Raw genomic sequence first — 115,343 nt, 5'->3', positions numbered from 1 at the left:
ATGATCCGGATTTTCCGGGTCGCCGTAAATGCCGGAGACCAAGATCTGTCCCTTTTTCACCACCTGATTGACCTCAACGAGCGGATTTCCCCTCTCGACGCGCAAATCATAAACCATCGCGTTCTTTTTGGCGACCAGGTTTACGGGCCCCGGGTCCCGGTTCTCCTCTTTTTTTGTTTCCGGCTCTTTTTTCTCCACAATCGTGACAATCACCCTTGTCCCTTCCACGCGGAATCCTACCCACGAAGCCTTTGGAAGGTGCATGAGCAAATCGTGCTGGATAACTTCCGCTTCCGGTAGTTTTCCCTTAAGTTGCCCGACAAACACCCCTTCCTTCTTTAAGAGGGCTTGTACATATCGTTCCGGAATTTGCTCGTTTCCCTCAATTTGCACTCTCCAGACAAATGAAGAAAGAGAGAGCGTGAGCAGAATAAAAAGAGCGACACCGAGCAAAAACGCTTTACGCCGCTTCAGCTTGCGCATGAAAAACGGCACACCTTCTTTTTTGACTATTTTCAGTCTCACCTTGTTCCTGCGGGCGATTGAAACGAACGAAAAAAAATGCGTTAATGGTACGGTAAGGTGGAGCTTCTGCTCATGAACCCATTGAATATCTTCCAGATGTATGCCTGCCTGTACCGTTTGATTGATCAAACCGGTAACCCGTTCCCCCGTACAGGCCAAACGGACTTTTCCTTTGACTAATGCCGGATAACCCATCACTGCCACCGCATTTCTCCCCTTACTTCATATATCGCAACTCCTGAATCTCGCCTTCAATCCGCACACCATCCTGATAAATGACGGCGATCTTTAATTTCTCCCCCTTGATTTGCAGGGTTCCTTCCTTCACTTTCAGCTTCAATTCGGTTGGGCTGAATTTTTCAACTTCAAGATAGTTTTCAATCTGGAGCCGCCGCGAGCCGACCATCTCGATCCGTGGAACTTCTTCTGTCACTTCTGCCGGCAGGTCCAACCAATCCGAAACCCATTTGCGCATCAGCTCCCGCCCTCTCCCATCCGATCTTCTTCTTTTTTCACTCTTATGCGCCCAAAGGCCGATTTATGAAGCAGACACAAAAAGCGGCATAGAGACCTACTATGCCGCCGTCTTCCATCTTATTCCGTTTTCATTTCGTTTTGAGCCGCAGCGATCAGGCGTTTGGTAATTTCTCCTCCGACAGATCCGTTGGCGCGCGCGGCGGTATCCGAACCCAATTTCACACCGAACTCGGCCGCGATCTCTTCTTTAAATTGGTTAAGAACCAAAGCCGCTCCCGGCACCAACAGGCGATTGGAATTGGATCGACGTGCCATGCCTTTCACCTCCTTTGGTTTTTAGTATGAAATTTGAAGCAAAATCTAATAAACGCAGTTGTTTCCATGAATAATAAAAAAGACTCGTGAAATCTCTTCACGAGCCGAGTACAATTTGTTTTAATTTTAACGGAACAGCGAAAAACGATACGGTTTCAATGCGCGGGGCGGACCTAAAATCTCTCTCATCCGCATCCCTTCACGGAGCGAGCCAATCCTTTTGCCCGGCCTTTGCCCCCGTTCCAAGCCGGTTCTCACCGCCTGAAGCGATCCGCTCCGCAGCTTTTGCGCTGAGATGCGAATTTCCATGAAACCACCTCCCTTGTGTGAAGCGGGGACTGATTAATTTTCCGCATCCGCTTCCGGATCATCATCACCCAGCGAGCGGCGCATTTTGGTATCGGCTTCAATATTTTGCATCATGTAATAATCCATGAACCCCATTTTCCCGGACTTGAGCGCCTCGGCCAACGCGCGCGGCACTTCGGCTTCCGCTTCGATCACTTTAGCCCTCATCTCCTGCACCTTTGCCTTCATCTCTTGCTCCAGTGCCACGGCCATTGCCCGCCGTTCTTCGGCTTTCGCCTGAGCGATGCGTTTATCCGCTTCCGCCTGGTCGATCTGCAGTTTCGCCCCGATATTTTTCCCGATGTCAATGTCAGCGATGTCAATGGAGAGGATTTCAAAGGCGGTTCCGGCATCCAGCCCTTTGGAGAGCACGGTTTCCGAGATCATATCCGGGTTTTCCAACACATCCTTATGGCTGTCAGCGGAACCATTCGTCGTCACAATTCCCTCTCCGACACGGGCAATAATCGTTTCTTCTCCCGCTCCGCCCACCAAACGGTCGATATTGGCACGCACCGTTACCCGGGCAATCACTTTTACCTCGATTCCGTCTTTACATACAGCAGAGACTTCCGGTGTCTCGATTACTTTTGGATTGACGCTCATCTGCACGGCCTCGAGCACATCCCGACCAGCCAGGTCAATTGCCGCGGCCCGTTCAAAAATCAGATCGATATCAGCCCGCTGGGCGGCGATCAAGGCATCGACAACCCGGTCCACATTCCCTCCGGCCAGATAGTGCGTTTCCAATTGGGAAATATCAACATGCAAGCCGGCTTTGCGCGCCTTGATCAAGGGATTTACGATTCGTGCAGGAACAATCCGGCGAAGGCGCATCCCGACCAGCGTGGAGAGTCCCACATAAACCCCCGATGCCATCGCGCTGATCCAGAGCATTACCGGTACAAATGAGAAGAAAATCGATAAAACAATAACAATCAGGATGACCAACAAAACAGCCCCCAACGCTCCGCCCGTCATTCCCTTCACTCCTTCAACTGATTTCCTTTATTGACAATTCTATCATATCGCAAAAAAATTCCATAAGTCATGAAAAATGGAGATTCTCTTTGAATGAATGATCAGGAAAAGATGACTAGTCCTCGATCTTTCGTACGACGACTCTGGCCCCTTCAACGGCGATTACCTTTACCTTCGCACCTTGCGGAATGATCTCTCCTTCACTGACAACATCTTCTTTCCGTTCTCCAAACCGGGCAAACCCGGAAGGACGGAGCTGGGTGACGGCGACGCCTTCCATGCCCAACAGATCCCGACGCTTTTTTGCGGACACATACCCCTCTTCATTCCTTTGTTCCGCCTTCAGCACAATCCGGTTCCAGGACGCTTTTAACCCGATGAAGCGGATCAGCACCCATAAAATGATACCGGCCAGCACAAAGCCGATGACAAGGGCCGTCAATCCCGCCCACAAATCGGCTGCCGCCATGACAATTGAGGCAAGAATCATCACAAATCCGATCACTCCCAAAATTCCCAGCGTCGGCAACATCAATTCCAAGACGAGTAAAACGGCCCCCAGCACAAACAGAGCCGGTGCTCCCCAGCTCACCGTTCCCATGGTGAAATGAGCCCAGAAATAGAAAAAGAAACAAATGAGCCCGATGATCCCTGGTGCCCCAAAACCCGGCGACATCAGTTCAACCGCAATTCCGATCAAACCGATGGCCACAATCACGCCCATGACATAGGGATTGGTAAGAAATTGAGCGATCTCATACATGCTTCTTCTCCGCCTCTCCCTTCCTGATTCAGTGGTCAGACTGAAAAAAAACAGCGTGTTTTGGTTAAAACACGCTGCTGCATAACTCAACTCAACGCTTCGGACACCAAGCGGTTGACCAATCTTCCATCCGCTCTTCCTTTTACCTTGGGCATGAGAGCACCCATCACCTTACCCATATCGGCTTTGGATGAAGCACCCAATTCCTGGATCACCTGCTGCACAAGTGCTTTTACTTCATCCTCGCTCATTTGTTCAGGCAAGTAAGCGCGGAGGATCTCCATTTCCTCTTTCTCTTTTTGCACCAAATCCTCCCGGCCTGCCTTTTCGTACTCGGAAAGTGAATCCTGGCGCTGTTTCACTTCGCGCAACACCACTTCGAGCACCTCTTCATCAGTAAGCGGACGCCGTTTATCGATTTCCGCTTTTTTGATGGAAGACTTCAGCATGCGAATCGTGGAGAGTTTGGTTTTTTCTTTATTTTTTAGCGCCAACTTCATATCTTCGTTTAATTGTTCCAAAAGACTCAAGAGTTGCCACCTCTTTAGCGACGCTTTTTGCGAGCGGCCTCTGATTTTTTCTTGCGACGTACGCTAGGTTTTTCATAACGCTCGCGCTTTCTTACTTCCGCCAATACACCGTCTCTGGCGCAAGAGCGTTTGAAGCGACGCAAAGCGCTGTCCAGCGATTCGTTTTTGCGCACACGGGTTTCTACCATGCTATTCCCTCCCTCCACGGGTCAGCTAGGCCGTTTGGGCGCGCAGCCATAGCTAAAGGAAAAGACCCACACATTTCCACGCAAGCATCGGCCTGATCCCCAGCGGAGAGTCAGCACGACAACTGCATCAGAAAACTACCAACGATGCCCAAATCAAGCCTTTCCCAGGCTTTTTCCAAAGCCCAAGCTCTGGAAACCGTTGGGACACAAAAAGTCATTTTATATTATAACGTACAAGTCCAAAACCTGTCAAAACGCTTCAGCCTGTTATTGAAGAAATCAGCCCGGAGGCCAAGTGAGGGTACGTCCGCCCAGCAGATGAAAATGGATGTGGAACACGGTCTGACCGCCATGTTCGCCGGTATTATTCACCACACGGAATCCTTTTTCATCCAGGCCGAGTTCACGGGCCAGCTTTTGGATGACCAGATGGATCTTGCCGACCAGTTCTTGATCTTCTTCCTCCAGGTGCATCAGCGATTGAATATGTTTTTTCGGAATGACGAGGACATGAGTGGGCGCGGCGGGTGCAATGTCATGAAAGGCAAGTACATCGCGGTCTTCATACACTTTTTTTGAAGGGATCTTCCCTTCGATAATCTGGCAAAAAATGCAGGATTCCACTGTTTGAACCTCCACTCTCGATTAGGATCAGTACATTCACCCATGGTTCTCATCAGCATATACTATAACACGTTGAGGAAAAGAGGTGAATAAATTGGTTCGTCGACCTTCTGCTTATGAATCCCATCTCCGGCGGCTGATCCGCAAAATGATCAAAGAGGAACTCCGGTCCTTGTCCGAAAGCGGACAAAACACGGAAGGAACGGAGGCTGAAACCGCCAGCACTTCTGCTGGAGAGCAAGCGGAGCAAATTGCCCCTCCCCGCTTTGCGGACGGATTTCAGACGGAGACGTGGGCGATTTTTGGTTCTCCCGAACCCGACCCGGAAAAGCAGTTGCTACCGAAAAGAGAACAACCGCGAGCCTTGCCGGGTTTCCCCGAACTGTACCGGCCCGATTTTACCGGATTTGATTCTCCCCCTTTTCTTCCCCGAAGGCCGCAACCATTTCAGGATTCTTGATCAATTTCCACGCGGACAAAAACCGGAACGGTGTTGCAGCCAAACTGGCATTTGTCCGCTCATCTCCCTTGAACGAACGGTTCTTTTCCATTTTACTGGTCATGCTCCCTGTCTGTCCACCATATATATAGGCAAAGGATCAGGAGGGGTGGGTGCAGACCATGTTCAGGGAAATCGGAATTCCATTTCTTATCGGGCTTTGTGTGTTCATGATCGGGCTACACTTTATGCGGACAGGCTTGGAAGCGCTGGCGGCCAATCGCCTGCAAGATATTCTGCTCAAGTTCACGCGCACCCCGTTCAGGGGGTTTGTGACCGGAACGATTACAACTGCATTCTTGCAGTCTTCAAGCGCGATCACGGTTCTGACAATCGGTTTTGTCAATGCGGGTGTTTTGACCTTCGCCCAGTCGATCGGCATCATTCTGGGGAGCAATATCGGGACAACCATTACAACGCAAATCCTCGCCCTTAAAATCGAGGATTTCGCGCTTCCCCTTCTCATCCTCGGCACCATTCTCTGGATGTTGCCGCAGCTCATTGTCTCCCGTCTGGGAAAAACGACGGCCGGTTTTGGAATGATCTTTCTGGGGATCGATTACATGCAGAAAATCGCTTCGCCGATCAAAGAACACGGTCTGATCCAGTGGGTGATCGACTATGGCGGCCATCCGATCCTGGCCGGGATTGTCATCGGGGCTGTTTTTACCGCGCTCATTCACAGCAGCAGCGCCTGCATCGCGATCACGATGGGCTTCTACGCCTCCCATGCCATCCCTTTGCCGTTTGCGATCGCGGTTGTTTTCGGCAGCAATGTCGGAACCTGTGTCACCGCCATCCTCGCGGCGGTCAACGCCAACACGGCCAGCAAACAAGTGGCTTTATCCCATTTTCTTCTAAATTTGGCCGGAGTGATCCTGTTTGCGCCGCTCATCCCGTTGATCAGCCAATTCACGCCTTATCTGTCCGATAATCCAGCCACCCAAATCGCCCATATCCAAACGCTGTTCAACGTGATTTGCTCCGTAGCCGTACTGCCGTTTTGCGAACCGTTCGCCCGGGGGATTACCTATCTGATCCCCGATGAAACCGTGACATGGAAAAGAGGCGATTTTCACCGCCTCCCTTAATACGAGCCGCTCCCCTGCCCGCCACTGACAATTGCGACGCTTGCGCTGGCTCCAATCCGGTTTGCCCCGGCTTCCACCATTTTTTTCGCCGTCTCCTGATCGCGAATTCCGCCGGAAGCTTTTACACCCAAATCGGTACCGACGGTTTTGCGCATTAACCGAACGGCTTCAACGGTTGCCCCTCCATTGCCAAACCCGGTCGATGTTTTGACAAAATGAGCGCCCGCTTCTTTGGCCAATTTGCTTGCACCCGCGATTTCTTCATCATTGAGCAGTCCGGTTTCGAGGATCACTTTGACCAATTTCCCCTCTGCCGCTTTCACCACCGCCTCAATATCGCGTTTGACCGTTTCCGAATCTCCTGATTTTAATGCTCCGATATTGATGACCATGTCGATTTCATCGGCCCCGTTTTTAACGGCATCCTTGGTTTCGAACACTTTGGTCTCCGTTGTGGTGGCTCCGAGCGGAAAGCCGACAACCGTACATACCTTCACATCCGTTCCGGCCAATAACTTCGCCGCCTCCTTTACCCAAAATGGGTTGACACAAACAGAGGCGAAGTGATATTGTTTTGCTTCCTCACACAAAAAGCGGATTTGTTCCAGCGTTGCTTCCGGTTTTAAGAGCGTATGATCGATCATCGCTGCCAGTTCTTTTGCATTCATGATTCATTTCCTTTCCGTAACCTGATTTGCTCAAGAGCGAGTTTCATCACTTCATCATTGTTATCATAGCCAAATTCCCGCTGTTTTTGCCATGCCTCTTCGGCAGGCAACCAGACGACACCGTTAATCTCCTCCAACTGCGGTGTCTCCGTTCCGGTCAGCGCCTGCACGAGATAATAGACGACGCTCTTTTCCACTTGTCCATGCAGTTCATGTAGATAATGGTAAGTAACTGTTTGAAGCCGGGATTCAATCCGGCCCTTAATTCCGGTTTCTTCCTCGATTTCCCGTAAGGCGGTCTCCTCATCCGTCTCTCCCGGCTCTTTTTTTCCTTTGGGCAGCGTCCAACGGCCAAACCGATCTTCAATCATCAGAATTTCGGTCCGCCTGTCTCGTTGCCGGTAGACAACACCGCCGGCGGAAACTTCTCTCATCCTCGACCATCCCTTCCACTGTTTGCTATGAGATCATAGCACAATTTTCCCTTACGAGACAAGCCGGGAAGCGCTTAAACAGACAGATGATCTGCCTAAAATGCCGCAAATCCTTTTCATAAAAAAAGCCGTCAGCAAACACTCTGCTGACAGCCAGTGACCTAAACCGCACGAGCGGGACGCGGAACATCGTCGACAACGCGCACAAACGTGCCATGGCAATATTCGCCTTCCACCCGATCGATCCGCACGCGGCACACTTTTCCGACCATGTCTTCCGTTGCCGGAAAAGCAACTTGCAAATAGTTATCCGCATATCCCATATAAAGACCGCTGGTCGGATCTTCTTTAAAGGGACGCTCCGGGATCACTTCCAAGACATCGCCGACAAATTTTTGTGCGTAATCAACAGTCAGGCGGTTGGAAAGTTCAATCAGGCGGCGAACCCGCTCATGTTTCACTTCTTCCGGAACCTGATCCGGCATGCGCGCGGCCGGGGTTCCCGTGCGTTTGGAATAAGGGAACACATGCAATTGGTACATCTGCAGTTCCTCGATAAAGCGATAACCGCGCTCAAATTGTTCATCCGTTTCACCAGGGAAACCGACGATCACATCGGTGGTGATGGCCACTTGGGGCATCGCCTCGTGAAGTTCAAGGATTTTTTCCCTGAACTCAGCCGTGGTGTATTTGCGCCGCATCCGTTTCAAAACGGCATCATCCCCTGCTTGCAACGGGATATGAAGATGGCGGCACATTTTTTCAGAAGCGTTCAGCACTTCGATAATCCGTTCATCGATCTGGCTCGCCTCGATCGAGCTGATGCGAATCCGTTTCAGCCCTTCGATTTTATCGAGATCCCACAGGAGATCAGCCAGTTTATAGTTTTCAAAATCATCGCCATATCCGCCGGTATGAATGCCGGTGAGCACAATCTCCTTATAACCGGCGTCAACCAATTGGCGCGCCTGGGCCAGCACATTTTCCGGCTTGCGGCTGCGGGACAGCCCTTTGGCCCACGGAATAATGCAGAAGGTGCAGAAATTGTTGCAACCCTCCTGGATTTTCAGGGAAGCGCGTGTGCGGTCCGCAAAGGCCGGTACATCCAGTTCTTCAAATTCCCGCTGTTTCATGATGTTGGCTACGGCGTTGATCGGTTGCCGTTCGTGGATAAATTTCTCCACATACTCAATTAACTTGTCACGCCCCTGCGTTCCCACCACGATGTCGACACCTGGAATCGCAGCCACTTCCGCCGGCGAGGTTTGCGCATAGCAACCGGTAACCGCGATCACCGCATCGGGATTGCGCCGGATCGCCCGCCGAATCACCTGACGGCTCTTTTTATCACCCGTATTGGTTACCGTACAGGTGTTGATCAGGTAAACATCCGCTTCTTCCTCAAACTCCACGCGTTCGTAGCCTGCTTTTTTGAACAGCTGCCACATCGCTTCCGTCTCATATGCATTAACTTTGCATCCCAATGTATGAAATGCCACCGTTCTCATCCATTTTCACCTCCCAAATCGTCTCTTGCAAACATGATGCAAGAAAGCGCCACAAGCGGAGCGGTTTCCGTGCGCAGTATACGTGCACCCAAAGAGACGGGGATTGCTCCCTTCTCTTTGGCCGCTGCAATTTCCCGCTCCTCGAATCCGCCCTCCGGCCCGATGATCACCATGATATTGTTCGCACTCACGGATGAGATCGCCGCCTTCAGAGGAATTCCACCTTTTTCATAAGCGATAAAACTCGCCTCAGCCTTCTCCGTTTGCTCCAGCAACTCTTCCCACGCAAGCGGCCGGGAGACAGTGGGAATTTGCCCGCGGTGTGCTTGTTCTGCCGCTTCTTTGGCAATTTTTTGCCACCGTTCCCGCTTCCTGTCTGCCTTGCGTGCATCTATTTTAACAACGCTTCGTTTTGAAATAAACGGAATAAACGAAACCGCACCCAGTTCCGTTCCTTTTTGGATGATCCATTCCAGTTTATCCCCTTTGGGCAGGGACTGTGCAATGGTCACTTTGGTTCGGGGTTCACCGCGGGAAACGCTTCGGCCGATGATGCGGCAGCGCACTTCCTTTGCTGCGATCTCCATCACTTCCGCTTGGTAATCCAAGCCCTGACCGGCACAAACGATCAGGTTTTGCCCCGGCTTGGCCCGCAATACATTTTTCAGATGATGGACATCTTCACCCCGAATCACCAATTCATCATCAGAAATTTGCTCAGGTAAGACAAAATATCTCTGCATTTGACACTCCTGCCATTTTACCATTTTTTCGCGAGGATTGCCACCCAACCGTCCTGGTGTTTCGTTTCCAACACTTCAAGGCCGGCATCGAGGATCGACGCTTCCACCCATTTTGCCTTTTCTTCGATAATCCCGGAAGCGATAAACGCTCCCCCCGGTTTTAACACCCGTGGCAAATCGTGAACCAGAAGCACAATGATCTCGGCCAAAATATTGGCCACGACCAGATCGGCGGTTTGCCCCACACCTTTGAGGAGATCACCTTCCCTGGCCTCGATGACCCCGGATAAATGATTGGTTTCCACATTTTCTCGTGTTTTTTCGACAGCCAGGGGATCAAGATCGAGCGCCAGAACATGCTCCGCCCCCAATTTCCCGGCAACGATGCTCAGCACTCCGCTGCCACAGCCTACGTCAATCACACGGTCGCCGGGGGTTAAAGCCTGTTCCAGCAGGTGAATGCACAGAGCCGTGGTTGGGTGCGTCCCCGTGCCAAAGGCCATTCCGGGATCGAGTTCAATCACTTTTTCTCCCGGCGAAGGATCGTACTCTTCCCATGTCGGTTTAATCGTAATCCGGTCTGAAATTTTGCTGACCTTGTAGTATTTTTTCCATTCATCCGCCCAATCGTTTTCATTCACCATCCGGTGCGTGACCGTCCCCGGGGAGATGTTCAGTCCGCTGTGCTTCAGGTGCTCCAATCCTTCCCTCACCTTTTGCAACAGCGCCTCCGGGTCTTCAATTTCCAGTTCGGACAGATAGGCTTTGATGCGAACCCCTTCTTCGGGATAATCATCCGGCGAAAGCTCGATTATTTCTCCATAGCGATTTTCCCATGCCCGATGGAGCACTTCGGGATCTTCGATCGCGACACCATCAGCCCCCAGCTCCTGCAACAAAAAGCTGACGGCTTCGACTGCTTCCTGATTTGTGTGTATGACAATTTCCATCCAGTCCAATCCGATTCACCCACCTCATCTGACGATAAATAAAAAACGGGCTGATCCACGCCCGTTTCATCTGTGATCAGTCCCCGCGAAACGCTTGCTTCATTTTGTCAAAGAAGTTTCCGCCGGACTGCTCATTGTTGATATACTCGCCGCAAAGGCGACTGAAGTTGCGCAGGGCTTCTTTTTGTTCTTCCGTCAATTTGGTCGGCGTCACCACACGGACTTTCACGCGCAGATCACCTTCGCCGTAGCCGCGCATACGCGGAACTCCTTTCCCCTGCAGGCGGAATTCTGTTCCGGTTTGCGTACCGGCCGGCACTTTCAGCCGCGCCCGCCCGTTCAGCGTCGGAACGATGACCTCATCCCCAAGCGCCGCTTGTCCGAAGGTGATAGGCAACTCGCAAACAAGATCATCGCCTTCTCGTCTGAAGAAGTCATGCGGCTTAATAAAGATGGTGATATATAAGTCCCCTGGCGGCCCGCCATTAATCCCCGGTTCTCCTTCCCCGGAAACTCGCAATTGCGCCCCTTCATGAATTCCGGCCGGAATTTTGACATTGATTTTTTTCTTTTGTTTCACGTTGCCGGAACCGCGACAAGCGGGGCATTTTTCGCGAATGATCTTGCCTGAACCGTTACAAGCATGACAGATGCGGCGGTTCACAATCCTTCCAAACGGTGTGTTTTGCACCATTTCCGCCTGACCCGATCCGTGGCATACCGAACATGTTTCCGGGTGCGTTCCCGGTTTGGCTCCGGTACCGCGGCACTGATCGCATTTTTCCGTGCGCGGGATCACAACATCCACATTTTTCCCAAAAATGGCATCCTTAAATTCAATCTGCAGGCGAAACTCCAGATCGGCACCTTGGCGAGGCGCATTAGGATTGTTGCGGCGACCCCCGCCAAAAAACATATCAAAGATGTCACCAAACCCAAAATCGGTGTCAAAACCGGTTCCAGCTCCGCCAAAACCGCCTCCGCCAAAGCCGGCACCCGGACCCTCATGGCCAAACTGATCATAAGATGCCCGTTTTTGGGGATCGCTCAAAACTTCGTATGCTTCTTTTACCTCTTTGAATTTCTTTTCGGCATCTGCTGCTTTGTTGACATCCGGATGGTATTTGCGCGCCAATTTTCGGTAGGCTTTACGAATCTCATCGTCAGTGGCACCTTTGCTGACTCCCAATATTTCGTAATAATCGCGTTTACTCACCGGGTCACCTCCTCTACCGATCACAAAGCTTTTGGTTCAATCCCACAAAAAGAGAAAAGCCATGTCAAGGCAGAGCCCCGACAATGACTTTCCTCGTCGAGGAGAACTCTTTCCTCTCCTCCGTAAATGATCTTTATTTATCTTCTTTTACTTCTTCATACTCGGCGTCGACAACGTTGTCATCCTTTTTCGAAGCCTTTTCACCGCCTTGGTTTTGCGCCGCCTGTTGCTGCATTTGTTCATAAAGTTTGATGGACAGTTGTTGAACCGCTTGTTCCAGCTCCTCTGTCGCTTTTTTAATCGCGTCGTCATCGTCCTGTTCCAACGCTTTTTTCAAATTGTCTTTGGCAGCGTTCGCTTTTTCCACATCGGCGCTGTCCACTTTGTCGCCAAGGTCTTTGATCGTTTTTTCTGCCGTGAAAATCAGTTGGTCTGCCTTATTGCGAAGCTCCACTTTTTCTTTGCGCTTCCGGTCTTGATCTGCGTACATTTCCGCTTCTTTTACCATGCGTTCAATCTCTTCGTCGCTCAATCCGCTAGAAGACTGAATGGTGATCGCCTGGCTTTTGCCGGTTGCCTTATCCTTGGCCGACACGTTCACGATTCCGTTGGCATCGATCTTAAAGGTTACCTCGATTTGCGGAATCCCGCGCGGAGCCGGAGGAATATCGGTCAACTGGAAGCGTCCGAGCGTCTTGTTGTCCGCAGCCATCGGGCGTTCTCCTTGCAACACGTGGATGTCAACCGAGGTTTGATTGTCAGCCGCAGTGGAGAAGATCTGCGATTTTTCCGTCGGAATCGTCGTGTTGCGCTCGATCAGTTTAGTGAAAACGCCGCCCAGCGTTTCAATTCCCAGCGAGAGCGGGGTAACGTCCAGCAATACGATATCCTTCACATCCCCGGAGAGCACGCCGCCCTGGATCGCTGCACCCATGGCCACTACTTCATCAGGGTTTACCCCTTTGCTCGGCTCTTTGCCAATCAGGCGTTTGATCGCTTCCTGAACAGCCGGAATCCGGGTCGATCCTCCGACCAGAATCACTTTATCGATATCGCTCGGCTGAAGACCTGCATCGCTCAATGCCTGACGGGTCGGCCCCATCGTGCGTTCAATGAGATCGGCACTCAGCTCTTCAAACTTGGCCCGCGTCAGGGTAACTTCGAGATGCTTTGGTCCCGTTTCATCGGAAGCCAGGAACGGAAGCGAAATCGTTGTTGTCAAAAGACCGGACAAGTCTTTTTTCGCTTTTTCCGCTTCGACTTTCAAACGCTGAAGCGCAGCGCTGTCATTGCGCAGATCAATTCCGTTTTCCTTTTTAAACTCCTCAATCAGATAATCAATGATCACTTGGTCGAAGTCATCCCCGCCCAGCTTGTTATCCCCGCTGGTGGCCAAAACTTCAAATACACCGTCACCAAGTTCCAAAATGGAAACGTCGAACGTACCGCCGCCGAGGTCAAACACGAGAATTTTCTGATCTTCCGCTTTGTCGAGACCGTAAGCGAGAGCAGCTGCGGTCGGCTCGTTGATGATGCGCAGCACTTCCAACCCGGCGATCCGTCCGGCATCTTTCGTCGCCTGACGCTGGCTGTCATTAAAGTATGCCGGCACAGTGATGACAGCCTGGGTAACCGGCTCTTCAAGATAAGCTTCGGCATCCTGTTTCAGCTTTTGCAGAATCATCGCCGAAATTTCCTGCGGGGTATATGATTTATCATCGATTTTTACCTTATGGTTGGTACCCATATGGCGCTTGATCGAAATCACGGTTTTGTCCGGGTTGGTAATTGCTTGCCGTTTGGCCGCTTCACCGACGAGACGTTCGCCCGTCTTGGAAAAACCGACCACGGATGGAGTGGTGCGGGCACCTTCCGCGTTGGGGATAACAACGACTTCGCTTCCATCCATGAAAGCAACGCAAGAGTTCGTTGTACCCAAGTCAATCCCGATAACTTTACCCATAGACTACTACCTCCTACCTGTTTTCACAAAGGTAAATGAACCTTTTCTCATTTGCTCACTTTTACCATGGAAGGACGGATCACACGATCCAAATAGCGATATCCCGGCTGAAGTTCTTCCACAATCGTTCCGGGTTCATGACTGCTGCTTTCAACTTGCATGACGGCATTATGTTCATGAGGGTCAAACGGTCTGCCCTCGGTTTCAATAAGGGTGAGTCCCGCCTGGGATAAAGCGTTCAAAAACTGGCGGTAAACCATTTCGATCCCTTCCTGCAACGTCTTTACATTCCCGCTGTCATCAGCTGCATCCAGAGCACGCTCGAAGTTGTCCAGAACGGGAAGAAGCGATTCCAAGAGAGGAACTACGCTATATTTTATAGCATCTTCTTTTTCTTTGCGCGCCCTGCGCCGATAATTTTCCAAATCGGCAAGCGCGCGCATGTAATGCTCCCGATGCTGCTCGGCCTTCGCCTGCCAGTTCTCAGCTTCTTTTTTTGCTTCCTCCAATTCCCGCTTCAAGGCGGAAATCACTTCATCGGGAGAAGCTGAATTTTCCGGAGAAGTATCTCCAGTATGTACGCTTTCTTGCCCCTCAGCTTCGTTCTTGCCCGAAAAAGGTTGGCTGCCAGCGTTTGGCTGGAGCTCTTCTCTTTCTCGATCCATTTTCAATCCTCCTATCCTGACTGTTCAGGGATCGGAACCGGCTTCATCTTCACGATGGTATGGATGCGCAAAATGGCAACGGCTACTTCACCGGCAGTTTTTAAGGCATTTGCCTTGACGGGAAGCGGATCAACAACACCCATTTCCACCATGTCCACAATCGTTCCGCGGTCGCAATCAATGCCCAGAGAATCGGATTGCCGTTTCATCTGAAGCGCTTTGACCGCCTCGATTTTTTCCAGCGGATTAAAGCCTGCATTGGCCACAACCTGACTCATCGGGCGTTCCAAACATTCTGCCACAACAGAAACGCCAAACCGCTCCATTCCCTGCACCATATCACGAAAGCGCTCAACATCGCGGGCGAGCGCCAATTCAACCGCACCTCCGCCGGGCAAAAATCCTCCGCACACGGCTGCTTGCACGGCCGATGCTGCATCTTTGGCAATCCTTTCCCGCTCTCTTACAACCTCTTCCGTTTGTGCACCCACGATCAATGTGGCCATCGGACGTCCTTTACCGCCGAGAATGCGCAGTTTGCCAAGGCGCTCATCATCGATCACGCCTGCACAGGAACCCAGAGTCGATTCCAAAGCCTCGAGCGACTTTTTCAGTCCGCTCCTTGTTACGATCCGTGCACCCGTATGTTCGGCGACCTCTTCCAGGTCCGCTTGGCTGACATCCGTTACCACAATCACTCCTGCATCGGTCAGAACCTCTTCCGCATAGGGATCCACCCCTTTGGAAGTGACGATCAGCCCCACTTGCAAATGGATCAGATGTTCCAATAGGACATAAAAAGCTTCATTTACATTTTCCTGTTTCGCCGAAGCTTCGCCAGCACCGTTCTTTTCCGCCGAATCAGGTTCCAGGGCATCGCTCAGAACCAAAACGCGCGTGTGATCCTTTTTGCGCGGCATTTGCTGATTCATCCGCTGCCGGTTGATCACCATTCCCGAAAAGACGCTGTTATCCACACGCGGATGAGCGATGATGCAATCGGCGAGCTTGAAGTTCTGATCCAATAATTTCTCGCGTCCCACCAAATGGGCAGCCTCAATGACGGCCATCGTAATATCTTCGTTTTCCCTGCTGGCGGTAAAAGCGATCCGTTGCAGCCATTCATCATCTAATTCGTAAATCGGTCTTGCTTTTTCCTTCATTTTACGCAACGCAAACCGAATTCCGCGATCGATTCCGGCGATGACCTTCGTCACAGGTACGCCCTTCACCACCTGTTTTACGCCTTCTTCCACCAGCGCTGCGGTTAGCAACGTTGCCGTCGTCGTTCCGTCTCCGACTTCTTCCTGCTGAGACTTGGCTACATTGACAATCATTTTGGCTGCAGGATGACTGATTTCCATACGATCCAGAATCGTGACACCATCATTGGTCACAATCACCCGATGGTTGTCATCGACCAGCATCGTGTCCAACCCTTTAGGTCCCAATGTGGAAGCGACTGCAGAAGCCACTGACCTGACTGCATCCGCATTGCTTTTTAGAGCTGAGAGCCGGGTCTCGTCCTTCACCGTTACGTATTCATGATCAGGCACCTTGGCTTCCCTTCCTTTCTATATATAGGGAGAGGGATTCAGCAACTGAACCCCCAAAGATGCGTAAACTCCTGTTCTCACTCAAACCATGCACTGATCCGTCTGGAAAAATCATGAGCCAAAAATTCAAGAACGCCGATCACCCGACCATAATTCATCCGCGTCGGGCCGAGCACACCGATCGTGCCAACAGGTTCGCCATTTATCATATAGGAAGCAGTGATAATGCTGCAATCATTTACTGCCTCCAAATCATTTTCATCCCCGATCCGCACTTGAACCCCTTCTTTGTCGGAGTTGAACAATTGAACCAGCACCGTACTTTCTTCGACCAGATCCAGGATCGATTTCATTTTTTCCACGTCCCGGAACTCCGGCTGGTCCAGAATTCGGGTTGTGCCACTGGTATAAACGCGTTCTTCCAGCTCTGCTTTTAAAATGGTATCCAACAGATCCGTCAACTTATCAAAATGCTCCACATGCCGTTTTAGCTCTTCTGACAGTTCATGCTTGACAATCGCCTTTAACTTCGCGATCGGTACCCCCGTCAGCCGATAATTGAGCAGATTGACTAATCGTTCAATTGCGGACAGAGAAACGCCCTCCGGGACGATCACATGCTGCCGATGAACATATCCCGTATCGGTCACCAGAATGCTGACAGCGGCACGATCATGCAACGGTACAATCTGCAAGGCTTTTAGCTTGCTCTCAGACAATCTCGGCCCCAGAATAAACGTCATGTAATTGGTCATTTGGGACAGAATGGAATTTGCGTGTTTAATCGCTTGTTCCACATGATCAACTTTCATGGCATAAAAATCGTGCAGGGCCATCAGATCATCTTTTGACCACATATACGGTTGTAACAAATGGTCCACGTAAAAACGATACCCTTTTTGTGAAGGTATTCTTCCGGCAGATGTATGCGGTTGCTCCAAAAACCCCATCTCTTCCAGATCAGCCATTTCGTTGCGAATCGTGGCCGCGCTAAACCCGACACCCTTCTTTTTGGAAACAGTACGGGAGCCGACAGGTTCAGCCGAAACGATATAATCGTCGATGACGGCCCAGAGAATCCGTTTTTGTCGCTCAGTTAACATCTGCCTCCCCTCCTTGTTAGCACTCCAAGGAAACGAGTGCTAAAAATACTAATTTAAAATTACCAAACGGGAAATATGATGTCAATTGGTCCGCTTATAATTCCACGCCACCGAGAAATGAGGCAAATACCTCATTGCCAAAGAGAAGCCCCTGTTCAGTCAGGGCGATGCGGTCTCCCTGCTGCACCAATCGCTTTTGTTCAAATAATTGCCGCAAAACGCTGCCAAACGCATCCTCGATGCTGACCCCGAAACGTTCCCTGAACCGTGACCGGCTTACACCTGCGAGCAAGCGCAAGCCCAGAATCATGAAATTCTCAATCTCTTCTTCCCGTTCGACGCGATACGATTCAGCCACAGGACGCCTGCCGGCCGTCAAACGCGCAATATATTCTTTGACCCCTTTGATATTGGCATAGCGAACCCCTTCCACGTATCCGTGCGCCCCTGTTCCCAGTCCATAATACTCTTCGTTGAGCCAATACGTGCAATTGTGCCTGCTCTCAAATCCCGGCTGCGCAAAATTGCTCACTTCATATTGCTCATAGCCGTGCTGTTTCAAATGGGAGCGCAGCATCTGATACATGGTGAACTCCTCATCATCGGAGGGCAACGGCAGTTCATTTCGTTCATACAAATGGTGAAAAAGCGTCCCTTCCTCGATTTTCAGGCTGTAGCAGGAAAAGTGCTCGGGTCCCAGTGCAATCGCCGATTCCAGCGTCTGTTTCATATCTTCCACTGTCTGTGTCGGCAGGCCGAACATCAAATCGAGGGAAATATTCGCAAAACCGGCCTCCCGTGCCAGCCGGACGCTTTGTCCGATCTCTTCAACCCCGTGAATGCGCCCGATCCGCTGAAGCAGATCAGGACGAAACGTTTGGGCGCCAAAACTGATGCGATTAACCCCGCCCTCGAGCATGGCTTCCAGCAGTTCCGGACCGGTGGTGCCGGGATTGGCCTCGACCGTGAATTCACAGTCGGCGGCCCGGTTCGGGAAATAGCGGCGAATATCGTCCAGCAATTTCCTCATCTGAGCCGGTGTCAGGACAGTGGGCGTTCCTCCGCCGATAAAAATCGAGCGGATCTCAGCCGGGGGAGTTTCTGCCACAGCGAGAGCCATCTCCCGTCCGAGGGCGGAAAGATAATCATCCACCGGCTGCCCGTTCACGACATAAGCAGTAAAATCGCAGTAATGGCATTTATTTGTACAAAAAGGAATATGAATGTATACGGCTTGGGGCGGCATTTGCCCACCTCCTAAAAATGCCGCAAGCAACAGGCCGCGTGTCCGGCAAAGCGGGCAAGCCTTCCCTGCTGACGGACGTTCCGGCATCGATGCTTACGGCATGGTTGATGTGATTATTTGTCGTCGATTTTCAACACGGCCATAAAAGCTTCCTGCGGCACCTCGACGCTGCCGACCGCTTTCATCCGCTTTTTCCCTTCTTTCTGTTTCTCCAGCAATTTGCGTTTCCGGCTGATATCCCCGCCGTAGCATTTGGCCAGCACGTTTTTGCGCATGGCACTGATCGTTTCCCGCGCAACCACTTTATTGCCGATGGCCGCTTGGATCGGCACTTCAAACATCTGGCGCGGAATCAATTTTTTCAGTTTTTCCACCAGGGCGCGGCCGCGATGGTATGCGCGATCGCGATGCACAATAAAGGAAAGGGCATCGACGACTTCGCCATTCAGCAGGATATCCATTTTGACCAGATTGGACGGCTTGTAGCCGATCAGTTCATAGTCGAAGGAGGCATACCCTTTTGTCCCTGATTTCAGCTGGTCGAAGAAGTCATAAACGATTTCTGCGAGCGGCAATTCATAAACGAGGCTGACGCGGTTGGTATCAATATACGTCATATCGACATATTGACCGCGTTTGTTCTGGCAAATCTCCATTACAGCCCCAACATAATCATTCGGCACCAAAATGGTGGCCTTCACATAAGGTTCTTCCACCCGATCGATTTTTTGCTGCGGCGGCATCAGTGTCGGATTTTCGATCTCCAGCACGGATCCGTCGGTCTGATACACCTTGTAAACAACGCTTGGAGCAGTAGTGATGAGCTGCACGCCAAATTCGCGCTCAATCCGCTCCTGAATAATCTCCATGTGAAGCAGACCGAGGAAACCCGCGCGAAAACCAAATCCGAGCGCACTTGAGGTCTCCGGCTCGTAGGTGAGCGACGCATCATTCAGCTCCAATTTTTCCAGTGCTTCCCGCAAATCATCGTATTCGGAGGAATCGACCGGATACAACCCGCAAAACACCATCGGATTAATGCGGCGATACCCGGGCAGCGGCTCTTTGGCCGGGCGGTCCGCATCGGTGATCGTATCCCCCACGCGCGTATCCTTGACGTTTTTGATGTTGGCACAAACGTATCCAACCTCACCGACGGAAAGCTGTTCCATCGGAACCTGATGGGGCGTAAAAGCCCCCACTTCGGTAATTTCATATGTTTTACCCGTGGCCATCATTTTCATGCGCATGCCTTTTTTAATCGTTCCGTCGACGACACGCATATAAATGATGACACCCCGGTACGAATCATAAACGGAGTCAAAGATCAGCGCACGAAGCGGAGCATCGGGATCACCTTCCGGAGCCGGCACTTTTTCCACAATCCGCTCCAAAATCTCTTCGATGCCGATCCCCGCCTTGGCCGATGCGAGAACTGCATCGCTGGCATCCAGTCCGATCACATCTTCAATCTCCTGTTTGACGCGCTCCGGTTCCGCGCTGGGCAAGTCAATTTTATTGATAACGGGAATGATTTCCAGGTCATTTTCAAGCGCCAGATAAACATTGGCCAACGTTTGCGCTTCCACTCCCTGCGAGGCATCGACGACCAGCAGGGCGCCTTCGCACGCCTGAAGGCTTCTCGACACCTCATAGGTAAAATCCACATGACCCGGTGTATCAATCAAGTTCAGAATGTACTCTTTCCCGTCTTTTCCTTTATACGGAAGGCGAACCGACTGCAATTTGATGGTGATGCCGCGCTCCCGTTCCAAATCCATTTTGTCCAGGAACTGCTCCTGCATCTCCCGTTCGGTCAGCGCTCCCGTCTTTTCCAAGATTCGGTCAGCGAGTGTCGATTTCCCATGGTCGATATGGGCAATGATGGAAAAGTTACGAATCATTGCACGTTGTTCTTTGTTATCCATTCCCGTTCATTTCCCTCCTGCATCAATCGAGGACTGCATTGCTTAATTATATCAGCCCCAAACCCTCTCTTCAATGAGTTTCCTGTCCCTGACTCTCTGAAGCGATGACAAAATCGGTCATGACTCGCCGCCACAACCAGCGGAAAGCCAGACACGGCCGGGAAGCGAAACCGCCGAACGGACATCTGGAACACAGGGAGGCCGGAGCCGACGGCTGCTGCAACGCGTTTTCACACAAAACATTCTTATCTTATTAAATGCACAAATTAAATACACAAAAAAAAACAAAGGAACATCATGCTCCTTTGCCCCCGTATACAACTCCTGCCTATCTTTACTCGGCCAGGGCAAAAATGAAATTCATCACCTTACGGGAAAGGTTTTTGAGCCCCGTTCCCACTTCGTTTCCCACCACCGCCAAATAATTGGTTCCGTTTTTCTCCTGTTGGCTGGTTACCGTCTCTCTTACTTTCGCTGCCACCTTTGGCACGGGATTTTTCGTTTCAACGACTTGTCCCAGCACCGCAATTTCGATTTTTCCATCCTGTGGAGTAATCTGGATCGCGCGCGGCGCCCCCATGGTTCCCTGCATCTTTTGCATATTTTGCTCAGCCCTGTCGATTCCGACGAAAATCCCCGTCACCAACATTCCGATCATACAAACGATCTGCACCAAAACGCGCATCCTGTCACCTCATTTACCTGCCTCCGTTGCATCCGGCCGGGCTGTAACCACGGTTCCCTCATGGATTATATCGGCCAAAACCCGGGCCAAAACCTCAATCGACCGATTCGCTTCAGCGAATGAATTATCCACCCCGCCCACTTCAACCAGCATGCTGTTGGGCGATAAAGATTGATTATATTCCCCGTTGTTCCCATTTCCTCTCTCTTTAATAATCACCGCCCGGGACAAACCGGGATATAACTCGTTGATCCGCTTGTGCATCTCGCGGGCAAGGCTCAGGTTGTCCTCAAAGTGCGTGCTCGCCTTGCCGACTACAAACGCGAGCCTCGCATACGGTTTGCCGTCAAACACTTTTGTCGTCTTGTCGCGCCTTCGTGAATCGCGATGAATATCGATCATATAACTGATGCTGTGGTATTGCTTCAAGACAGAGAGCACCATTTTGCGCGATTGCACATACGCACCGGAATTCCATGTATACTTCCGTTCGGTTGTGACGGCGCCGATGCCCATCTTTTCCAGCTGCTTCGCCAAATGCTTGGAAACGAGGGTAATATTGCGATTCAGATCAGTGGCCTGGTCGGGATTTGTTTTATGGAGTTCCGGCAAAAAAGATTCCCAAAAATGGGTGTTATAAATAATCACTTGCTTCGTTTTGATACTTCCCGGGTCGGTGCTCGTTTTGTCTTCATCGGGATGCTCCATCGCCTTCATAATCTGTTTATCGAGATCAGGCGGCGGCGGTGATTCGATCGGGATCGAAGTATAATCCACATCGCTGCTGGCCACGTCAATCTCGCTGTCGAACAATGCGTACAACGGCAGCTCTTTGCCCAGAAAAGTGCGTGGATCACGAAAATCGATACTCGTCATCAACTCAAACGCCGTCCGCGAGATAATCTCTTCCAAACCGGCCGTCTGAATTTTCTCCTGGAAATAGGGAATGCTTTCCCCGACGATCATGCTGAGTGTTTGCGGGGAAAGATGAGACGTCACCCTGCTGAGATCCGACCCTGTCAAACTCTGTTCCGCTTGAACCATTGCCAGCGCACCGACAAAGGAAAAAAGAACAGCCGCTGCCAAAAATAAAAACACAAACCTCTGCCTCGTTTTCGGACGCGCCATATTCAGCGTCAAGAAACCACGGTAGCGACTTCTCATTCGGTTCACCCTCTATCTGCTTGTCTCACCCTAATCTATGAAAACCGGCAAACAGGTAGAACCGATTAACTGAATTTGCTAGAAATAGATTGAGACCTCACGGCGGCCGGCAGAGAGCGGCAGGCGGAAAAGGATAAAAAATCTTGCTTTTGAAACTCAACGAGCCCCGTTCCACGCGGATGTCCCAAACTCCAAACAAGAATCCCGTTCCCCGGGGAAGCCGGACAACGGGATTCGCGCCAAATGGAAACAATATTTTGTTCTGCGAAAGTGCTTCTGTATTGCCCGCACATCTCCCGGATTAGCCGGGAGGAAATCAAATGTTTTATTGCACATGCGAAGCCACATTTTTCATGGTTACAGCCTCATGCAGGGCGCAGTTCAGTCCGTTGGCGATCAATTTGGCCATATTGCCAATGAAGGAATCCACCTCCTTCGGGGTAACGATCAGATTTTGCCCCAAAGGTGCCAGCACTTCATGAATCAGTTGCCTTTTCTCATCCGAGTTCAGGCTGCCAAACATCCCCAGCATGCGGTTGCTGGTCTCCGGCGGAGCTTGATAGTTTTCCAGATCTTTTACCGAAGGCCGGTTGTGAGGATCAAGCGGGTTATTTTTCACCCCGTGCAATTCCCGGCCGAGGTGGGAAATCACATAATCGATGGTGTCATGGGCAATGGTGACGGCATCCACGACGGTGGGAACACCAACGGCCAGAACGGGCACACCCAAAAACTCCTTGGTCAACGCCTTGCGATTGTTTCCGACACCGGACCCCGGCTGAATTCCCGTATCAGCAATCTGAATCGTCGTATTGACCCGGGACAAGGCCCTTGAGGCCAGTGCATCAAACGCGATCACAAAATCAGGCTTTGATTTCTGCACCACCCCGCGCACAATTTCACTCGTTTCTATCCCGGTCGTCCCGAGCACCCCCGGCGAGAGGGCGGAAACGCTGCGATACCCTTCGGCAACCGTTTCCGGCTGCAATTTAAAGAGATGACGGGTGACCAGGGTGTGCTTGACGACGAGCGGTCCGAGTGAATCCGGCGTTACATCCCAGTTTCCAAGCCCCACTACCAGGCAGGAATCATTCGGCTTAATGCCGACTTCATTGAGGAAACGGCTGAATTGCTCAGCAAAATGTTGCGATACGCGCTTTTCCAGCATGGAATCTCCCGACCGAAGACCGGGCACTTCAATCGTCAGGTAAGTACCCGGCAGTTTGCCCATCTGCTCACCGGCATCTTCGCTGTCAATCCAGATCCAACTGGTCGTAATCCCGTCCTGTGTCTCTTCCTGTTTGCGAACGCCCGGAATGGAACTTCCCCGCCCTTGCTCCCGGGTCACCATGTCATGAGCTTCGCGGGCCAAATCCGTGCGAATATTGTACATACTCAAATCAATCTGGTGTTCCGACGCTTGATTCATCCAATATATCCCCTTTTTTTGCCTGTTTCCACTCTTAGTTTGCTTCTTTGCCTCTCATTTATTCTGCTCATGACCGTTGTTGCTTTTTGCAGAGCCTCATGCTAGAATATTGCATGTTGCATTATTGGGATGCGGAAACCCTTCCCTCAGGAGGTGAACGTCTTGGCAAACATTAAATCCGCAATCAAACGCGCCAAAACCAACGAAGTGCGCCGCGCCCGCAATGCTTCTCAAAAATCGGCGATGCGCACGGCCGTAAAAAAATTCTTGGCAGCCGTTGACCAACAAGATAAAGAACAAGCCGCTGTGCTTTTGAAAGCAGCAACCCGCAGCTTGGATAAAGCCGTAACCAAAGGTTTGATCCACAAAAATGCGGCTGCTCGCAAAAAATCCCGCCTCACCAAAAAATATCAGGCACTCGAAGCTTAATATCTTTCTTTTACATGAAAAAACGACCCACATCGATTGGGTCGCTTTTATTTTTTATCCGCCAATTTTCGCGCCGTCCGGCTCATCTCCACCCCGGATTCATCGGGAAAAGTCCGAAAAAGGTGATCCATGGCCGGATTGGTCACGCCAAACCAGTAATGCTCGTTCTTGAAATGGTGCAACAAATGATATTTTTTCAATTTCTTCCCCCATGGGGTGAGAGGCTTGATCGGCCGGTGCGCGATATAATGTTTCCATTCATAATATAAATGATAGAGCACAGCACCGCTTAAAAAAGTGGTTGTGATCGCGATTTTCCCCGTCACCAGGTAAACGATGCTCCCGACGAGGACAAACTGGGGAACACTGTACCACAGCGGCAAAAAGAGCAATTCCAGTTTATCGGGGTCTTCATGATGATCATAATGTAACCGCTTTAACAGCTTCAACAAAAAAGGATGCTTCGGCGGAGGAAGATGAAATAAAAAACGATGGGTTCCGTACTCAGCGATGGCATATAGGGCGACTCCGCCCAAGAACACCGCCACCGTCACAAGACTGTTCGCCCATGCCAATGTCAACCCCAGACCGCAGACACAGACCAGACTCATCACGAAAATATCTGGAAAAAAGAAAAATTCAAATAAATAACGCCGCATCGGTTCACTCCTTTCGCGAACTTATCCTTTCTTTTCATTATAACATCCCGCGGGCGCTTCCTTCATAACTCCTTCACGGAAGATCTCGTGAATTCCCTGTCTTTCATCAATATTGATTCACCGCTTTCGGTGAGTTTCAAAATGAGGACATTCCGCCCATTGGAATGTCCTCCGCTTATTGACTCACTATAAAATCCCCATCGCATCTTTCATTTGTCGCAATGTCTTCTCCGCAACTGCACCTGCTTTTTCCGCACCGATTTTCAGCACATCATCCAAATAGGAAGAACCGCGGATTTCCCGGAACTTCTCCTGGATCGGCTGCAAGTGCTGAACAGTTGCTTCCGCCAGGTCTTTTTTAAACTGGCCATAACCGGCACCTTCATATTGCCGTTCCAGTTCGGAAATCGTTTTGCCGGAGAGCAGGCTGTAAATGGAAAGCAGATTACTCACACCCGGTTTGTTTTCCGGGTCATAGCGAACCAGGTTTTCCGAATCGGTAACGGCGCGCTTGATTTTTTTCTCAATCAATTTCGGCTCATCGAGCAGCGTGATGTTGCTGTACGCCCCTTCCGTGCTTTTGCTCATCTTTTTCTCCGGATTATCGAGGGACATGATGCGGGCTCCCACTTTGCCGATCAACGGCTCGGGGATTGTAAAGATTTCTTTGTAATCGCGGTTAAACCGTTCAGCAATATCCCTCGTCAACTCCAAGTGCTGCTTTTGATCCTCACCGACGGGAACATGTGTCGCATGATAGAGCAAAATATCACCGGCCATCAATACCGGATAGGTATACAAGCCTGCCGTCACCGCTTCAGATCCTTTGCTTTTCTCCTTAAATTGAATCATGCGGTTAAGCTCGCCAACGCGGGCTACACACTGCAACAACCAGCATGCTTCCGCATGGGCGGGAATCTGGGATTGGACAAAGATCGTCGCTTTTTCGGGATCAATCCCGATCGCCAGGTAAAGCGCCGCCACATCCCGCGTTTTCTCCAACAGCTGACGGGGATCCTGGGGAACGGTATGGGAATGGAGATTGACTACACAAAAATAACATTCCGCCTCATTCTGCAACTCAACGAATTGCTTCATGGCGCCAAGATAATTGCCTATATGGATATTGCCGGTCGGTTGGACACCGGATAAGACACGTTTCATCTTCTCACTCCTTTTGAACCATCATGATTTGCCGGCATTTGGCAGAATCGCGATTGACCCGGCCTGCAACAATTTCACACAAAAAAGCCCGTCCCCGGCAAGGGACGAGCTGATTCTCGCGGTACCACCCTTCTTTGCCTCTCCTGTACATCAGAGAGGCACACTCTTAGCTATAACGGGATCATCCCGGTTTTCCCTACTTGATATGGCATCGTTAAGGAAAACAGCTCCAAAGCCCATTCATGCGGCCGGCTGATTGGCTCGCACCCTCCGCCAACTCTCTGCACAGCCACTGCCGCATTACTATTCTTTCTCATCGCTGCTTGTTCTATGTTATTTTCGTTTGTACCGGCTCTAGGTATGAGGCAGGCATTGCCGGCAAAAGATACTTATTGAAATGTATTTTCCTGCAATTTTGCTGAAAAGTCAAGCATACTTATTTACAAACCCCGGGAATTGTGCTAGCTTTTTTCTAGAAACAGGAGGGACGGTTATGGTGCATTCCTTTCCGATCAGTTTAAATTTTGTAGCCCCGATTTTTGCTTTAATCATGGCCTCCATGGTGATTGTCATCCGCCTGCGGGCAACCAATAAGCCAACGAACGCGAGAAAAATTCTCATCCCTCCACTGGGCATGAGCACGGGTTTCCTGATGTTTCTCTACCCGCCGATGCGCGTTCCATGGGCTTGGGCCGGGGTCGCTTTTTTGGCCGGTGCCCTTTTGTTTTCGTACCCTCTGATCAAAACATCTCATTTTGAAATGATCGATGGCAAAGTTTATCTGAAACGTTCGCGCGCTTTTATTCTCATCCTGATCGGTCTGTTTATCCTGCGCATGGTACTCCATGACTATCTCGAACACCTGATCAGCGTGGAACAAACAGCGGCGCTCTTCTTCATCCTTGCGTTTGGCATGCTGTTGCCATGGCGACTGGCAATGTATCTGAAATACAGGAAATTGCAAGAGAAAAACTCCTTGGAAAAAGCCAATGCCGAAGCCTAGCCCCCACCTTGTCCGGGGGCTTTTTTTTCATGAAAATGCGCCGCAGATCGGGGGTTGGTCCTTTGTTTCGGATGGCTGGTCCGGGTGGCACCTTCTTCCGCCAAAAATGCAGGCTTTCATTCTTTATCATCGGATTTATTCTTTCGTTTCATCCATTATATTCTTTTTTCTGAAAAGGTGTCCTCCGAAATCACTTTAATCCCTTTTCGTCGCAGCAAGGCAGTGGTCACGCCGGCACCCGGGTTCGTTTTCCCCTGGAAAGTGCCGTCATAGATGCAGCAACTGCCGCAAGACGGACTTTTTTCTTTTAAAATGGCTTCGTTCGCTCCCACCGTCTTCGCGATGCGATACGTTTCATAGGCTCCCCGGATAAAGGCATCGGTCACATCATTGCCTTGGTTGTCGATCACACGTGCTTTTCCTTCCAGCACATCGTCCCCGTCACCGCCGACAATCTCAGCCGGATTTCTGGGAGTGGACAGTCCGCCGAGCTGTTCCGGACAGACCGGGATCGCCTCCCCTTCCCTGATCAATTTTTGAATCGCCTCCACCGCATTGTGCCGTCCGTCATAGCGGCAGTGAATGCCGGCAAAACAGGCACTGACCACTTTTTTGGTCACTTTGCCCCCTCCTTTGCTTCTCAGATGCTTTCGTTTATCTTCCTCAATCATAACACGCCTACAGATTCGCACGAAATTTGCGAACATGAATAAAACACTATCCGATTCATTTCAAACTTGTTACAATAGTGTAAGTGGTTGATACAAGATGGTTTAAAATGTAACCGTTTCCCAAGGAGTGTGTTTCTTGTGTCTGATAAAGTGATTGTAGTGGGTGGAGGACTTGCCGGACTGAGCGCCGCAGCTCGACTCGCTTACAATGGTTGCAAAGTAACCTTGCTGGAAAAGGCACCGAAGCTCGGAGGGCGCGCAATTTCCATTCCGATGAAAGGGTTTAATTTCAATTTTGGAGCCCATGCCATTTATGCGCGAGATAAATCGATCCTGCGCAAGTATGAACATGAAATCGGACTGAAGGTTGACTGGAAAGATTTTTCACCTTCCAAAGCCTTTTATGACATGGGAACTTTCACCACCCCCATGCCTGCAACACTCGAAGGATTGTATCGCACCAAAGTGTTGGATTCACAGAATAAATGGCGCTTTGCTTACGAAGTCTTCAAAACGATGTCTTCTCTTGAACGGGGAGAACCCGGCGTGTTAATCGGAGATTATCTGCAAAAGGAAACTCCCCAAGTGAGGGATCTTTTGTTGACCATCGCTTCATCCAACTTTTTTACCAATGAACCGGAAAAAATTCCGTCCCCCCTCTTTTTCCAATATTATAAACGGCTGTTTGCCACACAACGCGCTGTCAGCTACATCGGCGGCGGATGGCAGGCAATTGTTGATTCATTTGCGGAAATCATTGAAAAAAACGGCAGCAAAATCATCACCAAAGAAAAAGTAACCAAAATCGAACTCGATGGCAACCGGATTACCGCTGTTTATGGAAAAGAAGAAAAATACGAAGCTGATTATATTATTTTCTGCATTCCTCCAAAAGAGTTATGCCAATTGTTCGCCGACACTCCATTCGCCAAATATTTTGAGGAATACAGCCACTATGTGCCTACGCAAGTCGTTGTCTATGATGTCGGTTTAAGCGAGCGGATTTCCAGCCCGTTCACCTACATTTATCAAAAAGCGCAACGCGTCTTTATCACCGACATTTCCTACTACGATACAACCTGCGTTCCTGACGGGGGACAGCTGATGCAAGCGGTTGCCTACCTCAACGAACAAGAGATTGCAGAAGGAAAAGCGGATGAAAAAGTGGCGACTATCGAATCCGTCTATGACAAGCATTTCCCCGGCTGGCGTGAACGCCTTGTCGCCAAGCGCATTTCCAAAAAAGCGACTGTCCAGGAAATCAAATGCATTGAGGATCAACGCTTGATGCCGGTCAAATTTTACAGCTTGCCCAATGCCTACTTTGCCGGTGACTGGTGTGAAGGAGACGGACAGCTTTCGGAACTTTCCTTTAGCTCCGCTTACAACGTAACCAGCCATATCCTCGAGCATGCGGTTCCGGCGGAAGGAATGAAAAAAGCAACCAGCGCCTGATGCTGGTTGCTTTTTTACGCTCCCATCAATATGTAAACGATCGTGCCGATCAGGGTCATTCCGATGGCAACCGATGCGAACACCAATGAAAACAGCATTTTATCGCTGGCATAATCCTTTAACTCCTCCGGTGTTTTGCTGTCGATCCGACGCGCCTGACTACGCAAATGAACATTGCCGAGCAGGATCAAGAAAAGCAGAACAATAACAAAATACCACCACGAAATTCCTTCGCCAAACCGGATGTTCCCCTCGCGTATCCAAGCCTGGACGAAGAAAAAAATCCCGACGACGAACAGCAACAATGACGTGGAAGTGTAATAGGCTCCCCACTTCTCCCCCAGCTTGTCCCGTTCATACTGATAAAGCTCTCTCATCTCCGGAAAAAGATGAAGAAACGGATTGGGCGACTTCATCCACCAACTGATGAGCGGGAACAGGACAAACAGGCAACCCCAGATGAAATAAACAAGCCGGGCGGCAGGCTCCACTAAGAGGAAAACAAAGAGAAGTGCGATTATGCAAAGGTAGAACAGATTGGAGTAAATGGATTGTTTTTTTCGAAGTTCACATAAACGGTTTTCATCCATCGTTGGGGATTCCACCTTTTTTATATTTTCATAATCATTGGGCCAAAGGCCTCTCCGTGGCAACGGGAGGCTCAAGCAGAAAGGTTGACTTGGAAAAGCAGGCGTTCCACCGCCAAATGTTTGTCCACTTTTCCTGACTTGATATCTTGATCAGTCAAAATCGCCGTATCCAATAAGAGGCGCAGTTGCTGTTCGGAAAAGGCCGCTCCCTGTTTTGCCGCCAGTTTCACCGGGTAGGGATGAACCTTGAGAAATGCCGCCATCTCTTTGTCAGACATCCCCTGCCGCTGCAAGATCTTGACCTGCAGCATCAACCGAATCTGACGTGTAATCAGAGCCAGGATGCGAATCGGCTCTTCCTTTTGAAAAATCAGGTCACTCCAGATATGGAACGCTTCGTTCAATTGGCGCTTCGCTATTTTATCCGTCAGCTTAAATACATCATGCTCCAGGGTGCGCGGTACCAGTTCGGCGACAATGTCCGGTGTCACCTTTCCCCCCGCTCCGACATAAAGGGCCAATTTGCTCACTTCCGCGTGGAGAAGCCGGAGATCAGGACCAGTCAGCATGATCAAATCAAGAACCGCTTGCGGATCTGCCTGGACATGCAATTTGGCAAACCGCCTTTCCACCCACTGAAGCAAATCCTTCCCCGCCAACAGGGGAAACTCAACGGCACGCGCATGTTTAAGCAGTTCCTTCACGATTTTTTTTCGCTTGTCAAGCTGCTCGCCGGAAACGGTTAAAACCACCACACTGGTGGACAGAGGCTGCTTTAAGTACTGGAGCAGGGCATCCGTTTCATGCTGAACGCCGCTTTTCCCTTTCCCGGCTGTCAAAAAGCGGGCATTCTGACCGATAATCAACCGCCTGTCCCCAAAAAAGGGCAGAGTTTCCGCCTCTTGCACCAGCATCTGCACCGGCGTCTCATCCAAATCAATCTGCATGAGATTACCAAAGGAGACTTCTTCCGGATTCCACCTTTTTTTCATCCATTCAATTGCTTCTTCAATCAAGAAACCTTCTTCACCATAAAAGAGATAAACGGGAGCGATGTTATCTTCCTGCCACTCTTTCAGCCATGAACGATCCATTTTCGCCACCTCTTCCTCCTAGTTTATCTCTTTTTTCTCCTTGACATCAATCATGACGGTCTGGTCGTCTTTTCCATCAGCAGACGGCAGGATCAGCCGAACGCGTTGTTTGTTTTGCCATACAACCGATGGCGAGCCGTCAACCTTCCGAAAAATGCGGCTGCGATATTGGACGCTTCCGTCCGCCTTGCGCACGATTAAATGATTTCCCTGCCAAATGGCGCAATATTGACGATCAGGTGACCAAACCTCCTGAATATTTTCCAGCTCGAATTTGGCAGCCCGATCTTTGCTCCCGTCTGTATGCTCCGGCGGAACCGGATCGGCAATTTTGGAGGCCGTATTGATGGGAATGGCCCCCCATTTGCTCAGATAAAACAGACCGATAAAGAGGAACAAGACGAGCGCAGCAGCCATCCTCCCTAATCGGAGCCAATTGTATCTCGGTTTGATCACTGTTTGCGGCTTCGTCTTCTTTTTGTCGTCCTCGATCGCCTCCAGCACCGCATCGACGACGCTGTGCGGTGGCTCCACTTTGGGAAGAAGGGATAGTTCACCGGACAGCCACTGCATCTCTTCCGCCGTTGCCCGGCATTGCGGCGACTGTTCCAGCTGCTTTTCCAGCATTTTCTTTTCTGCCGCAGTCAGATCACCATCCAAGTCACGTTGAATCCATTCCATCACTTTTTCATCTGCCAAGATACATCCCCTCCTTCCTGATATTCCGACAACCACTTTTGCAGTTGTTTGCGCGCACGAAACAAATGCGATTTGACCGTATTCAGGGGGAGTCCCATCGCTTCTGCTATCTCCTGGTAATGATAACCTTGTACATAGCGCAGGATAATCGCCGTTTGCTGTTGCAGGGGCAGACGGCGAATCGCCTGTCTCAAATCAGACAGGATCGCTCCCCGCTCCACCTCTTTAGCCGCTTTGCCATCCTCATGCTGCGGTTCTTCATCAAACAGTATGACGTTTTTCCGTTTGCGAAACAAATCGATGCATACATTGGTAACAATGCGCTGCGCCCATGTATGCAACAAAGCTTCTCCTTTATAGGAAGGGAGATATTTATATATTTTCAACAGAGCTTCTTGTGTGGCGTCCAAAGCATCCTGTTCGTTTCCCATCATATAATAAGCGGTGCGATAAAGCGATGTCTCCAATTGCTTAAGTATTTGCACAATCGCTTTCCTGTCGCCCGACTGAGCCTGTTTGATCAACTCTGAATCAAGCAACGAAATACCCCCTATATTCTTTTAGACCTGTTTGAACTGCGGCAGGTTGCAACACCCTATGTATGTACATAAATAATACTATTATATCGCGGGGCAAATCGGGCAAAAGACGAATCCTTTTTTACATCTTCAAGGAGAAGTGCTTTCCACCCGGATCTTTTGCTTTTCGACGTGAAAAATGATCGCTCCAAGCTGATCGGTTCGCAAGATCACGGCATGTCGGGCACGCAAGCGCTGAAGCACCAGGGGAGAGGGATGGCCAAACGGATTATGCCGCCCCACGGAGATAACGGCATAGCGCGGGGCCACGGCATCGAGCCATTCTGCACCGGTGGACGTGCGGCTCCCGTGGTGTGCCACCTTTAGCACCTGGACATGCGGCAACCTCCACCCGGCTAATATCCGCTTTTCCGCTTCACTGCTGATATCTCCTGTCATCAAGGTTTGAAAGCGGCCGATCGATAACAAAAAAACAACGGACTCATCATTTGCCGATCGGTTCGCGGTCGCCGGATGCAAAAATGTAAGGAACACACCGGGCGAAAATTGCCATCTCAATCCCGGCCGGGCGATCCGGATCGGAATTTTTCGTTCCCGCATCTCTCTTAACAAATCCAGTTCCAACGCGCTTTTCGGCGGAAGAGGGCCACGGATCACCATTTTCACCGGAAATCTTTGCACCACCGCTTTCGCTCCGCCAATATGGTCCGCATCGCCATGCGTTAAAATGAACAGATCAATCTGTTTGATACCCCGGTATTTGAGATAAGGAATAATCACATTTTCACCGGCATCAAAGCGGCGGCTACCTGATCCGAAGCGGTTTCCGCGCGAGGAAAACCCTCCGCTGTCGATGAGAATCGTCTTTCCTGTCTGTGTTTCCACAACTGCCGCATCTCCCTGACCCACGTCGAGAAATGCGATCCGGTTTTCCGCTCCCTCTCCGTTACGTTTCCCATAAGCAAATGCCACCAAACTGAACAGCAAAAGAACGACACCGATCCGCTTCCATTGAGGAACAAACGGCTTCATCCAAACGACGGCCAGACTTATGACTGTAAAGCAATAAAGTGCAAGCCACAGGGCGGACGGCCCGGCCCATGACGGAAATGCCCATGTCCATTGCAACATCCAGCGGACACCCTGATGAACCAGCTCCAGCAATTGGCTGGTGAGACAGGCAAGCCACGAAGCCAGCGGTCCCGGAACAAAAGCAAGCAGAAGCGAACCGAGAGACAGCGGAAGAATCAGGGAACTGATCAATGGAACGAACAGAAGGTTGGCCAGCCAAGAAAGAAGCGAAAACTCGTGAAAATGAAAGATGAGAACCGGGAACGACACCAGCTCTGCAATCAGATTGGCGGCCAAAAACTGACGAAGACTGCGCGACGGAACAGGAATGCGGCCGGCGACAGGCTCCGTCCCCACAACCAGAGCAGCGGTCACCAGATAGCTTAACTGAAAGCCGGCTTCTTCGATTTGAAAGGGATTCCATCCTAACTGGACCAGAAAGGAAACAGCCAAAAACGAAAGGGTATCCCGAAACTTTTTCAAAACGATGGCTAAAAGTGAAAAACCGGCCATGATCACCGCGCGGATCACCGGCGGACCAAGTCCTGTCAGAACGGCGTACACCGGAAGACACAAAAGGATTGCCAACGCCGATTTTTCCCGCGTCAGCCCCAGGCGCGTCAACAAAAAATAAAAACAGCCGATCACAACAGCCACGTGCAGCCCGGATACAGATAAAAGATGAATAATGCCCAATGTGGCATACTGGGTCTCCAAACTGTCGGGAACAGCTGATTGCTCTCCCAGCAGAAGGCCGCGAAGATATCCGCTCTGATCTCGGCCATACAGTTTCTCAATTCGTTGATCCAGCCAGGCGCGCCCTCGATCGATCAGTACCAGCGGATGATGCGGGACGGAAGCCAAAACCTTGATCCGTTCCGGCGAGTCAGATTGTCCGATCAAATGGATATGCCGACGATATAGATACGCGCCGTAATCAAAGGCTCCCGGATTGCGCGGCCGGGGCGGTTTGCTGAAGGTGAGCCTGATCCGGATCGTGGACAGCCGCTTTAACTGCCGGGCTTCTTCCCATTCGTCGTAAGAATGCAGCTTCCGCCTGACAGCAACCCGTTCGGGAATCACTCTGCGCCATCCCCGATCGGTTTTTACGTCGAAGACCATCATTTCGAACGTTAACTGGTCTCCCTCGATATCCGGAAGCGAAACAACCTTTCCGATCGCAACCTGAGGGCTGTTCAAAAACTGGCGCGGCAGATGGGAAACGTTGTTCGCCACGTCCCAGGCATAACGGAATGCTCCGGCAAACAGTCCGAGCAGCAGAAACAGGACAACCCGGCCTTTTCGATAATGATAGACGATCCAGCCTCCGGCCAGCGCGACCAGGACCGCTGCACATCCGTAAAAGAAAAATGCATTCCACCCGCGTGCGGCGAAAACCCCGGCAATCCATCCCGCGCTGACCCATACGAGCGGCCGCTTCACCCTCCTTCCCCTCCTTTTTTTTTACAAACTTCGGAGGATTTCTCCATTTTCCTACATTTTCCTTCTTCTTTTTCCATCCTGTCATAAATTTTCAAGGCACAAAAAAACGCCAATATCACCATTGGCGTGATGCTCAAACCGGAGCATAAGGAATCGGTGCTTTTCTGCTACGACTGATGCCAAAGGAACGGGAGAAAAGCGAACAGACTGGAAAATAAGCTGACCAGATCTCAATTGGCATTATTGTTCAGGGCATATCTCCTGTTTCTTCCCTGTACCTCAACAACCGTCACATAAGGCTTGATTCTTTCCATGATCCTTTTGGCCTTCAGCGGTTCATGGCGTTCATATCCGTTTGACAGCGTAATGGAGAGCCATTCCTCCAATTCATCAAGCGTGAGGTTGGAAGTGTAAATGGTCGGAAGCTGATTGGATACCCGGTTGTGCAAAACCACGGCCAATACACTGTCCCTCAACCAGGAAGTCAGGTTTTCCACCCCGATATCATCCAGTACCAATATGGGGACGTTGCTTAATGCTTCCAGTTTACTATTGAGCAATCCTTCTTTCTTGGCGATGGTATCCCTCAGTTCCTGGGCAAGTGCCGAAGTGTGAACCATCATGGAGGGAATTCCGTATTCAGCCAGGGTATTTAAAATAGCACCGGCAATATAACTTTTTCCCGTCCCGAATGATCCGCAAAAGTAAAGGCCTTTAACCGTTTCCCCATTGGCTATTCTCAGGCAGAAATCCAAAGCGGCATCGATCGCCTTTTCCCGTCCATGATCCAATTCAATCGTTTGAAACGTTGCCTTTTGAATGTCCAGAGGAATTTGCTGACACTGAATTAAGTTTTTTCTCCGCTCTTCCTCTTTTTTCGCCTTGAGCTTGCTGCATTCATTCATGACCAGATCCACAAAACCGCCGTATTCCCTTAAAGTCGGAAAGTGCCCTTTCATCAGGTTTGGACACTCACTCAAACGGAGACACTGATTGCAGTTTTCATTTTCCTGGACGAATTGATGGAGCTTGGAGAACGAACGTTTTAAGATTGCCTCGGAAACTTCATGCTCCACCATATATTTGACCACTAAAGGGTGTTTTAACAACGCGTTTAATTGCCTTTCCATCTGATCCGGACTGAAGCGTTCTTTCATTTTTGAAGAGATAACGTTTCCCAGTTTTTTCAATTTCTCGAATCTCCCCGTTCTTATGGTCAGACATGCTGATTTTCCGTTTGTATGTGATCAACACGCCTGTCCACGAAGACTTCTGCATGTAATCTTATCACAAAACCGGGTGGCAATCACCTGATCGAATTTACATTTTTTTCCGATCTGAAAAACACATATCCAAGTGATCAGGGCAGAGACGGGTAATTCCCGCATCATCCCGAAATGACGATCGGATTTTTTCCTCTCACTCAAATCCTGGGATGAAAGAAGAAAATCGGAGACTGATGCATTCCTCACGATCCGGTCAATAAAGGCAAAAAAGACGGCCGATGGATTTCGCCGTCTGTTTGTATCATCTATGATCCTGTTATACCTTTGGCAGTGTAATTCCCGTTTGTCCCTGGTATTTCCCTTGTTTGGAGCGGTAAGAGACTTCACAAATCTCATCACTCTCCAAAAACAGAATCTGACAAAGGCCTTCATTGGAATAAATCTTTGCCGGCAGCGGTGTCGTATTTGAGATTTCCAACGTAACGTACCCTTCCCAGCCGGGTTCGAGAGGGGTCACATTGGTAATGATTCCGCAGCGCGCATACGTTGACTTGCCGACACACACGGCCAGGACGTTTTCCGGAATGCGAAAATATTCCACCGACCGCGCCAGGGCAAATGAGTTGGGAGGAATGATGCACACTTCTCCTTTAAAATCGATAAACGAATCGGAATCGATCTTTTTCGGATCGATGACGGGGTTCAGCGCATTGTGAAAAATCTTGTATTCATCCGCAACGCGCAAATCATATCCATAACTGCTGAGTCCAAAACTGACCGCTTCCCCTTTCCCCACGTTCCGATCGATAAACGGCTCGATCATTTGATGATGAAGCGCCATTTCGCGTATCCATTTATCCGATTTAATGGCCATTTCCTGCAATCTCCTTCTGTGCAAAATTTCCCTTCTCATTTTACATGATCATCTGCAAAAGAAAAACGCCCCCTGGAGGAGACGCTATAAATTACCAAAACCTGCCGGGATCGTCACCTTTTTTTCTTGCAAGGCCGCCGCCAGATCATCAATCAGATCATCCGCGTTTTCCAGTCCGACCGACAGGCGCAGCAGCCCGTCCGTAATCCCGTGACGATTCCGCACTTCCGCGGGCATTGCCGCATGGGACATCATCGCCGGATAGGAGAGAATGCTTTCGACCGCACCGAGACTGACCGCCACGATCGGCAGACGGACCCGTGACAGGATGCGCTTGGCTTTCTCCATGCTGCCGACATCGAAGGAGAGAACCGCTCCATGCCCGCTCGCCTGTTCATTTTGCAAATGATACCCTTCGTGTGACGGAAGGCCGGTATAGTAAACCCGTTTGACATCCGGATGCTGTTCCAGCCACAGTGCCACCTTTTCCGCGCTTTGCGTCGACAACTCCATCCGTGCCTGCAACGTCTTGAGACCTCTGAGCACCAGCCAAGAATCGTACACACCCAGGATGGCGCCAAAAGCATTTTGCAGCAGTCCGATCTCCTCGGCCAGTTCTTCATCCTTCACCACAACCAGTCCGGCCACAACATCACTGTGCCCGCTGATAAATTTGGTTGCGCTGTGAACCACGATATCGGCACCCAGCTCGAGCGGCCGCTGGAAATACGGGGTTAAAAAGGTGTTATCGACGATGGTTCGCAAACGGTACGCTTTAGCAATCCGCACAATGCCACGCAAGTCCGTCACCTTGAGCAGCGGATTGGACGGGGTTTCCACATAGATCGCCCGGGTGTTGGGGCGAATCGCAGCGGCCACCTGTTCCAAATCGGTCGTATCAACAAACGTGGTTTCAATTCCCATGCGGTCAAACACCTTTGTCAAGACGCGATATGTACCCCCGTACACATCTTGGGACACAATCAGGTGATCTCCGCGCGAGAACAAGAGAAATACCGTGGAAATCGCCGCCATTCCGGAAGCGAACGCATAGCCGCGACAGCCCCCTTCGAGTCTTGTGATCGTTTGCTCCAGCGCTTTGCGCGTCGGGTTGCCCGAACGGGCATAGTCAAATTCGCCCGGCTGGTCAATGGAAAACTGATGGTAAGTCGATGACTGGTAAATCGGAATGCTGGAAGCCCCCGTAAACGAATCAATTTCATTCCCGTTGTGCAAAAGCCTTGTCTCAAATCTCATCTTGCTCCCCTTCCTTTCTATTCCTGATCCGCTTTTTTCAGCGCTTGATCCAAATCAGCAATCAGATCTTCCTTGTGTTCAATTCCCACTGACAGTCGCAACAAGCGATCGCAGACCCCGATGCTCTCCCTGATCTCAGCCGGCACATCCGCATGGGTCTGCCTTGCCGGATAGGTGATCAAACTCTCCACGCCGCCCAGACTCTCCGCAAAAGTGATCACATTCAGATTTTCCAGGATTGAGGCAATCATCCCACTATTCCTGACCCGGAATGAAATCATTCCCCCGTATCCGTCCGCCTGTTCATCCAAAATCGCTTTTGATTCCGGGTTGAGCGAGGGATAAAAAACCTCGTCCACCAGCGGGTGTTGCTTTAAATATTCAGCGATCGCCAGCGCATTTTCCTGATGTTTTTCCATCCTCAAGGCCAATGTTTTCATCCCGCGCATCAATAACCACGTATCCAGCGGCCCCAGAGCAGCTCCGATCGAATTTTGAATAAAGCGCAACCGTTCAGCCAATTCATCTCCTTTTACGACAATCAACCCTGCCAGCACATCATTGTGGCCTCCCAGATACTTGGTCGCACTGTGGACGACGATATCGGCACCGAGCTCCAGCGGCCGCTGGAAATACGGAGTCATAAAGGTATTGTCAACAATGGTGTAACAGCCCGCCTGCTTTGCAATTTGCGCAATCTGCTTCAAGTCCGTTACATGCATCAGCGGATTGGTGGGCGACTCGATAAAAACAGCCTTTGTATTCGGACCGATTGCCCGCTTTACATCATCCGACCGTCGCAAATCCACGTAAGTAAAGGACAGACCGAACCGGGTCAATACCTCTTCAAACAGACGATAGGTTCCACCATATAAATCAAGGGATACGACGAAATGATCCCCGGCGGAAAACAACCCCATCAATGTATGAATCGCCGCCATTCCCGAACTGCAGGCAAACCCGCCGTTTCCTCCCTCCAACTGGCTGATCGCCTCTTCCAGCACGTCCCGGGTCGGATTGGCTGTGCGCGAATAATCATAACCAGTACTAACTCCCAAAGAGATATGCTCATATGCTGTGGAAAAATACACAGGAAAGTTAACGGCCCCTGTCTTCTTCTCCTTCTTGTTGCCGATTTGTGCCAGTCTCGTTTCCAGTTTCACAGGTGATCCCTCCCAGAAGTTAGCCAATAAAAAAACCCCTTCCCTTATCCAGAGAAGAGGCAGAACCTGCGACGGTCAATCTCTCTTCTCTTATCTCTCAGAAACACTCGTTTCTGCAGGAATTGGCACCTTCCGGCAGCAAACGCCGCCGAGGTTGCCGGGCTTCATCGGGCCAGTCCCTCCGCCACTCTGGATAAGAGAACCTTTATCCCCTTTTAACTTTTCCGGTTTCAATTTTTCATCTTTCACAGATTATACTAAACAGTTCCGGCCACGTCAAGAGTGATATTTATACTTGTCATTGATAGAGTATACATTTCATTGATTTTCTTAACATACTTCCCTTACAATAAATTTGTAAATGATCAAATAGTTTTGAGCTAAGGGGGTAATTCCATGTCGCGCAACCAGGAACTCATTGAGCTTACGGATAAATTCGGGGCAAGGAACTATCATCCTCTGCCGATCGTTATTTCCAAAGCAGAGGGAATCTGGGTTGAGGATGCCGACGGTAACCGTTACATGGATATGTTAAGCGCTTACTCGGCTCTCAACCACGGACACCGCCATCCCAGACTGATCCAGGCGTTAAAAGAGCAGGCTGACAAAGTCACCTTGACTTCACGTGCCTTTCATAACGACCAATTGGGTCTCTTTTACGAAAAAGTGGCAAAACTGACGGACAAAGAGATGGTTTTGCCGATGAACACAGGAGCCGAAGCCGTTGAAACGGCGATCAAAGCCGTTCGCCGCTGGGCTTACGATGTGAAAAAGGTTCCGGACAACCAGGCGGAAATCATCGTTTGCGCCGACAACTTTCACGGCCGCACCGTCACCGCTGTTTCCCTCTCGTCCAACGATGAGTACAAACGCGGTTTCGGCCCCCTGACCCCAGGCTTCAAAGTAATCCCTTACGGCGATTTGGAAGCGCTTCGCCAAGCGATTACCCCGAACACGGCCGCGTTCCTTTTCGAACCAATCCAGGGAGAAGCCGGCGTCATCGTGCCTCCGGAAGGATTCCTCAAACAAGCATATGAATTGTGCAAAGAACATCATGTTCTCTTTGTCGCCGACGAAATCCAGACCGGTTTCGGCCGGACGGGGCAATTGTTCGCATGCGACTGGGAAGACGTAAAACCGGATCTGTACATTATGGGAAAAGCGCTTGGCGGCGGTGTGATGCCGATTTCGGCCGTAGCGGCAGACAGAGAGGTTCTCGGCGTCTTTGAACCTGGTTCCCACGGGTCCACGTTTGGCGGAAACCCTCTCGCTTGCGCCGTGGCCATTGCCGCCTTGGATGTGCTGATCGAAGAAGAGTTACCCAAGCGCTCCCGCGAGCTCGGAGCCTATTTTATTGAGGAATTGCGCAAAATCAACAACCCGAAAATCAAAGAAGTACGCGGCAAAGGCTTGTTTATCGGAATGGAGCTGACGGAAGCGGCACGGCCTTATTGTGAATCCTTGATGCAAGAAGGACTCTTGTGCAAAGAAACCCATGAAAATACCATCCGCTTTGCTCCCCCGCTCATCATCACCCGGGAAGAACTCGATCTGGCTCTCGATAAAGTGCGCAAAGTCATGGAGCGTTAATTTTTGCAAAAAGCGGCTTCCTGTCGAGGTTGCCGTTTTTTCTTTTTCAAATCCTCTTACAGGACGATCTGTGCGCGAAATTTCTCCAGTGTCTTTTCCCCGATGCCCGGAACATTCGCAATTTCCTCGATGGTGCGAAAAGGGCCGTGTTCCTGTCTGTACTGGAAAATGTTTTTCGCTTTTGACGGCCCGATCCCATCCAGTTTCTCCAGTTCTTCCAGGGTGGCCTGGTTGATATGGATCTTGTCCGATGATGATGTTCCTTGCATATTGCCTTGTCCCGATGCTATCCATCCTTCCGGAACCGCTTCCCCGCGCCTGGGTATGTAAACCACCATGCCGTCGCTCAGGGGCTGTGCCAGATTCACCTGGTTGAGATCGGCATCCTTCCCCGCACCGCCCGCTTTTTCCAACACATCGTATACCCTGGCCCCTGATTCGAGATGATAAAGTCCCGGATGGGAGACCGCTCCTTTCAGATCGATGACAATCACATCATTCTTCTGCTTTTTCTCTGCAGGCTCAACTTTCTCCGCCTTCGCCACTTCAGATTGATACGGTTCAAGGCCCTCCGTCGGCAAATTCTCCGCGGAGGGTTGAAAAACCCAGGCCGCAACAGCCACCAGCAATAAAATCAATACCGCTCCGGCCATTATTTTCTCACGCGGCGTCCAGTCCCATTGAACCAAAGGCAAACACCTCTGAATATTCCGTTATTTTATATCTAACAATGTACATGATGATCGCTTTTCAGACAAGTCTTTATGAACAAATTTCCAAAACAAAAAAACCCGCCTGCCAAACGCGGCAAGCGGGCTCCAATATGCTCTCTTCCTTGACAACAATGTCAGTTGGCAACGATGTTCACCAATTTGCCCGGCACGACAATCACTTTTCGCACGGTTTTTCCATCAATCCAGCCTTGAATCCGGTCGGTGGACAGCGCCTGTTTTTCCACTTCCTCGCGGGAAGCATTCGCGGAAACGACGAGTTTGTCCCTTACCTTGCCGTTGATTTGGACGGCGATCTCGATCTCGTCCAATACGAGGGCGCTCTCGTCATATTTCGGCCAAGACGCGAGATGAACACTTCCCTTCCGCCCGGTCATCTGCCACATCTCCTCGGCAATATGGGGGACGAACGGGGCCAAAAGCAGCACCAATGTTTCCAGCGCTTCTTTGTAAATGGCACGATCTGCCGTATCAGGGTAGCTGTACAGGGAGTTGACCAATTCCATGATACTGCTGATCGCCGTGTTAAAGTGACTGCGTTCGCCGATTTCGCCTGTCACTTTTTTGATCGTCTGATGAAGCACGCGGCGCAACTCTTTGCCCTCGGCGTCAAGCGATGCGGAAGGGGTGAATTCTTGCTTGAACAGCTCTTCATTCTGGACGATCAGGCGCCAAACCCGATTCAGGAAGCGATGGCTTCCCTCCACTCCTGTATCGCTCCACTCCAGGTCACGATCCGGCGGAGCTGCAAACAGGATAAACAGGCGGGCCGTATCCGCGCCGAACCGGTCGATGATCTCCAGCGGGCTGACCACATTCCCTTTGGACTTGGACATCTTGAATCCGTCTTTTAAAACCATCCCCTGGGTGAGCAAGCTCTTAAACGGCTCATCCACCTGAACCATGCCGGCATCGTACAGAACTTTGGTCACAAATCGGGAATAGAGCAGATGAAGTACCGCATGCTCGATCCCGCCGATATATTCATCGACTGGGAGCCATTTGTTTACTTCTTCCGGACTGAACGGAACCGTTTCATTATGTGCGTCGGTGTAGCGGAAATAATACCAGGAAGAGTCGACGAACGTATCCATGGTGTCCGTTTCCCGACGCGCCTGTTTGCCGCAGGAAGGGCACTTGGCATGGACAAAAGTTTCCGATGTAGTCAGCGGATTGCGCTTGCCGTCAAACACTACATCTTCCGGCAACACCACCGGCAAATCTTCTTTCGGAACCGGCTGCACGCCGCAATCATCACAATAAATCACGGGAATCGGGGTGCCCCAGTAACGCTGGCGGGAGATGAGCCAGTCACGCAAGCGGTAATTGACGGTGGAACCGCCCAATCCCTGCTCTTGCAGTTTGTCGGCAATCGCCTTGATCGCCGCACGATTGTCCAATCCGTCAAACGGCCCGGAGGAAATGAGGATGCCGTCTTCGGTATAAGCTTCCGCCAGCGGTTCGGCAGGCGCATCGCCGTCTTTGGGCCGGATGACTTGCTTGATCTCCAGCCCGTATTTGCGGGCAAACTGGAAATCGCGCTCATCGTGTGCGGGAACCCCCATCACCGCACCGGTACCGTAATCCATAAGCACATAATTGGCGATCCAAATCGGGACCAATTCCCCGGTAAGCGGGTGTTTGGCAAACGCGCCGGTCGGATAACCGACTTTTTCCGCATCCGTGGAAGTGCGCTCAATCTCCGACTGTTTTTTCATCTCCTCAATGAACCGGAGAATCGGCTCTTCCTCTTTTTTCCCTTTGATCAGGCGCGGAACCAACGGATGCTCCGGTGCAAGGACCAGGTAGGTCACTCCGTAAAGCGTATCGGGACGGGTGGTGAAAACGGTCACCTTCTCATCGCCGCATTCAGGAACGGAAAACGTGACATGGGCACCTTCACTTTTCCCGATCCAGTTGCGCTGCATCGCTTTCACCTTTTCCGGCCAATCCGGCAGGCGATCCAGACCTTCGAGCAACCGTTCCGCATAATCGGTGATCCGCAAGAACCACTGCTCCAGCTCTTTTTTGGTCACTTCCGAATCACAGCGCCAGCATCTGCCGTCTTCCACCTGCTCGTTGGCCAAAACCGTATTGCAGGAAGGGCACCAGTTCACCGATGCTTTTTTGCGGTAAGCCAGCCCCCGTTCATAAAAGAGCAGGAACAGCCACTGGTTGAATTTATAATAATCGGGCAGGCAGGTGCCCACATAGCGGTCCCAGTCGTATGAAACACCGAGCAATGCTTGTTCTCTGCGAATCCGCTCCATATTGTTCAACGTCCATTCGCGCGGATTGACACCGCGGTTGATGGCCGCGTTTTCCGCCGGCAGACCGAAGGCGTCGGCTCCCATCGGATGAAGAACGCGGTAACCGTTCATGCGGCGGAAACGGGCCACCACATCACCGATGGAATAAACACGCATATGCCCCATGTGCAATCCTTCCCCGGAAGGATAGGGAAATTGTTCCAGGGCATAATATTTCGGCTTGGACGGATCTTCATCCGTTTTATATAAATCGGTATCTTGCCAAACCTTTTGCCATTTGGCTTCAATCTCTTTCGGGCTGTACTCTTTCATGTTCGTTCTCCTCCACAGTAAACTTCAAATATCCCTTTTTTCGCCAATGAAAAGTGAAAACCTCCCACCCCCAGCTTCCGTGCTAGGGACGAGAGGTTGACTGACAATTCCCGCGGTACCACCCTGCTTAGTGCATGTCGGATGACTGCACTCACTCAAATCCGGTAACGGAGATGAACCGCCAAAGAGTAGTGAGGAAATCCCCTTTCCCCTTTGGAGCGATGAGGCGAGTTCACCTGTGGCCCAGATTGACTCTCACCAACCGTCAACTCTCTGCGCTGGGCTTTACAGATTACTGCTCCCCATCCTTGCTTCGCTCAAATAGTTTATTAACATTATATGAACAAGGTTAAAGCAGTGTCAACGCTTTTTTAATCATTATCAACAAAAATATATTTTTATATTAACCCTTTTTTATGGAGAATATTCTTTTATTGTACTTTTAACTGTCTGGCATCGCCCCAGAGGCGTTCCAAATCATAAAACTCGCGTTCATCTTTGTGGAAAACATGGACAACCACATCACCGAGGTCAATCAGAACCCAGCGCGCATCTTGAAATCCTTCAATCCCTTTCAGGATGAGGTCGGATTCCAGCACTTTATCCTTGATTCCATTGACGATGGCTTGCACTTGTGTTTGCGAATTTCCATGGCAGATCACAAAGTAATCAGCAAACACGGACAGGCCGCGAATATCCAGGATGATGATATCTTGCGCTTTTTTCTCCTCGGCAGCGGTGGCCGCCAACTGAGCGATTTCCACTACGTTCAAAAAGATTCCTCCCTTATCGCTTTTGAGCTGTTTGCTCCAACATGTGATTGCGCGCATGCAGGGTGAGAGGATACACTTTCTGCCCGCGCTCAATCAAAAAGACAATCGTCTTGTCAAGTGCCGCCAGCACGGCACGATCCAAATCGGATTCCGCCGTTTTCCGCACTTCCTCCACCCCGGGAAAACGGCGTCCTGGTTCGATGTAATCGGCCAAAAAGACGATTTTCTCAAGAAGTGACATCTGCGGACGTCCCGATGTGTGGTAGCGGATCGCGTTCAGGATGTCTTCATCTTGGATCCCGAAACGAACCTCTGCCACTTCGGCACCGACCGGCGCGTGCCACAGTTCTTTGTTAAACTGAAGCAGGTCTTCCGGAAGACCCCTGTCCATAATCCAACGCACCAGTTGCTCGTCCGGCCAGAATTTGCAGTAATCATGCAAAATCGCCGCCACTTCCGCTTTCTGTTCATCTGCTCCAAACCGTCTGGCCAACCGGATTGACGTCTCGGCAACACGAAGCGTATGTTCCCATCTGTGCTGGGGAAGCTGTTCTTTTGTAGCTTGTAATAAAAGATCAAGTTCCATACAGACGATGCTCCTTTATATACTGGTAAACAGGGTCGGGAACGAGATAGCGCAAAGATTTGCCGCACTTGGCCCGCTGCCGGACGGCGGTCGAAGAAATCGAAGTTTCAATGGCCCCGGGGATCCACTGCAGGCGGTCAGTCACAAAATCGGGCAATCCCTCCGCCCGAACACCGGGCCGCCCCAATCCGATCACTTGGACCAGTTGAAGGATTTTCTTTATTTTATACCAATGAGGAAGATCTTTCACCGTATCAGCCCCCACCAGCAGAAAAAAATCATGTTCGGGCGTCGATTCCTTTAATATCTGAATGGTATCAACGGTATAGGAAGGACCTTCCCTTTTTAATTCCATCTCATTCACCAGAAATCGGGGATTGCCTTCGACTGCCAATCTGACCATTTGCAGCCGGTGTTGGGCCGGAGTGATTTCATTTTCCTGCTTATGCGGCGGTTCCCCGGCCGGAATAAACCAGACTTGTTCCAGAGATGCCGTTTCCATTGCCTGCTGGGCAAGCAACAGGTGCCCCATGTGGATGGGATCAAAGGTGCCGCCAAAAATGCCTACCCTCATGTCCAATTCACTCTTTCTTTACCTTTGTTCCTGTTAATGACGCTTCCAAAACCTCTTTCATCAGGGAAACCGGCGCTTTTTTCTGCAACCACATTTCCAAAGCGAGCGCCGCCTGATGAACCAGCATGCCCAATCCAGTATGGATGCGCGCTCCTTTTTCCTTCGCTTGTCGCAACAAAAGCGTTTCTTTTGGATGATAGACCAGATCGCTGACAATTTGCCCCTGCCGGAGCCAGTCGCAAGGAACCGGGCTTTCTTCCGTATGGGGATGCATTCCGACCGAAGTGGTATTGACCACCAGCTGTGCTTTCTCCACTTCTGCCCGGCTATCTGCCAGCAGGACGGCTTCGGTTTTGGTCCACTGCGACAAATGGGCCGCCAGCGCCTCCGCTTTGTCCAGGGTGCGATTGGCAACGGTGATTTTCGGCACACCTGCTGTCGCCAGTGTATAACCGACCGCCCGCGCAGCTCCTCCCGCCCCCAGAATCACAGCCGACAGTTCAGAAAAAGCGGGATTCCACTCCTCGATGAGCGAACGCAAATAACCGGGACCGTCGGTATTGGTGCCGATCCACTTTCCTTCTCGCCGCACGACCGTATTGACGGCTCCGATCTCGGCAGCGGTCTGATCCAAATCATCCAGCAAATCCATGATCGCCACCTTGTGCGGTATCGTTACATTAAATCCGATCAAATCCTGTGCTTTTAACCGGTTTACCGCTTCTTCCAGCTCGGCCGGGGCAACCCGGAAAGCCTGGTATACATAAGGCAATCCGAGCTGCTCAAACGCCGCGTTCATCATCTCCGGCGACTTGGAATGGGCGACCGGGTCCCCGATCAACCCCATTGCCACAATCCGGCCAGCCTTTTTTTGTTTTTGCATCCCTTTCCCCTCCCTAATAAAAGAGCGCCCCATTGACGGGCGCAATGCTAAATGATAGCCGCTCGTGTACTCACCTGAATCCCTTCCGGCACCCAGAGTTCCACCCGCGCTTTTTCTTTTCCGCACGCCACCCATCCCAATCCGGCGATCACAATATCTTCTTTCTCCTTCCCGGACAGGGTGATCACATGTTTGGTCAGCGGCGGAATCGCAGCCGGGTCTTTTGGCGGAGCGAGCAGTTCCCCCCTGTGTTTTTGCCAAATTTCATCCGCTTGCGCCAGTTTAGTCCGGTGCACATACAGGCGGTTTGACATATAAGTGACAAACGGCTGCCTTGTCCCCTGCACATAATCCAACCGGGCCAGTCCGCCGAAGAACAGGGTCTGCCCGTCGTTTAACTGGTATACCTTCGGCCTCAGCACCGCGTTCGGCACGACGATCTTCAGTTCTTTTGGGTCAACCCATTCACTGATGCGGTCCTTACGGACGATTCCCGGCGTATCAATGATCTCCTTGCCATCTTCAAGCGGGATGCGAATCGTGTCCAAAGTGGTTCCCGGATAAGGTGAGGTGGTAATCATCTCGTCTTGAGTTCCGCCCGCTTCCCTGAGCAGCCGGTTGATCAAGGTCGATTTCCCCACGTTGGTGGTGCCGACAATATAGATATCCCTTCCCTCCCGATAATGCTCCATCGCCTGCATCACATCAGGAATTTTCAAGCCTTTGGCACTGCTGCACAGGAGGGTATCGACCGGGTGTACACCCATTTCCCTGGCCGAAGCGGAGACCCAGTCGCGCAGCCGCTTCCAATTGGCTGTTTTGGGAAACAGATCCACTTTGTTGGCGACGAGCAAAACGGGATTTTTTCCGATCCGCCGGCTGAATCCCGGAATCCAGCTCCCGGCAAAATCAAACAGGTCTACGACCAGCACCACCAGGCTGTCTGTCGCGGCAATCTCATCCAGTACCCGCAAATAGGCCTCCGGATCTTGTTCCACCGCACCCAAATCCCCGTAATGCCGGATGCGAAAACAGCGCTGGCACAGAATCACTTCGCGTTCCAACGCTTTTTCCGGTATATATCCTTTTTGTTCGGGGGACTCCGTCTGCACGGGAACGCCGCACCCCTCACAACGAACTGCTTTAACTTTGCTCAATGATGTCACAAACCTTCCTTTCAACCTTCTGTCCGCTTGTCTCAAGTCTGATCCCAGTTCAACAGCCCTTTTCTTTCCATCCAGCGGAATACGAAGCGTTCCACCCGCCGGTTCAGCTTGGTGAAGAATCCTTCCACTTCAGAAACGGGCACCACCAAAATCGTATAAAGCCCGACGCGGTTTCCGCCAAGCACATCGGTCAACAGCTGATCCCCGATCACAACCGTTTCCTCTTTGGAAACCCCCAACATCCTCATCGCTTTGAGAAAAGAGAGGGACAACGGTTTTCGGGCCGCATGGATGTAAGGAACCTTTAAGGGAATCGCGAACCGGGACACGCGCGTCTTGTTGTTGTTGGATACAATCATCACCTTGAATCCGAGTTTTCGCACTTCATTCAACCATGTTACCAATTTCGGCGTGGCATCAGGGCGGTTTGATTCCACCAGCGTATTGTCCAAATCGACAATGACCGCTTTGATCCCACGCGCCTTTAACTCATCCAAATCGATATGGTAAATCGAATTGGCATACAAATCGGGTATCAGGGATCGAAACACAGGCTACACCGTCCATGATCAAACTCGTCGTTACTATATCATAGGCTTTACTCCGTTGTAAAAGCAAGACAAAACCGCTTGTGTCAGCCCGGAATCAAAATGCGCCCCGTTACTGTTTCGCTTTTTCTTGTTCCTGCCGCTCTTTTTCTTGCAGAACCGCGATAAAAAGATCTGCGTCGGCCAGATATTGAAACCATGCGATCACCTCGTCCGCTTCGCTGTCCACCACATTGTACCCCTTATCTTCCAAAGGTTCGCCAATTCGTTTCAGTACGTAACGTTCTTTCATCTCATTGCCTCCACTCCATATTATCATTTCCGATTTTACCCGGAATACCGGGCAACAGCAAGAAAGCAGGCAATGGGATGGGAATCGGCCGATGATCAGTTCCGTTGATCCGGGTGAACTCTTTCGTCCTGACTGCAAACCGGGCATCAGTGCTTCAACACTACAAATCCCATTGCCCCCTTCTCCGGGCAATGGGATTCCCTTTACCTCTCATATTCTCAGACCGGCTCCGCCAGCTTGTATTCTCCCCGTCAATAAGGGGATGACTCTCCCTTTCCCATCCGGATCTTCTTGGCGAAAATCCAGCCACTGCATGCCAAAACAAAGACGATCAAGGCAATTGTTCCTCCTTGTTTCAGCAGCTGGAGAAATTTCTGGATCGTTTCCAGGTTCCCCTGACGGCCGATAAACAAAAGTAATGTATTCCAAGGAAAAACTCCGATGAAGGTGAACACGAGATAACGACAAATCGAAATATTGCTCAATCCGCAGATGTAGGACATATAATTTCCAAAGCCGGTGGGTCGCGATAAAGCGATGCTCCAATCTCCGTATTTTTGAAACCAGTGTTGCGCCTTTTCAATTTTTTGGGGATCCAATTTCTTTTTTGACAATTTCCCGATCTTCATGCCGATATAATAAGGAATCAAGGAAAACAGTGCATAAATCAGGCTGTTTACCGCACTGAGCAACACCAGCTGCCACGTGCCGATCGGCATCAGATATCCATAAATCAAGAGAAACAAAGCGCCCGGGAACGGAACGGAAGTCGCTTCAATCGCCGTGGAACCGAATAATCCCCAGACACCGAAACTCTGTAAATAATGCAGAACCGTATGCAGCATAAGTCCACTCCCTGTAATAAAAACAGGCATCAGCCGGAGCCCAATGCCCATTCATATCCGAAAAATTATTCGCAAGTTTCGAATTCCGCTTCCACAGCAAGTTCCACATTTCCCCGAAGCGCGTTGGAAATCATGCAGGAGCGCTCGGCCATCTCCGTGGCGTGGCGGATCATTTCCCATTCTTTTTCTGTCGCTTCTTTCTTCACCAATAAATGCGGGCGGTGAATAATTTTTTCAAAAGTAAACTTGTTCTCGACTTTGACAATGCCCTCCGTTTCCAGGGAGAGTTTGGTCACCGGCAACTGTTTGCGCTCGATGATGGCTGCCAGGGTGATCAGATAGCAAGTCGCCGCAGCCCCGATGAGCATTTCATCCGGGTTGGTTCCCACCCCCGGGCCGTCCATCTCCTTGGGGATCGAGATTTGTTGTTGCAAATTGCCGGCGGCAATCGTTCCGGTACCATTCCGGCCTCCCTTCCATGTTGCCTTCAAGTGAAAATGATGGCGTGGCACGCTCTCACTTCCTCGTCTATGTAATTTTTGTCGTTTTATGATCAAAGGATCTGTTTTTATTTTAACCTGAAAAAGCAATTTTCAGGTGAACAACCGTTGAAAAGCGAGTGACGGTTTGGGAAACAAAACGCGGGAGGCAGTGCTTCTTCCTTCGCAGCACCACCTTCCGCGTTTGGGATTACAATTGGATCAGTTCTTTCGGATAATGGGTCAATACCTGACAGCCCTCTTCGGTAATCACCACATCATCTTCAATGCGAACGCCGCCTGAACCCGGCAAATAAATCCCCGGCTCGATGGTAAAGACCATTCCGGCCTGCAGGACTTGATCATTGGCCTGATGAATCGAGGGAAACTCATGCACATCGATTCCCAGACCGTGACCGAGGCGATGGGTAAAATACTGGCCATACCCCGCTTCCTCAATCACCCTGCGCGCAACCAAATCCAGATCGCCAAGCCGGACTCCCGGTTTGCACGCGGCGATGGCAGCCGTTTCCGCTTCCAATACAGTATGGTAGATCTCCTTCTGTTTTTCATCGATCGGCCCGAAGGCGACAGTGCGGGTAATGTCGGAACAGTAGCCGTCGACAACAACCCCCAGATCGAACAGAACGAGCTCACCTCTTTTTAAGGGACGCAAACCCGGAGTTCCATGTGGCAGGGCTGATTTTTCCCCAAACAGAACCGTCGTGGCAAAAGACATCGCCTGTACCCCTTTTTTCTTCATGGCCAATTCGATTTCTGCCACCACTTCCATCTCGGTAATGCCCGGCTTCAAGGCGTCGATTCCGACCGCAACCGCTTCATCGGCCAATTTGGCAGCTTTCTGCAAAATGGCAATCTCCGTTTCATCTTTCAGGACGCGCAATTCATTTAAGTATTCATCAACCGGACAGAGCTCCATCCGCGGAATCACTTGCTGCAATTGTTCCGCCCGGGCAACGGAAAGATGATCTTTTTCCACCGCGACGACTGCCCCTTCCCCGACCGAACATCTCACCAATTGCTCCCGGATTCTTTCCCACGGATTTTCCGCATCATCATAAGCGAGAATCTGATGCGCCCATCCTGACTGACGGGCATTTTCTTCCTCCAGCCGGGGACAAACGAGCAGCGGGTTCGCTTCCGGAAAAACGAAGATCCCCATCAGGCGTTCATGCGGATTACACATGAACCCGCTCAAATAAAAAACGCTGTGTGGTGAATGAATAAAAGCCAAGTCAGCGTTTTGCCGTTTCAGCCATGCTGAAATTTTCTCGATTCGTTTTTTCATATTAAAGCCACTCCTCTGCTGGGTTGCCAAAAATAAAAATCGGTAGTTTAATATTATCTTATCACAGATCCCGTTCAACACTTGTTTACCTGACTTGAAGAAAAAAGGTTTCGGAAAACAGAAGAAAGGGAATGAAGAAAATATTAATAAATTGACCGTTGTTTTCAGGATTTTGATCTGAGGAGAACAAGCCCCGTCAAGTTCGATCCTTATTTGATCACTGGAAAACAAACATTGGGTAAAGGAGGAAAGAAGCATGAAAAAAACGAGAGGCTATCTGTGTGAACACTGCCATGAAAAAGCGGCCAAATATGAAGCGTTTATGCAATATGAAGGGAAAAATATCCTGGTTTGCTGGGATTGCTTGCACAAACTGCACCATGTCAAACTGGACCATCGGCTCTTTGTCGGCGAAAAAAAACACCCTCTTCCCTGGGGAGGTTTTGCTGACAAGGAACAAACCCAAATACGAAATATTTAACCATTTTTGGGGTATGGGTATTTTCTTTCCCGTACCTTTTTATGTGCCTTTACCTTAAAGGCACGAGCCAGGCACCGCTCCGTTGCCCCCCTTCGATTCACATCAATTACTGATCGGGAACAGTCGATCTTTCTGCGGACGACGGAATCCGTAACCAGCCGACCCGTCCATTCCCCAAACAAAGCAGCTCCTCTATCGGAAAAATCCGAATTTTTTCAGCAAACACAATCGTGCCATCTCCTTCCCGTTCACTTATTTGCCAAATTCGATGTGATTGAAATCACAGCACCCTCTTCATTCTTAAAATCATAATAAAATTACACTAAAACAACAGGAGTGAATGGAGTATGGCCCAACTGACAACGCTAAATCCGGCCTCCATGCGTCTTGTCATGGAAAGCGTTCCGTTTTTGAAACAACACGGTGAAAAAATCACCACCGTTTTTTACCAAAAATTATTCAGTAACCATCCGGAACTACTGAATCTCTTTAATCAGACCCATCAAAAACAAAAACAACAGCAAAAAGCGCTGGCGGAAATGGTCATGAGTGCCGCCATGCATTTGCAAAACCTTGAAGCGATTGCCCCGGCGATCACCCGCATCGCCCATAAGCATCGCAGTCTTGACGTAAAACCGGAACAATACCCGATTGTCGGTGAAAATCTGCTCGCGGCGATTAAAGAAGTTTTGGGAGAAAAGGCGACACCGGAAATTCTCAATGCCTGGGCTGAAGTCTACAGCTTTTTGGCTGATCAGTTTATTCGGATTGAGACTCAACTAGCGGAAGAACTTCTGCAGCAGCCCGGAGGTTGGACCGGCTTCCGCGAGTTTGTGATCGACAAAAAAGAAAAAGAGAGCGATGTGATCACTTCTTTTTATCTTGTGCCCAAGGACGGGAAAGCCATCTGCTCCTTTCAACCCGGACAGTATATCAGCGTGAAAATGGACATCCCGGGAGAAAAGATCACGCATATTCGCCAGTACAGTTTATCTGATTCTCCAAGCAAACCTTATTACCGGATCAGTGTGAAACGGGAAGACGGAAATGATCAGTTTCCCGCCGGCATTGTTTCCACCTTTTTGCACAACCGGATCCATGAAGGGGATTCTCTCATGATCAGCGCTCCGGCCGGAGACTTTGTTTTGCAGGAAAAAGAAAACCGCCCGGTGGTTCTCATCAGCGGCGGCGTCGGCCTCACTCCGCTGGTCAGCATGCTGAACACCCTGGCAGAGCGCAGACACGACGTCCCGGTCACCTTTATTCATGCCGCCCTGAACAGCCGGGTTCATGCAATGAAAGACCATTTGCGAAATCTGGCCGAGCAACATGACAACATCCGCTATTTTGTCTGCTATGAGCAGCCGAGCGATGAGGACCGCCGCCTGAAAAACTTTGACAAGGAAGGCTATCTTGATCTGGACTGGCTGAGATCGCTGATTCCTTCACCGGAAGCCGATTTCTACTTCTGCGGTCCCGTTCCCTTCATGAAAGTGGTCAAATCGCTCCTCGGCCAATTGGGCGTAAAAGATACCGATATGCACTACGAGATCTTCGGTTCCGCCATTCCCATTTAATCCATGTCGAAAACCCGTACTTCTTGGCTAATCTGCCTGTGAAATACGGGTTTTTTTCTCTGATCAAACACGGGTGTTTTTACTCTTTCTCGTAAATCGGCACCCATCCTTCTTTCGTTTTGAAAATCCGGACAGCCACCACTTTCCTGTCCTCCATCAAGGTAAAGTAATGGCGGTAACCCTCGGGAACGGAAATGAGATCGCCCGGCTCCAGCTCCACATCAAAATAACGGCCATTTGGTCCCTGGATGGCAAAAATGCCATGTCCGCTGACAATGAAGCGAACTTCATCGTCGGGATGATGGTGTTCTTTCTTGAAATTTTGCAGGAGTTGTTCCAAGTTTGGCGTTTCCGGGGACAAGGCCACGATATCTTCGGTGATGTAACCGCGCCGCTTGGACAACTCGTCTATCTCCGCACGGAAAGTTTGAATGATCTCCGCTTTTTCCTCATCGGAGAGGTTATATTTTTCACTGAGGTGGGCGGGCAATTTGGAAATGTCCCAACGTTCGTAAATCACTCCTTGCCCGTTCAAATAGCGGCTCACTTCTGCCGGATCAGACAGGCGTTCGTTATTGTCGTGGAAGCGCAATTCTGCCATGATGTTTCCCCCTATGCATGAATGGTTTTCATAAACTCCGGATCAGACGACAATCTGCCCAAAATAGCCATTTTCAACTGATATGAAAACAAAAATTCCAAAGCCTCCAAATGCTTTTTGGCGGCAAATCCATTTTCACCCCAGACAGTAATGCCGTGATTGCGAATCAGCACTGCTTTTGTCTGCGGTGTGATAACACGCCCGACCTCTTTGGCCAATCGCTTCAGATCTGCGTGATTTTCCACAATCGGCACCGTCAGCTCACCGTCTTCTTCCCAGATGCCAAACGCTTTGATCAGCTCCTGCCCGCGAAAGGTGATTTCTCCTTGTTCCGCATACAACGCGGAGATCACATTGTTATCCACCGTATGAACATGCAGGATGCAACCGGCATCGGTCAACCGGTAAATTTCCAGATGAATCCCCGTTTCGGCCGACGGTTTCAGCGGGGTCTCTTCCAACGGGGTTCCATCTGCGCCGACCAGCAAAAAGTCTTCGTCGGTGCGCTTGCGCTTATCTTTTCCGCTGGCCGTAACCAGGCAGGAAAACGGAGAATCGCTCACCTTGATGGAGAGATTGCCGCTGGTTCCCGGAAACCAGTCCCTTGCCGCCAGCTCATCTTTGATCTCGGCCAGCTCGTTCCATCGCTTCAGCAAGTTGCTCACGCGATTACCTCCTTTCCGGCCAGGGCGTCACGAATATCAAAAAAAGAGGCAAACGGCGTATAAGCCAACCCTTCCTCTTCACATTTCTCCTGCAAAAAATCCCGGGCAAATACGTGATCGGCCATTTTCGCAGCTTCCAGATCCGTGATCGAATCCCCGATCACGATCCGCTGATACCGGTCACCGGCAAACTTTTTGAGAATCGCCGGTTTGCAGAGGCCGCAATCATTATGGCAGGTGTCATCACAGGGATGGGGCCAGCGGATTTGAATCGTTTCGCCGGAAAAATCGCTGCCGTTGCAGTAGATCTGCTCCTTTTCCACCAACCCTTCGAGCATGGGATAAACGAAAAAGTCGATCCCGCCGCTGACGATAAAGAGAGGGATCCCCCGCTCGCGGGTATAATCGACGAACTCCTGGAATCCTGCGCGAATCCTTGCTGTTCGCTGCACAAAGGAGATGATCTCCTGCTTGAGGCCGGAGGGGAGGAGGGCAAACATCTCTCCCACTCCCTGCCGGATCGAGACCCGTTTGCTGAGCACATCATCTTTGATTTGCTCCCAGCCAGGCGGGGCAAATTGCTTCATGATCGCGATAATGTTATCCGTCTCGGTGACGGTTCCGTCAAAATCACAGAAAATAACCGGTTTCTTCATTTTTTCACCACATTCCCCCACAATTCCAGCGCCTGTGCCAGTTCCGTCTCCGTTTTCGCGGCTTTCTCCAGGGTTTTACCGTTCAAAACAGCGTCCACCGCCTGGCGAAAAGCTTTTCCGCCCGCCTCTGCACCGCCTGGATGCCCGTGGACACCGCCTCCGGCATTGATCACGCTGTCGATGCCAAAATCCTGGATGAGCGCCGGGACCATTCCCGGATGGATACCCGCTGACGGTACGGGAAAGGCTTTTTTCACTCCTTCCCAGTTGCCAGTTAATTCACTCGCAATCCCAAGGGCTTTTTCCTTCGGCAGCGCGACGCTTCCGTAAGGAGACGGAAACAGCACGAGATCGGCACCGGCCAGACGGAGCAATTTGCCCATTAACAGAGCATGTTCAAAACCGTAAAACTCCGACGGGGTCAATGCGCCGGATACAGCGGGGTGCGCCATGATCGGAACCGTGATCTGCGGATCTTCCGCCAGTGCTTGCAATACATCGAGACCATAAGCAAAGACGTTGAACAACAGCGCACTGGCTCCCAATTCAACGGCGCGCCTGGCTTTCTCTTTCAATTCGTACGTGCGGCCGGTCAGATTGACCGCGTACAGCGTTTTTTCGCCCGTTTCCTCTTCCGTATCCAGCAATACCCTCACAGCTGTTTCAATTCGCTTTTCAAACGGGGTAAGGGAATTGTCAAAGAGAATTTCATCATCTTTGACCAGATCGACGCCGCCAAGAGCCTGCTCCCGGAGCTGGTTTTGGAAATAATCCAGATCGCGGCCGATGACGGCTTTAAAGATGCTCATCGTCAGCGGCCGGCCATAAACGCCGAGCCTTTCCCTGATTCCTTCAACCCCGTACTTCGGTCCGGGAAATGCCTGAAGCAGCTCTTCAGAAAAATCGAGGTCAATTAGTTTGACTTCTCCGTCCAGCGACAATTTTCCAAATACCGTCGTCAGAATCGCTGGCAGATCCGGACTGAAATTGGCCGCTGGATAGGCGATTTTGAGCAGGGCGCGCTTCCGGCCTTCGCCAAAATAACCGTTCACCCGTTCCTCTTCCGGCAGCTCCGTAATCCCAATCACATTACCCTTGTGCCGTTTTAACTGCTCTTGCTCGATTTGCGGCAAGTTGGTCCACGAGCCGACCGTCAGCCCAAGGGCAATGCCTTCCGCTTTTTTCTCCCACTCCCCTTTGCGGTCGTGAACGAGATAGGTCGCAATGATTTGACTCACTCTTTTCATCTCCTGCGCAAAAATTTTTGGAACGTTCGCAAACGGACAACTTCTATGTGAATAAATCCTGCTCCAAATATCATTCTATGGCGGTTCCCGGCTGCAAAAGAACCTTGCAAAATCGCTCCTACACCGGGACCAAATAAAAAAACCTCTCCCGCGGAGGAAGAGGCTTTTTCATTACGGTACCGCCCTTCCTCTCATCTTTCAGCTTACGCTGGCAAGAATTAGCACCGTGCCTTGCGCGGTTTTCCCGCGGCCCCAGACGTATGCTGGTGCCCCATCTCACGATGGCATTACGGTCGGTTGCTGGGTTTCATCGGGCTTGTCCCTCCACCGGCTCTTGATAAGAGAAAATAAAAAATTCCGTTCCAATTTTCATTTTTGCTTTATATTATGACAGGTTATTCTTTGGCTGTCAATCTCTTTTCAAACAAAGACAACTTGGCAATCCGATCTGCCGCTTCGATCAAACGCTCTTCCGGCGCCAGGAGCCCGATTCGCACGTATCCTTCCCCGTGCTCACCAAAGCCGATCCCCGGAGCCACCACCACATGGGCTTCATTCAACAAGCTGTCGGCAAACTGTTCGGAGGAAAGGCTATTCGGCACCGGCAACCAGCAGAAGAAGGAACCGCTCGGCGCTTTCACCTCCCAGCCGTTTTCCCGCAGCCGTCCGATAAAGGCATTTCGCCGCCGTTCATAGGTGGATGCCAGCTCGCTCACACAAGTTTGCGGCCCCAAGAGAGCAGCTTTCGCCGCTTCCTGAACGGCGCCGAACAGACTGCAATAAAAATGATCCTGAATGAGGTTGATCGCTTCGATCACTTGGGCATTTCCCACGGCAAACCCAACCCGCCATCCGGCCATGTTATACGTTTTGCTCAAGGTGTATATCTCAATGCCCACCTCTTTTGCACCCGGAATGCTTAAAAAGCTCGGCGGCTTTACGCCGTCAAAACCGATCGCCGCATAAGCGAAATCGTGAACCACACAAATGCCGTGCTTCTCCGCCAGACGAACCGTTTCCTGAAAAAATTCGGGTGTGGCCGAAGCGCCAGTCGGGTTATTGGGATAATTGAGAAAAAGCAGCTTGGCCCGGTTCAGCGTTTCTTCGGGGATGAACGCGTAATCGGGCAGAAAATCATGTTCCGCGATCAGTGGCATTTTGGCCATCTCCGCCCCGGCCATCGCAATCCCGGACCAATAATCGGGATAACCGGGATCAGGCACCAGCGCCACATCTCCGGGATTGAGCACGCATTGGCTGATTTCGACCAGACCCGCTTTGCCGCCGAACAGAACGGCCACTTCCTTCACCGGGTCGAGATCGACGCCGTATTCCCGTTTGTAAAAAGCGGCCACCGCTTCTTTGAGAAAATCATAGCCGCGGAAAGGAGAATATTTATGATATTCAGGATTGTCCGCCGCGCGTTTCAGCGCTTCGACGATATGGGGAGGTGTGGGGAGATCGGGATTTCCCTGCCCCAGATTGATCACATCATGACCGGCCGCAACAAAAGCCCTCGCTTTCCCGGTCAATTTGGCGAAAAATTGTTGCGGCAAACGCTTGAGCGCATCAGAGACTTCAAATTGCTTCAACTGCCTCACTTCCAATCTCTCGCAAATGTTCTTGAAATTCAATAGAGTTATGGTATATGTTTGATTAAAATCTGTCAAAACATTTTTGGGGGAAACCTTATGCGTCTTCAACTCGCTTTGATTCAGATGGATATTTCTTTTGGAAATCCCGAAGCGAACTGGCAGAAAGTGATTCAAAAAATCGGTGAAGCCGCCTCGCATAAAGCCGATATCATCGTTCTTCCCGAACTGTGGAATACGGGGTACGATCTGTCCCGCCTCGATGAAATCGCCGATCCTGACGGCACGGAAACGAAAACGCTGCTACAGGATCTCTCCAAAAAACACCAGGTTCACATCGTCGCCGGCTCGGTCGCCAAAAAAACCGCTTCCGGCTTTTACAATACCCTGTACGCCTTTGACAAACAAGGCATCCAAGCCGGTGAATACAGCAAGGCACACCTGTTCGGCCTGATGGAAGAAGATCGCTATCTGCAGGCGGGAAGCCGGCCGGGACTATTTACCCTCGGCGATCTTCCTTGTGCTGGCGTGATCTGTTACGATATCCGCTTCCCCGAATGGACGAGAACAGCGGCCTTAAGCGGAGCTGAACTGCTCTTTGTGCCGGCCGAATGGCCACAGGCGCGCCTGGATCACTGGCGGCAACTGCTGCTCACCCGCGCCATCGAAAATCAATGGTTTGTGATCGCCTGCAACCGTGCCGGAAGCGACCCGAACAATGTTTTTGCCGGCCATTCGCTCGTGATCGACCCATGGGGCAAGATCATCGCCGAAGCGGGAAGCGAAGAAACGATCCTGTATGCGGAAATCGATCCCGAGCAAGTGGCGGAGGTCCGCTCGCGCATCCCGATTTTCAGCGATCGTCGTCCGGAATTGTATACGAAAGAGTGACAGTCAGAATTTGTCGGCAGGCTCATCATTTACGGATTGACATTCACCGGCAGAGCGTGTATTATTCGATTACGAATCAACCGAATTCCATGCGGATACAAAAATTTCATAACATAAAAGTCTCTTATCAAGAGCAGGTGGAGGGATTTGGCCCGATGAAGCCCAGCAACCGACCGTAATGCCATCGTGAGATGGGGCACCAGCACGCAGTCTGGGGCCGCGGGAAACCGCGCAAGGCACGGTGCTAATTCCAGCGAAACGCCCTTACGCGTTTTTGCAAGATGAGAGGCTTGGAGTGAAAATTCCGAGCCTCTTAAACAAAAGGGGCTCTTTTTTATTGCCCCATCGGAAACCCGAGTGACAGGAGCTGATTCATGATGAGCGCACCGGCAACAACCGGCTATCAAACCCTGACGGAAGAAACTGTCGTCAAAATCATCGAACCCTTGCGATTTTTCACCGGTGAAGGAGAATTGAGAGTAAAAGAAATCGGGGATGGAAATTTAAATCTTGTTTTTCATCTGACTGAACCGGCCAGCGGAAAGTCGCTGATCGTCAAGCAAGCGCTTCCCTATGCAAAAGTTGTCGGCGAGAGCTGGCCTCTCTCTCTCGACCGGGCCCGCATCGAAAGCGAAGCGCTCAAAAAAGCGGCAGAGTTTGTACCTGATTTGGTGCCGAAAGTGCTGTACAGCAATGCCGAACTGGCCGTTACGGTAATGGAGGATTTGTCGGATCACACCATTCTGCGTAAAGGGCTGATCGCGGGCAATCAATATCCGAAATTGGCCGAACACGTCGGCACCTTCCTGGCACAAACCCTTTTTCATACAAGTGATTTCTATCTGCATCCCTTTGCAAAAAAAGCACTGGTTCAATCCTTTATCAACCCGGATTTGTGCAAAATCACGGAGGACCTCGTGTTCACCGACCCGTTTTTCGATCATGAAACCAACGATTTCCCCGATGAGCTGAGACCGGATGCTGAAGCACTGTGGGGAGATCAGGAACTGAAACGGGAAGTGGCCCAACTGAAACTCGCCTTCCTCACCCGGGCAGAAGTACTAGTTCATGGCGATCTGCATTCGGGCAGCATTTTCGTCACCGGTGAATCAACGAAGATGATTGATCCTGAATTTGCCTATTACGGTCCGGCCGGCTTTGATCATGGGCACTTTTTTGCCAACCTCGCCCTGAGCGCCCTTTCGCACAATTATCACACAAAAGAGCCGGGCGCCCGGTCTGATTACCAGGAATGGCTGTTCAGCGTGATCCGCGATACCTGGCACCATTTCGCCGAACAATTCAGTGAACTGTGGAAAAACAAAGGAACGGAAACCTATACCAAAGTCCCGGGGACGCTCAACGACTTTTTGCAGCAAACATGGACAGATGCCATCGGCTTTGCCGGATGTGAGATCATTCGGCGCACCATCGGGCTGGCCCATGTCGCTGATCTGGACTCGATTGAAGACCAGGGTGTCCAAATTGAATTGAAACGGCGTGCGCTGCGCCTCGGCTCCTCTTTAATCAAACGGCGCAATCAGCTCCCCGATGTTGAATCGTTCATCGCCGCGCTGAAAGGAGGAATCTGATGACAACGGTTTTATCTGTCGAATACAGGCGGGATCATGTTCTCATTCTCGATCAAACCCTTCTCCCACAGCAACAGCATTTTATCCGCTGCACGACAACAAAAGAGGTGTGGGAATGCATTCATGCCCTGAAAGTGCGCGGGGCGCCGGCGATCGGGATGGCGGCCGCCTTCGGGCTGGCGGTATGGGCCAACCGCTTCCCCGGCCTCAACTTTTCCGATTTCCTGGTCAAACTGGAGCAGGAGCACCGCTTTCTGGCCAGCTCCCGTCCCACTGCCGTCAATTTGTTCTGGGCGCTGGAGAGGGTCACGGCAGCAGCGAAAAAGGCTTCATCCGTACCCGAGGCGGTTCAGGCCATCGAAAACGAAGCCATGCAAATCCAACAGGAAGATGAAGCGGTTTGCCGCAAAATCGGCGAACATGCGCTGGAGTTGCTAAAGGATGGCGATACCATTCTGACCATCTGCAATGCCGGAGCCATCGCCACCGCACGATACGGTACGGCACTTGCCCCGATGCACCTGGCAAAGGAATACGGCAAACAACTTTCCGCTTATGCCTGCGAAACACGTCCTCTTTTGCAAGGAGGAAGGCTGACCACCTGGGAACTGCTTCAGGCGGGGATCGACGTAACTCTGATCACTGACAACATGTCCGCCCACACGATGAGAACAAAGGGGATTTCGGCAGTGATCGTCGGATGCGACCGGGTCGCCGCCAACGGGGATACGGCCAATAAGATCGGCACATTCGGATTGGCGCTGCAAGCCCGGGCCTTAAATATTCCGTTTTATGTGGCCGCGCCGACATCAACCATCGATTTAAAAACACCTTCCGGAGAAGAGATCCCCATCGAGGAACGCAATCCGGAGGAGGTAACCCATTTCGGCGGTAAACGCATTGCCCCGGAGGGGGTCAAAGTATTTAACCCGGCCTTTGATGTCACTCCCCACGAATATATCACCGCCATCATTACGGAAAACGGAATCGCCCATGGAGATTACGCCCGGGAATTGCCGCGGCTGGTCAATCAGGAAAAGGCCGTCATCAAGAAATAAAGAAAAAATCATTGGACGACTGTTGATTAACCGTTTTGCCCTGGAATTTATGCGCAAGCATCCCGGTTAACCGAGCCGTTTTCCACATCAACGATGTGATCGCGTTTGCAGCAGGGCGTGCTCTTCCCCAAAGGATCACGCCCTGCTTCCTTGCAAGCCGGTTTCATGTTCTCGGCAATTTCCCTCTTCGGGCTCCCGGCATGATTCAATCACCCCTTCTCCATCATCCACCCCTGTGATCAAATCCAATTTAAGAAACCGCAATTTTCATCTTAGCTACTTTTCTCTTGCAAAAACGCGGCTGCCGGCAGTCTCTGTTTGATCCCGCCCTTTCCACCCCCATTCCCATTTCACCAAAGGAAAAAAATCCTGCAATCCCCCTCTCCTCCCTCTTCCACATCGCAGAGCAACGACCCGCTTCTTATATTTGTGATTCCGACAAAAAATAGAGGAATTCAAAATGAAACGTGAAAAAGATCATATCATCGGTTCATCCAGACCGGCACAGAGGAGGAACAAAATGACTACGATTGCGGAAGCGTTTGAGCGCGTAAACCGTGAAAAGTTTGTACGAAAGGAGGACGGGAGCCTGATTCCACAGATTTCATCTGATGATGCAATCCGTGCCAGCCTTGAATTGTTAGATGTACAAAACGGGCAACGAGTGTTGGAGATCGGAACCGGTTCGGGATATAGTACCGCTCTGTTAGCCTCCCTTGCAGGTTCCAATGGCAGGGTTGTCTCAGTTGATGTTGAACCTGAACTCACTGCTCGTGCTCGTCAGATGTTTAAAAAGCAAAATATACATCATGTGCAATTCGAAACACAGGATGGGCGAAAAGGCTGGGAAGCTGATGCCCCGTATGATCGTATTGTGGCTTGGACAACCCCCGATCAACTTCCGGAAGCGTGGAAACATCAATTGAAAGAAGGAGGTTGGATCGTATCTCCATTCCAAGTGCTTCCGATAGCGGACACCAATGTCGTAGTCCGGTTGATAAAAGTGAACGGTGAACTTAAAGCAGATGATGTGATTCCCGGCTCCTTCATTGCCATGACTGAAAAAACACCGGAGAAGTTTTTCGGTGCTTCGATTCATGCTCATTGGGCGGGAGAAGGAGAGAATCCGTGGTGGGTCAGTTCATCATGGATGAAAAAATCCTTTGATTCCAATTGGGTTAATCGCTTTCTCCATCTGAATCCGGCAACTCCTCCTTTTCCAGAAGTCGGCGATGACCTTCGGGCGTACTTACTGGCGATATCTCCCGACGGTCTGACTACTGCGAACCATCCGGAGCACGGGAGTTTCATCGGTTATAGCAGTCAGGCAGGGTTTGCATTGATCTCTTTAAGTCATCATCGATTGCTCGCCACAGACCAGAGGCATACAAACGTCTTGATCAGTTGGCGGGAGTCGTGGCAAAGACAAAAACGGCCTTCCTACAGCCGCATCCAAGCACATGTTATTGGAAACCAGGTTCGCGTTGAACTTAAGAATTCTGATGGCAAATCCAGTTGAAGTTATCTCAAGATACAGACAAAACATCCGGTTTCAAACGGAGATAAGCGGAATAACCCTTTCGCATCCAGAAATTCCAGATCCATTTGGACGGCAACCGGCATACGTCAGATTAAATATTGATTCCAATTTTTTCTTTCGTGATATTCATCAGCTTGACATAAAATTGATTGTCGATACGAATAAAGAATTGCGCACAGAACCAAATCACCCCGAAACAAACAGGCTACCCAGGCAATTGGGTAGCCTCCTTTTCAAGGGCAGTGGCAGGTGTAGAGCGATTTTATTCTCAATTGGTCAAAAAACAGAAAAGAGACTTGCCTTGAAGTCATTTTGTTAAGCTACGATGTTGCTTTGTCGATTTTTCGTATACCTTTATTGACCCGCCATGAATACCATATGCTTCTGTTATATGAGTCCACCCATATTTTTCATAATAACCTTCCAGATCAGTATGCTAAATAAAGTTTCTCATATCCTTTTTTATAAGTCTCTTGAACGGCATGTTCAAGAAGGCGGGAACCCATTCTTTTCCCTCTGTGCTCCGGATCGACGTATAGACAAGCAAGCCAAGGGTATAGATCTTGACGACTGTTAAGATCGTTTCGGATTAACGCGTATGTGCCAATAATTGATTCGTTCTGCAGCGCAACGTAAAATCTGGGGATTTCATCTTCAGTCTGGCACGAATGAAACATACAATCTTGATAAAACTTGTAGTTTCGTTTATTTCCCCATTGTTTCCAAAATACACCGACAGCTTCATCAAACAAATCTTTTCTTTAACTCAATTCAAGTATCACAAGCATTTCCTCACCTTTTCATTTCAAGTATTTCCCCAATCCAGAAACAGGATAATATACAATTACCGGACAAACATGATTGCCCGCCTTGAGATAGAATCTGAAGCTGACGGGAAAATCCGCAGAGCGGACGGCAGAGGATGGGAAAAGAATTACCCGCTCTTACTCTCTTTCAGATCAATTCGGAATATTAGGCACAATAACCCTATGAAAATAAAGATAAATCCTGGAATAAAAAGAACAGTAAGAGGATCATCTCCATTTGCCAAGCCGTTTGACCAGTCATGAACGGCAACCCCTATACAGAAAAGGCCCAAAACGGTAAAAATCCATCCACATACGTTAGTATATACTTTTATTTGTTTGGGGAGCGAATAATACAGAGTCACTATTGTATAAAAAAGTGCAACCCAGAAAAATGTCGCATAAGCTTTTGATGCTTCAGCCACACTTTCTTTGAAAATGTCATCGCCGAATAAGACGAAGACTGAAGATCCAAGCAACATAAGCCCACTCAAAATATTAAGTACGGACATAATAATGATAACATTCTGTTTTTTAAGCATCTCCATAATACTACCTCCAACCTTGGTTTTCTTCACACTCTTTTAGGATTATCCCCGTTCCCCTTCTGATCCTTAAAATCGCTTTCTCCCTCGCCCTGTATTCCAACGCTTCGCATTGTCAGCGGTCGAAGTTTTCAGCACTCTATACCCTTTTGGCAAGCTGGAGCACCGTCATCGTACAGCCCGCCTGAATCCTCAACAATGGTTAATCTGGTATTCCAACCATTGCAGAAACAACAACTGCCAGAAAAGTCTACTATTAATTTTAATATTATCTGACTATTTCATACAATGAGAAAGCCCCGACAATTAGTCTGCCGGAGTTTAACCATCCTCCTGCCGCAATGTATTGATTGGAGCAAAGAGGGATTTGTTAGCACATCTATTGTCACTAGTCAGAGCCGCGGTCAGGGGCGTTGACCGAGCAAGCTATGTCAAAGCCTCTATCTAATTACCTTGATTCATATTTCCTGATCCCTTTTGCCGCAAAATGAAAAATTAATGTCCATAACGTGAATGCCCAAAAGAACGTCCGAGCAATGAAAGAAAACGAAATATCCGGCTGAGTGCTTTCATCGTAATCATCCCTCTTTTTTAATAAAAACAGCGTCTGCCAAGGAGGATAAGACGGTCAAATTATTTCTCAGGAATTTCAAAGTCTGCTTTTGGCCGTGCTGAAATGCGGCCGGCTATGGCATAACACAGATGAGAAATTTTTCCCGCTTCCCCAGGATCTTTCCCCGCTGCTTCTTAAAGTGATTTCCACTCCCCTCCCGATTTTACTTCACTTTTATCACCGACGGGACACGATCGCTTTCCGTGAGAGGATTACCCCTTCTTTTCACCAATATACTTATATAACTGTCAAGACAGGGGTGAGTATATGGAAGCAGACTCAATCAGACGGATCTGCCATCTGGACCAGTTTCCGCGATGCGAAGGGGAAAGCGACGATACCCCCCGCTTTCGCCGGGCAATCGAGGCTGTTCCGGACGGTGGCTTGCTCATCATCCCCGACGGTCATTATTTCGTGAAGGAAATTGAGATCGGCAAAGCCGTATCCCTCCGCTTTGAAGGAGTGGCGCTGTTGGAAGCAACCGACACATCCACCCGCTATCTTTTGAAATATGCGGGGAAGGAAAGCCCGTGCGGCTACGTTCTGGCTGCTCCGGCCGCACGCGGTGACCGCAGTGTGATGATCGCAGGCAGCGCATGTGATTTACAGACCGGCGACATGATCCTCCTTGTTGACGATACCTGCCGCCACTCGGACCATCAGGCGGAAGTCAATGCAGAAACCCATGAAATCGCGGCGGTTCAGCCTGCGGAAAAACATACGGAAATCGTGCTGAAAGATTTCGTCCGCCTGCCCAAAACCATATCCAAAACCGGGCGAAACCTGGTAAAAATCGAACCGCTGGACCATGTGACTGTCGAAAACTTCCGCTATCGCTTGAAAGAAGGAGCCGTCTGCGGTTTTGGAATCTGGGCCAAACATATGCGCAATTTTCGCGTCAGCGGCCTGGACGGGGAACGCAGCGTTGAATCGGGCATCCAGGTGCGGCGCAGCCTTTACGTTACGGTGGAGCGCTTTCACCTGCGCAATCCGCAACAGATCGGCTCAGGACAGGGGTATGGAATCCAGTTTTACGGCGGAAACAACCATGTGATCATCCGGGACGGAATTACCTGGAAGATGCGCCATTCGGTTGATTTGGAAGGAACATTCGATGCTTTGGTCGAAAACGTCACCGATTATGAGGGACAAGGAGTCTCCTTTCTGATCTCCCACAACGGATGGTGTTCCGATATCACCTTCCGGCAATGTCAAGCCATCCGGTCCCGCTCCTCCGGATTCGTCGCCGAATCCCAAGGCGTCCCGGATCCTTTCTCTCTTTTCCATCACAACATCCAAATTTTGGATTGCCGATGGCATCGGGATCGAAATCCATCCGATTTGGCCGGTTATGGTTTCGGGGTTTGGCTCAAATGCCCCGTCTCCGGACGAATCTCCAACTTTCTCGCCCGTTATGGCGAAGGCGGTTCCTATACCCCCGGTCAGGATAACGGCGCCATCCGACTTTTGCCCGTCGGAGTGGATATGACACTGGAGGGGATTCGCGGGGAAGGGCTGAGACGAGGAATTATTCTCGCCCATACCGGCCCCTCAAGACAACTCTCCCCCTCCGACAGCATCCACCTGCAAAACGTCACCCTGAGCCATTGTTTCTCCGCCCTGTATATTCAGCATGGAACCGGCAAAAATCTCCTGATCCGCGATCTGACCGTGCATCATATCGAGAAATATCTGATCGAGGGAAACGCTGTGGGAGGATACCGCCTTTTCTCCATCGACGGATTAACCGTCACGGATTCTCCCAACCTTACACTTTTCGGCGCAATACCCAAACCGGATGTGAAAAAGGGTCTGGCCGGGTCGCTCGGTCACGTCCGTTCAGATCAGGAATGTTCCTTGACAGACTTGAAATCCGGGTGGTCATTAACCTATGAAGACATATTTTTGAGAGGAAACGGCCTTTCCTTGACTTTTTCGGGACGGATGGAAGATTCCGGAGCAAATGCCCTTCCCGACGGAATTATCGAAGGACAAACCCTGACCCTGATCTCGCTGTCCACAAAGCCATTTTGCATTCACAGCTGCAACATCCGGGCGAAAGGAAACGGCACCTCGCTGATCCTGTCACCGGAAAACCGGAGTGCCATGTTGTGCTGGCAAAAGGGTTACTGGATGGAAATCATGTAAAAACCCCGGTACAATACCGGGGTTTTTAAGCGGGACTCAGAAATTGAAATTGTCCGGGTCGGGTCCGAAGCGATGATCTTTGTTGAGAGCGTCCAGTTTAGCCATATCTTCCGCTGACAATTCAAAATCGAACACGTCGGCATTTTCCTTAATCCGATGTGCTTTGACCGATTTTGGAATCGTGACGACGCCGTGCTGAAGATCCCACCGCAAGACGATTTGCGCCGGAGTTTTCCCGTATTTTTCAGCCAGCTCTTTTATTTCCGGCACATTTACCACTTCCCCTTGCATCAGCGGGCTCCAGGCTTCCAGCTGAATCTGCTCTTCCTTGCAGAAGGCGCGCAGCTCTTTTTGCGTCAAGTACGGATGAAACTCCACTTGGTTTACCATCGGTTTTACTTCACAATCTGCAAGCAAATCTTTTAAATGATGCACTTGGAAGTTGCTGACACCGATGGCCCGTACGCGGCCTTCTTTATACAACTTCTCCAGCGCTTTCCAAGTTTCTTTGTATTTTCCCTTTACCGGCCAATGCACCAAGTACAGATCCACATATTCCAGTCCCAGTTTATTCAGGCTCGTTTCAAATGCCCGCAGGGTGGAATCATAGCCTTGATCCGCGTTCCACACTTTTGTGGTCACAAATAAATCTTCGCGGTTTACACCGGATTCTTTAATCGCCTTGCCCACACCTTCTTCATTTTGGTAAGCCGCCGCGGTATCAATGCTGCGATAACCCAATTTAATCGCTTCTTTGACCGCATTTTCCACTTCGGAGCCTTCTTGTACTTTCCATACCCCCAAACCGAGCCAGGGCATTTTCACACCGTTGGCCAGGACGGTTGTATCAGCGAGGTGTTTTGCCATATGTATCCCTCCGATTACCTTTTTTTAACTTAAACCGGCACTCCATCCAGTCAGAAACCGAAGTGCCCTAGTTTGATTCCCTGTTTTTATATTAACTAAACTTTAGACAGTTAATTCCATATGTACAGGCGTATTGATGTGCATTATTCCGGAAGATTTGGAGTGGATTTTTGGGTCTCTGTCTCTTGTCGCATTGCGCGGAAGCAATGAAAACCACTTCTGCACCAAACTTCGGGGGCGGACAAAACTTGCGTTCGCTCAAATATTTGCCCGCGTTTTCCCCTGCGTTTGGTGCTTGTGCTCTTTGCGAAGACGACAATGGACGTTAAAAAATCCCCCCCGTCTACATCCCGTATATCATTAATCAACATACCTGATTTCCCATAAACCGGAATAGCAAAATAAAAAATGAAAAACACTATTTTTATCATAGTAAAAGGCTGGGTGATAATCCATGTTCTTTTCCCGATACCGGAACCGGCAACCGGCCTCTGGCACCAAGAAAAATCAAAACGAACCGATTGATCCGTCATTGGATCAACTCTTTAGCTACATCAAACAAGAATTTAGCGAAAGCCCCGATTTCGTAATCCGCACTTTTTCCGCCGGGAATAACAATGAAACCCGATTCGGGATCATTTATTTAGAATGTCTGGTAGACGAAAAAGTAATCGATGAATGGGTGATTAAATCCCTCACCTTAGCCTCCGGGTTGCTCCCGAAGGAATTCGACGATGAAGCACTGTCATTTGATATGGTCAAAAATCGCGCTTTGAGCATCGGAAAAATCGCCATTCTCGAGACAAAGGAAAAAATCATCAAATCGATTTTATCCGGCAATGCGGTGCTGGTCGGTGCCGGATGGAAAAAAGCTATTTCCTGTTCCACTGCGAGCGAGAAGTCGCGGCCAATTTCAGAGCCGACGGCACAATCCGTCATCCGCGGCCCTCTGGACAGCTTTACCGAATCGATAAAAGTCAATCTATCCCTTATTCGCTGCCGTATCCGCAGCCCTCATCTAAAAGTGAAATCTCTGGATCTTGGTCATTTTACGCACACGAAGATTTTTGTTTTGCATATAGAAGGGATCGCCAATCCCAAAATTGTCAATGATGTACTGAAACGACTGAAAGAAATTGATATAGACAGTGTGTTGGAATCCGGTTATATCGAAAGTTTTCTTGAAGAAAAGACCTTTACTCCGTTTCCGACCGTTCTTACATCAGGGCGACCCGATGATATTTGTGGGAATTTGATGGACGGGCGTGTCGCCATCCTGGTAGATAACAGCCCTTTCGCACTGGTCGTTCCTTCTTCATTCAGACATCTCTTTATGGCCAGCGAAGATTATTACCAACGATATGATATTGCCAGTTTTCTTCGTTTGGTCCGCTTTGTCTCTTTTTTTGTATCGTTGGTTCTTCCCTCTCTCTACGTGGCCCTGATCACGCATCATCCGCAGATGTTACCTACTTCGCTCCTAATCAATCTGTCGGCGCAGCGCGAAAATGTACCGATCCCCACCCTGTTTGAGGCGATAATAATGGAATTAATGTTTGAAGTGATACGGGAAGCGGGAATTCGCGCTCCGCGGGTATTAAGTACTGCGATCACCATTGTCGGAGCAATTGTGCTGGGGCAAACAGCTGTATCTGCGGGTTTAGTTACACCAGCCATGGTCATCGTCGTAGCGATCACGGGACTGGCCAGCTTCGTCAATCCTTCCTATGAGCTGGCAATCACGGCCCGGCTGATCCGCTTCGTGATGATGATTCTGGCCGCTACGTTCGGGATGCTCGGCATTACGTTAGGGCTGGTCGTGATGATCTCGCACATGAATTCGCTAAGTTCCTTCGGCGTCCCTTATTTAGAGCCATTCTCACCGCTCAACCTAAAAGCATGGGGAGACACCTTTATTCGCCTTCCCCTATGGATGATCAGAAAACGGCCGGCTGCTCTTCACCCGCTGAAGAAAAACATGATAGCCAAATACCGTTTGCGCAATGGCCGACCTAGCAAAGAAGAGGATGGATCAGGATGAGATTAAATGGTAAAAAGCTAAGGCTCATCCAGCTGGGCCTGATCATGTGCCTGACCTTTCCGATCTCCGGATGTTGGAATTACTTTGAATTAAATGAGCTATCCTTTGTGACCGCGGTCGGGTACGACCAAGGCAGGCACTATCCTTATCGCTTAACATTTCAAGTCATGAATCCTAATAATATAGTTCAACAGCCAATCGGCGGAGGTGGAAAGGGAGGTTCTCCTATCACGGTTTATACAGGAGAGGGCAATAATATCATTGAAGCCATTCAAAATGCATCCAATAAGATCAGCCGACACATGAACTTCTCTCATACACAAATCATCGTGATCGGCGAAGCTTTGGCGCGCAAAGGAATTGCTTCAATCTTTGATGCAAAGGAACGCTCTATGGAAGGGCGCATCAATGTTCCAGTTTTAATTGCCCGCGGGACAACAGCGGAAAACGTCATCAGCGCTCTCACTCCGCTTGATCAGATCCCTGCTTACAACTTAGCTCAAAAAGTTTTAATAACAGAAGGGACACCGAGTAAAGCCTTGAATCTCACTGAAAACGACGTTGTTAGCATCTTATCAACACCAGGAATCGATTTAGTTTTAAGCGGTGTCGAATTATCCAATAACGGAAAGAAAGCAACCGAGCAGCAGTCGTTCCAATCAACCTCGCCGCCTCTGCTTGCTATCTCAAAAATGGGATTGTTTAAAAAGGATAAACTTGTGAGTTGGATCGATAACTCTGCCGCGATCGGGACCATATTTCTCTTGGACAAAATGAAACACGGAACATTTAGCATTAATTGTAAAAACAAGCCCAGTAAAGTAGCGATTCAAATTAATTATTCCAAAACAAAAGTAGAAGCGAGTATGGTCCATGGAACCCCCACTTTTCATATTACGGTTCGGACCAATGGCGATATAAAAGAAACCGATTGCCCCCTCAATTTTGAAGATCCAAAAGTCTTCAGTATGCTGGGAAAACAGTCTGCCAAAAAGATTGGCGAAGTCATCCAAAGTGCGATTCATGCTGCCAAGCAGGTCAAGACCGATGTTTTCGGATTTGGTCAGGCCATCCACCGCGCCTCCCCACAATCTTGGAACAAACTGAAAAACCATTGGGACGATTTGTTTACCAAAGCGAAAGTAAACCTCGATATCTTTGTCACCATCACAGACTCGGGCTTGCGAAAAAAACCTTATGAGTTCAAATAGGAGAAAGGGAGAGAACATGACAAAGAATAAATGTACCCACACACAGCTTATCTTTCTCATTCTGCTGCAACAATTGGGCAGCAGCATCGTCGTCAGTCTGGGAATTCAAGCTAAGCAGGATGCATGGATTGCCATATTGGCCGCGTTGGTTGGCGGCCTTGCTTTACTCTGGCTGCATATCAAATTGCATCAACTTCATCCCGATGTGCCCTTAACCGGGGTTATTCGAAAAATATTGGGAAAATGGCTTGGCTGGCCGCTTGCCCTTCTCTACGTTCTCTACTTTATTTATGTTGGAAGCAGGGTGTTGCGCGATCTTTCTGATCTGTTGAAAACAGCTTTGCTAAACTATACCCCTCTCTCTGCCATTAGTGCTTTTATTATGATCTGTATAGTCTATGTTTTAAGCCATGGACTCGAAAATTTGGGGAAGACCGGAGAGATTTTCGGCATGATCTATATTCTGAGCATCTTTTCCATTCTTGCTGTTTTGTTCATTACCAACGTATTTAATCCGGACCGAATTTTACCCGTTGCCGAAGACCCCATGCTTATTGTAAAAACAGCTTATCCTCTCGTCTATACGTTCCCGTATGGAGAAATCATTCTGTTCAACATGCTGTACCCTTATGTGCAAAACAATCAATCGCTGTATAAAATCACCGCGATAACCATGATCTTCAGCGGATTGCTTTTATCCTTGATCCTGGCTGTGATGGTGGGTGTACTGGGGCATGAAGTGACATCCCGTTCCACTTTTCCTTTATTGAGCTCGCTAGGCAAGGTCAACCTGCTTTACTTTTTGCAGCGTCTCGACAGTTTGGCGATCGTCATCTTGGTCATCGGTGGCTTCTTTAAAATCGCGCTCTTTTTAATGAGCGCTGTAATCGGAGCAACTGATCTGTTTAAAGGAGAGCAAAAAAAGTTAGTGACACCGATCGGTGCCATCTTATTTGTCCTCTCCCAATTTATCGGGGCCAATATTGCTGAACATCTGAGCGAAGGGGAATATTTTGTGCCCCGCTACCTGCATTTACCCATGCAAACGGTTATTCCGCTCTTGTTGTTCCTGATCGGATGGATCAAAAAGAAACGTGCCCGTTCATCTGACCAGATTCATCCCCCACCAAATCAGGCTGCGCACTAGCGGATAAACCAAAAACGAAACCGTTAAAAAAATGGCCATATAATCCATCATTTCAAACGGATAAAACATTTTTTCGATCGATTCCCCCAAGGGAAACCCGATCGCCAAATCAATTCCGACAATGAACAGAAGGGACGTGACCAATAAAAATAAATAAATGCCGATAGTTCTCATCTTCATCTCTCCTCTCTTCAATGCTAGTGTCTTGCTTTTAATTCAAGACATGCAAAAAATCACGACATGGAACACTTTTCTCCTTTACCCATAAAATAGAAACAAACGCTTTATGTAGGTAAAATCGAATCCCTTCTAAAAATAATGATTGAATAAATAACTATTTCCTTTTATTATTTGTATAAGGGAAACTTTTTTAGCCTCCCTCTACAATTTAACCATAAGCAAAAAACAGAGGGCATGAAACACCTCTTGGAAAGATCCTTCATTCAAGTCGGTGATTGGGTATAGCCATTCTGTCCTTATCGGCCAAATGAGATTTGGTTCTATTTTTTACCGCAAATTTTGCCCTTATGCAAAAATAATGGCTCCGTACATAAAATAGAAGAGGAGTGTGTCAAGATGAAGAATTCGATGATGCGGATGGATTGGGGAGGGTGGAAAAAAGAACGGACCATTCCCAGTCTGCCGGAAGTTCACCGTTCTCTTCCGGTTCCGGCCAAAGGTTCCTGGTTTCGCAAATTCCTCGCTTTTGTCGGCCCCGGTTATCTGGTGGCGGTCGGTTATATGGACCCGGGCAATTGGGCAACCGACATCGCCGGCGGTTCCACCTTTGGCTACCCACTGCTCTTTGTCATTCTGCTCTCAAATCTGATGGCCATTTTATTGCAGACACTCGCCGGCAAATTGGGCATTGTCTGCGGTCGGGATCTGGCACAGGCATGCCGCGATCATTATTCCAGGCCGGTATCCCTTTTCCTCTGGGTCTTGTGTGAACTGGCAATTGCTGCCTGCGACCTGGCCGAACTGCTGGGAACTGCGATCGCCCTGCAACTGCTGTTTCATATTCCGCTGCTAATCGGCGTTCTGTTGACAGCAGTTGACATTATTCTGATTTTGCTCCTTCAAAACAAAGGGTTTCGCTATATTGAATCGATCGTCGTTTCGTTTATGGTGGTAATCTTTCTCTGTTTCGCCGTGGAACTGGCGTTGGCCCATCCCACATTGCACGAAATCGCCAAAGGGTTTGTGCCAAGCAGCCAAATCATTACCAATCCCAATATGCTTTATATTGCTATCGGTATCTTGGGTGCTACGGTGATGCCGCACAACCTTTATCTTCATTCATCCATTGTGCAAACGCGAGCCGTCCCCCATACGACGGACGGAAAAAGAGCGGCGATCCGCTTTGCCACCCTCGACACAACGGCCGCCTTGTTCTTTGCCCTGTTTATCAATGCGGCGATTCTGATTCTGTCGGCGGCCAGCTTCCACAGCTTCGGCATGGTTGTGGATGATATCAGCAAGGCCTACCAATTATTAAGCCCGATATTGGGCACCTCCGCCGCCAGCATTTTATTCGGCGTGGCCCTGCTCGCATCGGGGCAAAATTCCACCTTGACCGGCACTTTGGCCGGACAGATCGTTATGGAGGGTTTCCTTGATCTCCGGTTAAAACCGTGGTTGCGCCGTCTGATTACACGGCTGATCGCCATCATACCGGCTGCAATCATGACCGCTTTGTACGGGGCGCAAGGAGCCATGGATCTGCTGGTTCTGAGCCAGGTGATTCTCTCGTTGCAATTGCCGTTTGCCATTGTCCCGCTGATCAAGTTTACCGGTGACAAAAGCAAAATGGGAAGCTTCGCCAATCCCCGCTGGCTGCAAATACTCGCCTGGCTCGTCGCCGTCATTATCATCGCGTTCAATCTCGTTTTGCTGGTTCAGATATTTTACTCTTGATGATCAATGAAATGATGACCGAAAATCGGAGGAGGTTGGAGCCCGGACTCTTTCCTCCTTTTATTTTTAGAAAGAAATCATAGCGGACCGCTTCAGAACCAATGGGGAATTCCGTCTACACATCATGCCGAAAAATCAGTTATGTCATATCGAAACATAAGCGTTATCCACATGTAACAATCTTGAAAAAAATCGTAATAAAACAGACAAGTTTGTTTTTTTCGTGATATAATATAATCAAATCAAGCACATGCATAAAAAAACCCAAGGCCCGCATCAAAACGAGCCTTGGGTTTCACTCACATTGTATTGTAGAGCATGATCCAGATCGAACCGGCCACCGTTGCAACCGCAACAAAAATGCCGTAGAGCAGATTGATGATCTGGAACACTTTGCTGTCCCCTTCACTGATGTGCATGAAGTAAACCAATTGAACGACAAACTGGAAAATGGCCAGAATCACGATAATCGTCAAGCGCAAACCCACGGGAATCGGCGCTTTTAATGTGACCCAGAGAGCCGCAAAGGTAAGGAGCAACGACCAGATAAACCCGATAATATGATGCTTTGGTGAATGATGCTGTGTTTGTTCCATATCAGGTCACCACCCCTGTCAAATATACGGCTGTAAAGATGAAGATCCAGACCACATCGAGGAAGTGCCAATACAATCCCGTAATGAACGCTTTACGCGCAGTCATCGGAGTAAAGCCGCGTTTGGCAATTTGGGCCATGACACACAAGATCCAGAGAACCCCGAGGCTGACGTGGGCACCGTGCGTACCCACCAGAATGAAGAAACCGGACAAAAATGCGCTTCGGGAAAGACCTGCCCCCTCCGATATATAAGCGACGAACTCACGGATCTCCATGCCGAGAAATCCGAGGCCAAGGAGAAGCGTGATCGCCATCCAGGCCATATAGCCCTTTTTATTTCCTTTTCTCATTTCCAGCACGGCCAAGCCGCAGGTAAAACTACTTGTCAACAGCAGCAACGTTTCAATCATGAAATCCCGTACTTCAAACAGCTCTTTGGAAGTAGGACCTCCGGCCGTTTGCCCGTGCAAAACCAGGTATGTGGCAAACAGCGTCGCAAACAGAACGATCTCCGCCCCCAGGAAAATCCAGAAGCCAAAAATCTTCAGGCTTCCTTCTTCCGTTGAGTACTCCAGGGGGCCGGAGGAGGTGGCCTTTTCGCTTATTGCAGCCATCCTGACATCCTCCTTACCGCATGATGATTGGTTTTAACTCGCCATTTCGTGTTTTTTGATTTCCTCCACCGATACATAATGGTGGGAGTCATAGTCGTTAAACGAACGCCACAGCATGCAGAGGAGCACACCGATCAGTCCGCCGATGGCCAGCAGATACCATTCGAAAACAAAGCCAAAACCGGCAACAAACATAAACGCGGACATGACAATCGGCATTCCCGTATTGTTCGGCATATGAATCGGTTTGTAGGGTTCCGGTTTTTCTTTCTTTTTGCCTTTCTCCTTCTTCATGTGCCACCAAGCGTCGAGCGCCTCCACTTTCGGGATGTGCGCAAAGTTGTAGTGTGGTGCCGGAGAGGATAAGGACCACTCCAACGTGCGGCCGTCCCAGGCATCGCCAGTCACATCGCGCTCACCGAAGCGTGCGCTGTAGTAGACGCAGTAACAGAAGATGAGGAAGCCAATCCCCATGATAAAGGCACCGATTGTTTCCACCATGTTGATCGGACCCCATCCGGTTTCGGCCGGATACGTGTAAATGCGGCGGGTCATTCCTTGCAGTCCGACGAGGTACATCGGAATGAAGCAGAGGTGGAACCCGATATTGAAGACCCAGAATGCCCATTTGCCCAGACGTTCATCCAGCTTGTGCCCGAACATTTTCGGCCACCAGTAGGTGAGTCCGGCAAAGCAGCCGAAAACTGTACCGCCGATCAGCACATAGTGGAAGTGGCTGATCAGGAAGTAGCTGTTGTGGTATTGATAGTCTGCCGGTACTGCGGCGAGCATCACACCGGTCACTCCACCGATCAGGAAGCTGGGAATAAAGGCAAGTGCCCACAACATCGGCTGGGTAAACTCAATCCGCCCTTTGTGAAGGGTTAACAGCCAGTTGAACACTTTGACCCCGGTCGGAATCGCGATCAGCATCGTCGAGACACCAAAGAACGAGTTGATCCACGGTCCCTGTCCCATGGTGAAGAAGTGGTGCAACCAAACGATAAAGCTGAGTGCGGAGATCGCCACCATCGAATAAACCATCGCCCGGTATCCGAACAAACGTTTCCGAGCAAACGTACTGATAACTTCGGAGAAAATGCCGAATGCCGGCAAAATCACGATATAAACTTCCGGGTGTCCCCAAATCCAGAACAGATTCGCCCACATCATCGGCATACCGCCGGCCGTGACCGTAAAGAAGTGTGCACCAAACAGGCGGTCAATCGTGAGCAGGGCAAGTGCCACTGTCAAAACAGGGAAAGCAAAGATAATGATCACAGAAGTGATTAAGGTCGACCAGGTAAACAGCGGCATTTTCATGAGCGTCATACCCGGTGCGCGCATTTTGATAATCGTCACCAAGAAGTTGATCCCGGTCATCAGCGTACCGATCCCGGCAATCTGCAATCCCAGCAAATAATAGTTTTCTCCAGGTCCCGGATCAAGTTCATTTCCGGCAAGCGGTGTGTAACTGGTCCATCCAGCGTCCGGAGATCCACCGATGACAAATGAAATATTGAACAACATCGCCCCGGCGAAAAACAGCCAGAAGCTGACAGCGTTGAGTTCCGGAAACGCAACGTCGCGGGCCCCGATCTGAAGCGGAACTGCCACGTTCATCAAACCGACGATAAACGGCATCGCCATGAACAAAATCATGATCGTACCATGGGTGGTAAAGATTTCGTCATAGTGTTGGGCGTTGAGGAAATTCAAGCCCGGCCATGCCAGTTGCGTCCGCATTAAAAGCGCGTCCACCCCACCGCGGAATAACATGAGGAGCGCAGAGATGATATACATAATCCCAATGCGTTTATGATCGACGGTTGTCAACCATTCATCCCACAACCAACGCCATTTCTTAAAGTAGGTGAGGACGAAGATGATCCCCAACGTCACCAGAACGATCAACACGTCAGCCATGTAGATCATCGGCTCCCCGGTTACGAAGAAGCCGTGTTCCGGCATTTTAAAGCTAAATAAACTGCTCATGTTTCTCCTACCTCCTTTTCACCAGAATTCACTCCATATGGGTCATGGTTTCGGAGCCATGGTTCATATTTTCCATGCCATGGTTCATCCCACTCATGTCATGATTCATGGAGTTCGCCTCGGAAGTACCGTGATCCATGTCTTTCATGTCATGGTTCATGTTTGGATCTTCTTTCAGTTTCGGGTAGGAAGAGTAGGTTTGTTCCCCTACCAGACCGGGTTGAAGAAGTTTTTTCCATTGGGCCTCCGTTTGTTTTGGTGCCGTTTTCTTAACCTGCTCAACCCATGCGTTGAAATCTGCTTCTTTTTGCGCAATGACATCAAATTGCATATGAGTAAATCCACGACCGGAGAAGTTGGCACTGCGGCCGACATAGGTACCAGGCTTGTCCGCTTCAAGCCATAATTTCATGGACATACCGGGCATGGTATACTCCTGTCCGCCTAACTCAGGAACCCAGAAGGAGTTCATCGCACCAACTGCGTTCAATTCAAACCGGATCGGAACATCTGCGGGGATCTTCACATAATTGACTGTTTCGATCCCTTGCTCCGGATATTTGAAAATCCATTTCCAATCGGCTGAAGTCACTTCAATTACAAGCGGTTTTTTGTGAGGGCTCGGCGATTTCTCCAAATCAAACGTCATCGTTACGGTAGGAACTGCAATAAGCGCCACGATCACGATCGGGATCGCCGTCCAAATCATTTCCAACCATTTGTTTTCATGCACTTCGGGCGGTTCATAACCCTCGTTTTCCGGCTTTGCTCTATATTTCACAAGCATATAGACGAAAAGAATCCCAACCACGACAAAAATAAGGAGCATTAAACCCGAAGTCCACAAGATCAGGTCCAATTGTTTTTTCGCGACCGGCCCTTGCGGATTGAGAACCCCGGATTTGATCGGGGCACATCCGGTTAAGAGCAGGAATAATCCGGGAAGGATGGCCGCCTGCTTCAACCGGCGAAGTTTTTTTCCAAACATGGCTTGCTTTCACCCTTTCCTGACGAAGCTCAAGAAGTGACATTCATCCGCAGTTGCAGCAGAAAAAGTTAGGCTTCGCGATATATACATAAATTATAAATATTGGAAATTAATTCGTATGTAAGCCTGCGCAAAAGGATTAATCCGCAGGTTTACATAGCTCGTTCAAAATTAATCTATCACATCGCCACTTTTCATTTTATGACGAAATGTGTTGTATAAATGGACGAAATATGACAGTTTGATTAATTTTACAACGAAAATGCTAAAAATGACTATAATAAACAGGAGAATTACGAATAAATTACACGCAAATTACAAAATATTTCATCCCTCCTGATATTTTTTCAATACCAAAAAAAGACGAAAAATTCATCTTCCCTCCTCCTTCCCCTCTTCTCTGATCTTTCAACAAAAAATAGGAATCCGCCGCTACCAAAAAAACAGATTTCTCATAGATTAATAGAGACGAAGAAATGGCGCCAACAAGAGTTTTTGGCCTTAATTCCATTGAAATGACACTGATTTCCCGGAATGACATTTCAAAGAGAGGAGGGAGTTTGTATGCAAACTTTAAATAACCGCCGCCACAATCATAACAATCATGATAATCATAACGATCACAATGACAACAATGACCACCGCAGGCGAACCGTCATTTTACACCCTCACCGACGCGAAAACAGAACCGTTCACTTGCGCCGCAACCAGTCTGTTTTGGTAAAATGCAGAAGATCAACCACTTCCCGTCACCGAAGGATTCACCTTCGCCCAGGAGATGCCGTCAGGATCAGATGTGGCAACAGTTCGGTCGTGGTCACTTGCGGCCGCCCATTTGGACGGCTTCGGACCATTACCATCCATCCGCATGAATCGGTTCTCGTTACCTGCGGTTTCTAAACAAATCGACCGGCCGGGATCATCCCCCCCTGAGGGAATGGTCCCTTTTTTTGATTGAACAACCATTCTGCTACATAAAAAAACAGAGCAGCCATGTGTAAATGGATGCTCTATTTTCCTTGGAAATATTCTTCCAGCGTAATTCCTTTCTGGGCGATTTCCTGGGCGATCTCTTTTCCGACATACCGGATGTGCCAAGGTTCGTACGCATAACCCGTAATCTGTGTTTTCCCTTTGGGATAGCGGATGATGAACCCATACTCGGCGGCATGTTCGGCCAGCCACTTTCCTTCTTTGGTTTCCCCGAATGATTCATCCAAAGCCAGATGGGCGCTGGGGCTGGAAACGTCGATTGCCAAACCCGTTTCATGTTCACTTTGTCCCGGATAAGCACTGAATTGTGACGTTCTTTCTTTCCCATTTTTTCTTACATTGTTTTCGTAGATTGCCTTTTGCCGGGCATAAGACCGATATCCCGAAATCCCGACCAGATGAAGATTCTGTTTCGCAGCTGCCTGTACCAGCTGTTCCAGCGCGTGGGCAGCTTCCTTGCGCAAGTGTTTCTTCTCCAGATCCCCCTGACCCGCAAACGGAATATTGGGCTGGATCAAATCAGCCGGAACATAATCGGCCGGCAGACTACGGTGTTTATTTACGACAACGGACAAATCCGCCGGGTTGGTAACCACAGCCAGTCCATTGCTATCGATCTTGATCGTGTCTTTTAACGGAACAATCACCCGGACGCGCATGGTTGCCCTGGTCTGCTTGTATACCGCCGTCACCCATACAGATGAGCCCGTCTTCGCCTGTTTGCTTACCGTGAGTCGCCCTTGGGAATCCACTTGTGCAACTTCGGGATTGCTCACCGTATAGGAAACTTGATCGGAATTCAGCTCCACTTTGCGGTTTGCCGGCGTAATCCCTGACAAGGTAAGAGAATAGGATGCTCCCGGAGCCAGTGTTTGCTCATCCGTTGGAAAGGCGATTGCCCGAAAAACCGGCTGTTCCTGCTTGGCTCCGTTTAATCGGTTTACCGCGGCATCGATCGGGCTTCCACATCCCGACAGAAAGATCAATACCCCCAAAGCAGCAACAGCCGCTTGCCAACTCCGATGTTGATATCGATTCACCCTTCCCCTCCCTCCTCTGCAAAGGTGATCCTGGAAGGCAATAAGGCATGCCATAAACGAACTGATTCTATAATATACTTCTTTGACCCAAGTTCATCCTTTTTTGCGAGATTGCAACAAAGTGTTCACGAATAAAATACCTGTTCAGCCTCCGGCAAATCCGGTAAAACAGGGACAACCTGCCGGCACAAAAAAAGCGGCTTCTTATAAAAAGAAAACACCGCAAAAAAAAATGAAAAGAAAGATGGAAAGACTCAGCCTCTAGGCATGAGAAGCCCCTCCGCGATTATTCCCCACCCTGTAAAATTCATGAAACAACTTAATCAAAGCTCTCTTTTCGATCCTCGACACATACGAACGCGAAATTCCCAGCTCCTTGGCAATTTCCCGCTGCGTTTTTTCCTTTTCCCCTCCCAGTCCAAACCGCGCACGAATCACTTCCTGCTCCCTCTCATCAAGAATGTGGATATGGCTGTATATGTTCTTGCGCTCTATTTTTAACTGAACCGTCTCCACCACATCATCCCGCTCTGTGCCAAGAATATCAATCAGGGTGATTTCGTTGCCTTCTTTATCTGTGCCAATCGGATCGTGCAGGGAAACATCTTTTCGCGCTTTTTTCAACGAACGCAGGTGCATGAGGATTTCATTCTCAATACACCTTGCCGCATAGGTTGCCAGCTTCGTTCCTTTCCCCTGCTGGTACGATTCAATCGCTTTGATCAAACCGATGGTTCCGATGGAAATCAGATCCTCATTATCCTCCCCGGTGTTTTCAAATTTCTTGATGTTGTGGACTCGAATCGATGTACATTTTCTGTCCCATTAACGTATCCAGATATCCCACACAAGTAATTTCACACTGCTCGTTGTTTTCGCTAAAGGTAAGAATAATCTCGTCTATTAACGATTGGATAATCATTCGTTTTTTTTCAAAGGGTACATCCGTTTCGGAATTCACCAATTTTTCTAGATAGGCCATTACTTTTTTTACGCGCTCTTTTGCTTCCTGATTTTTCAGATTTTCACTCAAATGTTTCTGCAATTTATCAACTTCTGTTTTCAATGCTTTTAATTCCTTATTGATCACACTTAGATCTTGGATCATCTCTTCTTCTGAAATCAGTTCACGTCGAAACATAATTTTGACTTTTTCACGTTCTTTTTTCTTTTTGTCGATTCTCTCTTTCAACACTTCGATTGTATCTTTAATTTGGTGGTCCAAGCTGTTCGGCGATTTCTCAATCTGAATACGGATCTCCTCGCGATCAGTCAACATTTGAAGAATGAGATTCCAAATATAGTCCTCAATCAGTTCAGCCCGGAGTGTTTGGGTTGGACATTTCATCACTCCCTCTCCGTATTTTCTCGGATTTTTATTTGGACAACGGTAGCATCGATACTTTTCTCTTCTGCCTGTTTGCTTGTTTTTTCTACCGGTATACGTGGTTCCGCTCCAGATCCGTCCACAATGTCCACAACGAATCATGCCTTTCAACAGATATTCATGTTTGACATTTCCCGAATTGGTCAGGTTTTTCCTGCGTTGCTCTTGGGCCAACCCAAATAAACTTTTATCAATGATAGCGGGAACTTCCACGCTTACCCATTGTGATTCATCCCGATAATCATAGGTTTTCTTGGGATTGCCGCTTTTCGTTTTCTCCCCTTTCAACTTCTTCGTTTTTCGCCGGTTGTACCGATAAATGCCGATATAAATTTCATTCGTTAAAATGCGGTTAATTGACGACTGATGCCAATGTTTACTCTCTTTTCTCTTGGGCATTACACCCAGTTGGACCAAACAGTTTCCAATCTGCCGAAGGGTTAAGTGATCGTGTACATACCATTGATAAATATTCCTTACGATCTTTGCTTCTTCTTCGTTAATGACCAATTTTCCATTGACAAGGTCGTATCCAAACGGAGCACAGCGCATGGGCATAATTTTCTTCTGCTTTTCAACCGCCCTTAACCGACCCCGAATTGTTCTTTTCCTGATCAAGGACAGTTCATACTGCGCGATAGCGGATTGCATATTAAAAAATAATTGCCCTTCCGGTGTATTTTGGTATTCCGTATCACAAAAAATGAGTTCGACGTTTTTGCGTTCAAACTCTCTGCATACAAGCAGCTTATCTGTCATATCCCGACTCAGACGGTCAGGATGAACACAAATCACATGCGAAATCTTGCCATCCGCTACATCTTGCCTTAAACGATCCATCTCCGGCCGATTGATATCCTCGCCAGAAACTCCTTTTTCTTTGTATATTTCAATATGATGCAATCCCAGAGAATGAGCTTTATTTATGCACATCTCAATTTGTGATTCGAGACTCGTTCCTTCTGACGCTTGCAACTCGGTCGACACCCGCGCATATACTGCAACCTTCATCCGTAAACCTCCTCCGATGTGATTGTGGATTTCATGTATAAAATGAAAAAACTGGCCAAGCCAGTTCGATTTACTCCACTAATGCTAATTCAATTAGTATGTTCATGACTTTTTCTTTCGCTCGTAGCGCGTTGACCACTTCTTCTTTTGTTTTGGTTTCACACTTATTCACCACATAAAATTCAACACGCTGTTTGCGAGGTTTCATTTTTTTCTGCACCACCCCAAAACAATTTGTATGAAATATATGAGAAGCAGGAGTTGTCTCATAACATTTCTGACTAATCGAAAATTCAGGAGAACTGGAGTCGATCAATACCCAGATTATTATGCCGATCGAGATTTAAGTGACGCATGGCAGATGCGGTCCCGATGCCAATTAGCATCGGCCCAATGTCCACGTTCTCCATTCGATTTGAAAAATCCCCACAACCACCGTTATCATCCACTCTGTGATGTGATATAATAATCAGACATCAGTATTTCTTTCTCCGTTGCTCCCTCCATCATGATCGGAGGGAGCCGTTCTTTTTTCTAAGCTCAATATCGCAGACTTCGCAGTTCGATCGTCCTGACGACGAGCGGCACTTGGTTTGACCGTCCGACCCTTTTTTTCAGGTCCCTGAAAAAGCGGAGCCGAAGGTGGATCCGGACCATCAGTTTTTTCTTTCGTGGCATGGCCGTACTTCAACTCCCTTACGAACTCGGTGGATCGATATCCAGATCGAACTCATACGGATCTTTGAGAGCAACCACATCAAACGGTTCAGGATCACCAAAGCGTCTCATATTCAAATCACCACCTTTCACATTCTTATTATATTGATTCATTATGAATCAACCAATACATTTTTTCTTCATTTCGAGGAAAAAGATGTCCGGGCTTAGGTACATAATAAACGTATCATTGATTGAATGAATAAACATGACAGACACGGATAAAAGGTTATGCTTACATATCATCTAAAGTTACATAAACCATGATCATGGAGAAGGCTGAACAGAACAAAAAAAGCCAGGGTCAGAACAAAATCTCCCTGGCTTTGACAAACTTATGGTTCCACTCTGTTATTTTATGAAAAATATCTGCCTCACACATTTCTCGTAAAAGGATTAGAATTGTTCACTTTCTACAGAAGATCTCCCTTTGCTTTGTAAAGTTTAATTCGCTCTTTTTCACTATTCACCAGTTTGCGGTGTTTTCTTGACAGAAACCAAGTTGCGGGGTGCCACTCGCCCGTATCAGCATAATAGTTGGTGATTTCTATGCCATGGGGCTGAAAGACTTTGGCAAAAGTAAGGTAGGTGCGCAACTGGTGGAATGGAGATGTCACCAAGATCACATGGGATAAATGATATCTTTTCAGCAAATCGAGGACATACTCGGCATTTTCACGAGTGTGCAAAGACTCATCTTCGATTAGAATCGCTTCCGGGGGAACGCCCATAGCCAAAGCTTTGCTGCGCATATAATGCGCTCCCAGATTAACATCCCAGTTCTTGCTTGCGTTCATGATATCTTTTTCCTGAATGCGCCCGTTCTTCGCAGCAGCTTGAAGTTCTTTCAGAGGAATGAGTTTTGGTTTTTCTGTTCCATCTACTTTCGCGCTAAACTTGCCGCTACAGATTAGGTAAGGGGCCCATCCCTGATGATATAAACGGACGGCAGTCGAGATCTTACTGTCCAGAAATTTGATGTTTCCTCGCGTGCCGGCAAAAACCACGATCGCATCGGCTTTTTGCAGGCGATTTCTTAATGCAAATCTTCTTCCTTTCACATAGAAGACAAACCAAGCTACCAACAGACACAACATTAAGGCAACCATGATAAAAAGAAATATTGTTTTCATTTTACTCCTCGAGTACGTCGCTCAAATCGGCAACGACTCGTTCCTTTCTCCATTTAGATTGTTTCAGGTTTCTATACAAGGTTTTGGCCCTACTCATAATCTTACTTGATCCAATTGAGCGTGCAAGCGAAAAAGCATTTTGTATGTTGTCAGTACAAGCATCAAGGATCCCGAGCTCATAATAAGCTTCTGCTTTTTGTACAAGCAATCTTGCACGGCCCCGAAAAAGCGTAGGATCATAATTCGCTAGGCTTTTGTCGAGCTGATCAACAGCGTTTTTATACTCTTGCAAGAACATTGCATAAACTCCCTTTTGTGCTGTAAGGGAAGATATATTGAAGCGTGTTAAGGTTTGTTCAGGAATAACAGTCTGTTGTTCAAAAGCCATCTCTGCGTTCCCGATACTGTACCAACTTTCTTTTGATTGCTGTGTTTTCGCTTGAGCCTCTGTGAAAGCCTGGTAGATATATCCTTCCAACTTGACATATCCAAGGTGTTTGATGATTTCGAGAGCACGCATAAAACAGGTGATGGCCTCTACTGGGCGCTCTTGCTGATTCAGTGTAATCCCTTCACGTACAAGTGAGGAGGCTATTAATTCAGGATTGAACAATCCCTGAGCGATAAGAAACGCTTTTCTGTGTGCCAAATACGCTTCTGAATAGCACATCATATCTCGAAGCACAGACCCTTGCAGCTGATAACCCATTGAAAGTAATGTTAATGCCCGTTCATATAATTCGTTGCCGCGCGATAAATTCGCATAATTCTAAATATGTTGAACCCAATTTTTCAAACCTTGATAAGTCAGATTTGTTCCTCCTGTATGGTACAACGACCAACGAATCTTCATCTCATTCTCGAGAATGGATAAATATTCGTCGCATGAGATCATATGAAATTGTTCTTGATGCAGTAATTGTGGATCAGCAGACTTTCCAGGAGTTGAGTTGCTCAATAAGCCTAATTGTTCAGGTGTCTTTTGCAAGCATCTGCATATCCGCTCTATGCTGTCTACTCTGATCGGTTCCCCGCGTTCAGCTCGTTCAATGGTGGAAAGTGAAAGTTGAGCGAAGTCTGCCAATTGTTGCTGTGTCCAACCCTTCTCCTTCCTTGCAGAGCGCAACAAGGAATTTTTCACCAGCATACCTCCTCTTTGTTCCCTTCTTCAGCACTGGTGAATCCTTCTAGTAACCCGTCAAAAATCAAGGGTAAGTGACGTGTGGTTTGACGGAATTTAATTTGATTTCTCATTTATAATTCTGATTAGCAGCAGAATGATACTTTGCCATTTATGTTGATTCTATGCAGAATCTTGATCTTCTGCACCCAGGAGGGCATTAACATGTTTCGCAAAACGGATCGTGATATAGCCCTGTACAGCCAATATTTAAAGAAACAAATGATCCTTTTATGTCAAATACTTGATCTTGATATTAGCGAAGACATTGGTCCTTTAATTGAACATTTGGTCAAACAAGGTTTATTGGAGAATTGCATGATAAGTTCGAAAAGTTGAGGCGAGTTGGATAACCCAAAGGTTATCCATTTTTTCTTATGGTCAAGATTGGTTGTGCTTATCAACCTTTATTTTTTATGGTCATTGTCCATCCTCTCCAGGATCACTTCAAGCATTTTTGAGACCTTTTCAATTTCTTCTTTGGTCAACTCCCTGCCTTTATACTTCGGACGGATTTTAGGGTTATGAATGAATTCTTCAATCTCTACTTCTGTCATTTCCGATGCTTTTTTTGTTTGTGGAATATTTGTATATCCAAGCAAGAAATCAGTAGAAACTTCAAAAAAGCTGGCCATTTTCCGTATGGTTTCGATATCTGGTTCTCTCTTTCCGTTTTCATAGTTGGAATATGTGCTTCGGGGTATGCCTATTTTTTTTGCACAGGCTTCTTGGGTAAGTCCCTTATTTTTGCGTAGTATGGTTAAGCGTTCTCCTAACAATATCATCACTCTCCGAATTTTGCCTTATATACCTATAATAATGCTTCGTTTTGAATCGGGATATACCTTGATTCGTATCGAAGAAAAAAATGTTGACCGATTCATAACGAAACAATATAATAAAATTAAACGATGCTTCATATCGAGGCACCCGTTCAAGTTTTAAAAAGGAGGTGCAACTATGCATCGGAGGAATTGGCTGATCCAGATCCGATCTAAATCAAAAATGACGCAAAATGAGGTTTCTAAAAAGGCAGGAATCAGCCGAAGTGGATATTCCAATATAGAAATTGGCGCACGTAATCCCAGTGTGGAAAGTGCCCAAAAGATTGCCAAGGTTCTAGGTTCCAACTGGACTATTTTTTTTAAAGCCGATTGCTTCGATATGAAGCAGAAGGATAGTGTTTAACTCATGGCTCTTGATATTACGGATTCTGAACGAAAGCAGAGATTAGAGGAGGTTTGCAACGTGATCACGCAGCATGGATCAGGGATCATCATCTGCCTCCCTAATCAAGAGAGGGGAAGGAAATGGCGGTCTATAGGCAAGTACATGTTTCTTTCTGGCAAGATCCGAAGGTGATTGAGGAGATGACTCCAGAGGACAAATATTTCTATCTCTACTTACTGACGAATCCCTCAACGACTCAAATAGGCGTCTATTCCATAACAAAAAAACAGATGGCTTTCGACATGGGATACTCAATCGAAAGTATCAATTGCTTGTTGGAACGGTTTGAGACCTACCACAAGGTCATCAGATACAACAGGGAAACAAAAGAAATCGCACTGCTCAACTGGGGGAGATACAATTTCAACCGCGAAGGGAAGCCGGTTGAGGATTGTGTCAAAAAAGAACTTAAACAAGTTAAAGACAAGAGTCTGCTGGAACTGGTGATGCAAAAGATTGAGAATGAACGAATTAAGAAATTATTTACGAATGCGCTCAACGATTCGTCAGACGATTCGTCAACGATACGGGGACAAGAAAAAGAAGAAGAAAAAAAGAAAAACAAGAAAAGGAACAATTAAAAGAGACGAAATGCCCCGGAAAACCCAAAGAAGTTCTCTCCTCATTTGATGAGATCACCTCTTTTGTTGAAAGCCAAATGGCTTCCAACCCCTTGCCCGTAAATTTAAAAATCGTAGTCAAATATATTGACACATTAAGGCTGTACAGAAAAACTGGACGGATCTCTGCAAACATCATTAGAAAATTATGGGACAAATGGAAAAATTATCACTCCGATGTTGTTTCTTATTCGATGTGGATTCATGTTGAAAAACATGACGACAAGCCAGAAGAGTACACACTGGGAATAAAGAGATTCGACGGTTGAATCTGATCTTGTTTGGCTGTCCGTTTCATCCGCTACCAGTATGCAACTGCGTCAAGGGAAAGGCTCTTCAAGAGGATCGAGAGAGGGAACTTGCCGAAAAACGGGCCCGGATCCTTCGCCTGTACGTGGATGGTTTGATGGATGATGAGTTAAAACAGGCATCCTTCCAAAACTTTGAACAACGAGCCGGAACAGAAAATGGCCTAAAAATCGCCAAGATGTTTGTTGAGAAGTTCGAGGAGCAGGACGCCGGATTATATTTCTTCGGTCCGGTCGGCAATGGCAAAAGTCACCTGGCCGCCTCTATTCATCATCAACTGCTCCGAAGAGGCTATGCGTCAGTTTTTCTAAACGTAAATCTGCTATTCCGACGCTTGAAAAGCACATTTGGATCAAATAGCCAAAAAACCGATTTCGACTACATTCGGGCGGCTATGAATTGTGAAATTTTGACGCAAGCTCAACGGCTTTTCTAAGCTCTCTTTCCGATGGTGTTGTATAGCGCCGAGTCGTTTCGATGGATTCATGTCCAGCAAGAGCAGCCACGTTTTGAATATCCACGAAATAGTCCAAAAGGAGCCTGCCCTACCCGAAAGCCCCATTTGATCGAATGTTTCGATTGGAGTGGAATTTGATCAAATAAATTCATAGAATAATATAGAAGGAAATAGTTTGGGGGGATTGTGTTTTGTTTAATAAAAACCCTATTCTTAACACTTGGGTTCCGTTGTTTCATCCAAATTTTCCGATTGTATTGTTTTGGTCTCAAAAAAGTGGTTGTACTTCCCTGTTTAATTGGTTTTTTTTTCAATTAGGCTTATTAAAAGAAGCAGAGCGTTCGGGGGGAGTCCACTGGTATAGATATAACTATGTTAATGAAAATAATTATAAAAAGAGGTTAATGAACCAAATAAAAATCAAAGATTGTTATAAATTGGTGAGAAATCCCTATAAAAGATCGGTTAGCGCATTTATTCAGGTATTATCCACTCAAACCGATGAATATCGCAAGATAAATAAATCTTTGTATAATGATGAAAACAGCAACAAAGGGATTTCATTTAAACAATTTATCCATTACATCAAAATAAACTTGCCGGGAGGTTCGATTGATTCCCATTGTTTTCCACAATATTTCGACAACGAGGAAAAATATGTTAAAAATAATTATATTTATTTAGAGGATTTTGATCATCACCTTTCAAAAATCGAACAAAAGTATAAATTGAAAAAGTCCCATTCTTCCCTTTTTAAAAGCCCCCACCATAACTCCCACAGAATGATCGAAAAGGGTTACTTTTCTGAATTTAAATTCACGAGAGAAACCATTCAATCTGGCAAGTTACCGACTTACGAAAGCTTTTATGACGAAGAATTAAAGAACCTGGTTCGTTCTATATACAATAAGGATTTTGAGATTTATGGTTATGATCAAGATTTGTAAATGAATACACCCTCATTCCTTATATACGATGTTAACAGGGGTGTGCGCGGCTTTTATTTATTTATCATATAAATAATTTTTTTAATATTCTACCCAATGAACCCCCGTTTGTCAAGACATTTAAGAAACATTCGAAGTTATAGATTGGCCTTTGGAATTAGAACTGTGGCCCTGCCGCTGGAGAATTTCAAAATGTTGGCCACAGTTCTAATTCCAAAATGGATTCAATGGAACTTGATCTACAACCCCCCCTCATTTTTAACGATTTTTAAAAGTGATGCGCTTACTTATTTCTTTAATGTTTCACTCCGCTCCAAATAATAATAGGTCAGGGATTCACGACCCAAAGAAGAGACCGAACATCAACGCAATCAGACCCAGAGATACAGACAGCTTCTTTACCATCTTCCAAAATTAATGATTTTCCTATTATACACCTTCATTATCTAACGTAGATGAACCGATCTATTGCTTAAAAGGAAATTTATGGTTTCGTTTTTATATGCTCTGTTTTATTTAGGGGGTACCTAGAGTATTTGGAATAATTTTTCGAAGCTCCGAGAGGCGTCTCATCGCCTCTCTTTTTATTATCCAAACACTTTTGATACCGCTTCTTCCAATTCTCTCTCCGTTGGCTTTGCATATCTCCTCGTGACATTAATGTCCGAGTGACCCATCAGTTCCGCAACCGTGGCAATATCCACTCCGTTGGCGACCAGCTCCCTGCCATAAGTATGGTGGTGTCTCTATTTGAAAGAGGGTATCGTTACACAAGTAAACCAAATCAAAAATGAAAAGTATTTCAAAAGAGCGATTCCAATTCATAGGATGAAACGGATATAAGACTACATAGGCTCCTCGATGAGATCTCGAATGAAGAAGTTATGACTGCCCCGACGGAAAAGAAAAGCCCAACCAAGGACACTGATTTGAAGTAGCTGCCCAGGGATTTCGGGCAGCTTATTTCATCAACTCCACCACAAGAGAGATCAAGGCCAAGATGATACCTAACTGCTCCCAAGTCACCGGTTGTCTCATCAAATCCCTCCTTTGGATATAAAAAAGGACGCCCGAGATCGGACGTCCTCATTCCTTATATACGACGCAAAAAGGTGTGCGCGCGCAAAATGACGAAAAAATTCCCCTCACTATTAATACGCTCAGTGAATAAATGAAAAAGGACATAATGAGCAAAAAAACCCCCTCACTTATATATATGGGGAACGGATCGGCTTAAAGCGAGATAAAAATGAAATTTTTTTCATTCCTTATATACGAGATACAGGAGGGTTTTTTTATTGGGGAGAAGGAGCATCCTCGATTTTGACGCTGTTGGAATTCGCTCCTCCTCTTTTGTATAATTTTAATGAATAGTATGAATAGAAGCCTTGAAAGAGGGGATGAATGACAACGGTTTGTATCGTTTTCGTTCGTATTTGCAAGAAAACATCCGCATCCGGCAAAAGAAACGGTACAAGCAAATTCAGCAGTTGTCCCATTCTCAAGCATTCATTCGCTCCATTGTGATGGCGGTAGAGTCCTGGATACTGGGAGAAAAAATTCAATGGGATTTTCAATATGCCAAAACACAAAGTCCCATTGAACGGAAGGTCTATAATGCGCTGAAAAACCAATATACTCTAAAAACACAAGTTCCCTGTGGAAAATACTTCATTGATATTGCCATTCCCAAGTATCGGATCGCCATCGAAACGGATGGACACGATTACCATTCATCCTATCAGCAAAGAGCACATGACCGAAGGAAAGATCAGTTTTTGGAATCTCGAGGATGGAAGGTTTTGCGCTTTACCGGGTCTCAGGTGAACGGGAGACTTCGGTGGGTGCTGGCCCAGGTTCACAAGGCCGTTGAAGCATATCAGCCGCCTTGGTACCAAAGATGGTTCCAATGGTTATGGAGAAAGATCAAACGGGCAAGAAGCTAAGACTTCTTGTCCATTTTCATGGGAGGAGATGGAGCAATGGCCAAAGCAATCGTTTCAATTCTCCTACCGGAGGTGTATTGATTGAGACCAAACCTTGCGCCCTTTGATCCGCTCTCGTCAGCAGAGTAGTTTCAATCCTCCTACCGGAGGTGTAATGATTGGGACGGCGTTCGCTGTACCCTTTAATTTTATTGGGTTTATCCTTTATTTCTGAGCATCTCCTCTATTGGACCAAGTTTCTGACTGTTCAACCGGATCTCTTTCGCCTCAAAAATCCGGTTTCCCCTTTATTTTTGCGGTCTTCGGCATTTCTGAACATCTCTTGGGTCTTTTTCGAAGCTTAAGGTGTTCGCAAATGACAAACATAAAATTCCATTTTTCTTCGGTCGCCTGATGAAACTTAATTTTTACAAAATAGCAACCGATCTTCTTCCACTATTATATCAATTAAAAAAACAATGAAAAGATCAGATTTGTTAGGGCCGTGATGACAAAATGCTTTTCATCCCATAGCCTGTACACTTTTCACTCAACAAAAATCACCGGCTTCCCCTCATTCACAATCCGCTTTTCAATCACCACATTATTCCTTGACGCTTTCACCATCCCCAGCTCAACCCTTGATTTCATCATGATTTTCTTACCTCGGTTTGTGTCTATATCCTTTTCACTATGTGGGCTACAAGCCGAAGGTTGTGCTCGATCAATTTATTTCTCGAATCCGGGTCACCATCCGCCATGCGCCGCAAATGCTCGGCTTCTTCCTCCTCCGTCAGGGGTTGTGGGAAAGCGTTGTTCTTGATATAAGAAATAAAGGCGATTACCTCTTTGATCATCATCGCCACCGCAGTTAACAGCAATCGGCTCCACCTCCACCCGTTCATCAACGCAGACATACCATCTTATGTGAGGCTGGGCTCCGGGGTGATTCTTTTGTCTTTATTCCTTTTCATTTATATGTTGAATGGTTTTTGTCTTATGGCATCTAAATGCAAATCGATATCGAATGGTAAAGGACAGCACGGCGTCATCATGACCAGCAGTAAATTTAGGTCAATATCCGGCGGGTTGCTTTGCGCTCTTCATCAGGTACAACCGGAAAACCCCCATCCTGCGTAAACGCCCAATTCAGCCTGCGGTTCCGCGGTTGCCAGTTTTTCCTTGACCGAAAATCGGACAATAAAAAAACACCACAAATCGTACAGGATACCGCGATTACAAGTCAAACCCAAATGTGTGCCAGAACTGTCCGTTCCTCTCCCGTTGTACTCGCTCCAAAACCCATCAAAAGCTCGTTACTCGCCATGTGTGGGAAAACTCCAAGGAGTGGGTTCGAAAAAACCGTTTAAGTGAAAGAGGAAAACAACTATACAAACGACGTGGCGAAACCATTGAACTCAGCTTTCTGACGCAAAGGAACTTCATGGTCTTCGTTACGTACGCTACAGGGAGCTTGCCAAAGTTAAGGAGCAATGCCTCCTTTGCCGTTACACAAAACATCAAAAAATTGGCCTTGCTCCTCTCGAAGAGAGGAAAAAGCTTTGTGATCTGGCTGATCGATAAATTTATTTTCCTTAATCTGTTTATCTCCCTGAAATATACAACCCCAAGCCCATTTCTTACGGAAAGAGCTTGAGATTTGTCATCAAGCTCGGCCGGAGTATTCTCCAGCTCTTTTTTACGCTCTTGTGGATATTTGCGGGTAGTTAGTGATTGTCCTAACAATACTCTATAAAAAGCAGAATTTTGTATTACTTTATCAAACAAATACAAAAACATCTAAATAAATGTTATAATTCAGATAAAATTATGATGCTTAATAGGAATGAAGATTGCACTCGAATTGAGTGAGGGAGGTTTTAATAAGCTTAATCAGCAATGTGGCATTGGAGATATCTGTAATAAGTTCGTTGTAAAAACTAGCGTATTTGATGAAACAGAATATACGGCTGAGCGTCCTTTGAAGAAAACGGGTACCTAGAGGGGAAGAGAGAGTATGAACAAACGGAATGATCATCAAGATCCGATCCTCGGCAAACTCCAAAACGAAACTTTGGTGATACACGCCGATGATGAGGTGACCAAAGATGGGACGGTGGCTCCGGCGATTTATTACTCAGCCACGTTCCGTGCACAAGATTCCATCGAGTTCGCGGACATGGCGGGAACTCCTCGCCATCCACAGTATTACACCCGTTATGGCAATCCGGTGCATGAGCGCGTAAAGAAGGTGATGGCTGAGCTTGAAGGCACAGAAACCGCACTGGTAACCGGCTCCGGGATGGGGGCGATCGCTACGACCCTTCTATCGCTGGTCAGCGCAGGCGACCATGTGATTGCACAGACGCGGCATTATATGAGTACAGCGAAGATCATGGACGAGATGCTACCGCGATTTGGTGTCGAAGTGACACTAGTTGAGCAAGCAGACGTCTCAGCCTTTGCCGCAGCTATTCGGCCTAATACAAAGCTTATCATGGTGGAGTCGCCGGCCAATCCGACTCTGGTGGTGACTGATCTGGCTGCTGTGGCGGAGTTGGCCCGCCCGCGTGGTATCATCATCGTAGCCGACAATACGTTTGCGTCGCCGATCAATCAGCGTCCTCATGAGCTGGGTGCCGATGTGGTCGTTCACAGCGCAACCAAATATTTAGGGGGACACCATGATTTGACAGCAGGTGTGATCTGCACCAGCGAGGAGTTGGCCGAACGTATTTGGCATACCCATATCTCCATTGGCTCGGTTCTTTCGCCGATGGACGCGTGGTTGCTATTGCGTGGTTTGCGTACGCTTCCGATGCGGATTGAACGCATTAACGCCAATGCCCTCGCTTTGGCAAAGTTTCTGGAGGAGCAGCCGCAGATTGAACGGGTATATTACCCCGGTCTTCCCAGCCATCCCCAACACGAGTTAGCGAAACGCCAGATGAGCGGTTTCGGCGGAATGATCGCCTTTGCAATCAAAGGAGGTTATGAGGCGACTGCGCGTTTCGTTTCTGCACTGAAACTGTCGCTTAACGCAGTCAGCCTGGGCGGGGTCGATTCACTGGTGGTACACACTGCGGCGATGTGGGGTGGAGTGATGAACGAGGAGCAAATGAGGACTGCTGGGATTCCGCCCAATTTCGTGCGCTATTCGGTCGGCATCGAGCATATCGATGATCTGAAAGCGGATGTATTGCAAGCTCTGCAGATGATTTGAGAACACGTTAAGGACTGAACAATTTTGCCATAAAAAGATTATAATGTACAAGGAGGTCGAGCTTTTCCAAGGAGGAAACATATGAATAACTTGATGTCGGGAAAGAACGTAGTAGTTATGGGTGTGGCGAACGAGAGAAGCCTGGCGTGGGGAATTACAAAATCACTACATGAAGCAGGTGCAAATTTAATATTTACATATAGGAAAGAACGTTCTTTCCAGAAGCTTTCTGCATTATTGTCCGAGGCTGAAATCACTCCTCTTCTCACAGTTTCGTGCGACGTCTCCGATGATGCAAGTATTGAAAACGCCTTTCTTGAGATTAAACAAAAAGTAGGGATTATCCATGGTCTTGTTCATTCCATTGCATTTGCAGAAAAGGATGAACTACGTGGCGAATATGTGGACACTTCACGCGAAGGATATCTTTTAGCTCAAAACGCCAGCGCATATTCGCTTGTTGCGGTTGCCAGGGAAGCGAAAAAAATAATGACGGATGGCGGAAGCATTGTTACGCAGTCATATCTCGGTGCCGAACGTGTCGTGAAAAACTATAATGTGATGGGTGTTGCAAAGGCGGCATTGGAGGCAAGTGTAAGGTACTTAGCAGAGGATCTTGGCAAATATAACATTCGGGTTAATGCTGTTTCCTCTGGCCCGATTCGTACTCTTTCCGCAAAAGGCGTTTCAGGATTCAACGATATTTTGGGTACTATTGCGGAAAAGGCCCCACTTAGACGAAACGTTGATCAAAGCGAAGTAGGGGACGCCACATTATTTTTGTTAAGCTCTTTGTCTAGAGGAATAACGGGTGAAGTGCTTCATGTAGATGCAGGATACCATATAATGGGAATGTAGCAGAAAAAGGAGCTTTCCATAAAAGGGAAGCTCCTGAAGCTGTTGACAAAAGAAGGTCAATCGCCTTTTTTGTCGAAATGGGAATAAAAACATTCCGAAGAAAGGCTTCCTACGTTCAGAACCAACGCATCCAGAGAATTTCAACTCGAAACGGTCAACATAGAGAACTTTGTGATCTGGCTGATCGATAAATTTATTTTCCTTAATTTGTTTATCTCCCTGAAATATACAACCCCAAGCCCATTTCTTACGAAAAGAGCTTGAGGTATGTCATCAAGTTCATGTTTTTATTTCTTCACAAAGCTCCCTTCGGTTCTCGGCCGGCTGGATCAGTTCAACCGCACTTCCCCACCCCAAAACCCATTTCTTCATCTCCAACCAGCTGGACACTTTTGAAAATGGAATCTCACCTACAGCCCCTTCTCCCTCAAACGGGATAATCTTCTGTTCAGGATGCCATTGTTTTTCCCGAATTCGCTTAAAAACTTCCTTGTCATAAATCCGAATCACATAGTCATCCTTACTTTTTCCGTGCTCTGCTTCCAACATCTGATTGATATATTGTTGAGCGTGGTTTTTTTTGTAAATCCAAACCTCTTCTTTCATGCCCACACGCGAAGATGAATGAACGGTTCGCATTGGCATAATAGACCGCATACGGGACAAAATAGCGAATATTTTCCTTGTGCTTCAAACACTTCCTGCAGCGAATGATAAAAATGACCTCGGATCTGAGGATTCCGTACTCGCTCACAAAATAGAAATCGGACCATTCCTTCAACCTGCGAACATCTTCCGGATTTAAAACAGAATAGGTGTGTTCCAGAAGTTCGCGATACGCCTTCTCCCCATCTTCCTTCAACAAAGGCTGCACTTGGCGCAAGCTTCAGGGGATAGATTGGCAACTGCCCGCACAAAATTGCCTGCGTAATACCCCCGGCCACGGAGGATGTATTCTTTCTGGTTAACCTTGTTGAGTTTTTCAATCAGATCATTGCGATCCCTTCGTCTCTTCTCTTGAGAAACACCATAACGTTCAGCAGTATCCTTGATCCGGTGGGGACCGGGATCGTGGAGCAACTCAGCGATAATCCCAAGCAAGCGGTCACGATATTTGCTGTGCACTTGGTGAACTTTGGACATGACCCGTTTCCTTTCATGAATGGGGATAGGCTGTCTTTGGTGTATTTATTAATCCATCTTCCTACCGGAGGTGTATTGATTAAGACTATTCCACCATCCCCTACCCGAACCATCGTCGAAGTTTCAATCCTCCTACATGAATCGTATGATATAAACAATTCCGTCTATTTACCCAAGATTTATATCCCGTTCAGCAACGGCCAACTTATCCCCCTCTCCCAAGTCGCTACTTTGAAAAAGATAAACAAACCTAATGTACTCTATCATTTAATTGGCACCAATTATGCGGTCATCACAGACAAAGTGGCTGACAATCAACTTGGCAACGTCACCACTGCCGCCAAAAAAGTCCTCAATCGGCTCCATTTGCCAGCACATGCGAAAGTCAACTTTAATGGAGCAGCTGAACAACAATCACAAATCTTTCCGCAATTTGCAATGGCGCTCTTGATCGCGATGGGAATTGTTTATTTTGTGATGGTCGTAACCTTTGTTGAAGGCCGTTCGCCGTTTGCCATACTATTCTCGTTGCCTATGGCCTTGATCGGAAGTATTCTCGGTTTATTTCTCTCCGGTGAGCTGTTATCCATCCCTTCCCTGATTGGTGCCTTGATGTTGATCGGCATTGTGGTAACCAATGCCATCATCTTGATCGACCGGGCAAAAACGCAGTGGCAACAAGGAAAATCGATTAGAGAAGCCCTGATCGATGCTGGAACTGTCCGCTTCCGTCCCATTTGGATGACTGCCTTATGCACGATGTTTGCCCTGTTGCCCTTAGCCCTTGACTTTGCTGAAGGCGGGCTCATCGTTATCACCGGCGGGCTGTTCAGTTCCCCCCCTGACTTTGCTTGTTGTTCCCGTCATGTTTGAATTGCTAAACAGAAAACAAGTCTCCATATCCAATCAAACAAAGTACACAAATGAGGGATCGGTATGAATAATACCTTGTTGATTGTCGTAATTATACTGGTCATGATCTGGTTGGTGAAACGCCAGTTGCAAGAGCGCCGGATCAAAGTGGTCAATATGTGGATACTGCCGCTGATCATGCTTTATTTAAGCTATAACGTGATGCATAAGGATTTTGTTGCTGACATGTTCCATATACTCGTCATTATGCTCGGATTTGTGATTGGTATCCTGCTTGGCATTTTGCGAGGGGCACTGACTGAAATCCGGGTCGACCCCCATTCCAAAGAAATCATCGCCAAGGGCTCCCTAATTGGGGTGATTGTCTGGCTTATCCTAATTGGCATCAAACTCCTGCTTCGCCAGGAACTTACCGGCATCTGGTCCCATGCAAATCTCATTACTTCTGGACTGCTGGCCCTCTCTTTGGGGACCGTCATCTCCAGAAGAGCCTATATTTTTCGGAAATACAAAAAGCTGAGCAATTGAACCGAACAAAAAGCGCTTGCGCATCCAACCTGGGTGTTCAGGCGTTGTTTCCATTCTTTTATATGAACAGGAACATCAAAACAATTAACTTCATTTCGGATCAAAACCCTTCCCCTATTCTTTCTCAAAGTGACCTTATACTTTGAAATCAGCGGGGCGTGTTTATGGGGGTGTTTTGTTCATTTGAAGCACCGGCAAGCGCATTGGCCGTGGCCAGTCCAAAATCATCATGGCAGTGCATCGAAACGACTACACCGGGAAAAGCCTGTTGACGATACGGGTGAGAAGCGCCACCGATTCCGGCGTGGCCACTCCCACTGTATCGGAAATGCTAATCCGCTTCACGCCCAAGCGGACGGCCCTTCCAAGCACATCTAACAGGAACGGTAAATCCGCCCGAGTCGAATCTTCACCGACAAACGTAACTTCAAATCCTTACTTGATGGCGTATTCCACTTTCCGACTTTTCGTATCCATATGGCCCCTGAAACTTACAAAATCCTTGCTAAAAGTTCCCCTACTTTCTCTGCCATTTCCCGTGGTGGATGAGGCATTCCGTTTTTCAGCCACCATTCCACGACACCCACGTAAGCATTTGCAACAAATTGGGCCACTACATCTGCATTTTGACCGAGATTTTTGCCTTTGGTTATATCAACGTCTTTTTTGAATTCCTCGATATTAAACTGAAGGAACCGGCTGCGAAAATAGGGAGCTCCTTCACTCGCCAGCATCGTCGAGAAAAATAAATAATTCCTTTCAAGATATTCCATGCAGTGTACTGTCGATTCAATCCAATCCAATTCCGCTTCCGACTCACAAATGTTACTCATATTCTTGATATGCTCTTCAATGATCTTATCCAACAGGTCAAATTTATCCAAGTAATGAAGATAAACGGTTGCACGGTTGATATTGGCCCTGTCGGCAATATCCTGAATGGTGATGCGATCGAAATTTTTTTCTGACATCAACTCAAGAAATGCTTTTTTAATCGCTTCTCTGGTTCTGATAATTCTTCTGTCCACTTTTACCATGAAATTGCACCAACACTTTCCCAGGGTGATTGATAATTTTTATCGAATTGTTGTTTAAACAACAAATTGGATCGAATTAACGAGTAATACGCCTTGTTTTGTTTACATTTTTATTATAAATTATTGACATATAATGAATAAACATCATCTGTAGTTTTACATGATAGTGATTTGTACGACAAGATGTAATTGATTCCAGTTGAATAGTTGGAAGCATTCTTTACTTAGAATTTGAAGTAAACATCGCTTCTTTTTACAAGAATATTTAAATTATTGGAGGTTTGCAAATGATCACTGCCAAAGCTCGAGCTGTTTATGGTCCGGACAAACCGTTTCAAGCAGCTGAAATTAAAAGGCGCGATCTTGATTCGCATGATGTCCTGATTGAAATTAAATATGCTGGCATTTGTCATTCCGACATCCACACTGCCCGCGGCGAATGGGGACCTGTAAACTATCCACTCGTTCCCGGACACGAGATTGCGGGCATTGTCACGGATGTAGGAGCTGAGGTCACCAAGTACAAAGTAGGTGACCGGGTAGGGGTCGGATGTATGGTGGACTCCTGCGGAGAGTGTGAGAACTGCCGTAAGGGAGAAGAACAATACTGTCTCAATGGCATGGTTCCTACTTATGCCGGTGTGGATAAATACGGCGAGCCTACTCAAGGCGGATATTCCACCCACATTGTCGTAAAGGAAGACTTCGTAGTAAAAATTCCTGACAACATTGAGCTTGACGTTGCAGCACCATTACTTTGCGCCGGTATTACAACCTATTCGCCGCTAAAACGCTGGGGTGCCGGATCAGGTAAAAAAGTGGCCATTGTCGGTATGGGCGGTCTTGGTCATATGGCAGTTCAAATTGCACATGCCATGGGGGCCGAGGTTACCGTTCTGTCGCAAACATTGAAGAAAAAAGAAGATGGCCTGAAATTAGGCGCAGATCATTATTACGCTACAAGCGATCCGGAAACATTCGAGAAACTGGCCGGAACATTTGATTTAATTCTTAACACGGTAAGTGCAAAAATCGATCTGAATGCGTACTTGTCACTGCTCACTCTGGATGGCACGCTGGTTAACGTTGGTGCTCCCGCGGAACCGTTGTCACTAAACGTAATGTCTCTCATCGGTCAACGCCGTTCATTTGCAGGTTCACTGATTGGAGGAATCCGGGAGACGCAGGAAATGCTCGAGTTCTGCGCAAAACACAATGTAGTTCCTAAGATTGAAGTCATTTCAGCCGACCAAATTGATGAAGCCTACGAACGCGTATTGGCTTCAAATGTGAAATATCGCTTCGTGATTGACACCAGCACCATGTAAGTTGCTTCAATATGAAGTCCCAACGGAATTAAATACTAAAGGAAATTTGAGGCGGTCTTTAGGAAACCGCCTCTTTTTTCATTCATCTTTTACTGCGATGGTGGATGGCGCACAGTGCACCCCTCATAAAAAACTGAGTCAGACTTCTTCCGCGTCATGATCAAAAGGGGAATGAAAAAAGCGCATAAAAAAAGAGACACACAGTCCCCCATTTTACGAAACGGCCAGGAATGCGAACATAAGTTCCTTGATGGAGGCGAACCCAACCCGATTGCCCTGCACACAGGCAAAGACTGACAGACAACCAACCACGCTTCGTTTTTCATATCCCAACCGATCGGTGACCCGTTGGACAGTATGGTTTCATACCAAAGGACGATTCATCAATCTGGTCAATGGGAAAGAGAAACGATGAATGCTTACGGGATCAAGAAAAAGAAGCAAGGCCTTTTTATAAAGATGGCGACGATTTAAAGGAACCTTTGGATTTGGGGTAAAATCATGACAGGTAAACACGATGCTGTAAAAGAGGAGTGAACTTTATGAAAGAATTTATTGAGTTGATCCAAAACTCCAACCATCTGGTTGCCCTTACTGGTGCGGGTATGTCGACAGAAAGCGGCCTTCCCGATTTTCGTTCACAAGGCGGGCTTTGGTGCGGAAGAGATCCTTACGAAATCGCCAGTCCGCAAGCGATCGGAACAGATGACTTTTTTGAATTCTACCAAATGCGCATTGAAGACCTATTGAAACATAAACCCAATATTGGTCATTATGTGCTCACTAAACTGGAGAAGGAAGGAATTTTAAAAGCGCTTCTTACGCAAAATATCGATGGTTTCCATCAACTGTCAGGAACGCAGAGGGTTATCGAAGTACATGGTCATATGCGCTATCTGGTCTGCTCCCGCTGTGGAAAAGAGTATCCCGCCACTGCTTATCGCCAATGCACTTATTATTGTACAGATGAGAATTGTAAAGCGCCGATTCGTCCGCCAATCGTTCTGTTCGGCGAACCACTGGACTCAGATGCTTGGGATTCAGCCGTTCAAGAAGTAGAACAAGCAGATACGGTACTGGTAATGGGCACTTCTCTTCAAGTTTATCCTTTTGCCGGATTGGTGGAGTTAGCACATGAAACAGGTTCAAAAATCATGATCATCAACAAAACTTCCACTCCTTTGGATTATTTGGCCGATCATGTCATTCATGAGAGCATCAGCAAAATATTAAGTGAAATTGCAACATCCATATTCGGAAACGATTGGTTTGCGCACTTGAAGGAACACAATCAGGTGTAAACCTCAAATTCATAATAACACCGCCATGCAACTTAAGGCCGAAGCCAAAGCCCCCCGTTCTGACTTTGGCCATTTCCGCTTTAAAAGCGAATTGTAAGAATATGAAAAGAGGGGAACGGGCTCGGTCAGTCTTCGATTGCTTGGTAAACCATAGTCCAGAAGTCGTGGATCAGCCGCGCTGAATCCGGGGTGGACATCCCGACCTGGGTGAGCAGGATTCCGATGAGCTGTTTGTCCGGGTCAGCGTACGCCGAGGTGCCGGTACCACCGTCCCAGCCAAACTGACCGATGGACGCGTAGTCGCCACGATAGGTGCGCACCGCCATCCCGAAGCCCCAGCCGCCATGCTGCCCTTGGCCGAACGATACATGTACGTTGTTTTTGGCCAGTGCGTCTCGGGCAGCTTGTTGCTCGGGTGTGAGGCGGTTGGTGGTCATCAGCTGGACGGCAGGCCGGGACAGGATCCGTTTGGTCCCGTGCATTCCGTGATTCAGCAGCATCTGGAAGTACGAATGATAATCGTCGACGGTGGAGACCAACCCACTGCCGCCTGACTGGAACGCCAGAGGCTGGCTGTATTGTCCGCCTGCAGCTTCGTCCCATACGATAAACTCTCCGGTCTGCGGATCAGGGCTGTAGGCGGTTGGCAACCTGTCAATCTTGTTGGAGGGCACATAGAAACCAGTGTCCTTCATCCCCAATGGATCGAAGATCCGTTCGTGCAGGAACGTAGCGAATGGCTGCCCTGTTACCCTGGCGACAAGTACGCCGAGTACATCGTGACTGATGTGGTACTGCCAGCGCTCTCCAGGCTGGTACATTAGCGGAAGCATTCCAAGGCGGCGCATCCACTCGTCCGGCTCAGGATAATCTGTCATTCTTTGAGGGAATATACCATGCTCAAAAACTGCAGCCATGATTGGAAAGTCTAGCGACGTCAAATCCATTCCAAGCCCGAACGTAGAGGTCAACAGATCCCGTACGGTTATCGGTCTTCGCGCAGGCACGGTTTCGTCGAGCGGGCCATCGACTCGCTTCAGCACCTGCCGGTTGGCGAGTTCAGGCAGCCACTGCTCTACTGGATCATCCAGCCGCAGCTTGCACTCGTCGAGCAGGACCATCGCCGCTGCCATCGTAACCGGCTTGGATGTCGAGGCCATCCGGAAGATCGTGTCCCGGCGCATCGGCGCGCCACCGTCATGGCGCATTGTCCCGATCGCTTCGACGTGAGTCTCACCGCACCGGCTGACCAGGGCGACAAGTCCAGGAATCTTCCCGGACTCGACATGCCGTTCCAGCACGTCACGCATTCTACGCAACCCTGCTTTGGAGAATCCTCTGCTTTTTTGTCCCATCATGAATCTCTCCTTTGTTCTGTCTTTGCGAAAGCTCTGCTTCAGCTATGGGGATGAGAGCGAGCGTCAGGCGAGGGAAGAGGATTTTTACCCCTCTCGCAAGCCTGGAAGACCTTTGTTCGAATAGTAGTAGTTCTTTGAAAACCGAATGCAGGAAACGATCTGCAACGTAAAATCTTCAACTTAATCTTTGACCCCAAAAAGCCTATTCCCCTCTACCGAGCTTTTTACGAATGTTCTCGTTCAATTGTTCTTTTCTTTTTCCGTTCCAAGTTTGCCCTTGAAGCTCATGCAACAGATCATCGCAAAAACCACCGACATCCTGCCCCACTACATCAAGTACATCCATTCCCTCTTGTGCTTTTGATTCAAAAAATTCCAGTACATCTTGTAGCACTTTAAACATGAACATGGCAGAGTCATGATCGGCTGCAGAAGTCCATAAGAAATTCTCAATCTCATTCATCACGATCTGATAATCCCTTGGCAGAGAATTAATCCGTTTTTTGTAACGTCTATATTCCGCTTTTTCTTGTTTCCATCTTTGTAAAATCGAAAAAATATTAATTTCCATCTTTATTCTCCTTTAATTCATTTATTTTTGATGCGATAAAATCCCATTTACGCCAAAAGGTTTGGAGTTGATTTCGCCCCGCCTCATTGAGTGTGTAGAACTTTCGTGGCGGTCCGATTTTAGAAGGCTTCTTCTGAATGTTGACTAATTTGTTCTTTTCTAGCCTCAGTAAAATCGTGTATACCGTTCCTTCAACAACATCTTCAAAACCTAGGGAATTCAACTTTTTCACGATCTCGTAGCCATAAGTTTCTTTCCGGCTGATGATTTCGAGTACACAACCCTCCAAAATACCCTTTAGCATCTCGGTCAAATCTTCCAAAGCGAGCATCCCCTCTACTTTGTAACACTTAGTACATCTATATAGTATTACTAGGTAGATGGTAGTGTCAATATCCTGATTTATTTTTTCCTGAAAATGTGAAAAATTTGGGGGGGGTAGAAGCAGCGAACACCGAAAACAACGGATGGGCTGATTGCTGATCCGGGATGTCCTGACCAGTAATACAGCCCCGAGGAAACCGTTTCACATGGAAATGTGCTACCATTCCTGTAATTTTTCGACTTCGGTCTCCTGCGCTTTTAATTCTTTATTGATCACACTTAAATCCTGGATCATCTCTTCTTCTGAATACAGTTCACGTAACAACTCCCCTACGAACGCGGTGGATCGATATCCAGGTCGAACTCATACGGATCTTTAAGCGCAACCACATCAAACGGCTCGGGTTCACCAAAACGTCTCATATGCGAATCGCCACCTTTCACAAACCTTTTTTCTTCATTTTGAAGAAAACGTATACGCATCATTGATTGAATCAGTAAACATGCCAGACACAGATAAAAGATTATGCTAATGGGCTTGTACATATCTCCGAAAGTTACATAAACCGTGTTCATGGAGAAAGCTGAACCGAACAAAAAAGCCAGGGTCAGAACAAAATCTCCCCGGCTTTTACAAACTTATGGTTTTCCCCTTTTGTTTTATGGAAATTTGTGCCCACAGATTAACATTCCAGTTCCTGCTTGCGTTCAATGATATCTTCGTCCTGAATTCGCCCGGTCTTTGCAGCAGCTTGAAGCCCCTTCGGAGGAATGCGTTTCGTTTTTTCTGTTGATGATGTTCCAATCCTCCTGCCCGAGGTGTATGGATTGAGACGGCGTTCGCTGAAACCTTCAACGTCTTTGGCTCTCTCTAGGGCTTTCCGAACATCTCCTTGTCATAACAGGAAATTCGGCTATCCAGACCCCCTGGCAATCATTTTCTGCAGGTGATTTTTCTTATCCCATGCGGGTTTTGGGATTTCCGAACAACTCCGGGGATTTTTTCGAAGCCCTCCTGTGTTCGGAAATGTGTCGCTTCTCCAAGGGATCCAGCATGGTTTGTCCCAATCCCCACGCAGTCTTGTAGCCAAACCCCATCAGTGCCCCATAGGAAATCAATTTCCAAACCATTTGCTGCTTTTCCTTTGGCAAAGCCTTAATATTCATGGCTATTTTCCCCTTGAATCCGATGACGTTAAATTCTCCGAAATGAACCCGCTCGGTGGCCACCTCCACCTGCTCGATCCGGATCAGATGAACCAGCGGTTCAAGATCCCCCCAGTCAACCGGTTCCCCGCTGAAAATCTCATACGCTTTGGCTGCGCTGGACAATAAGCGTTTCAGTTCAGGAAGGGGATAATAGTTCCCTCTTTGATAAAAGGTGGTCGGAGTCAAAAAATGCAGGGTGAAATTGGGTGAAAACTTCTCCTCTATGAAAGAACGGGAGTATGTTTGGCAATGAAACTCCTGAACGATTCCTTTCCAATCAATCAAGTCAATTTCCGGATGAAGCAACAAATGCTGTTGGATACAAGAAATCAGTTCCCGATTCGGCGTGTTAATCCACATCTCCCCTTTCTTCAACAACAGATGGGTCGAAAATACCTGCCGTTTCTTTCTGTCATGAAGAAGTTGAGACAAAACGGGAGACTGGCTTTGGATTGACCTCAGTACAAACGCATGGAATCGCTTTGACAACACTCCAACTGTATTCCGGTGATATGGCGAGTCTGCCATCAAGCGTAAACGATACATGGAATCCTCCTGTAAAATCGGACTTCTCCTTTCATGAATGGAGATAGGCTTTCATTGGTGTTTTTATTAATCTTCTTCTATCAGAAGTGCCGAAGTTCGCCAGAAAGTTTCATCCTCCTGCCGGAGGTGTATGGATTGAGACATTGACCCAACTTACAATGCGCCCATCCAGCTTGCGTTTCAATCCTCCTGCCTGAGGTGTATGGATTGAGAAGGCGTTCGCTGTACCCCTTAATTTTATTGGGTTTATCCTTTATTTTCCGAGCATCTCCTCTATTGGACCAAGTTTCTGACTGTTCAACCGGATCTCTTTCTCATCAAAAATCCGGTTTCCCCTTTATTTTTGTGGTCTTCGGCATTTCCGAACATCTCTTGGGTCTTTTTTGAAGCTCAGGGTGTTCGCCAATGACAAACATGAAATTCCATTTTTTCTTCGGTTGACCGATGAAATTTAAGGTTTACAAAATAGCAACCAATCTTCTTCCACTATTATATCAATTAAAAAAACAATGAAAAGATCGGATTTTGTTAACACCATGATGACAAAATCCTTTTCATCCCATAGCCTGTTCGCTTTTCACTCCATAAAAATCACCGGTTTCCCCTCATTCACCATCCGCTTTTCAACTGCAACATGTTTTTCTGAAGTTTTCACGATCCCCGGCTCAACCCTTGATTTCATATGGAAACAAGCTGTCAATATTCCTGCGGGATTCAATGCGTCACTTCACCACCGGACGGGAATTGTATATCCAATTTTTGCATAAGTTTCTACCTGATAAACTTGATTACAAAACAAATTCCTGTTTTTTCCTTTATGAAATAAATAAAATGCAAACAAAATGGTAATTTTTCGAGTAAAACCCGATCTATTTCATCTTTATTGATAAAATGATAGGGTAATAGAAATGGGTGAATCAGATCAATTACATACCAACAGGAAAGAGGAGATGGTTGATGAAGAGAAAACTGATCATATCCGTGCTGACGGTCTGCCTGACGATCAGTCTGACTCCCGGACCTTTGGAAAAAACCATCCCGACTGCATACGCGACCTCCAAAGCGGAGGAAGGCAAACAAAAACTGAAAGATATTAAATCAAAGCAGAGTGAATCCAAAGCGGAAATCGCCAAAGTCCAAAAACTGATCGACGAGAAGCAAAAGGGGATTCATGAAATTGAAGCAAGAGCAGGCGCTTTGAATGATCAGATCGCCAAATTGAACAAAAACATCGAAGCAAACAAAAAAGTGTTGGAACAATCACGGCAATCCTTGGGAAATAAGCTGAAACGGATCTATTTGCAAGGGAGCAACAGTTATATGGCCCAGCTCTTTGCAGCCGATTCGTTCAGTGACTTCCTCAAACGATACGAGGTATTGCGTTTGATTGTCGAAAGTGATTACCAGGTGTTTAACGAATATATGACTGTGCAAAAAAATCTGGAGAAACAGCAAGCTGAATTGAACGAGAAACAAAAAAGCCTGGCTGCGGAAATGGAAAAGGCAAATGAAGCAGTCAAGCAATATGAAGCTGAGCTGGACAAACACAAAAGCGAATTGGAAGAATATGAAAAGCAAGAAAATGCCGTTTTGAAACAATATGCCGGTTACTTTAACTCAGGCAGCGGCCAATTGGGCTGGCCGACTACACCGGGTATGGTGTACTGGAATTATATGCAGTTCCGCGGGAATCACTATCATAAAGGAGACGATTTTCCGCGTCCGAAAGGAACCCCCATTTTCGCTGCGGAAAGTGGTACAGTTTTGAGGGTAAGTACTTCCGACCCGGACGGTTACGGGGTGTATATTGATATACAACATCCAAATGGGTTGCAAACACGGTACGCCCATATGTTTTTAAGCACTGTAACCGTTCATGCCGGTCAGCATGTAAGCCGCGGCCAAAAAATCGCCGAGGTGGGCAACAACGGACGATTTATTGGAGCGACCGGTTATCACTTGCATTTTGAGGTTTGGAAAAACGGGCATACTGTCAATCCCAAACCTTATTTGCAATAACCCACCCCCTTTTGTTCTCAGGCATTTTGGACAAATGAAAAGCGATGCAAAGGCTGCAGGTTCTTACTTGCGGCCTTTTTTTATCTGATCACGCTCATTTGAAATTCCGACCTGTCCATACGATTCCAAGATCGAATTTGTCACTGGTTGACCATTCCGCTCCCGGTCATACAATTCAAAAGTAAATTCCGTCGTATAGTTATGATTTGTTTTCTTGTCCGGTTTCTTCATTGGAAATGACCTCTCTTTAAAAGTTTTGATCTATTATGCCTTTCATCTCTCTCATTTACTCTGGTAAATTTTATGCTTAACCAAACCGGAGCCGGATTCGGATTGGGCCGTAATTTGGGAAAATCACTTGGTTCCTTTGCCGGTAGACGACCATACAATGATCATGCAAACATACAAAGGAGTGGTTTGATGGATTACGCTTACTGGATATCGCAGTACCCCATGCCCCCCGGGTATCCAACTCCCGGTTATCCTTGGTCTCCGGGGTATCCATTCTATCCAATGACTCCCGGATACCCTTATTCACCTTGGCGTCGTCAGCGAAGATATAATCGGTATCCATACAGATATCCGTATGGGGGCCCGCGCAGTTACGGTTGGGGAGAAAGCTCTGGCAGTTTCTGAATAAATCGATGAGGTAAAGCCAAAGCCCGATTTTTACCCGCTTTGGGGAAAGATCGGGTATTTTGAATCATTTTTGATGAGATGTGGTAACTGAAGTACGCAAAGTTGGTGAAAGAACGCAGAAATGGTCAAGGGGTACCGGAAACTCTTTCGGATACGGGAAGCGAAATCGGGAAGTTTAAACGAGAAGAAGGGGAAAGCAGTTTGCAATTAATGCAGATGCCTCAACGCAAATGTATTCGGAAGACAACTTGAGTTAACTTCCGTCAAATGACGAACCCGTCTGGACACGTGATATGTCAAACCTCATCCTTTCGGTTTCTGATCTCGGAGCCGCTCCCTCTCAAATCGGAGGGAGCATTTATTTGATTCTATCTTGTATTTTTTTCTTTTAACTCCAAATAAACGGCCGCCATATCTAATTTTGCTTTTCCATTTTCTTTTGCAGAACGATAAGTAATATTTGTTGCTTCAGCAAGCGGCAATGTTATGTTCATCCGATCAGCTTCAGCTTTGATCAGTCCTAAATCTTTGGACATGAGTTCCACCATAAATGCAGAAGGGAATTCCTCATTGCGGTACATATCTTTCTTGCCTTGGAATAGCGCAGTATTCAATGCGGACTGGGAGATCATATCCAATACTTTCTCTTTATCCAATCCTGATTTCTCTGCAAATACTAAGGTTTCCCCGATACCTTGTCCGATCACGCCCAGTAACAAATTAATCGCCAATTTTGCCGAACTGCCTTTTCCGCTAGAACCAAAATATATGGTTTTCTTACCTAAAATATTAAAATAAGGCTGGCAAATTTCGATCGCCTGCTGATCCCCTCCCGCAATTATCACTAATTGGCCTGCTTTTGCAACTCCCACTGAACCGGACACGGGTGCATCCAGGTACACGCCGCCCCTTTTTGATACCATGCTCGCAAAGGACATGGTATCTTCCGGGGAAATTGTACTCATGTCCACGACCACTTTACCTGGCCTCATGGCTGCCAAAACTCCATTTTCCTGGGTTAATACAGCCCGAACCGCATTTGAGTCTGACAGCATCATGAAAATAATATCCGATTGCTCCACGATTTCTTTCGGTGAATTCAGCCGGGTTGCTCCCGATTCTGTCAAAGGCGTTGTTTTTTCCCGGGAACGATTATAAACATTCACCTTGCATCCTGCTTGCAAAAGATTCATGGCCATCGGTGCTCCCATATGACCCAATCCAATCCATCCCAATGTATGCATTTCCATACCACCTGTCTTTCAAAGTTACAAGTGTATTATCAGGGAAGTGCAACATACATGCAATATCTGCAACTGTATGATTCTGCCTGTTCAAAAATCAAGTGTCCATTTCGGCCCATTTCATCATGGTCCATGTATGATCACGGACATGATGAGGTAACATGGGATATATCCCTATTATGTATCGGCGTGACGGACCTTAGTCTCCTGACCCGCCGGGGATTACAAGGCAGGAAGGCCTCTTCAATCAAATCCATAAATGGTGGATGATTGTTCGCAAAATAAGAATAGAAAGCATGGATCGAAAAGAGAAAAATTATTTTTGCCGAAAAAGGGGAAAGGAAGAAAAGCTTATCCATGGAGATGACAGGGTTGGAAAGTCAGAGGAGGAAATTGAGAGATTCATGGATCACGGGTCAAACCATCCGGGTCAACAGAGGTTTTATCTAAGAAGCAGCCGTGCCCTTTCTGGCCACTCCTGTTAACCGACATAAAAAAGCCGGTTTCTTCAGATCGGAACAACCGAAAGAAGAATAACCAGCCAAGACGGTTCCCATGTGACAGGCGGACATTGACTTTTACAAAAATGCATGAATCAAAAACAAAACAGCGAAAGCCAATCCTAACCGCAAATGCCATTTTCGATCCAATCTTCGATACCGAAACAAGCCGGAAACGGGCACAGGCAGCAAAGCGAACAATGCAAGCAACCCGCTGAGATTGTTGAAATCGAACCGAAAACCATAAAGAAAAGCTCCCACCACATGAAGAATGATCAGCCCCATTGCAATGATCGCAACAGGCGTATGCAAACTTCGAGCCACGCGAGACATGGATATCACCCATTTTTTAAGAAAACCCCAACGTTCTGCCAATCGTTTTTGCAGGATGAAAAGACAAACATAATAAGCTAAAACAATAAAAAGCGCAATTCTCGCCAACGAACCGAAATTCTTAAATGAAGATTTAAATTGAAGGGTATGCAAGGCATACAGGGAAATATGAGCTATTCTCCACAGCCCGATAAAGACAATGGCCGCAGCGAACCCCAGTGCGGCATATACCCATTTGCGTTCCTTCTTGTTTTGTATCCAATGTTTTTTTATCATTTGCTGCATTCTTTTTCACCTTTCTTTATTATTTCTCAAATAGGAAACTAATCCATCACGTGATCCGATTAATCAGTTTTCGGAACCAATAAAAAAAGACTTCCCAGTGGGAAGAAAAGTTCAGATAAGAAATATTTTTTCACCGTTGGGTCATGCCGGAGTTTCGAACGATTTTGCAAGGGGTTATCCAAAAGGAAGGGATTGGTCAGTCGTACATGGCGTTTCGATCACTTTGAACAGTTTAAACATTCTTCATCCATTGCCGATTTACAACAATGATTTCCAATTAAACAGGTACAAAAAAAGAGAACAAAAGATCGTTGCGTATTCACTCCCACGTCTGACGCCCTCTCTCATCCCCATGGCTGAAGCCAGAGGTCAGAGGTCTTCCGGGCACGCAAAGAATAATTATGAAAGGAGTCCGGTTATTCCGGACTCCTTTCATAAACAACAAAATCATGAGGAATCTGATTTTCCTCATCCACTGATCCTGGCTTTCTTTCAATTTCTTTAAAATCAAGGTGTTTGAATTCCGGGAAAAACGTATCACAGTCAAAAGTGTCATGTATCTCCGTGGCATAGATCCGTTTTACGTGCGGAAGAAAGAGTTCAAAGATCTTTTGTCCGCCGATGATAAACATATCTTCCTGGTTATTCATGTTGAGAATGGGTTCCGGATCTTTGAATATCGTAATGTTTTGTTGCTTCAATGGATCATGTTCCACATTACCCCAGCTTGAGGTAAGTACGATATTTGCTCTTCCTTCCAGAGGTTGGCCAATTGACTCGTACGTTTTTCTTCCCATTATAACCGTCTTCCCGAGAGTCATTTGTTGAAAGTGCTTCAGATCATCCGGAATGTTCCAAGGCAATTTGTTGTCTTTGCCAATTCCCCTGTTCTGATCATAAGCTACGATAATATTAAACACAAAACCACTCCAATCAAAATAACGACATTCAGCCAATCTTCTCTCTCCGTGATTATAATCAATAAGTCCGAGATCATCAATTTGGAAACGGTGGAAATAAATTACATTAAGTCTTTCAACAATTTGTACTTATCGTAAACAAGCTTCGCTCCCGGGCCATCGGTCTGCAAAGATTGGCTGGTTCTGCATCGGTTTGCCGGATGAATCCAATGCTACAAAGCATCATCCTGAATCAGTTGTTTCAACGCATTTTTAATATCGCCATGGAATGTGCCTCCGTGATAACAGATCAGATGATCAATGTCGTAGTCAAGCAATCGCCGGACAGAACGCAGCGCTTCTTCCATATCCAACGTGTACTGCGGATTTGCAATGTTCAGCCTTCCGTGTTCCACCACAACGGCGTCTCCGGCGATCATCGTTTTGCTGAACAGCAAATACAGCGAGATATGCCCCGGCATGTGACCCGGCGTATGGACAATCTCAATGCCGCCGCACCAGGGCAATCGCTCACCAGCCACGACCGTACGGTCAACTGTTGCCGGCTCATAAGTTTGCAAAAAGGAAATGAATCGTTCAGCATCAGCCTTCTCTTCATTTTTGATAACGGCAAGCATGGCTTCTGCTTGTTCGAGTCGCAGAGACTTTTTCTTTCCTTCGATGTAAGGCCGTTCCAGTTCATGCGCAATAATTTCAATGTGCGGATACTTTTTCTTCAGACCGGACAATGCCCCCGCATGATCAAGATCATGATGTGTCACAATGACCCTGGTCAGGCCCGATAACGAAACACCGGCTTGTTCCGCCGCCTTTTCAAGATGATCCCCGGAATTTGGATACCCGCAATCAATCAGAATCATTTCATGCTCATCCTGAATCAGAACCGGTGTATAAACTTGCTTCAGTCCGTCATTTTCAAATTCGATCTCAAGCAAATGGACTTGATGCATCCTGACTCCCTCCGACCTGAGAACTTGGCAAGACCCGCTTTTCTTGCTTCAGCCTCTTAAACATTCCCACCCTTTTTATTAAAACAAACCTGACATTTAAATATTCTCTTTAAATCCATATTAAGGATATTCAAGATCCATATCATCTCCCCCTTTTGGTAGCCGAAGTCCATCCGTCCGGCCCGCGAAGCAAAATTCGATCGAATCACTTTCTGAGGCGTATGGAGATATGTCATCGGAAATAAAAAAGCATCCGGATAAATGTTGCGATCCCGGATGCTTTTTTAACGCTTCTATTTGAACAACATCTTCTTTTTTTCCCACAGCCAGGTAGTCAGAAGTCCCAAAGCCAGCCAATAAAGCCCCAGGAAAATGAAAAAACCGATCAGGGGAAAATTGAGCAGAGCCACGATCAATACCGACCCGATCGCTGCATTTAACCATGGTTGCCGTTCATGTGCAGACGGAAACTGCCCCCCGATCATCATGGAAACGGCAGTCAAACCGATCACCGTAAAAACGATGACCAAAAGGAACAAAGCCAGCGCGAGCGGCAGTCCGATGATACTGAGGATAAGCACGCTTCCCACGGCAACAAGCAGGAGACCGGCAGCAAATCCGATCAGCATCAGCCTCTTAAAATCCAGCCGGATGGGCTGAATAAACGCTTCCATCCTCTTTTGCCAAAATACCGCGGCACCGACGGAGAGAAGGATGAGGACCAAGCTCAGTGACAATTGGAAAAACCATAAGCCAAACAGGGTGGTGCCGGTGATCAGCAAACTGTTCACAATCTGGTTGTTCGTCCCGATGTGAAATAAACTGTCAGTGGTAATCGTTCCCGGCTCTTGTGTGACAGAACCGCCGATTACCAAGATGAAATCCCGTACCCGGGCACTTTTTTGAAGATGGAGGTTGCCGCCGATGACGACTACCTCATGCACTCTTCCGGCAATGGTCACATTTCCGCCAAGGTCGACCACGTGTTCAATCGACTCCTGCGGTCCGATCGTGATATTATCATCGGAGAAAAGTGTATTTCCCGGTTGAAAAACCGGATGGAGTGCGTTCGCGCTGGCCGGCAGAGCCCACACCAGAATACATAGACAGAGGGACAACAACAGAAGCACTTTTTGTTTCATGACCATAGTTCCACCTTTTTCGAGCTTAACAGTTGCCACAGACACCATCCGAAAAGCGGGATGACCAGCAAGGAAGTGACGGAAACAATGGTTCCAATATAGGGGAGAGCCGTAATCAACGTCAACACCGCATGCGACAAGCCCACGAAAAAGCTGAGGAATTGAAAGGACAACAGAAACGCAAATGCTGACATCAGCACGCCGTCGGCGATAAACAAAAGCAAGATGCTGGCAATCACACCCCGTTGCAACGCCCGATTGGAAAACAGGGACGGTCTTCTTCTTGTATCTTCCCTGCTGATCATGACCTGCTCCCGCTGATCAATGGTCAACATGACCTTATTGGTAAAAGCTTCCGGAATCTCGATCTCTTCCAGAGACTGCGCCAAAAGCATTTTCATCTCCATTAACCGATCTAGAGCATCCCGGCAATCGGAGCATGTTTGCAGATGTTTCTCCACTTCTTCTTTTTCGCTTGCTGGCAGTTCATGATCCATATAAGCAGAGAGCATCTCTTTCACATGATTCACTTTAAACCCCCCTCTTTTTCCAATTCCGCGCGTAAAGCAAGGCGCGCGTTATGTATGCGAGACTTGACGGTCCCTTCCGGAACACCGATGATTTCGCTGATCTCCCGATAGGACAAGCCCTGAATCTCCCTCAACACCAGAATCGTACGGTGCTCCAGAGTCAACCTTTGGAGGGCGCATTTTAAATCGAGCTGCACTTGTTTCTGCTCAATCTGGTTTCCCGAATGACTGATCCGGTCTCTCTGTTCATGAATCCATTCCCTGATCACCCGCCTCTGTTTTTCTCTTTGTTTGATCCGGTCTTGACACAGATTATAAACGATCCGGCTTAACCAAGCTGTAAACGCATAGGCGCTTTCCAGTTGATTCATGGAAAAAAAGGCCTTAATAAAAGCTTCTTGTGCAATGTCTTCCGCATCTTCCCTATCCTTAAGCATAGCATAGGCCTGATAAAAAACCTGACGCTTATATCGGTCCACCAGCCGGGCAAATGCCTGTTTATCTCCCTGTTTCACCTGTTTGATAAGTTGGGTTAAACTTTGATCCACCACACTCCCTCCACTCTTGCCTCCATTCCCGTTCCGGTCATCCTTTTCTTTTAACGTAAAGACAGTACGTCAAGCAAAAAAGTTCACACTGGCAACTCACCTGGCAAAAAAAAGGATCTACGAGAATTATCCCCTGCAAATCCGTACTGCATGAATACCACCCAGGTACACAGACCGGCACAACCGGGAGATAAAAGTTCCCGGTACACTCAAGTCTCCTTGAAAATCTTGGGGAATCAGGAGAAAAGCGCGCACCATGACCGGACTGCAATGCACTTCACGGAAAAAGCCTGGTTCAAAT

115 protein-coding genes, 5 pseudogenes, 3 riboswitches and 2 other annotated features (1 of these 125 running past the window's edge) are annotated in these 115,343 nt (G+C 48.1%); of the genes and pseudogenes, 32 read left to right on the top strand and 88 right to left on the bottom strand.

What is annotated here, in order from left to right; genetic code table 11:
* The 9 genes from yqfD to I8U19_RS04595 form a co-directional block, all read right to left on the bottom strand.
* Window positions 1-720 carry the 5' portion of a sporulation protein YqfD gene (gene yqfD, locus I8U19_RS04635; RefSeq protein ID WP_232337227.1) on the bottom strand. 483 nt of this gene lie to the left of the window's left edge, so 720 of the gene's 1,203 nt are visible here — the first part of the coding sequence; it begins with the start codon at window positions 718-720; its stop codon lies beyond the left edge, outside the window.
* Between the two features lie 22 nt (window positions 721-742).
* A complete protein-coding gene (gene yqfC / locus I8U19_RS04630) occupies window positions 743-1,000 on the bottom strand; it encodes a sporulation protein YqfC (protein ID WP_033101733.1) in 258 nt (85 codons plus the stop codon).
* 119 nt (window positions 1,001-1,119) lie between these two features.
* Complete coding sequence (locus I8U19_RS04625; RefSeq protein ID WP_033101734.1) at window positions 1,120-1,317, bottom strand: alpha/beta-type small acid-soluble spore protein; 198 nt, start codon at window positions 1,315-1,317, stop codon at window positions 1,120-1,122.
* Window positions 1,318-1,443: 126 nt separating this feature from the next.
* Window positions 1,444-1,626: a hypothetical protein gene (locus tag I8U19_RS04620; RefSeq protein WP_033101735.1), complete on the bottom strand. Its 183-nt coding sequence runs from the start codon at window positions 1,624-1,626 to the stop codon at window positions 1,444-1,446.
* Between the two features lie 33 nt (window positions 1,627-1,659).
* Entirely contained in the window at window positions 1,660-2,646 is a 987-nt protein-coding gene (gene floA, locus I8U19_RS04615; protein ID WP_033101736.1) for a flotillin-like protein FloA, read from the bottom strand.
* A 115-nt stretch (window positions 2,647-2,761) separates the two neighbouring features.
* Entirely contained in the window at window positions 2,762-3,409 is a 648-nt protein-coding gene (locus I8U19_RS04610; RefSeq protein ID WP_052154348.1) for an NfeD family protein, read from the bottom strand.
* A gap of 86 nt (window positions 3,410-3,495) precedes the next feature.
* A complete protein-coding gene (locus I8U19_RS04605; RefSeq protein WP_033101737.1) occupies window positions 3,496-3,939 on the bottom strand; it encodes a GatB/YqeY domain-containing protein in 444 nt (147 codons plus the stop codon).
* A 14-nt stretch (window positions 3,940-3,953) separates the two neighbouring features.
* The gene (gene rpsU, locus I8U19_RS04600; RefSeq protein WP_033101738.1) at window positions 3,954-4,127 is read right to left on the bottom strand and encodes a 30S ribosomal protein S21; all 174 of its coding nucleotides are present in this window, start codon (window positions 4,125-4,127) and stop codon (window positions 3,954-3,956) included.
* A 279-nt stretch (window positions 4,128-4,406) separates the two neighbouring features.
* Window positions 4,407-4,751 (bottom strand): histidine triad nucleotide-binding protein, encoded by a 345-nt coding sequence (locus I8U19_RS04595; protein ID WP_033101739.1) that lies wholly within the window; start codon window positions 4,749-4,751, stop codon window positions 4,407-4,409.
* A 94-nt stretch (window positions 4,752-4,845) separates the two neighbouring features.
* On the opposite strand from I8U19_RS04595, the gene I8U19_RS04590 reads away from it, so the two are divergent.
* Both I8U19_RS04590 and I8U19_RS04585 read left to right on the top strand, forming a co-directional pair.
* A complete protein-coding gene (locus tag I8U19_RS04590; protein ID WP_033101740.1) occupies window positions 4,846-5,211 on the top strand; it encodes a hypothetical protein in 366 nt (121 codons plus the stop codon).
* 161 nt (window positions 5,212-5,372) lie between these two features.
* Window positions 5,373-6,341, top strand: a complete 969-nt coding sequence (locus I8U19_RS04585; RefSeq protein ID WP_033101820.1) for a Na/Pi cotransporter family protein — start codon at window positions 5,373-5,375, stop codon at window positions 6,339-6,341.
* Here the strand turns inward: I8U19_RS04585 and deoC are convergent.
* The 15 genes from deoC to gpr form a co-directional block, all read right to left on the bottom strand.
* On the bottom strand, window positions 6,338-7,009 hold the full coding sequence (gene deoC / locus I8U19_RS04580; RefSeq protein ID WP_198055305.1) for a deoxyribose-phosphate aldolase: 672 nt from the start codon (window positions 7,007-7,009) through the stop codon (window positions 6,338-6,340). The genes I8U19_RS04585 and deoC overlap by 4 nt on opposite strands.
* Window positions 7,006-7,443: an NUDIX hydrolase gene (locus I8U19_RS04575; RefSeq protein ID WP_033101742.1), complete on the bottom strand. Its 438-nt coding sequence runs from the start codon at window positions 7,441-7,443 to the stop codon at window positions 7,006-7,008. Before I8U19_RS04575 ends, deoC begins: the two co-directional genes overlap by 4 nt.
* A gap of 161 nt (window positions 7,444-7,604) precedes the next feature.
* Window positions 7,605-8,951, bottom strand: coding sequence for a tRNA (N(6)-L-threonylcarbamoyladenosine(37)-C(2))-methylthiotransferase MtaB (gene mtaB, locus I8U19_RS04570; RefSeq protein ID WP_033101743.1), 1,347 nt, complete (start codon window positions 8,949-8,951; stop codon window positions 7,605-7,607).
* The gene (locus I8U19_RS04565) at window positions 8,948-9,694 is read right to left on the bottom strand and encodes a 16S rRNA (uracil(1498)-N(3))-methyltransferase (protein WP_198055304.1); all 747 of its coding nucleotides are present in this window, start codon (window positions 9,692-9,694) and stop codon (window positions 8,948-8,950) included. The genes mtaB and I8U19_RS04565 overlap by 4 nt, the downstream gene beginning before the upstream one ends.
* A gap of 17 nt (window positions 9,695-9,711) precedes the next feature.
* Complete coding sequence (gene prmA, locus I8U19_RS04560; RefSeq protein WP_198055303.1) at window positions 9,712-10,653, bottom strand: 50S ribosomal protein L11 methyltransferase; 942 nt, start codon at window positions 10,651-10,653, stop codon at window positions 9,712-9,714.
* Window positions 10,654-10,720: 67 nt separating this feature from the next.
* Window positions 10,721-11,860, bottom strand: coding sequence for a molecular chaperone DnaJ (gene dnaJ / locus I8U19_RS04555; RefSeq protein ID WP_033101745.1), 1,140 nt, complete (start codon window positions 11,858-11,860; stop codon window positions 10,721-10,723).
* 133 nt (window positions 11,861-11,993) lie between these two features.
* A complete protein-coding gene (gene dnaK, locus I8U19_RS04550) occupies window positions 11,994-13,823 on the bottom strand; it encodes a molecular chaperone DnaK (protein WP_198055302.1) in 1,830 nt (609 codons plus the stop codon).
* Window positions 13,824-13,870: 47 nt separating this feature from the next.
* Window positions 13,871-14,488 (bottom strand): nucleotide exchange factor GrpE, encoded by a 618-nt coding sequence (gene grpE, locus I8U19_RS04545; protein ID WP_052154349.1) that lies wholly within the window; start codon window positions 14,486-14,488, stop codon window positions 13,871-13,873.
* An 11-nt stretch (window positions 14,489-14,499) separates the two neighbouring features.
* Window positions 14,500-16,044, bottom strand: a complete 1,545-nt coding sequence (locus I8U19_RS04540) for a TCP-1/cpn60 chaperonin family protein (RefSeq protein ID WP_198055301.1) — start codon at window positions 16,042-16,044, stop codon at window positions 14,500-14,502.
* Window positions 16,045-16,121: 77 nt separating this feature from the next.
* On the bottom strand, window positions 16,122-17,147 hold the full coding sequence (gene hrcA, locus I8U19_RS04535; RefSeq protein ID WP_033101748.1) for a heat-inducible transcriptional repressor HrcA: 1,026 nt from the start codon (window positions 17,145-17,147) through the stop codon (window positions 16,122-16,124).
* A 94-nt stretch (window positions 17,148-17,241) separates the two neighbouring features.
* Window positions 17,242-18,393 carry a radical SAM family heme chaperone HemW gene (gene hemW, locus I8U19_RS04530; protein ID WP_033101749.1) on the bottom strand — a complete coding sequence of 384 codons (1,152 nt, stop codon included), beginning with the start codon at window positions 18,391-18,393 and terminating at the stop codon, window positions 17,242-17,244.
* 113 nt (window positions 18,394-18,506) lie between these two features.
* The gene (gene lepA, locus I8U19_RS04525) at window positions 18,507-20,321 is read right to left on the bottom strand and encodes a translation elongation factor 4 (protein WP_033101750.1); all 1,815 of its coding nucleotides are present in this window, start codon (window positions 20,319-20,321) and stop codon (window positions 18,507-18,509) included.
* Between the two features lie 334 nt (window positions 20,322-20,655).
* The gene (locus I8U19_RS04520) at window positions 20,656-21,006 is read right to left on the bottom strand and encodes a DUF3679 domain-containing protein (RefSeq protein WP_033101751.1); all 351 of its coding nucleotides are present in this window, start codon (window positions 21,004-21,006) and stop codon (window positions 20,656-20,658) included.
* A gap of 9 nt (window positions 21,007-21,015) precedes the next feature.
* Window positions 21,016-22,170: a stage II sporulation protein P gene (spoIIP, locus tag I8U19_RS04515; protein ID WP_033101752.1), complete on the bottom strand. Its 1,155-nt coding sequence runs from the start codon at window positions 22,168-22,170 to the stop codon at window positions 21,016-21,018.
* A 325-nt stretch (window positions 22,171-22,495) separates the two neighbouring features.
* Entirely contained in the window at window positions 22,496-23,599 is a 1,104-nt protein-coding gene (gene gpr / locus I8U19_RS04510; RefSeq protein WP_198055300.1) for a GPR endopeptidase, read from the bottom strand.
* A gap of 162 nt (window positions 23,600-23,761) precedes the next feature.
* On the opposite strand from gpr, the gene rpsT reads away from it, so the two are divergent.
* The gene (gene rpsT / locus I8U19_RS04505) at window positions 23,762-24,028 is read left to right on the top strand and encodes a 30S ribosomal protein S20 (RefSeq protein WP_033101754.1); all 267 of its coding nucleotides are present in this window, start codon (window positions 23,762-23,764) and stop codon (window positions 24,026-24,028) included.
* Window positions 24,029-24,075: 47 nt separating this feature from the next.
* Here rpsT and I8U19_RS04500 read toward each other — a convergent pair whose 3' ends face one another.
* Window positions 24,076-24,687 (bottom strand): sterol desaturase family protein, encoded by a 612-nt coding sequence (locus I8U19_RS04500; RefSeq protein WP_198055299.1) that lies wholly within the window; start codon window positions 24,685-24,687, stop codon window positions 24,076-24,078.
* A 186-nt stretch (window positions 24,688-24,873) separates the two neighbouring features.
* The gene (gene trpS / locus I8U19_RS04495) at window positions 24,874-25,851 is read right to left on the bottom strand and encodes a tryptophan--tRNA ligase (protein WP_033101755.1); all 978 of its coding nucleotides are present in this window, start codon (window positions 25,849-25,851) and stop codon (window positions 24,874-24,876) included.
* A gap of 97 nt (window positions 25,852-25,948) precedes the next feature.
* Window positions 25,949-26,177: a binding site (T-box leader), on the bottom strand.
* A gap of 167 nt (window positions 26,178-26,344) precedes the next feature.
* Here trpS and I8U19_RS04490 point away from each other — a divergent pair.
* Window positions 26,345-26,854 carry a CcdC family protein gene (locus I8U19_RS04490; RefSeq protein ID WP_033101756.1) on the top strand — a complete coding sequence of 170 codons (510 nt, stop codon included), beginning with the start codon at window positions 26,345-26,347 and terminating at the stop codon, window positions 26,852-26,854.
* Between the two features lie 155 nt (window positions 26,855-27,009).
* Here I8U19_RS04490 and I8U19_RS04485 read toward each other — a convergent pair whose 3' ends face one another.
* The gene (locus tag I8U19_RS04485; protein WP_033101757.1) at window positions 27,010-27,474 is read right to left on the bottom strand and encodes a 2-thiouracil desulfurase family protein; all 465 of its coding nucleotides are present in this window, start codon (window positions 27,472-27,474) and stop codon (window positions 27,010-27,012) included.
* Window positions 27,475-27,663: 189 nt separating this feature from the next.
* On the opposite strand from I8U19_RS04485, the gene I8U19_RS04480 reads away from it, so the two are divergent.
* A complete protein-coding gene (locus I8U19_RS04480) occupies window positions 27,664-28,980 on the top strand; it encodes a phytoene desaturase family protein (RefSeq protein WP_370589759.1) in 1,317 nt (438 codons plus the stop codon).
* Between the two features lie 14 nt (window positions 28,981-28,994).
* Here the strand turns inward: I8U19_RS04480 and I8U19_RS04475 are convergent, their stop codons facing one another.
* The 9 genes from I8U19_RS04475 to I8U19_RS04435 all read right to left on the bottom strand — a co-directional run bounded on the left by I8U19_RS04475 (window position 28,995) and on the right by I8U19_RS04435 (window position 38,936).
* Window positions 28,995-29,570: a hypothetical protein gene (locus I8U19_RS04475; RefSeq protein WP_033101759.1), complete on the bottom strand. Its 576-nt coding sequence runs from the start codon at window positions 29,568-29,570 to the stop codon at window positions 28,995-28,997.
* Between the two features lie 71 nt (window positions 29,571-29,641).
* Window positions 29,642-30,664 carry a DNA polymerase III subunit delta gene (gene holA, locus I8U19_RS04470; RefSeq protein ID WP_232337225.1) on the bottom strand — a complete coding sequence of 341 codons (1,023 nt, stop codon included), beginning with the start codon at window positions 30,662-30,664 and terminating at the stop codon, window positions 29,642-29,644.
* A gap of 18 nt (window positions 30,665-30,682) precedes the next feature.
* A complete protein-coding gene (locus tag I8U19_RS04465; protein ID WP_198055296.1) occupies window positions 30,683-31,363 on the bottom strand; it encodes an anti-sigma factor family protein in 681 nt (226 codons plus the stop codon).
* Window positions 31,345-31,902: an RNA polymerase sigma factor gene (locus I8U19_RS04460; RefSeq protein WP_033101761.1), complete on the bottom strand. Its 558-nt coding sequence runs from the start codon at window positions 31,900-31,902 to the stop codon at window positions 31,345-31,347. Before I8U19_RS04460 ends, I8U19_RS04465 begins: the two co-directional genes overlap by 19 nt.
* Window positions 31,903-32,031: 129 nt before the next feature.
* Window positions 32,032-34,416, bottom strand: coding sequence for a DNA internalization-related competence protein ComEC/Rec2 (locus tag I8U19_RS04455; RefSeq protein ID WP_198055295.1), 2,385 nt, complete (start codon window positions 34,414-34,416; stop codon window positions 32,032-32,034).
* A gap of 230 nt (window positions 34,417-34,646) precedes the next feature.
* Window positions 34,647-35,606, bottom strand: a complete 960-nt coding sequence (dnaI, locus tag I8U19_RS04450) for a primosomal protein DnaI (RefSeq protein ID WP_198055294.1) — start codon at window positions 35,604-35,606, stop codon at window positions 34,647-34,649.
* A gap of 352 nt (window positions 35,607-35,958) precedes the next feature.
* On the bottom strand, window positions 35,959-36,516 hold the full coding sequence (gene dcd, locus I8U19_RS04445) for a dCTP deaminase (RefSeq protein WP_033101765.1): 558 nt from the start codon (window positions 36,514-36,516) through the stop codon (window positions 35,959-35,961).
* Window positions 36,517-36,600: 84 nt separating this feature from the next.
* Window positions 36,601-37,773 carry an aminotransferase class I/II-fold pyridoxal phosphate-dependent enzyme gene (locus tag I8U19_RS04440; RefSeq protein WP_033101766.1) on the bottom strand — a complete coding sequence of 391 codons (1,173 nt, stop codon included), beginning with the start codon at window positions 37,771-37,773 and terminating at the stop codon, window positions 36,601-36,603.
* A gap of 17 nt (window positions 37,774-37,790) precedes the next feature.
* The gene (locus I8U19_RS04435; protein ID WP_198055293.1) at window positions 37,791-38,936 is read right to left on the bottom strand and encodes an aminotransferase class I/II-fold pyridoxal phosphate-dependent enzyme; all 1,146 of its coding nucleotides are present in this window, start codon (window positions 38,934-38,936) and stop codon (window positions 37,791-37,793) included.
* A gap of 87 nt (window positions 38,937-39,023) precedes the next feature.
* Window positions 39,024-39,136: riboswitch (SAM riboswitch) on the bottom strand.
* A gap of 196 nt (window positions 39,137-39,332) precedes the next feature.
* On the opposite strand from I8U19_RS04435, the gene I8U19_RS04430 reads away from it, so the two are divergent.
* Window positions 39,333-40,526: an ornithine--oxo-acid transaminase gene (locus tag I8U19_RS04430; RefSeq protein ID WP_033101768.1), complete on the top strand. Its 1,194-nt coding sequence runs from the start codon at window positions 39,333-39,335 to the stop codon at window positions 40,524-40,526.
* Window positions 40,527-40,582: 56 nt separating this feature from the next.
* Here I8U19_RS04430 and I8U19_RS04425 read toward each other — a convergent pair whose 3' ends face one another.
* The 12 genes from I8U19_RS04425 to I8U19_RS04370 all read right to left on the bottom strand — a co-directional run bounded on the left by I8U19_RS04425 (window position 40,583) and on the right by I8U19_RS04370 (window position 51,294).
* Entirely contained in the window at window positions 40,583-41,215 is a 633-nt protein-coding gene (locus tag I8U19_RS04425; RefSeq protein WP_198055292.1) for a helix-hairpin-helix domain-containing protein, read from the bottom strand.
* A 158-nt stretch (window positions 41,216-41,373) separates the two neighbouring features.
* Window positions 41,374-43,839 (bottom strand): leucine--tRNA ligase, encoded by a 2,466-nt coding sequence (gene leuS, locus I8U19_RS04420; RefSeq protein ID WP_198055291.1) that lies wholly within the window; start codon window positions 43,837-43,839, stop codon window positions 41,374-41,376.
* 81 nt (window positions 43,840-43,920) lie between these two features.
* Window positions 43,921-44,157: a binding site (T-box leader), on the bottom strand.
* Window positions 44,158-44,270: 113 nt separating this feature from the next.
* Window positions 44,271-44,612, bottom strand: coding sequence for a ribosome silencing factor (gene rsfS, locus I8U19_RS04415; RefSeq protein ID WP_033101770.1), 342 nt, complete (start codon window positions 44,610-44,612; stop codon window positions 44,271-44,273).
* Between the two features lie 13 nt (window positions 44,613-44,625).
* Window positions 44,626-45,198, bottom strand: a complete 573-nt coding sequence (gene yqeK / locus I8U19_RS04410) for a bis(5'-nucleosyl)-tetraphosphatase (symmetrical) YqeK (protein WP_033101771.1) — start codon at window positions 45,196-45,198, stop codon at window positions 44,626-44,628.
* Entirely contained in the window at window positions 45,188-45,772 is a 585-nt protein-coding gene (locus I8U19_RS04405) for a nicotinate-nucleotide adenylyltransferase (protein WP_033101772.1), read from the bottom strand. The genes yqeK and I8U19_RS04405 overlap by 11 nt, the downstream gene beginning before the upstream one ends.
* A gap of 7 nt (window positions 45,773-45,779) precedes the next feature.
* On the bottom strand, window positions 45,780-46,655 hold the full coding sequence (gene aroE / locus I8U19_RS04400; RefSeq protein WP_198055290.1) for a shikimate dehydrogenase: 876 nt from the start codon (window positions 46,653-46,655) through the stop codon (window positions 45,780-45,782).
* Window positions 46,656-46,702: 47 nt separating this feature from the next.
* The gene (yqeH, locus tag I8U19_RS04395) at window positions 46,703-47,812 is read right to left on the bottom strand and encodes a ribosome biogenesis GTPase YqeH (protein ID WP_033101773.1); all 1,110 of its coding nucleotides are present in this window, start codon (window positions 47,810-47,812) and stop codon (window positions 46,703-46,705) included.
* A 41-nt stretch (window positions 47,813-47,853) separates the two neighbouring features.
* Window positions 47,854-48,372, bottom strand: a complete 519-nt coding sequence (locus I8U19_RS04390) for a YqeG family HAD IIIA-type phosphatase (RefSeq protein ID WP_033101774.1) — start codon at window positions 48,370-48,372, stop codon at window positions 47,854-47,856.
* Between the two features lie 109 nt (window positions 48,373-48,481).
* A complete protein-coding gene (locus I8U19_RS04385; RefSeq protein ID WP_033101775.1) occupies window positions 48,482-48,661 on the bottom strand; it encodes a hypothetical protein in 180 nt (59 codons plus the stop codon).
* A gap of 251 nt (window positions 48,662-48,912) precedes the next feature.
* Window positions 48,913-49,506: a DedA family protein gene (locus I8U19_RS04380; protein WP_052154355.1), complete on the bottom strand. Its 594-nt coding sequence runs from the start codon at window positions 49,504-49,506 to the stop codon at window positions 48,913-48,915.
* 65 nt (window positions 49,507-49,571) lie between these two features.
* On the bottom strand, window positions 49,572-50,018 hold the full coding sequence (locus tag I8U19_RS04375) for an OsmC family protein (protein WP_033101776.1): 447 nt from the start codon (window positions 50,016-50,018) through the stop codon (window positions 49,572-49,574).
* Window positions 50,019-50,196: 178 nt separating this feature from the next.
* A complete protein-coding gene (locus tag I8U19_RS04370; protein ID WP_033101777.1) occupies window positions 50,197-51,294 on the bottom strand; it encodes a M24 family metallopeptidase in 1,098 nt (365 codons plus the stop codon).
* A 256-nt stretch (window positions 51,295-51,550) separates the two neighbouring features.
* Between I8U19_RS04370 and I8U19_RS04365 the strand changes: the two genes are divergently transcribed.
* Entirely contained in the window at window positions 51,551-51,775 is a 225-nt protein-coding gene (locus I8U19_RS04365; protein ID WP_198055289.1) for a hypothetical protein, read from the top strand.
* Window positions 51,776-52,122: 347 nt separating this feature from the next.
* The gene (gene hmpA / locus I8U19_RS04360) at window positions 52,123-53,352 is read left to right on the top strand and encodes an NO-inducible flavohemoprotein (protein ID WP_033101779.1); all 1,230 of its coding nucleotides are present in this window, start codon (window positions 52,123-52,125) and stop codon (window positions 53,350-53,352) included.
* A gap of 79 nt (window positions 53,353-53,431) precedes the next feature.
* Here hmpA and I8U19_RS04355 read toward each other — a convergent pair whose 3' ends face one another.
* From I8U19_RS04355 to I8U19_RS04335, 5 genes are all read right to left on the bottom strand, one after another.
* Complete coding sequence (locus I8U19_RS04355) at window positions 53,432-53,953, bottom strand: 1,2-dihydroxy-3-keto-5-methylthiopentene dioxygenase (RefSeq protein WP_033101780.1); 522 nt, start codon at window positions 53,951-53,953, stop codon at window positions 53,432-53,434.
* Window positions 53,954-53,964: 11 nt separating this feature from the next.
* Entirely contained in the window at window positions 53,965-54,618 is a 654-nt protein-coding gene (locus I8U19_RS04350; protein ID WP_033101781.1) for a methylthioribulose 1-phosphate dehydratase, read from the bottom strand.
* Window positions 54,615-55,274, bottom strand: a complete 660-nt coding sequence (locus I8U19_RS04345; protein ID WP_033101782.1) for a 2-hydroxy-3-keto-5-methylthiopentenyl-1-phosphate phosphatase — start codon at window positions 55,272-55,274, stop codon at window positions 54,615-54,617. The genes I8U19_RS04350 and I8U19_RS04345 overlap by 4 nt, the downstream gene beginning before the upstream one ends.
* Window positions 55,271-56,512 (bottom strand): 2,3-diketo-5-methylthiopentyl-1-phosphate enolase, encoded by a 1,242-nt coding sequence (locus I8U19_RS04340; protein WP_198055288.1) that lies wholly within the window; start codon window positions 56,510-56,512, stop codon window positions 55,271-55,273. The genes I8U19_RS04345 and I8U19_RS04340 overlap by 4 nt, the downstream gene beginning before the upstream one ends.
* Window positions 56,513-56,709: 197 nt before the next feature.
* A riboswitch (SAM riboswitch) is annotated at window positions 56,710-56,865 on the bottom strand.
* Between the two features lie 51 nt (window positions 56,866-56,916).
* Complete coding sequence (locus tag I8U19_RS04335; protein WP_033101784.1) at window positions 56,917-58,113, bottom strand: pyridoxal phosphate-dependent aminotransferase; 1,197 nt, start codon at window positions 58,111-58,113, stop codon at window positions 56,917-56,919.
* Between the two features lie 99 nt (window positions 58,114-58,212).
* Between I8U19_RS04335 and I8U19_RS04330 the strand changes: the two genes are divergently transcribed.
* The 3 genes from I8U19_RS04330 (at window position 58,213) to mtnA (ending at window position 61,654) form a co-directional block, all read left to right on the top strand.
* The gene (locus tag I8U19_RS04330) at window positions 58,213-59,004 is read left to right on the top strand and encodes a carbon-nitrogen family hydrolase (protein ID WP_198055287.1); all 792 of its coding nucleotides are present in this window, start codon (window positions 58,213-58,215) and stop codon (window positions 59,002-59,004) included.
* A gap of 121 nt (window positions 59,005-59,125) precedes the next feature.
* Window positions 59,126-59,292: riboswitch (SAM riboswitch) on the top strand.
* Window positions 59,293-59,381: 89 nt separating this feature from the next.
* Window positions 59,382-60,596 carry an S-methyl-5-thioribose kinase gene (mtnK, locus tag I8U19_RS04325; protein ID WP_033101826.1) on the top strand — a complete coding sequence of 405 codons (1,215 nt, stop codon included), beginning with the start codon at window positions 59,382-59,384 and terminating at the stop codon, window positions 60,594-60,596.
* Complete coding sequence (gene mtnA / locus I8U19_RS04320; RefSeq protein ID WP_033101786.1) at window positions 60,596-61,654, top strand: S-methyl-5-thioribose-1-phosphate isomerase; 1,059 nt, start codon at window positions 60,596-60,598, stop codon at window positions 61,652-61,654. Before mtnK ends, mtnA begins: the two co-directional genes overlap by 1 nt.
* Window positions 61,655-61,701: 47 nt before the next feature.
* On the opposite strand, the gene I8U19_RS04315 is transcribed toward mtnA, so the two are convergent.
* Entirely contained in the window at window positions 61,702-61,863 is a 162-nt protein-coding gene (locus I8U19_RS04315; protein ID WP_160173888.1) for a hypothetical protein, read from the bottom strand.
* A gap of 251 nt (window positions 61,864-62,114) precedes the next feature.
* Between I8U19_RS04315 and I8U19_RS04310 the strand changes: the two genes are divergently transcribed.
* A complete protein-coding gene (locus tag I8U19_RS04310) occupies window positions 62,115-63,173 on the top strand; it encodes a protein-L-isoaspartate O-methyltransferase family protein (RefSeq protein ID WP_052154356.1) in 1,059 nt (352 codons plus the stop codon).
* Between the two features lie 328 nt (window positions 63,174-63,501).
* On the opposite strand, the pseudogene I8U19_RS04305 reads toward I8U19_RS04310, so the two are convergent.
* Both I8U19_RS04305 and I8U19_RS04300 read right to left on the bottom strand, forming a co-directional pair.
* Window positions 63,502-63,946: pseudogene (locus I8U19_RS04305) on the bottom strand (GNAT family N-acetyltransferase).
* A 182-nt stretch (window positions 63,947-64,128) separates the two neighbouring features.
* Window positions 64,129-64,548, bottom strand: coding sequence for a hypothetical protein (locus I8U19_RS04300; RefSeq protein ID WP_198055286.1), 420 nt, complete (start codon window positions 64,546-64,548; stop codon window positions 64,129-64,131).
* A gap of 877 nt (window positions 64,549-65,425) precedes the next feature.
* On the opposite strand from I8U19_RS04300, the gene I8U19_RS04295 reads away from it, so the two are divergent.
* Window positions 65,426-67,306 (top strand): right-handed parallel beta-helix repeat-containing protein, encoded by a 1,881-nt coding sequence (locus tag I8U19_RS04295; protein ID WP_198055285.1) that lies wholly within the window; start codon window positions 65,426-65,428, stop codon window positions 67,304-67,306.
* A gap of 36 nt (window positions 67,307-67,342) precedes the next feature.
* Here the strand turns inward: I8U19_RS04295 and I8U19_RS04290 are convergent, their stop codons facing one another.
* On the bottom strand, window positions 67,343-68,173 hold the full coding sequence (locus I8U19_RS04290; protein ID WP_033101790.1) for an aldo/keto reductase: 831 nt from the start codon (window positions 68,171-68,173) through the stop codon (window positions 67,343-67,345).
* Between the two features lie 454 nt (window positions 68,174-68,627).
* Between I8U19_RS04290 and I8U19_RS04285 the strand changes: the two genes are divergently transcribed.
* The 3 genes from I8U19_RS04285 to I8U19_RS04275 are packed head-to-tail and all read left to right on the top strand — an operon-like array spanning window position 68,628 to window position 72,572.
* Entirely contained in the window at window positions 68,628-70,214 is a 1,587-nt protein-coding gene (locus I8U19_RS04285; protein ID WP_198055284.1) for a spore germination protein, read from the top strand.
* A complete protein-coding gene (locus I8U19_RS04280) occupies window positions 70,211-71,425 on the top strand; it encodes a Ger(x)C family spore germination protein (protein WP_198055283.1) in 1,215 nt (404 codons plus the stop codon). Before I8U19_RS04285 ends, I8U19_RS04280 begins: the two co-directional genes overlap by 4 nt.
* Window positions 71,426-71,441: 16 nt before the next feature.
* A complete protein-coding gene (locus I8U19_RS04275; protein WP_198055282.1) occupies window positions 71,442-72,572 on the top strand; it encodes a GerAB/ArcD/ProY family transporter in 1,131 nt (376 codons plus the stop codon).
* Here I8U19_RS04275 and I8U19_RS04270 read toward each other — a convergent pair.
* Entirely contained in the window at window positions 72,528-72,746 is a 219-nt protein-coding gene (locus tag I8U19_RS04270; RefSeq protein WP_198055281.1) for a YczF family membrane protein, read from the bottom strand. The genes I8U19_RS04275 and I8U19_RS04270 overlap by 45 nt on opposite strands.
* A gap of 402 nt (window positions 72,747-73,148) precedes the next feature.
* Between I8U19_RS04270 and I8U19_RS04265 the strand changes: the two genes are divergently transcribed.
* The gene (locus I8U19_RS04265; protein WP_198055280.1) at window positions 73,149-74,489 is read left to right on the top strand and encodes an Nramp family divalent metal transporter; all 1,341 of its coding nucleotides are present in this window, start codon (window positions 73,149-73,151) and stop codon (window positions 74,487-74,489) included.
* A gap of 299 nt (window positions 74,490-74,788) precedes the next feature.
* Here I8U19_RS04265 and qoxD read toward each other — a convergent pair whose 3' ends face one another.
* From qoxD to qoxA, 4 genes are read right to left on the bottom strand one after another with little or no spacing between them, the layout of a single operon-like run.
* A complete protein-coding gene (qoxD, locus tag I8U19_RS04260; protein WP_033101794.1) occupies window positions 74,789-75,085 on the bottom strand; it encodes a cytochrome aa3 quinol oxidase subunit IV in 297 nt (98 codons plus the stop codon).
* Window position 75,086: 1 nt separating this feature from the next.
* A complete protein-coding gene (gene qoxC, locus I8U19_RS04255; protein ID WP_198055279.1) occupies window positions 75,087-75,701 on the bottom strand; it encodes a cytochrome aa3 quinol oxidase subunit III in 615 nt (204 codons plus the stop codon).
* Between the two features lie 33 nt (window positions 75,702-75,734).
* Window positions 75,735-77,672 (bottom strand): cytochrome aa3 quinol oxidase subunit I, encoded by a 1,938-nt coding sequence (gene qoxB, locus I8U19_RS04250; protein ID WP_033101830.1) that lies wholly within the window; start codon window positions 77,670-77,672, stop codon window positions 75,735-75,737.
* A gap of 52 nt (window positions 77,673-77,724) precedes the next feature.
* The gene (qoxA, locus tag I8U19_RS04245) at window positions 77,725-78,684 is read right to left on the bottom strand and encodes a cytochrome aa3 quinol oxidase subunit II (protein WP_198055278.1); all 960 of its coding nucleotides are present in this window, start codon (window positions 78,682-78,684) and stop codon (window positions 77,725-77,727) included.
* A gap of 564 nt (window positions 78,685-79,248) precedes the next feature.
* Here qoxA and I8U19_RS04240 point away from each other — a divergent pair.
* Window positions 79,249-79,584 (top strand): hypothetical protein, encoded by a 336-nt coding sequence (locus I8U19_RS04240; protein ID WP_152568594.1) that lies wholly within the window; start codon window positions 79,249-79,251, stop codon window positions 79,582-79,584.
* A 110-nt stretch (window positions 79,585-79,694) separates the two neighbouring features.
* On the opposite strand, the gene I8U19_RS04235 is transcribed toward I8U19_RS04240, so the two are convergent.
* The 7 genes from I8U19_RS04235 to I8U19_RS04205 form a co-directional block, all read right to left on the bottom strand.
* Window positions 79,695-80,717 (bottom strand): D-alanyl-D-alanine carboxypeptidase family protein, encoded by a 1,023-nt coding sequence (locus I8U19_RS04235; RefSeq protein ID WP_052154359.1) that lies wholly within the window; start codon window positions 80,715-80,717, stop codon window positions 79,695-79,697.
* A 261-nt stretch (window positions 80,718-80,978) separates the two neighbouring features.
* On the bottom strand, window positions 80,979-81,521 hold the full coding sequence (gene sigK / locus I8U19_RS04230; RefSeq protein ID WP_198055356.1) for an RNA polymerase sporulation sigma factor SigK: 543 nt from the start codon (window positions 81,519-81,521) through the stop codon (window positions 80,979-80,981).
* Window positions 81,493-83,115 carry a recombinase family protein gene (locus tag I8U19_RS04225; RefSeq protein ID WP_198055277.1) on the bottom strand — a complete coding sequence of 541 codons (1,623 nt, stop codon included), beginning with the start codon at window positions 83,113-83,115 and terminating at the stop codon, window positions 81,493-81,495. The genes sigK and I8U19_RS04225 overlap by 29 nt, the downstream gene beginning before the upstream one ends.
* Before the next feature lie 70 nt (window positions 83,116-83,185).
* Window positions 83,186-83,323, bottom strand: coding sequence for a hypothetical protein (locus tag I8U19_RS04220; RefSeq protein WP_198055276.1), 138 nt, complete (start codon window positions 83,321-83,323; stop codon window positions 83,186-83,188).
* Between the two features lie 922 nt (window positions 83,324-84,245).
* Window positions 84,246-84,965, bottom strand: a complete 720-nt coding sequence (locus tag I8U19_RS04215; RefSeq protein WP_198055275.1) for a YdcF family protein — start codon at window positions 84,963-84,965, stop codon at window positions 84,246-84,248.
* Between the two features lies 1 nt (window position 84,966).
* Complete coding sequence (locus tag I8U19_RS04210) at window positions 84,967-85,674, bottom strand: tetratricopeptide repeat protein (protein WP_198055274.1); 708 nt, start codon at window positions 85,672-85,674, stop codon at window positions 84,967-84,969.
* 60 nt (window positions 85,675-85,734) lie between these two features.
* Window positions 85,735-86,106: a helix-turn-helix domain-containing protein gene (locus tag I8U19_RS04205; protein WP_198055273.1), complete on the bottom strand. Its 372-nt coding sequence runs from the start codon at window positions 86,104-86,106 to the stop codon at window positions 85,735-85,737.
* 204 nt (window positions 86,107-86,310) lie between these two features.
* Between I8U19_RS04205 and I8U19_RS04200 the strand changes: the two genes are divergently transcribed.
* Window positions 86,311-86,484, top strand: a complete 174-nt coding sequence (locus I8U19_RS04200) for a hypothetical protein (protein WP_198055272.1) — start codon at window positions 86,311-86,313, stop codon at window positions 86,482-86,484.
* A 68-nt stretch (window positions 86,485-86,552) separates the two neighbouring features.
* Here I8U19_RS04200 and I8U19_RS04195 read toward each other — a convergent pair whose 3' ends face one another.
* Complete coding sequence (locus I8U19_RS04195; RefSeq protein WP_198055271.1) at window positions 86,553-86,924, bottom strand: helix-turn-helix domain-containing protein; 372 nt, start codon at window positions 86,922-86,924, stop codon at window positions 86,553-86,555.
* A gap of 181 nt (window positions 86,925-87,105) precedes the next feature.
* On the opposite strand from I8U19_RS04195, the gene I8U19_RS04190 reads away from it, so the two are divergent.
* From I8U19_RS04190 to I8U19_RS04175, 4 genes are all read left to right on the top strand, one after another.
* Window positions 87,106-87,333: a helix-turn-helix transcriptional regulator gene (locus tag I8U19_RS04190; protein ID WP_198055270.1), complete on the top strand. Its 228-nt coding sequence runs from the start codon at window positions 87,106-87,108 to the stop codon at window positions 87,331-87,333.
* 122 nt (window positions 87,334-87,455) lie between these two features.
* Window positions 87,456-87,956 (top strand): hypothetical protein, encoded by a 501-nt coding sequence (locus tag I8U19_RS04185; RefSeq protein ID WP_198055269.1) that lies wholly within the window; start codon window positions 87,456-87,458, stop codon window positions 87,954-87,956.
* Between the two features lie 304 nt (window positions 87,957-88,260).
* Entirely contained in the window at window positions 88,261-88,740 is a 480-nt protein-coding gene (locus I8U19_RS04180) for an ATP-binding protein (protein WP_198055268.1), read from the top strand.
* 212 nt (window positions 88,741-88,952) lie between these two features.
* Window positions 88,953-89,708: a sulfotransferase family 2 domain-containing protein gene (locus tag I8U19_RS04175; RefSeq protein ID WP_198055267.1), complete on the top strand. Its 756-nt coding sequence runs from the start codon at window positions 88,953-88,955 to the stop codon at window positions 89,706-89,708.
* A gap of 587 nt (window positions 89,709-90,295) precedes the next feature.
* Here the strand turns inward: I8U19_RS04175 and I8U19_RS04170 are convergent.
* Window positions 90,296-90,433 (bottom strand): annotated as a pseudogene (locus tag I8U19_RS04170) (tyrosine-type recombinase/integrase); the annotation flags it as partial.
* Between the two features lie 675 nt (window positions 90,434-91,108).
* On the opposite strand from I8U19_RS04170, the gene I8U19_RS04165 reads away from it, so the two are divergent.
* The gene (locus tag I8U19_RS04165) at window positions 91,109-91,654 is read left to right on the top strand and encodes an endonuclease domain-containing protein (RefSeq protein ID WP_198055266.1); all 546 of its coding nucleotides are present in this window, start codon (window positions 91,109-91,111) and stop codon (window positions 91,652-91,654) included.
* 662 nt (window positions 91,655-92,316) lie between these two features.
* On the opposite strand, the pseudogene I8U19_RS04160 reads toward I8U19_RS04165, so the two are convergent.
* Window positions 92,317-92,538 (bottom strand): annotated as a pseudogene (locus I8U19_RS04160) (hypothetical protein); the annotation flags it as partial.
* Between the two features lie 302 nt (window positions 92,539-92,840).
* Here I8U19_RS04160 and I8U19_RS04155 point away from each other — a divergent pair.
* The 3 genes and pseudogenes from I8U19_RS04155 to fabI all read left to right on the top strand — a co-directional run.
* Window positions 92,841-93,290 (top strand): annotated as a pseudogene (locus tag I8U19_RS04155) (transposase); the annotation flags it as partial.
* 360 nt (window positions 93,291-93,650) lie between these two features.
* Complete coding sequence (locus I8U19_RS04150) at window positions 93,651-94,856, top strand: trans-sulfuration enzyme family protein (protein ID WP_198055264.1); 1,206 nt, start codon at window positions 93,651-93,653, stop codon at window positions 94,854-94,856.
* Window positions 94,857-94,937: 81 nt separating this feature from the next.
* Complete coding sequence (fabI, locus tag I8U19_RS04145; protein ID WP_033100918.1) at window positions 94,938-95,714, top strand: enoyl-ACP reductase FabI; 777 nt, start codon at window positions 94,938-94,940, stop codon at window positions 95,712-95,714.
* Between the two features lie 279 nt (window positions 95,715-95,993).
* On the opposite strand, the gene I8U19_RS04140 is transcribed toward fabI, so the two are convergent.
* Entirely contained in the window at window positions 95,994-96,359 is a 366-nt protein-coding gene (locus I8U19_RS04140) for a WCX domain-containing protein (protein WP_198055263.1), read from the bottom strand.
* 213 nt (window positions 96,360-96,572) lie between these two features.
* On the bottom strand, window positions 96,573-96,857 hold the full coding sequence (locus I8U19_RS04135; RefSeq protein WP_198055262.1) for a hypothetical protein: 285 nt from the start codon (window positions 96,855-96,857) through the stop codon (window positions 96,573-96,575).
* A gap of 39 nt (window positions 96,858-96,896) precedes the next feature.
* Between I8U19_RS04135 and I8U19_RS04130 the strand changes: the two genes are divergently transcribed.
* Both I8U19_RS04130 and I8U19_RS04125 read left to right on the top strand, forming a co-directional pair.
* Complete coding sequence (locus tag I8U19_RS04130) at window positions 96,897-97,730, top strand: efflux RND transporter permease subunit (RefSeq protein ID WP_370589760.1); 834 nt, start codon at window positions 96,897-96,899, stop codon at window positions 97,728-97,730.
* Window positions 97,731-97,793: 63 nt separating this feature from the next.
* Window positions 97,794-98,258, top strand: coding sequence for a CcdC protein domain-containing protein (locus tag I8U19_RS04125; protein ID WP_198055260.1), 465 nt, complete (start codon window positions 97,794-97,796; stop codon window positions 98,256-98,258).
* Between the two features lie 249 nt (window positions 98,259-98,507).
* Here the strand turns inward: I8U19_RS04125 and I8U19_RS17585 are convergent.
* Both I8U19_RS17585 and I8U19_RS04115 read right to left on the bottom strand, forming a co-directional pair.
* A pseudogene (locus tag I8U19_RS17585) lies at window positions 98,508-98,675 on the bottom strand (hypothetical protein); the annotation flags it as partial.
* A 74-nt stretch (window positions 98,676-98,749) separates the two neighbouring features.
* Complete coding sequence (locus I8U19_RS04115; RefSeq protein WP_033100924.1) at window positions 98,750-99,295, bottom strand: TetR/AcrR family transcriptional regulator; 546 nt, start codon at window positions 99,293-99,295, stop codon at window positions 98,750-98,752.
* Between the two features lie 287 nt (window positions 99,296-99,582).
* On the opposite strand from I8U19_RS04115, the gene I8U19_RS04110 reads away from it, so the two are divergent.
* Both I8U19_RS04110 and I8U19_RS04105 read left to right on the top strand, forming a co-directional pair.
* Entirely contained in the window at window positions 99,583-100,623 is a 1,041-nt protein-coding gene (locus I8U19_RS04110) for an NAD(P)-dependent alcohol dehydrogenase (RefSeq protein ID WP_198055259.1), read from the top strand.
* 542 nt (window positions 100,624-101,165) lie between these two features.
* Window positions 101,166-101,924, top strand: a complete 759-nt coding sequence (locus tag I8U19_RS04105; protein WP_052154164.1) for an NAD-dependent protein deacylase — start codon at window positions 101,166-101,168, stop codon at window positions 101,922-101,924.
* 125 nt (window positions 101,925-102,049) lie between these two features.
* Here I8U19_RS04105 and I8U19_RS04100 read toward each other — a convergent pair whose 3' ends face one another.
* From I8U19_RS04100 to cas6, 4 genes are all read right to left on the bottom strand, one after another.
* Window positions 102,050-103,279, bottom strand: coding sequence for a serine hydrolase domain-containing protein (locus I8U19_RS04100; RefSeq protein ID WP_198055354.1), 1,230 nt, complete (start codon window positions 103,277-103,279; stop codon window positions 102,050-102,052).
* 205 nt (window positions 103,280-103,484) lie between these two features.
* A complete protein-coding gene (locus I8U19_RS04095; protein WP_033100927.1) occupies window positions 103,485-103,853 on the bottom strand; it encodes a DUF1048 domain-containing protein in 369 nt (122 codons plus the stop codon).
* Window positions 103,843-104,175, bottom strand: coding sequence for a PadR family transcriptional regulator (locus tag I8U19_RS04090; RefSeq protein ID WP_198055258.1), 333 nt, complete (start codon window positions 104,173-104,175; stop codon window positions 103,843-103,845). Before I8U19_RS04090 ends, I8U19_RS04095 begins: the two co-directional genes overlap by 11 nt.
* 959 nt (window positions 104,176-105,134) lie before the next feature.
* Window positions 105,135-105,932: a CRISPR system precrRNA processing endoribonuclease RAMP protein Cas6 gene (gene cas6, locus I8U19_RS04085; RefSeq protein ID WP_198055257.1), complete on the bottom strand. Its 798-nt coding sequence runs from the start codon at window positions 105,930-105,932 to the stop codon at window positions 105,135-105,137.
* A 957-nt stretch (window positions 105,933-106,889) separates the two neighbouring features.
* Here cas6 and I8U19_RS04080 point away from each other — a divergent pair.
* The gene (locus I8U19_RS04080) at window positions 106,890-107,951 is read left to right on the top strand and encodes a murein hydrolase activator EnvC family protein (protein WP_198055256.1); all 1,062 of its coding nucleotides are present in this window, start codon (window positions 106,890-106,892) and stop codon (window positions 107,949-107,951) included.
* A gap of 63 nt (window positions 107,952-108,014) precedes the next feature.
* Here the strand turns inward: I8U19_RS04080 and I8U19_RS04075 are convergent, their stop codons facing one another.
* The 8 genes from I8U19_RS04075 to I8U19_RS04040 form a co-directional block, all read right to left on the bottom strand.
* On the bottom strand, window positions 108,015-108,182 hold the full coding sequence (locus I8U19_RS04075) for a hypothetical protein (RefSeq protein ID WP_198055255.1): 168 nt from the start codon (window positions 108,180-108,182) through the stop codon (window positions 108,015-108,017).
* A gap of 776 nt (window positions 108,183-108,958) precedes the next feature.
* On the bottom strand, window positions 108,959-109,834 hold the full coding sequence (locus tag I8U19_RS04070) for an NAD(P)-dependent oxidoreductase (protein WP_198055254.1): 876 nt from the start codon (window positions 109,832-109,834) through the stop codon (window positions 108,959-108,961).
* A 578-nt stretch (window positions 109,835-110,412) separates the two neighbouring features.
* The gene (locus I8U19_RS04065; protein WP_198055253.1) at window positions 110,413-110,952 is read right to left on the bottom strand and encodes a hypothetical protein; all 540 of its coding nucleotides are present in this window, start codon (window positions 110,950-110,952) and stop codon (window positions 110,413-110,415) included.
* 416 nt (window positions 110,953-111,368) lie between these two features.
* The gene (locus tag I8U19_RS04060; protein WP_052154165.1) at window positions 111,369-111,908 is read right to left on the bottom strand and encodes a dihydrofolate reductase; all 540 of its coding nucleotides are present in this window, start codon (window positions 111,906-111,908) and stop codon (window positions 111,369-111,371) included.
* Between the two features lie 176 nt (window positions 111,909-112,084).
* Complete coding sequence (locus I8U19_RS04055; protein ID WP_198055252.1) at window positions 112,085-112,822, bottom strand: MBL fold metallo-hydrolase; 738 nt, start codon at window positions 112,820-112,822, stop codon at window positions 112,085-112,087.
* Between the two features lie 293 nt (window positions 112,823-113,115).
* A complete protein-coding gene (locus tag I8U19_RS04050; protein ID WP_198055251.1) occupies window positions 113,116-113,964 on the bottom strand; it encodes a bactofilin family protein in 849 nt (282 codons plus the stop codon).
* Window positions 113,961-114,494 carry an anti-sigma factor family protein gene (locus I8U19_RS04045; protein WP_198055250.1) on the bottom strand — a complete coding sequence of 178 codons (534 nt, stop codon included), beginning with the start codon at window positions 114,492-114,494 and terminating at the stop codon, window positions 113,961-113,963. Before I8U19_RS04045 ends, I8U19_RS04050 begins: the two co-directional genes overlap by 4 nt.
* Window positions 114,491-115,042 carry an RNA polymerase sigma factor gene (locus tag I8U19_RS04040; protein ID WP_198055249.1) on the bottom strand — a complete coding sequence of 184 codons (552 nt, stop codon included), beginning with the start codon at window positions 115,040-115,042 and terminating at the stop codon, window positions 114,491-114,493. Before I8U19_RS04040 ends, I8U19_RS04045 begins: the two co-directional genes overlap by 4 nt.
* Between the last annotated feature and the right edge of the window lie 301 nt (window positions 115,043-115,343).

Source organism: Thermoactinomyces sp. CICC 10523, assembly GCF_016055105.1.
Classification (GTDB): Bacteria; Bacillota; Bacilli; order Thermoactinomycetales; family Thermoactinomycetaceae; genus Thermoactinomyces_A; species Thermoactinomyces_A daqus.
Note: the sequence above shows the minus strand (reverse complement) of the source record. Positions and strands in the feature narration are given on the sequence as shown.

Bases quoted from the DNA above. Each gene is read 5' to 3' on its own strand.
- yqfC (WP_033101733.1), bottom strand. From the start codon at position 1,000: ATGCGCAAATGGGTTTCGGATTGGTTGGACCTGCCGGCAGAAGTGACA.
- I8U19_RS04625 (WP_033101734.1), bottom strand. From the start codon at position 1,317: ATGGCACGTCGATCCAATTCCAATCGCCTGTTGGTGCCGGGAGCGGCT.
- I8U19_RS04620 (WP_033101735.1), bottom strand. From the start codon at position 1,626: ATGGAAATTCGCATCTCAGCGCAAAAGCTGCGGAGCGGATCGCTTCAG.
- floA (WP_033101736.1), bottom strand. From the start codon at position 2,646: ATGACGGGCGGAGCGTTGGGGGCTGTTTTGTTGGTCATCCTGATTGTT.
- I8U19_RS04610 (WP_052154348.1), bottom strand. From the start codon at position 3,409: ATGTATGAGATCGCTCAATTTCTTACCAATCCCTATGTCATGGGCGTG.
- rpsU (WP_033101738.1), bottom strand. From the start codon at position 4,127: ATGGTAGAAACCCGTGTGCGCAAAAACGAATCGCTGGACAGCGCTTTG.
- I8U19_RS04585 (WP_033101820.1), top strand. From the start codon at position 5,373: ATGTTCAGGGAAATCGGAATTCCATTTCTTATCGGGCTTTGTGTGTTC.
- deoC (WP_198055305.1), bottom strand. From the start codon at position 7,009: ATGAATGCAAAAGAACTGGCAGCGATGATCGATCATACGCTCTTAAAA.
- I8U19_RS04575 (WP_033101742.1), bottom strand. From the start codon at position 7,443: ATGAGAGAAGTTTCCGCCGGCGGTGTTGTCTACCGGCAACGAGACAGG.
- mtaB (WP_033101743.1), bottom strand. From the start codon at position 8,951: ATGAGAACGGTGGCATTTCATACATTGGGATGCAAAGTTAATGCATAT.
- I8U19_RS04565 (WP_198055304.1), bottom strand. From the start codon at position 9,694: ATGCAGAGATATTTTGTCTTACCTGAGCAAATTTCTGATGATGAATTG.
- dnaK (WP_198055302.1), bottom strand. From the start codon at position 13,823: ATGGGTAAAGTTATCGGGATTGACTTGGGTACAACGAACTCTTGCGTT.
- grpE (WP_052154349.1), bottom strand. From the start codon at position 14,488: ATGGATCGAGAAAGAGAAGAGCTCCAGCCAAACGCTGGCAGCCAACCT.
- hrcA (WP_033101748.1), bottom strand. From the start codon at position 17,147: ATGTTAACTGAGCGACAAAAACGGATTCTCTGGGCCGTCATCGACGAT.
- hemW (WP_033101749.1), bottom strand. From the start codon at position 18,393: ATGCCGCCCCAAGCCGTATACATTCATATTCCTTTTTGTACAAATAAA.
- lepA (WP_033101750.1), bottom strand. From the start codon at position 20,321: ATGGATAACAAAGAACAACGTGCAATGATTCGTAACTTTTCCATCATT.
- I8U19_RS04520 (WP_033101751.1), bottom strand. From the start codon at position 21,006: ATGCGCGTTTTGGTGCAGATCGTTTGTATGATCGGAATGTTGGTGACG.
- spoIIP (WP_033101752.1), bottom strand. From the start codon at position 22,170: ATGAGAAGTCGCTACCGTGGTTTCTTGACGCTGAATATGGCGCGTCCG.
- gpr (WP_198055300.1), bottom strand. From the start codon at position 23,599: ATGAATCAAGCGTCGGAACACCAGATTGATTTGAGTATGTACAATATT.
- I8U19_RS04500 (WP_198055299.1), bottom strand. From the start codon at position 24,687: ATGCGGCGTTATTTATTTGAATTTTTCTTTTTTCCAGATATTTTCGTG.
- trpS (WP_033101755.1), bottom strand. From the start codon at position 25,851: ATGAAACGTGTCTTATCCGGTGTCCAACCGACCGGCAATATCCATATA.
- I8U19_RS04490 (WP_033101756.1), top strand. From the start codon at position 26,345: ATGGTGCATTCCTTTCCGATCAGTTTAAATTTTGTAGCCCCGATTTTT.
- I8U19_RS04475 (WP_033101759.1), bottom strand. From the start codon at position 29,570: ATGGATGAAAACCGTTTATGTGAACTTCGAAAAAAACAATCCATTTAC.
- holA (WP_232337225.1), bottom strand. From the start codon at position 30,664: ATGGATCGTTCATGGCTGAAAGAGTGGCAGGAAGATAACATCGCTCCC.
- dcd (WP_033101765.1), bottom strand. From the start codon at position 36,516: ATGGCCATTAAATCGGATAAATGGATACGCGAAATGGCGCTTCATCAT.
- I8U19_RS04440 (WP_033101766.1), bottom strand. From the start codon at position 37,773: ATGAGATTTGAGACAAGGCTTTTGCACAACGGGAATGAAATTGATTCG.
- I8U19_RS04430 (WP_033101768.1), top strand. From the start codon at position 39,333: ATGTCGCGCAACCAGGAACTCATTGAGCTTACGGATAAATTCGGGGCA.
- leuS (WP_198055291.1), bottom strand. From the start codon at position 43,839: ATGAAAGAGTACAGCCCGAAAGAGATTGAAGCCAAATGGCAAAAGGTT.
- yqeK (WP_033101771.1), bottom strand. From the start codon at position 45,198: ATGGAACTTGATCTTTTATTACAAGCTACAAAAGAACAGCTTCCCCAG.
- I8U19_RS04405 (WP_033101772.1), bottom strand. From the start codon at position 45,772: ATGAGGGTAGGCATTTTTGGCGGCACCTTTGATCCCATCCACATGGGG.
- aroE (WP_198055290.1), bottom strand. From the start codon at position 46,655: ATGCAAAAACAAAAAAAGGCTGGCCGGATTGTGGCAATGGGGTTGATC.
- I8U19_RS04385 (WP_033101775.1), bottom strand. From the start codon at position 48,661: ATGAAAGAACGTTACGTACTGAAACGAATTGGCGAACCTTTGGAAGAT.
- I8U19_RS04380 (WP_052154355.1), bottom strand. From the start codon at position 49,506: ATGCTGCATACGGTTCTGCATTATTTACAGAGTTTCGGTGTCTGGGGA.
- I8U19_RS04370 (WP_033101777.1), bottom strand. From the start codon at position 51,294: ATGAAAAAACGAATCGAGAAAATTTCAGCATGGCTGAAACGGCAAAAC.
- I8U19_RS04365 (WP_198055289.1), top strand. From the start codon at position 51,551: ATGAAAAAAACGAGAGGCTATCTGTGTGAACACTGCCATGAAAAAGCG.
- hmpA (WP_033101779.1), top strand. From the start codon at position 52,123: ATGGCCCAACTGACAACGCTAAATCCGGCCTCCATGCGTCTTGTCATG.
- I8U19_RS04355 (WP_033101780.1), bottom strand. From the start codon at position 53,953: ATGGCAGAATTGCGCTTCCACGACAATAACGAACGCCTGTCTGATCCG.
- I8U19_RS04345 (WP_033101782.1), bottom strand. From the start codon at position 55,274: ATGAAGAAACCGGTTATTTTCTGTGATTTTGACGGAACCGTCACCGAG.
- I8U19_RS04330 (WP_198055287.1), top strand. From the start codon at position 58,213: ATGCGTCTTCAACTCGCTTTGATTCAGATGGATATTTCTTTTGGAAAT.
- mtnK (WP_033101826.1), top strand. From the start codon at position 59,382: ATGAGCGCACCGGCAACAACCGGCTATCAAACCCTGACGGAAGAAACT.
- mtnA (WP_033101786.1), top strand. From the start codon at position 60,596: ATGACAACGGTTTTATCTGTCGAATACAGGCGGGATCATGTTCTCATT.
- I8U19_RS04310 (WP_052154356.1), top strand. From the start codon at position 62,115: ATGAAACGTGAAAAAGATCATATCATCGGTTCATCCAGACCGGCACAG.
- I8U19_RS04300 (WP_198055286.1), bottom strand. From the start codon at position 64,548: ATGGAGATGCTTAAAAAACAGAATGTTATCATTATTATGTCCGTACTT.
- I8U19_RS04295 (WP_198055285.1), top strand. From the start codon at position 65,426: ATGGAAGCAGACTCAATCAGACGGATCTGCCATCTGGACCAGTTTCCG.
- I8U19_RS04290 (WP_033101790.1), bottom strand. From the start codon at position 68,173: ATGGCAAAACACCTCGCTGATACAACCGTCCTGGCCAACGGTGTGAAA.
- I8U19_RS04285 (WP_198055284.1), top strand. From the start codon at position 68,628: ATGTTCTTTTCCCGATACCGGAACCGGCAACCGGCCTCTGGCACCAAG.
- I8U19_RS04280 (WP_198055283.1), top strand. From the start codon at position 70,211: ATGAGATTAAATGGTAAAAAGCTAAGGCTCATCCAGCTGGGCCTGATC.
- I8U19_RS04275 (WP_198055282.1), top strand. From the start codon at position 71,442: ATGACAAAGAATAAATGTACCCACACACAGCTTATCTTTCTCATTCTG.
- I8U19_RS04270 (WP_198055281.1), bottom strand. From the start codon at position 72,746: ATGAGAACTATCGGCATTTATTTATTTTTATTGGTCACGTCCCTTCTG.
- I8U19_RS04265 (WP_198055280.1), top strand. From the start codon at position 73,149: ATGAAGAATTCGATGATGCGGATGGATTGGGGAGGGTGGAAAAAAGAA.
- qoxD (WP_033101794.1), bottom strand. From the start codon at position 75,085: ATGGAACAAACACAGCATCATTCACCAAAGCATCATATTATCGGGTTT.
- qoxC (WP_198055279.1), bottom strand. From the start codon at position 75,701: ATGGCTGCAATAAGCGAAAAGGCCACCTCCTCCGGCCCCCTGGAGTAC.
- qoxB (WP_033101830.1), bottom strand. From the start codon at position 77,672: ATGCCGGAACACGGCTTCTTCGTAACCGGGGAGCCGATGATCTACATG.
- qoxA (WP_198055278.1), bottom strand. From the start codon at position 78,684: ATGTTTGGAAAAAAACTTCGCCGGTTGAAGCAGGCGGCCATCCTTCCC.
- I8U19_RS04240 (WP_152568594.1), top strand. From the start codon at position 79,249: ATGCAAACTTTAAATAACCGCCGCCACAATCATAACAATCATGATAAT.
- I8U19_RS04225 (WP_198055277.1), bottom strand. From the start codon at position 83,115: ATGAAGGTTGCAGTATATGCGCGGGTGTCGACCGAGTTGCAAGCGTCA.
- I8U19_RS04220 (WP_198055276.1), bottom strand. From the start codon at position 83,323: ATGAAACCTCGCAAACAGCGTGTTGAATTTTATGTGGTGAATAAGTGT.
- I8U19_RS04215 (WP_198055275.1), bottom strand. From the start codon at position 84,965: ATGAAAACAATATTTCTTTTTATCATGGTTGCCTTAATGTTGTGTCTG.
- I8U19_RS04210 (WP_198055274.1), bottom strand. From the start codon at position 85,674: ATGGGTTATCAGCTGCAAGGGTCTGTGCTTCGAGATATGATGTGCTAT.
- I8U19_RS04200 (WP_198055272.1), top strand. From the start codon at position 86,311: ATGTTTCGCAAAACGGATCGTGATATAGCCCTGTACAGCCAATATTTA.
- I8U19_RS04190 (WP_198055270.1), top strand. From the start codon at position 87,106: ATGCATCGGAGGAATTGGCTGATCCAGATCCGATCTAAATCAAAAATG.
- I8U19_RS04185 (WP_198055269.1), top strand. From the start codon at position 87,456: ATGGCGGTCTATAGGCAAGTACATGTTTCTTTCTGGCAAGATCCGAAG.
- I8U19_RS04165 (WP_198055266.1), top strand. From the start codon at position 91,109: ATGAATGACAACGGTTTGTATCGTTTTCGTTCGTATTTGCAAGAAAAC.
- I8U19_RS04150 (WP_198055264.1), top strand. From the start codon at position 93,651: ATGAACAAACGGAATGATCATCAAGATCCGATCCTCGGCAAACTCCAA.
- fabI (WP_033100918.1), top strand. From the start codon at position 94,938: ATGAATAACTTGATGTCGGGAAAGAACGTAGTAGTTATGGGTGTGGCG.
- I8U19_RS04140 (WP_198055263.1), bottom strand. From the start codon at position 96,359: ATGCCAATGCGAACCGTTCATTCATCTTCGCGTGTGGGCATGAAAGAA.
- I8U19_RS04135 (WP_198055262.1), bottom strand. From the start codon at position 96,857: ATGTCCAAAGTTCACCAAGTGCACAGCAAATATCGTGACCGCTTGCTT.
- I8U19_RS04125 (WP_198055260.1), top strand. From the start codon at position 97,794: ATGAATAATACCTTGTTGATTGTCGTAATTATACTGGTCATGATCTGG.
- I8U19_RS04115 (WP_033100924.1), bottom strand. From the start codon at position 99,295: ATGGTAAAAGTGGACAGAAGAATTATCAGAACCAGAGAAGCGATTAAA.
- I8U19_RS04110 (WP_198055259.1), top strand. From the start codon at position 99,583: ATGATCACTGCCAAAGCTCGAGCTGTTTATGGTCCGGACAAACCGTTT.
- I8U19_RS04105 (WP_052154164.1), top strand. From the start codon at position 101,166: ATGAAAGAATTTATTGAGTTGATCCAAAACTCCAACCATCTGGTTGCC.
- I8U19_RS04100 (WP_198055354.1), bottom strand. From the start codon at position 103,279: ATGGGACAAAAAAGCAGAGGATTCTCCAAAGCAGGGTTGCGTAGAATG.
- I8U19_RS04095 (WP_033100927.1), bottom strand. From the start codon at position 103,853: ATGGAAATTAATATTTTTTCGATTTTACAAAGATGGAAACAAGAAAAA.
- cas6 (WP_198055257.1), bottom strand. From the start codon at position 105,932: ATGTATCGTTTACGCTTGATGGCAGACTCGCCATATCACCGGAATACA.
- I8U19_RS04080 (WP_198055256.1), top strand. From the start codon at position 106,890: ATGAAGAGAAAACTGATCATATCCGTGCTGACGGTCTGCCTGACGATC.
- I8U19_RS04075 (WP_198055255.1), bottom strand. From the start codon at position 108,182: ATGAAGAAACCGGACAAGAAAACAAATCATAACTATACGACGGAATTT.
- I8U19_RS04070 (WP_198055254.1), bottom strand. From the start codon at position 109,834: ATGCATACATTGGGATGGATTGGATTGGGTCATATGGGAGCACCGATG.
- I8U19_RS04065 (WP_198055253.1), bottom strand. From the start codon at position 110,952: ATGCAGCAAATGATAAAAAAACATTGGATACAAAACAAGAAGGAACGC.
- I8U19_RS04055 (WP_198055252.1), bottom strand. From the start codon at position 112,822: ATGCATCAAGTCCATTTGCTTGAGATCGAATTTGAAAATGACGGACTG.
- I8U19_RS04050 (WP_198055251.1), bottom strand. From the start codon at position 113,964: ATGAAACAAAAAGTGCTTCTGTTGTTGTCCCTCTGTCTATGTATTCTG.